This is a genomic window from Pseudomonas sp. B34(2017) (assembly GCF_002112915.1).
In the GTDB taxonomy this organism is placed as follows: Bacteria; Pseudomonadota; Gammaproteobacteria; order Pseudomonadales; family Pseudomonadaceae; genus Aquipseudomonas; species Aquipseudomonas pharyngis.
Genome location: NZ_NEJA01000005.1, coordinates 459149 through 572759 on the forward strand (window position 1 = coordinate 459149; position 113611 = coordinate 572759).

At 61.2% G+C, this 113611-nt stretch carries 103 protein-coding genes and 1 tRNA gene (2 of these 104 cut by a window edge); 48 read left to right on the top strand and 56 right to left on the bottom strand.

Going from position 1 to position 113611, the window contains the following annotated elements:
* Together CAF80_RS18670 and CAF80_RS18675 are read left to right on the top strand one after the other, a co-directional pair.
* Positions 1-1469, top strand: the 3' portion of a protein-coding gene (locus tag CAF80_RS18670) for an FdhF/YdeP family oxidoreductase (RefSeq protein WP_085667662.1). Its footprint begins 880 nt before the window's first position; only the last 1469 of its 2349 coding nucleotides appear in the window; its start codon lies beyond the left edge, outside the window; it ends in the stop codon at positions 1467-1469.
* 242 nt (positions 1470-1711) lie between these two features.
* A complete protein-coding gene (locus tag CAF80_RS18675; RefSeq protein ID WP_011331978.1) occupies positions 1712-2191 on the top strand; it encodes a YMGG-like glycine zipper-containing protein in 480 nt (159 codons plus the stop codon).
* Positions 2192-2256: 65 nt separating this feature from the next.
* Here the strand turns inward: CAF80_RS18675 and CAF80_RS18680 are convergent, their stop codons facing one another.
* The 3 genes from CAF80_RS18680 to CAF80_RS18690 form a co-directional block, all read right to left on the bottom strand.
* Entirely contained in the window at positions 2257-2688 is a 432-nt protein-coding gene (locus CAF80_RS18680; RefSeq protein WP_039764604.1) for a thioesterase family protein, read from the bottom strand.
* 31 nt (positions 2689-2719) lie between these two features.
* Positions 2720-3943 carry a 3-hydroxyacyl-CoA dehydrogenase gene (locus CAF80_RS18685; protein ID WP_085667661.1) on the bottom strand — a complete coding sequence of 408 codons (1224 nt, stop codon included), beginning with the start codon at positions 3941-3943 and terminating at the stop codon, positions 2720-2722.
* Positions 3944-4052: 109 nt separating this feature from the next.
* The gene (locus tag CAF80_RS18690) at positions 4053-5981 is read right to left on the bottom strand and encodes an ATP-dependent DNA helicase RecQ (protein ID WP_085667660.1); all 1929 of its coding nucleotides are present in this window, start codon (positions 5979-5981) and stop codon (positions 4053-4055) included.
* 234 nt (positions 5982-6215) lie between these two features.
* Between CAF80_RS18690 and CAF80_RS29100 the strand changes: the two genes are divergently transcribed.
* Positions 6216-6350 (top strand): hypothetical protein, encoded by a 135-nt coding sequence (locus CAF80_RS29100; RefSeq protein ID WP_256574501.1) that lies wholly within the window; start codon positions 6216-6218, stop codon positions 6348-6350.
* 17 nt (positions 6351-6367) lie between these two features.
* Here the strand turns inward: CAF80_RS29100 and CAF80_RS18695 are convergent, their stop codons facing one another.
* Entirely contained in the window at positions 6368-6871 is a 504-nt protein-coding gene (locus tag CAF80_RS18695; RefSeq protein ID WP_085667659.1) for a polysaccharide deacetylase, read from the bottom strand.
* Positions 6872-7175: 304 nt separating this feature from the next.
* Here CAF80_RS18695 and CAF80_RS18700 point away from each other — a divergent pair, with 304 nt between their 5' ends.
* The 5 genes from CAF80_RS18700 (at position 7176) to CAF80_RS18720 (ending at position 10204) form a co-directional block, all read left to right on the top strand.
* The gene (locus CAF80_RS18700; protein WP_039764597.1) at positions 7176-7457 is read left to right on the top strand and encodes a hypothetical protein; all 282 of its coding nucleotides are present in this window, start codon (positions 7176-7178) and stop codon (positions 7455-7457) included.
* Positions 7458-7559: 102 nt separating this feature from the next.
* Positions 7560-8687 carry a hypothetical protein gene (locus tag CAF80_RS18705; RefSeq protein ID WP_085667658.1) on the top strand — a complete coding sequence of 376 codons (1128 nt, stop codon included), beginning with the start codon at positions 7560-7562 and terminating at the stop codon, positions 8685-8687.
* Between the two features lie 343 nt (positions 8688-9030).
* Positions 9031-9330 (top strand): hypothetical protein, encoded by a 300-nt coding sequence (locus tag CAF80_RS18710; protein WP_007952679.1) that lies wholly within the window; start codon positions 9031-9033, stop codon positions 9328-9330.
* Positions 9331-9488: 158 nt separating this feature from the next.
* Positions 9489-9932 carry a hypothetical protein gene (locus tag CAF80_RS18715; RefSeq protein ID WP_085667781.1) on the top strand — a complete coding sequence of 148 codons (444 nt, stop codon included), beginning with the start codon at positions 9489-9491 and terminating at the stop codon, positions 9930-9932.
* A complete protein-coding gene (locus CAF80_RS18720; protein ID WP_074689455.1) occupies positions 9932-10204 on the top strand; it encodes a type II toxin-antitoxin system RelE/ParE family toxin in 273 nt (90 codons plus the stop codon). The genes CAF80_RS18715 and CAF80_RS18720 overlap by 1 nt, the downstream gene beginning before the upstream one ends.
* Before the next feature lie 172 nt (positions 10205-10376).
* Here the strand turns inward: CAF80_RS18720 and CAF80_RS18725 are convergent, their stop codons facing one another.
* Positions 10377-11918, bottom strand: coding sequence for a phosphoenolpyruvate carboxykinase (locus CAF80_RS18725; protein ID WP_064382748.1), 1542 nt, complete (start codon positions 11916-11918; stop codon positions 10377-10379).
* A 181-nt stretch (positions 11919-12099) separates the two neighbouring features.
* Positions 12100-13002, bottom strand: a complete 903-nt coding sequence (gene hslO, locus CAF80_RS18730; protein ID WP_011331968.1) for an Hsp33 family molecular chaperone HslO — start codon at positions 13000-13002, stop codon at positions 12100-12102.
* A gap of 104 nt (positions 13003-13106) precedes the next feature.
* On the opposite strand from hslO, the gene CAF80_RS18735 reads away from it, so the two are divergent.
* On the top strand, positions 13107-13907 hold the full coding sequence (locus tag CAF80_RS18735; protein ID WP_064592738.1) for a phosphatase PAP2 family protein: 801 nt from the start codon (positions 13107-13109) through the stop codon (positions 13905-13907).
* 71 nt (positions 13908-13978) lie between these two features.
* On the opposite strand, the gene CAF80_RS18740 is transcribed toward CAF80_RS18735, so the two are convergent.
* On the bottom strand, positions 13979-14386 hold the full coding sequence (locus CAF80_RS18740) for an RNA-binding S4 domain-containing protein (RefSeq protein WP_011331966.1): 408 nt from the start codon (positions 14384-14386) through the stop codon (positions 13979-13981).
* 116 nt (positions 14387-14502) lie between these two features.
* Here CAF80_RS18740 and CAF80_RS18745 point away from each other — a divergent pair, with 116 nt between their 5' ends.
* From CAF80_RS18745 to rimK, 3 genes are read left to right on the top strand one after another with little or no spacing between them, the layout of a single operon-like run.
* Positions 14503-15282, top strand: coding sequence for an EAL domain-containing protein (locus CAF80_RS18745; RefSeq protein ID WP_007952688.1), 780 nt, complete (start codon positions 14503-14505; stop codon positions 15280-15282).
* 49 nt (positions 15283-15331) lie between these two features.
* On the top strand, positions 15332-15778 hold the full coding sequence (locus tag CAF80_RS18750) for an ATP-dependent zinc protease (RefSeq protein WP_170844915.1): 447 nt from the start codon (positions 15332-15334) through the stop codon (positions 15776-15778).
* On the top strand, positions 15775-16680 hold the full coding sequence (gene rimK, locus CAF80_RS18755) for a 30S ribosomal protein S6--L-glutamate ligase (RefSeq protein WP_007949201.1): 906 nt from the start codon (positions 15775-15777) through the stop codon (positions 16678-16680). The genes CAF80_RS18750 and rimK overlap by 4 nt, the downstream gene beginning before the upstream one ends.
* Before the next feature lie 89 nt (positions 16681-16769).
* On the opposite strand, the gene CAF80_RS18760 is transcribed toward rimK, so the two are convergent.
* Positions 16770-18083 (bottom strand): ATP-binding protein, encoded by a 1314-nt coding sequence (locus CAF80_RS18760; protein WP_039764576.1) that lies wholly within the window; start codon positions 18081-18083, stop codon positions 16770-16772.
* A gap of 114 nt (positions 18084-18197) precedes the next feature.
* Entirely contained in the window at positions 18198-18938 is a 741-nt protein-coding gene (gene ompR / locus CAF80_RS18765; RefSeq protein WP_007952694.1) for a two-component system response regulator OmpR, read from the bottom strand.
* A gap of 360 nt (positions 18939-19298) precedes the next feature.
* Here ompR and CAF80_RS18770 point away from each other — a divergent pair, with 360 nt between their 5' ends.
* The 7 genes from CAF80_RS18770 (at position 19299) to tauD (ending at position 27670) form a co-directional block, all read left to right on the top strand.
* The gene (locus CAF80_RS18770; protein WP_085667657.1) at positions 19299-21623 is read left to right on the top strand and encodes a Tex family protein; all 2325 of its coding nucleotides are present in this window, start codon (positions 19299-19301) and stop codon (positions 21621-21623) included.
* Positions 21623-22006 carry a PaaI family thioesterase gene (locus tag CAF80_RS18775; protein WP_064382742.1) on the top strand — a complete coding sequence of 128 codons (384 nt, stop codon included), beginning with the start codon at positions 21623-21625 and terminating at the stop codon, positions 22004-22006. The genes CAF80_RS18770 and CAF80_RS18775 overlap by 1 nt, the downstream gene beginning before the upstream one ends.
* Before the next feature lie 214 nt (positions 22007-22220).
* Positions 22221-23804, top strand: coding sequence for a glutamate--cysteine ligase (gshA, locus tag CAF80_RS18780; protein WP_085667656.1), 1584 nt, complete (start codon positions 22221-22223; stop codon positions 23802-23804).
* 341 nt (positions 23805-24145) lie between these two features.
* Entirely contained in the window at positions 24146-25123 is a 978-nt protein-coding gene (gene tauA, locus CAF80_RS18785; RefSeq protein WP_007952702.1) for a taurine ABC transporter substrate-binding protein, read from the top strand.
* Between the two features lie 16 nt (positions 25124-25139).
* Positions 25140-25934: a taurine ABC transporter ATP-binding subunit gene (gene tauB / locus CAF80_RS18790; RefSeq protein ID WP_011331959.1), complete on the top strand. Its 795-nt coding sequence runs from the start codon at positions 25140-25142 to the stop codon at positions 25932-25934.
* A complete protein-coding gene (gene tauC / locus CAF80_RS18795) occupies positions 25931-26770 on the top strand; it encodes a taurine ABC transporter permease TauC (RefSeq protein ID WP_085647943.1) in 840 nt (279 codons plus the stop codon). Before tauB ends, tauC begins: the two co-directional genes overlap by 4 nt.
* 57 nt (positions 26771-26827) lie before the next feature.
* Complete coding sequence (gene tauD, locus CAF80_RS18800) at positions 26828-27670, top strand: taurine dioxygenase (RefSeq protein WP_074689444.1); 843 nt, start codon at positions 26828-26830, stop codon at positions 27668-27670.
* A gap of 143 nt (positions 27671-27813) precedes the next feature.
* Here the strand turns inward: tauD and mgrA are convergent, their stop codons facing one another.
* Genes mgrA through CAF80_RS18815 form a run of 3 tightly spaced genes read right to left on the bottom strand, consistent with a single transcriptional unit; the run spans position 27814 to position 32437 of the window.
* The gene (gene mgrA, locus CAF80_RS18805; protein WP_008087334.1) at positions 27814-28851 is read right to left on the bottom strand and encodes an L-glyceraldehyde 3-phosphate reductase; all 1038 of its coding nucleotides are present in this window, start codon (positions 28849-28851) and stop codon (positions 27814-27816) included.
* A 39-nt stretch (positions 28852-28890) separates the two neighbouring features.
* Entirely contained in the window at positions 28891-30210 is a 1320-nt protein-coding gene (locus CAF80_RS18810; RefSeq protein ID WP_085667655.1) for an LLM class flavin-dependent oxidoreductase, read from the bottom strand.
* Position 30211: 1 nt separating this feature from the next.
* A complete protein-coding gene (locus tag CAF80_RS18815) occupies positions 30212-32437 on the bottom strand; it encodes a TonB-dependent receptor (RefSeq protein ID WP_085667654.1) in 2226 nt (741 codons plus the stop codon).
* Positions 32438-32643: 206 nt separating this feature from the next.
* On the opposite strand from CAF80_RS18815, the gene CAF80_RS18820 reads away from it, so the two are divergent.
* Both CAF80_RS18820 and CAF80_RS18825 read left to right on the top strand, forming a co-directional pair.
* Complete coding sequence (locus CAF80_RS18820; RefSeq protein WP_074689436.1) at positions 32644-33681, top strand: LacI family DNA-binding transcriptional regulator; 1038 nt, start codon at positions 32644-32646, stop codon at positions 33679-33681.
* Between the two features lie 87 nt (positions 33682-33768).
* Positions 33769-34029, top strand: coding sequence for a hypothetical protein (locus CAF80_RS18825; protein ID WP_007952727.1), 261 nt, complete (start codon positions 33769-33771; stop codon positions 34027-34029).
* Between the two features lie 23 nt (positions 34030-34052).
* Here the strand turns inward: CAF80_RS18825 and betT are convergent, their stop codons facing one another.
* Together betT and epsC are read right to left on the bottom strand one after the other, a co-directional pair.
* Positions 34053-36014 carry a choline transporter BetT gene (betT, locus tag CAF80_RS18830; RefSeq protein WP_170844916.1) on the bottom strand — a complete coding sequence of 654 codons (1962 nt, stop codon included), beginning with the start codon at positions 36012-36014 and terminating at the stop codon, positions 34053-34055.
* 408 nt (positions 36015-36422) lie between these two features.
* The gene (gene epsC, locus CAF80_RS18835) at positions 36423-37349 is read right to left on the bottom strand and encodes a serine O-acetyltransferase EpsC (protein WP_007952730.1); all 927 of its coding nucleotides are present in this window, start codon (positions 37347-37349) and stop codon (positions 36423-36425) included.
* A gap of 190 nt (positions 37350-37539) precedes the next feature.
* Between epsC and CAF80_RS18840 the strand changes: the two genes are divergently transcribed.
* From CAF80_RS18840 to CAF80_RS18890, 11 genes are all read left to right on the top strand, one after another.
* Positions 37540-38544, top strand: a complete 1005-nt coding sequence (locus CAF80_RS18840) for a D-cysteine desulfhydrase (protein WP_074689432.1) — start codon at positions 37540-37542, stop codon at positions 38542-38544.
* Between the two features lie 245 nt (positions 38545-38789).
* Complete coding sequence (gene tcyJ, locus CAF80_RS18845) at positions 38790-39590, top strand: cystine ABC transporter substrate-binding protein (RefSeq protein WP_064592710.1); 801 nt, start codon at positions 38790-38792, stop codon at positions 39588-39590.
* Entirely contained in the window at positions 39590-40255 is a 666-nt protein-coding gene (gene tcyL, locus CAF80_RS18850; RefSeq protein ID WP_007952735.1) for a cystine ABC transporter permease, read from the top strand. The genes tcyJ and tcyL overlap by 1 nt, the downstream gene beginning before the upstream one ends.
* A 4-nt stretch (positions 40256-40259) precedes the next feature.
* Positions 40260-41009: an L-cystine ABC transporter ATP-binding protein TcyN gene (tcyN, locus tag CAF80_RS18855; protein WP_085667653.1), complete on the top strand. Its 750-nt coding sequence runs from the start codon at positions 40260-40262 to the stop codon at positions 41007-41009.
* A gap of 456 nt (positions 41010-41465) precedes the next feature.
* Positions 41466-42230 carry a hypothetical protein gene (locus CAF80_RS18860; RefSeq protein ID WP_085667652.1) on the top strand — a complete coding sequence of 255 codons (765 nt, stop codon included), beginning with the start codon at positions 41466-41468 and terminating at the stop codon, positions 42228-42230.
* Between the two features lie 266 nt (positions 42231-42496).
* A complete protein-coding gene (locus CAF80_RS18865; protein WP_039764545.1) occupies positions 42497-43738 on the top strand; it encodes an SfnB family sulfur acquisition oxidoreductase in 1242 nt (413 codons plus the stop codon).
* Positions 43739-43776: 38 nt separating this feature from the next.
* Positions 43777-44970: an SfnB family sulfur acquisition oxidoreductase gene (locus tag CAF80_RS18870; protein WP_074689428.1), complete on the top strand. Its 1194-nt coding sequence runs from the start codon at positions 43777-43779 to the stop codon at positions 44968-44970.
* Entirely contained in the window at positions 44970-46322 is a 1353-nt protein-coding gene (locus CAF80_RS18875; RefSeq protein WP_085667651.1) for an LLM class flavin-dependent oxidoreductase, read from the top strand. Before CAF80_RS18870 ends, CAF80_RS18875 begins: the two co-directional genes overlap by 1 nt.
* Positions 46323-46449: 127 nt before the next feature.
* A complete protein-coding gene (locus tag CAF80_RS18880) occupies positions 46450-47259 on the top strand; it encodes a MetQ/NlpA family ABC transporter substrate-binding protein (RefSeq protein ID WP_007952748.1) in 810 nt (269 codons plus the stop codon).
* A gap of 2 nt (positions 47260-47261) precedes the next feature.
* Complete coding sequence (locus CAF80_RS18885) at positions 47262-48386, top strand: methionine ABC transporter ATP-binding protein (RefSeq protein ID WP_085667650.1); 1125 nt, start codon at positions 47262-47264, stop codon at positions 48384-48386.
* Positions 48376-49020, top strand: a complete 645-nt coding sequence (locus tag CAF80_RS18890) for a methionine ABC transporter permease (protein WP_039764534.1) — start codon at positions 48376-48378, stop codon at positions 49018-49020. The genes CAF80_RS18885 and CAF80_RS18890 overlap by 11 nt, the downstream gene beginning before the upstream one ends.
* Positions 49021-49073: 53 nt before the next feature.
* Here CAF80_RS18890 and CAF80_RS18895 read toward each other — a convergent pair whose 3' ends face one another.
* A complete protein-coding gene (locus CAF80_RS18895) occupies positions 49074-50444 on the bottom strand; it encodes a hypothetical protein (RefSeq protein ID WP_052266505.1) in 1371 nt (456 codons plus the stop codon).
* 217 nt (positions 50445-50661) lie between these two features.
* Here CAF80_RS18895 and CAF80_RS18900 point away from each other — a divergent pair, with 217 nt between their 5' ends.
* On the top strand, positions 50662-51288 hold the full coding sequence (locus CAF80_RS18900) for a bifunctional 2-polyprenyl-6-hydroxyphenol methylase/3-demethylubiquinol 3-O-methyltransferase UbiG (RefSeq protein ID WP_039764532.1): 627 nt from the start codon (positions 50662-50664) through the stop codon (positions 51286-51288).
* 3 nt (positions 51289-51291) lie between these two features.
* On the opposite strand, the gene CAF80_RS18905 is transcribed toward CAF80_RS18900, so the two are convergent.
* The 4 genes from CAF80_RS18905 to CAF80_RS18920 all read right to left on the bottom strand — a co-directional run bounded on the left by CAF80_RS18905 (position 51292) and on the right by CAF80_RS18920 (position 58861).
* Complete coding sequence (locus tag CAF80_RS18905) at positions 51292-53544, bottom strand: glycoside hydrolase (protein WP_085667649.1); 2253 nt, start codon at positions 53542-53544, stop codon at positions 51292-51294.
* A 90-nt stretch (positions 53545-53634) separates the two neighbouring features.
* Positions 53635-56700: an efflux RND transporter permease subunit gene (locus CAF80_RS18910; protein WP_085667648.1), complete on the bottom strand. Its 3066-nt coding sequence runs from the start codon at positions 56698-56700 to the stop codon at positions 53635-53637.
* On the bottom strand, positions 56697-57761 hold the full coding sequence (locus CAF80_RS18915) for an efflux RND transporter periplasmic adaptor subunit (protein ID WP_074689416.1): 1065 nt from the start codon (positions 57759-57761) through the stop codon (positions 56697-56699). The genes CAF80_RS18910 and CAF80_RS18915 overlap by 4 nt, the downstream gene beginning before the upstream one ends.
* Positions 57758-58861 (bottom strand): efflux RND transporter periplasmic adaptor subunit, encoded by a 1104-nt coding sequence (locus tag CAF80_RS18920; RefSeq protein WP_085667647.1) that lies wholly within the window; start codon positions 58859-58861, stop codon positions 57758-57760. Before CAF80_RS18920 ends, CAF80_RS18915 begins: the two co-directional genes overlap by 4 nt.
* 144 nt (positions 58862-59005) lie before the next feature.
* On the opposite strand from CAF80_RS18920, the gene CAF80_RS18925 reads away from it, so the two are divergent.
* Entirely contained in the window at positions 59006-60166 is a 1161-nt protein-coding gene (locus tag CAF80_RS18925; RefSeq protein ID WP_085667646.1) for an AAA family ATPase, read from the top strand.
* A 151-nt stretch (positions 60167-60317) separates the two neighbouring features.
* On the opposite strand, the gene CAF80_RS18930 is transcribed toward CAF80_RS18925, so the two are convergent.
* The 13 genes from CAF80_RS18930 to CAF80_RS18990 form a co-directional block, all read right to left on the bottom strand.
* Positions 60318-61196, bottom strand: coding sequence for a transporter substrate-binding domain-containing protein (locus CAF80_RS18930; RefSeq protein ID WP_085667645.1), 879 nt, complete (start codon positions 61194-61196; stop codon positions 60318-60320).
* The gene (locus tag CAF80_RS18935; protein ID WP_256578173.1) at positions 61193-61936 is read right to left on the bottom strand and encodes an amino acid ABC transporter ATP-binding protein; all 744 of its coding nucleotides are present in this window, start codon (positions 61934-61936) and stop codon (positions 61193-61195) included. Before CAF80_RS18935 ends, CAF80_RS18930 begins: the two co-directional genes overlap by 4 nt.
* 50 nt (positions 61937-61986) lie before the next feature.
* On the bottom strand, positions 61987-62646 hold the full coding sequence (locus CAF80_RS18940; protein WP_007952770.1) for an amino acid ABC transporter permease: 660 nt from the start codon (positions 62644-62646) through the stop codon (positions 61987-61989).
* Entirely contained in the window at positions 62627-63292 is a 666-nt protein-coding gene (locus CAF80_RS18945; RefSeq protein WP_074689410.1) for an amino acid ABC transporter permease, read from the bottom strand. The genes CAF80_RS18940 and CAF80_RS18945 overlap by 20 nt, the downstream gene beginning before the upstream one ends.
* Positions 63293-63891: 599 nt before the next feature.
* Positions 63892-64689: a MetQ/NlpA family ABC transporter substrate-binding protein gene (locus CAF80_RS18950; protein ID WP_011331930.1), complete on the bottom strand. Its 798-nt coding sequence runs from the start codon at positions 64687-64689 to the stop codon at positions 63892-63894.
* A gap of 164 nt (positions 64690-64853) precedes the next feature.
* Positions 64854-65786: a sigma 54-interacting transcriptional regulator gene (locus CAF80_RS18955; protein ID WP_039764514.1), complete on the bottom strand. Its 933-nt coding sequence runs from the start codon at positions 65784-65786 to the stop codon at positions 64854-64856.
* A 53-nt stretch (positions 65787-65839) separates the two neighbouring features.
* On the bottom strand, positions 65840-66421 hold the full coding sequence (locus tag CAF80_RS18960) for an alpha/beta hydrolase (RefSeq protein WP_007952774.1): 582 nt from the start codon (positions 66419-66421) through the stop codon (positions 65840-65842).
* A gap of 169 nt (positions 66422-66590) precedes the next feature.
* Entirely contained in the window at positions 66591-66992 is a 402-nt protein-coding gene (locus CAF80_RS18965; RefSeq protein WP_003220570.1) for a biopolymer transporter ExbD, read from the bottom strand.
* Between the two features lies 1 nt (position 66993).
* Positions 66994-67719 (bottom strand): MotA/TolQ/ExbB proton channel family protein, encoded by a 726-nt coding sequence (locus CAF80_RS18970; RefSeq protein ID WP_085667644.1) that lies wholly within the window; start codon positions 67717-67719, stop codon positions 66994-66996.
* A gap of 45 nt (positions 67720-67764) precedes the next feature.
* Positions 67765-68586: an energy transducer TonB gene (locus tag CAF80_RS18975; protein WP_039764508.1), complete on the bottom strand. Its 822-nt coding sequence runs from the start codon at positions 68584-68586 to the stop codon at positions 67765-67767.
* A gap of 379 nt (positions 68587-68965) precedes the next feature.
* Positions 68966-69292, bottom strand: coding sequence for a hypothetical protein (locus CAF80_RS18980; RefSeq protein WP_039764506.1), 327 nt, complete (start codon positions 69290-69292; stop codon positions 68966-68968).
* 181 nt (positions 69293-69473) lie between these two features.
* Positions 69474-70817 carry an aryl-sulfate sulfotransferase gene (locus CAF80_RS18985; RefSeq protein WP_074689408.1) on the bottom strand — a complete coding sequence of 448 codons (1344 nt, stop codon included), beginning with the start codon at positions 70815-70817 and terminating at the stop codon, positions 69474-69476.
* A 23-nt stretch (positions 70818-70840) separates the two neighbouring features.
* Positions 70841-73201 carry a TonB-dependent receptor gene (locus tag CAF80_RS18990; RefSeq protein WP_085647925.1) on the bottom strand — a complete coding sequence of 787 codons (2361 nt, stop codon included), beginning with the start codon at positions 73199-73201 and terminating at the stop codon, positions 70841-70843.
* Positions 73202-73366: 165 nt separating this feature from the next.
* Between CAF80_RS18990 and CAF80_RS18995 the strand changes: the two genes are divergently transcribed.
* Together CAF80_RS18995 and CAF80_RS19000 are read left to right on the top strand one after the other, a co-directional pair.
* Positions 73367-74311: a LysR family transcriptional regulator gene (locus tag CAF80_RS18995; protein ID WP_039764502.1), complete on the top strand. Its 945-nt coding sequence runs from the start codon at positions 73367-73369 to the stop codon at positions 74309-74311.
* A 101-nt stretch (positions 74312-74412) separates the two neighbouring features.
* Positions 74413-76023 carry an alkaline phosphatase family protein gene (locus tag CAF80_RS19000; RefSeq protein ID WP_085667643.1) on the top strand — a complete coding sequence of 537 codons (1611 nt, stop codon included), beginning with the start codon at positions 74413-74415 and terminating at the stop codon, positions 76021-76023.
* Positions 76024-76159: 136 nt separating this feature from the next.
* Here CAF80_RS19000 and CAF80_RS19005 read toward each other — a convergent pair whose 3' ends face one another.
* The gene (locus tag CAF80_RS19005; RefSeq protein WP_085667642.1) at positions 76160-77080 is read right to left on the bottom strand and encodes a TauD/TfdA family dioxygenase; all 921 of its coding nucleotides are present in this window, start codon (positions 77078-77080) and stop codon (positions 76160-76162) included.
* A 180-nt stretch (positions 77081-77260) separates the two neighbouring features.
* Between CAF80_RS19005 and CAF80_RS19010 the strand changes: the two genes are divergently transcribed.
* Positions 77261-78181 carry a LysR family transcriptional regulator gene (locus CAF80_RS19010; protein WP_041475105.1) on the top strand — a complete coding sequence of 307 codons (921 nt, stop codon included), beginning with the start codon at positions 77261-77263 and terminating at the stop codon, positions 78179-78181.
* Between the two features lie 39 nt (positions 78182-78220).
* Here the strand turns inward: CAF80_RS19010 and CAF80_RS19015 are convergent, their stop codons facing one another.
* Positions 78221-79234, bottom strand: coding sequence for an ABC transporter substrate-binding protein (locus CAF80_RS19015; RefSeq protein ID WP_085667641.1), 1014 nt, complete (start codon positions 79232-79234; stop codon positions 78221-78223).
* 309 nt (positions 79235-79543) lie between these two features.
* On the opposite strand from CAF80_RS19015, the gene CAF80_RS19020 reads away from it, so the two are divergent.
* From CAF80_RS19020 to CAF80_RS19030, 3 genes are read left to right on the top strand one after another with little or no spacing between them, the layout of a single operon-like run.
* The gene (locus tag CAF80_RS19020; RefSeq protein ID WP_085667640.1) at positions 79544-81142 is read left to right on the top strand and encodes an ABC transporter permease; all 1599 of its coding nucleotides are present in this window, start codon (positions 79544-79546) and stop codon (positions 81140-81142) included.
* Complete coding sequence (locus CAF80_RS19025; RefSeq protein ID WP_064592661.1) at positions 81139-81954, top strand: ABC transporter ATP-binding protein; 816 nt, start codon at positions 81139-81141, stop codon at positions 81952-81954. The genes CAF80_RS19020 and CAF80_RS19025 overlap by 4 nt, the downstream gene beginning before the upstream one ends.
* 14 nt (positions 81955-81968) lie before the next feature.
* Positions 81969-83579, top strand: a complete 1611-nt coding sequence (locus tag CAF80_RS19030; RefSeq protein WP_074689395.1) for an arylsulfatase — start codon at positions 81969-81971, stop codon at positions 83577-83579.
* A gap of 109 nt (positions 83580-83688) precedes the next feature.
* On the opposite strand, the gene CAF80_RS19035 is transcribed toward CAF80_RS19030, so the two are convergent.
* The gene (locus CAF80_RS19035) at positions 83689-84762 is read right to left on the bottom strand and encodes a fatty acid desaturase (protein WP_085667639.1); all 1074 of its coding nucleotides are present in this window, start codon (positions 84760-84762) and stop codon (positions 83689-83691) included.
* A 100-nt stretch (positions 84763-84862) separates the two neighbouring features.
* On the opposite strand from CAF80_RS19035, the gene CAF80_RS19040 reads away from it, so the two are divergent.
* Positions 84863-85867 (top strand): AraC family transcriptional regulator, encoded by a 1005-nt coding sequence (locus CAF80_RS19040; protein ID WP_085667638.1) that lies wholly within the window; start codon positions 84863-84865, stop codon positions 85865-85867.
* Positions 85868-85882: 15 nt separating this feature from the next.
* Here CAF80_RS19040 and CAF80_RS19045 read toward each other — a convergent pair whose 3' ends face one another.
* Genes CAF80_RS19045 through CAF80_RS19055 form a run of 3 tightly spaced genes read right to left on the bottom strand, consistent with a single transcriptional unit; the run spans position 85883 to position 89181 of the window.
* A complete protein-coding gene (locus tag CAF80_RS19045; protein ID WP_085667637.1) occupies positions 85883-87106 on the bottom strand; it encodes a type II toxin-antitoxin system HipA family toxin in 1224 nt (407 codons plus the stop codon).
* Entirely contained in the window at positions 87099-88511 is a 1413-nt protein-coding gene (locus CAF80_RS19050; RefSeq protein ID WP_085667636.1) for a heavy metal sensor histidine kinase, read from the bottom strand. Before CAF80_RS19050 ends, CAF80_RS19045 begins: the two co-directional genes overlap by 8 nt.
* Entirely contained in the window at positions 88501-89181 is a 681-nt protein-coding gene (locus tag CAF80_RS19055) for a heavy metal response regulator transcription factor (RefSeq protein WP_039772967.1), read from the bottom strand. The genes CAF80_RS19050 and CAF80_RS19055 overlap by 11 nt, the downstream gene beginning before the upstream one ends.
* Before the next feature lie 136 nt (positions 89182-89317).
* Between CAF80_RS19055 and CAF80_RS19060 the strand changes: the two genes are divergently transcribed.
* Together CAF80_RS19060 and uraH are read left to right on the top strand one after the other, a co-directional pair.
* On the top strand, positions 89318-89800 hold the full coding sequence (locus CAF80_RS19060; RefSeq protein WP_074689385.1) for a heme-binding protein: 483 nt from the start codon (positions 89318-89320) through the stop codon (positions 89798-89800).
* Positions 89801-89816: 16 nt separating this feature from the next.
* On the top strand, positions 89817-90227 hold the full coding sequence (gene uraH / locus CAF80_RS19065) for a hydroxyisourate hydrolase (protein ID WP_074689383.1): 411 nt from the start codon (positions 89817-89819) through the stop codon (positions 90225-90227).
* Positions 90228-90288: 61 nt separating this feature from the next.
* Here the strand turns inward: uraH and CAF80_RS19070 are convergent, their stop codons facing one another.
* Entirely contained in the window at positions 90289-90972 is a 684-nt protein-coding gene (locus tag CAF80_RS19070) for a Crp/Fnr family transcriptional regulator (protein WP_074689381.1), read from the bottom strand.
* Between the two features lie 85 nt (positions 90973-91057).
* Here CAF80_RS19070 and CAF80_RS19075 point away from each other — a divergent pair, with 85 nt between their 5' ends.
* Entirely contained in the window at positions 91058-91582 is a 525-nt protein-coding gene (locus tag CAF80_RS19075) for a DUF962 domain-containing protein (RefSeq protein WP_085667635.1), read from the top strand.
* Positions 91583-91705: 123 nt separating this feature from the next.
* On the opposite strand, the gene CAF80_RS19080 is transcribed toward CAF80_RS19075, so the two are convergent.
* The 6 genes from CAF80_RS19080 to dibA form a co-directional block, all read right to left on the bottom strand.
* Positions 91706-92695 (bottom strand): sulfate/molybdate ABC transporter ATP-binding protein, encoded by a 990-nt coding sequence (locus CAF80_RS19080; RefSeq protein WP_074689378.1) that lies wholly within the window; start codon positions 92693-92695, stop codon positions 91706-91708.
* Positions 92696-92698: 3 nt separating this feature from the next.
* Positions 92699-93571 carry a sulfate ABC transporter permease subunit CysW gene (gene cysW, locus CAF80_RS19085; protein WP_011331905.1) on the bottom strand — a complete coding sequence of 291 codons (873 nt, stop codon included), beginning with the start codon at positions 93569-93571 and terminating at the stop codon, positions 92699-92701.
* 13 nt (positions 93572-93584) lie between these two features.
* The gene (cysT, locus tag CAF80_RS19090; RefSeq protein ID WP_007952818.1) at positions 93585-94403 is read right to left on the bottom strand and encodes a sulfate ABC transporter permease subunit CysT; all 819 of its coding nucleotides are present in this window, start codon (positions 94401-94403) and stop codon (positions 93585-93587) included.
* Positions 94404-94474: 71 nt separating this feature from the next.
* On the bottom strand, positions 94475-95488 hold the full coding sequence (locus CAF80_RS19095; RefSeq protein WP_011331904.1) for a sulfate ABC transporter substrate-binding protein: 1014 nt from the start codon (positions 95486-95488) through the stop codon (positions 94475-94477).
* 139 nt (positions 95489-95627) lie between these two features.
* Positions 95628-95810: a sulfur starvation response protein OscA gene (oscA, locus tag CAF80_RS19100; RefSeq protein WP_039772974.1), complete on the bottom strand. Its 183-nt coding sequence runs from the start codon at positions 95808-95810 to the stop codon at positions 95628-95630.
* Positions 95811-96000: 190 nt separating this feature from the next.
* The gene (gene dibA / locus CAF80_RS19105) at positions 96001-97920 is read right to left on the bottom strand and encodes a phosphodiesterase DibA (protein WP_085667634.1); all 1920 of its coding nucleotides are present in this window, start codon (positions 97918-97920) and stop codon (positions 96001-96003) included.
* Between the two features lie 147 nt (positions 97921-98067).
* On the opposite strand from dibA, the gene desA reads away from it, so the two are divergent.
* A complete protein-coding gene (gene desA, locus CAF80_RS19110; protein WP_039772978.1) occupies positions 98068-99252 on the top strand; it encodes a delta-9 fatty acid desaturase DesA in 1185 nt (394 codons plus the stop codon).
* Positions 99253-99398: 146 nt separating this feature from the next.
* Complete coding sequence (locus CAF80_RS19115) at positions 99399-100388, top strand: sensor domain-containing diguanylate cyclase (RefSeq protein WP_039772980.1); 990 nt, start codon at positions 99399-99401, stop codon at positions 100386-100388.
* A 27-nt stretch (positions 100389-100415) separates the two neighbouring features.
* Here the strand turns inward: CAF80_RS19115 and CAF80_RS19120 are convergent, their stop codons facing one another.
* The 3 genes from CAF80_RS19120 to gabD form a co-directional block, all read right to left on the bottom strand.
* Positions 100416-101627 (bottom strand): response regulator, encoded by a 1212-nt coding sequence (locus CAF80_RS19120; protein ID WP_085667633.1) that lies wholly within the window; start codon positions 101625-101627, stop codon positions 100416-100418.
* A 141-nt stretch (positions 101628-101768) separates the two neighbouring features.
* Positions 101769-103046, bottom strand: a complete 1278-nt coding sequence (gene gabT / locus CAF80_RS19125) for a 4-aminobutyrate--2-oxoglutarate transaminase (protein ID WP_007957613.1) — start codon at positions 103044-103046, stop codon at positions 101769-101771.
* 186 nt (positions 103047-103232) lie between these two features.
* Positions 103233-104675, bottom strand: coding sequence for an NADP-dependent succinate-semialdehyde dehydrogenase (gabD, locus tag CAF80_RS19130; protein ID WP_039772984.1), 1443 nt, complete (start codon positions 104673-104675; stop codon positions 103233-103235).
* Positions 104676-105118: 443 nt separating this feature from the next.
* Here gabD and CAF80_RS19135 point away from each other — a divergent pair.
* Positions 105119-105195, top strand: a tRNA-Arg gene (locus tag CAF80_RS19135).
* A gap of 65 nt (positions 105196-105260) precedes the next feature.
* Here CAF80_RS19135 and CAF80_RS19140 read toward each other — a convergent pair.
* From CAF80_RS19140 to CAF80_RS19160, 5 genes are all read right to left on the bottom strand, one after another.
* Positions 105261-105530 (bottom strand): hypothetical protein, encoded by a 270-nt coding sequence (locus CAF80_RS19140; protein ID WP_256578180.1) that lies wholly within the window; start codon positions 105528-105530, stop codon positions 105261-105263.
* Between the two features lie 20 nt (positions 105531-105550).
* Complete coding sequence (locus CAF80_RS19145) at positions 105551-106165, bottom strand: hypothetical protein (protein WP_085667632.1); 615 nt, start codon at positions 106163-106165, stop codon at positions 105551-105553.
* Positions 106162-106743 (bottom strand): RNA polymerase sigma factor, encoded by a 582-nt coding sequence (locus CAF80_RS19150; protein WP_371916416.1) that lies wholly within the window; start codon positions 106741-106743, stop codon positions 106162-106164. The genes CAF80_RS19145 and CAF80_RS19150 overlap by 4 nt, the downstream gene beginning before the upstream one ends.
* A gap of 29 nt (positions 106744-106772) precedes the next feature.
* Positions 106773-108464, bottom strand: a complete 1692-nt coding sequence (locus tag CAF80_RS19155; protein ID WP_085667630.1) for a VWA domain-containing protein — start codon at positions 108462-108464, stop codon at positions 106773-106775.
* Positions 108465-108552: 88 nt separating this feature from the next.
* Positions 108553-109113, bottom strand: a complete 561-nt coding sequence (locus CAF80_RS19160; protein WP_074689365.1) for a YbhB/YbcL family Raf kinase inhibitor-like protein — start codon at positions 109111-109113, stop codon at positions 108553-108555.
* Positions 109114-109252: 139 nt separating this feature from the next.
* Here CAF80_RS19160 and CAF80_RS19165 point away from each other — a divergent pair, with 139 nt between their 5' ends.
* Entirely contained in the window at positions 109253-110782 is a 1530-nt protein-coding gene (locus CAF80_RS19165) for an FAD-dependent oxidoreductase (protein WP_085667629.1), read from the top strand.
* Here the strand turns inward: CAF80_RS19165 and pgaD are convergent.
* The 3 genes in view from pgaD to pgaB are tightly spaced (at most 1 nt apart) and all read right to left on the bottom strand, a layout consistent with a single transcriptional unit that may run on beyond the window.
* Positions 110775-111308 carry a poly-beta-1,6-N-acetyl-D-glucosamine biosynthesis protein PgaD gene (gene pgaD, locus CAF80_RS19170; RefSeq protein WP_039772993.1) on the bottom strand — a complete coding sequence of 178 codons (534 nt, stop codon included), beginning with the start codon at positions 111306-111308 and terminating at the stop codon, positions 110775-110777. The two genes, CAF80_RS19165 and pgaD, sit on opposite strands and share 8 nt — an antisense overlap.
* Positions 111305-112660 carry a poly-beta-1,6-N-acetyl-D-glucosamine synthase gene (gene pgaC, locus CAF80_RS19175; RefSeq protein ID WP_039772995.1) on the bottom strand — a complete coding sequence of 452 codons (1356 nt, stop codon included), beginning with the start codon at positions 112658-112660 and terminating at the stop codon, positions 111305-111307. The genes pgaD and pgaC overlap by 4 nt, the downstream gene beginning before the upstream one ends.
* A 1-nt stretch (position 112661) precedes the next feature.
* On the bottom strand, positions 112662-113611 hold the 3' portion of the coding sequence (gene pgaB, locus CAF80_RS19180) for a poly-beta-1,6-N-acetyl-D-glucosamine N-deacetylase PgaB (protein ID WP_085667628.1). 1048 nt of this gene lie beyond the right edge of the window; 950 of the gene's 1998 nt are visible here — the last part of the coding sequence; the start codon falls outside the window, past its right edge — the gene reads right to left on this strand; its stop codon occupies positions 112662-112664.

Sequence of the window (113611 nt, forward strand, 5' to 3'; positions counted from 1 at the left end):
TGGCGGTGTTGCGCGGCATGGCCAAGTTCCTGCTGCAATGGGAGCGCGATGCGCAGAAGGCTGGCGCACCGGCCGTGTTCGATCACGATTTCCTCAATGAACACAGCATCAACGTGCTCGAGTACCTCGGTGTTGTCGACGACACGCCGTGGGAGCAGATCGTCGAGCAGTCCGGCCTGACCCTGGTGGAGATCGAACAGGCGGCGCGCATGTACGCCAAAGGCAAGAACGTGATCATGTGCTGGGCGATGGGCATCACCCAGCATCGCCACTCGGTGCCGACCATCCAGGAAATCGCCAACCTGATGCTGCTGCGCGGCAACATCGGCAAACCCGGCGCCGGTCTGTGCCCGGTGCGCGGCCACAGTAACGTGCAGGGCGACCGCACCATGGGCATCAATGAACGTCCACCGGTGGCGTTCCTTGATTCCCTTGAACGCCGCTTCCAGTTCAAGGTGCCACGTCACAACGGGCACAACGTGGTCGAAGCGATTCACGCGATGGCCGAAGGTCGCGCCAAGGTGTTTATCGGTCTGGGCGGCAACTTCGCCCAGGCCACGCCGGACAGCCCGCGCACCTTCCAGGCCCTGAGCAACTGTGACCTGACGGTGCAGATCAGCACCAAGCTCAATCGCAGCCACCTGGCCCACGGCAAGGACGCGCTGATCCTGCCGTGCCTGGGTCGTACCGACATCGATATCCAGACCGAAGGCCCCCAAGCCGTCACCGTGGAAGACTCGTTCAGCATGGTGCACGCCTCCAACGGTCAGTTGCAGCCGCTGTCGAACCAGATGCGCTCCGAGCCGTCGATCATCGCCGGCATCGCCGCCGCGACCCTGGGCAGCAAACCGGTGGACTGGAACTGGCTGGTGGCCGACTACCGGCGCATCCGCGAACTGATCGCCGACACCATTCCGGGCTTCAAGGACTTCAACGAGAAGGTCAAGAACCCGGGTGGTTTCTACCTCGGCAACAGCGCCGGTGCACGCAAGTGGAACACCACGTCCGGTCGGGCCAACTTCAAGCCGAACATGCTGCCCAAGGACCTGATCCACGAGCGCACTCGCGCCACCGGCAAACTGCCGGATCTGATCCTGCAATCGATGCGCTCTCACGATCAGTACAACACCACGATTTATGGTCTCGACGATCGTTATCGCGGGGTGAAGGGGCAACGTGATGTGCTGTTCGCCAACGAGGCGGACATCATTCGCCTGGGCTTCAAACCGGGGCAGAAGGCTGACATCGTGTCGCTGTGGGACGATGGTCGCGAGCGTCGGGTGAAGGGCTTCACGCTGCTGGCGTTCGATATCCCGGCGGGGCAGGCGGCGGCTTATTACCCTGAGGTGAACCCGTTGGTGCCGCTGGAAAGCACCGGCGATGGTAGCCATACGCCGACGTCGAAGTTCATTGCCATTCGCCTGGAAGCGGCGAGTGAGACTGGACTGATCATGGCCAAGTCGGCCTGATCCTGCTCGCTTCCACGCTCTGCGTGGGAGCGCAGACACTTTTCAAACTCCCACAAAAAAGGCCGCTTTGTGATCAAAGCGGCCTGTCCGAAGTAGTTAAAGACCGGCGAAAAACCGTTAAGTTCCGCCCAAAAATCAGCAACTTGCAGAATTGTATACAGGTCGTGCTATTCGTCGGATTTCGATTGTCACGCCCATTGCAGAGCCTCAGGATCGCGCCGTCATCCCTTTGAGGCTCCTCTATGAAGTTCTCCTCGATTCTCTTGTTGTCCCTTGGCCTGGTCAGTGGCTTCGCTTCTGCCGGAGGCACCACCGAAGCAGGTGTGGGCGGCGCATTGGGCGGGGTTCTTGGCTCGGTCGTCGGTCAATCGTTAGGCGGCAGTACAGGTTCAACCATCGGCGCAGCCCTGGGCGGCGCGGGTGGTAGTGCGGTGGGCGCCGACAAGCGCAGCCGTGGTGAAGCAGCCATTGGCGGTGCGCTGGGCGCAGCCGGCGGCAACGTGGTCGGCCGCAGCATGGGCGGCACCACCGGCAGCCTGATCGGCGCAGCAGCCGGCGGCGGCGCGGGTGGCGCGCTGGGCAACTACATGGGCAACAAGAGCGATGACGATGATCGTCATTACGATCGTCGCCATGATGATCGTCGCTACTACCGTGACCGTCACCCAGGTCGTGGCCATGCCTATGGCCATCGCAAGCATCACCGCTACTATCGCGACTGAGGCCTGGCCTCTTTAGCCGATACATCCAGATCGCAGCTCCCCCGGGCTGCGATTTTTTTTGCCTGTCACATCGCCAGGCGTTCCAGCGCTTCGCGCAATCGGGTTGGAATCGACACCGGCTGATTGGACGCCCGGTCGACAAACACATGCACGAAGCGCCCGGCGGCACAGGCCTCGTCTTCTTCGGCCTTGAACACCGCCAGCTCGTATTGCACCGAACTATTACCCAGCTTGCCTACCCGCAAGCCGATCTCGATTCGATCCGGAAAAGCGATCGACGCGAAATAGTCGCAGGACGAACTCACCACAAACCCCACCACCTCGCCGTCATGGATATCCAGCCCCCCGACCTGAATCAGGTAGGTGTTCACCGCCGTGTCGAAGAAACTGTAATAGGTGACGTTGTTGACGTGGCCGTAGGCGTCGTTGTCGTGCCAGCGCGTGGTGATCGGCTGGAAGTGCGGGTAATCGCTGCGTTGCGGCATCGGGTTGGACATCAGTGTCGATTCCTGGAGTGATCTGCTCAGTCTAAAGATAAAAACCCTTGCCGCGCGCCGCCAGCTCGCCAATCAATGGCGCCGGCCGCCAGTGATCGCCCTGCCGGGTCTCCAGCGCCAGCAATCGCTTGTGAATGTCGGCCAGACCCTGATCATCCGCCCAGGCCATCGGCCCGCCCCGCTCCGCCGGGAAGCCATAGCCATTCAGATAGACCTGATCGATGTCATGCGCCGACTCGGCAATCCCTTCCTGCAGGATCTTCGCCCCTTCGTTGACCAACGCCAGCAGGCACCGCTCGAGGATCTCCTCCGAGCCAATATCCCGGCGATGAAACCCCAAGCCTTCGCTGACGCTCAAAACCAGCGCATCGACCTCGGGATCATGCTCGGCCTGACGACTGCCCGGCTCGTAGTGGTAATAACCGTTGCCGGACTTCTGACCGAAGCGACCCAGTTCGCACAAACGGTTATCCACCTGAACCTCGGGTGCATCCTGCCCCTTGCCCGCCAGTTCACGGGCACGCCACTCGAGATCGATGCCGACCACGTCGTACATGCGAAACGGCCCCATGGCAAAACCGAAGCTCTGCAACGCCGCATCGACCTGATGCGGGTACGCCCCTTCGAGCAACATCTTGCGCGCTTCGAGCACATACGGATGCAGCATGCGGTTGCCGATAAAACCGTGGCAGTTGCCCGACACCACACTGACCTTGCCCATGCGCTTGCCCAGCTCCAGAGCGGCTTCAAGCACAGCCGGAGAAGTTTGTGCGCCACGGACGATTTCCAGCAACTTCATGATGTGCGCCGGGCTGAAGAAATGCAGGCCTAGCACTTGAGTCGGTCGCCGTGTCGCGGCGGCAATGGCGTCGATATCCAGCGCCGAAGTATTGCTCGCCAGCAGCGCCTCGGGTTTCAACACGCCATCGAGCTCGCGGAAGATCTTCTGCTTGAGCTCGAGGTTCTCGTACACCGCTTCGATCACCAGGTCGACGTTGCGGATTGCCACATAGTCCGCCGCCGCGCTGACACGGGCAATCCGCGCATCGGCTTCGGCCTGATCGATCCGGCCCTGTCGCACGTTGTGCGCGTAGGTATCGGCCACGGTGGACAGCGCCTGTTCGAGCATCTGTGGATTGTTATCGACCCACTGCACTGATACGCCGGCGTTGGCCAGGCACATGACAATGCCGCGGCCCATGGTGCCGGCGCCGATCACGGCGGCCTGCTGAATAGCGAAGGATGTCTGGCTCATGTTGTTCTCTTGTTGGCGATCCGAAGACAGCCATCACCATAGTCAGCCACCGGGCATTTTTGAAGTTCATTGCCGTGATGATCGACATTCAGCAGATGGATTCGGAATCTCAAAGATGCGTCTGAGCCCAGGCCCGGACCTCGGCGTAGGGATATTCCTCGAGCGCCGCAAACCCGGAAATGGCCCGCGCCTTGAGCTTGGTAAACAACGGCACGCTGATTCCGCACAGAAACCGGGTCAATCGCTCGGCCGACGGAGCACTGCCGGTCAGTTGTTGATGCCTGTGGATAAACTCTCCACACAACGCCGCAAAATTTTTATCCACAAGCGCCGGCAATTCAGGAGGCGCCGGGAGCCGGGCAACTTGCCCGTGGCACACAGAACAATGGCCGCACTGCTGCGGCGCATTGTGATCGCCGAAATATTCGGCCAGCCGATATCCAAGACATCGCTCGGTAGCGAACAGCTCGAGCATGGCGTGAATCCGCGCCACTTCGGTTTGCTCATGGCGGGTGAAATAGTCATGTAGCTCAGCGCTCAAGGCCTGGCTGTCGAAATCGCCGCGCAGGACGTTGTAGACCTCGGTCATCTGCTTGCTCTCAAGCTCGACCCAGCCCTTTTCCTGGAAATAATCCAGCGCCTTCACCACGCGGTTGCGCTCGGCGGAATACTGCTCGTACATCGCCTCGAAATTCACCGTGGCCCAGGTACGCGCGCGGCTTGAGGTCTGGATGATCGCGGCGACGAAATCCCTGCGTTCACCTTCGAAACGCTCGAGCAAAGCCTCGGGCTCCAGCAGGTATTTGAAACGGTACTCGGCGTAGTACGCGTAGCGCGGGGCAATCAGTCCTCGCAGCTCCAACTGCACCAACAACGTCTTCAAAGGCAACGCGCGAATGTTGCTCTGATCCGCCAGCGGCCCGAGCAGAAATTCCCATTGGCCTTCGGGCGCGGCGGCCTGCAACTCGTCGAGCACGTGACGAATGCCCTCCTGTTCCGGCGTGTCGCCATACACGAAGTTTTCCAGCACGTTGAGGCTGTCGCGGTTGGCCAGTACCAGACAATCAGACGGTTGCCCGTCACGTCCTGCACGGCCGATTTCCTGGCTGTAGTTTTCGATGGATTTGGGCAGGTCGAAATGCACCACATTGCGGATGTCGCTCTTGTCGATGCCCATGCCGAAGGCGATGGTGGCGACGATGCAATCGGACTGCCCGCCCATGAAGCGCTTCTGGATCGCGTCCCGTTGCTCATGGGGCAAACCGGCGTGATAAGCCTCGGCCTGAATGCCATTGCGCTCCAGATGTTCGGCAATCTGCTCGGCGGTTTTCTGCAGGGTCACGTAGACGATGCTCGGCTGACCTGCGCGCTCGTTCATCCACTCCACCAGACGCCGGCGCTTGTCCTGCCCACGCACCGGCTCGACCAGCAGATTGAGGTTGGGCCGGTAGAAACCGGTGGTCACCACATCGTCTGCCGCGATGGCGAATTTCGCTTGCATGTCGGCGATGACTTTTGGCGTTGCAGTGGCGGTCAGCAGCAGGGTTTGCGGGATGTTGAACTGGCGCTGGTAGTCCGGCAGCTTGAGGTAGTCGGGGCGGAAGTTGTGGCCCCACTCGGAGATGCAGTGCGCCTCATCCACCACCAGCAGCGAGATCGGAACCTGCTGCAAAAAGTTGCGAAAGCGCTCGTTCTTCAAACGCTCCACGGAAATCATCAGGATCTTCAGCTCACCCGAACGGGCGCGGGCCATCACGTCGTTGGCATCTTCGCGGCTCTGCGCCGAATCGATGCTGCCTGCTGATATCCCGTGCCGGCGCAAGAACTCGAGCTGATCCTGCATCAGCGCCAGCAACGGTGAGACCACCAGCGTCAGGTGCGGCAGCAAGAGTGCCGGGACCTGGTAACAAAGGGACTTTCCGGAGCCGGTGGGAAATATCGCGGCCGCCGAGCGCCCAGCGAGAACAGCGCTGATCGCGGCCTCCTGACCGGGTCGAAACTGTGGATAACCGAAAACCTGTTCCAGGGTGTTGTGCATTCGCTGTCACTCCGTTGACCGCTGTGATGCCAACAGCCTAGCGGGCGATCGCAGCGCGTCGAGAATAGGTCGGGGGTCAAATCGATACGGGATGATACAGCGTCGACGGCTCGGTCAAGGGATCAAACAAATGAAACACTTTGTTCATCGCCGTGTGAAGCGACCCGAGGGTAATGTCCGTCACGCCTTGAGCCAGGACGGCCCATGCGCATGGATTTTTACCAAGGAGTGAACATGTCGAACAACTTGAAACTGCCCCTCGCCCTGATCTTGGCCTCCCTGCTGCTGGGAGGCTGCACACCCTCTCCCGAAGACTTTCCGCCGATCCTGGCCAGCGCCGTGACCGTCACCGCAGCGCCCTCGACTTAACCCCCACAAGCGCTGTGTCAGGGCCGCAATACGGCTACCCGCAATTGCTCATCCAGGACCCGTTCATGCACATCGAGGCTCTGGCTCGCCCATCGTGCATGAGCCGGGCTGATATCGCCGGTGAAGGCTGCCGCCAGTTGACGCAAGTCGGCAACGCTGCGCACCCGGGGGCAAAATGCTTTCTCGTCGCAGTGAGTGCTGGCATTGCGGTAGGTGTTGAGCAAGCGATCCCACAGACCGTCGCGCACTTGTCTGATCGACTTGAGCTGTATTTGCTGCACGCCCAGTCGTTGCGTGAGTCCCGGTTCATCAAGGGCTTCGCTCGCCAGCAGAGCCTTGCCGAAAACCAGCACCTCAGCGCGGGCAGCTGTGTCGATGTCAGCCTGAGTGGCGAGCGCGTCGGGCCAACCGGTGCGCTCCAGGTTGGCAAGCACCAACCCATTGCCCATGTCGGAGGCCAACGCCAAACGACAGCCACTCACCCACAGCAAAACGATCGAGGCCATTCGTAGCCACTGCATACCTAATTCCCTTTAAGTCTGTGTCGGACGTTTGGAAACGCCCTACGGATTCTGGCGCGCACCATACAGAGGTTTACTTTGAAACGCCTGATAATCACGTCGGAAAATTCGCTAATAAGGGTTTGGCTTTGAAAAACCGAAAAAACATGTAGGGCAAATGCCCATATCGTGGAAAAAACCCTTACGAAATCTGTCCATTGCGGCCGTCTTGTCCCTGCGGTCAGCCCCCTTCTATAGTGGCTGGCGCGACTGAAAACTCTGTGTCGGCTCACCGAAGCGACTTCGTAAGGGACACACCTTGATCATGAATATGTACAAACCGCTGAATACCCGTTTTCGCCCTCTCAAGACTTGCGACATTGAAAAACCGGTATTGGTTATCGACACCGAAGCAAAACCGGGCGACCTGCTCAATGCCGCCGATCAACGTCTGCGCGCCGCCAGCGATCTGCTGGAAACTCTTTACTGCTTATGTTTCAAACAGGCCGATGTGAAAGATATTCCCAACATCGTCAATGCGCTTTATTTATTGACGCAAGACGGTTGTGACTTGCTGGAAGTTGCCAGACAACAAATAAATAACTAATACTGCCAGCCACACTTACAAAGTTCGCAACAACCCATCGCTTCCATTACAACAAAAACCGGAACTAGTCTGTCTGTTCTTACATCAACCAAGAGTAATAACATGACAACTCTGACTATTTTCTTCTGCGGTACAGGTTCGACAAAGTTTGATAATGCACACGTTAACTATTGGAATGGGGAATTGGTGTCCACACTGGCCTCTCACCACAACGGGCGCGAGTTCGCCGACTGGATCGTGGTCGACGGCCCCGGCACCAGCAACCTGCAAGCCGATGAACTGTTCACCCAATCCAAGGACTACGGCCTCAGTGGCACCTTGTTCGGCAAGGGCTGGGAGGAAAACGTCCAGCACGCGATGAACATCATCAAAGGCCAATGTGACTGGCAGCGCGAACAACTGACCGAAGCGGAATACAACCGCCTCAAAGCCGCCGGCATTCCGATTGAAGATGTAAAAGTCGAAGGTTCCTGGCTGTGGCGTAAATATAACTATGGCGATCGCAGCGTCACGCAACAGAAGTTACAGGAGCAAATTATCAAAACCTTTCGCAAGGACGGTGTTATTCCAACAAAAGTCAATCTGGTGGGCTGGAGCCGCGGCGGTATCAGTTGTCATATGCTGGCCAATGCCATGTTCAACGACAGTGCACTGAAAAACATTCCAGTGAATATCTTTGCTATCGACCCGGTGCCGGGCATCGGTAACTTTCAGGAACACCGGGTAAAGCTCAATAGCAACGTAAAAGAATATGTGGGTTTCTATGCGCGGGATGAGCGCTCCAAGGGTTTCAGTTGCGTCATTCCACAAACCGCGACCGGCACCAAGACCAGCATCTTCCCCATGCCCGGCCGTCACGCCACCCTGGTCGGCAACGCCTCCGCCGACGGCAACAGTGGTCCAAAAGTGCTGGCCGAACCCGGCCTCATCGTCCGTCACTTTGCCGAGGTCTGCCTGAAACGCTGGGGCACCGTCCTCGACAAAAACCTCAACCTCACCGATGCCGACCTTCGCAACCACACTGCCGCCATCGTCAACGCGGCAGCGAAATACAAGGCCATGGAAAAGTGTTCCTACACCTGGTTCACCGAACTGGATCAAGGCGAACGCTACGTATCGCTGGGCAGCAAAGGCGTGCCGTTCTCGACGGTGAAAGGCGGGATCTACACCCCGGCGACCGGGTTGACGACGAGTGTGCTGGATGTTGAGGCGTATCGGGCGATTCGTTGAAAACCGTGATTGATCTGTAGGAACGGCCTGCCCGAATCTGCATCCCGTTCCTACAGGCAGTGGCGCCTTGTCTTCTATCGGCGCCTGTTAGCCCAAATCTATAGTTGTGAGCATCGCTACCCAATCAGCGATTCAGGTTTGGTCACCTGAAAAACAGAGATAACTGATGCATGCCCTTGTATGCTGCCGACCTATTTCTGTCGGCACGCTTTATGGCGGGCTGTGTTTGGGACGCTTCGGCGTACCGGGTTATCTCTGCCGGTTTGACCAACTTGAACACAGTCCGCCTCCACCGCTTGGTCACGGTAGCAGCGGTTCATTGATGCCTACAGAGATAGAAAAAATGAAATCATGGAACGAGCTCCACTCCGATCGCTACCGCCCACTCGACTCCAACCTCACCGACACCAAGCCCTTGGTCATCGACACAGAGGCCAACCCGCAAGACATCCTCGAATGCGCCGTCCAGCGCCTGCGCGCATCAAGCGACCTGCTGCAAACCCTCTACTGCCTCTGCTTCAAACACGCCGATGTTGAAGACATTCCGCACATCACCCACGCGCTCTACCTTCTCACCAAAGACGGCTATGACCTGCTCCAGGTCGCCCAGCAGCGAATGCTCAACTGGAAAGCGCCGGCCTGACGGACTCCTCGGGCAGGCGTGTTCATGGCTAGAACTGCCTGCCTCTATCTCGAACACTGACGCTGACATCTCCGGCGCAAAACTTAAGGATCAGAATTTTGCAAACTATTATTGATTGCGTACGATGGGAGCCATTGTTCAACCAAGGGCTTGCCTTCATGACCACTGAAACCATTGATCACAGCACTCTCACGCGGCTGTTTGAGAACGGTTCGATCAGTAGCGCACATATCGTCGCCAAACCGGGTGGCTGGTCGATTCAGATTCAGCAAGGAAGCAAAGAATACTCACTGACCGCACAACGCAGTGGCCAGGTACGTCTGTTCAAGCGGCTTGAAACACTGGTGACCTACCTGCAAGGAGTGGGCATCAATCACTTCGATGTGGACGCCTCCAGTTATGACCCTCTTCAGATAAAAACCTATGCCCGCCCTGATCGCGCCGAAGCGATGAAACAAGCTCATGAAGCAGCTGCGTATGAAGTATGGGTCAAGCAACAGGTACAAATCAGCATTGATGACCCAAGACCCAGCGTCAGCGATGAAGACGCTCGCAGGATATTTGCCGCCAAACGGGATGCCCTTCGTCAGCGAGCACGTTGATGAGGTTGGTCTGGCGCCAAGAAGCGCTGGATGACCGAGACAACATCATGGAGCGTATCGGCCAGGAAAATCCCGCTGCAGCGATTGAACTTGATGAGGCTTTCGAACTGAAAGGAGAAAGCGCTCGGCAGCACCCAGCCCTGTACCGAAAAGGTATCGCGGGAGGTACCCGCGAAATCGTCGTCACTCCAAACTACGTCATCATCTACACAGTCAAAGTTGATGTTGTGGAAGTGCTACGAGTGCTGCATACCAGACGGCAATGGCCATGATGGCTGGAGGGAAAATGCTTAGGAGTTCACGGCTCCTTAAGTAGCATTATTCTGGCTGTTTAACGCGGATTCTGCGGGAATAATGGCAGTTGATCTGACAATGAAGTCCAACCCATCACCCACAAAAAAGCCGCCCTCAACAGGCGGCTTTTTCATTCACCAGAACTAAGTCTTACAACTTAGGCCCGGCAGCCTTGATCGCGTCGCTCACTTCAAACTTCTTGAAGTTCTCGATGAACAGACCGGCCAGTGCTTTGGCAGCTTCGTCGTACGCAGCCTTGTCAGCCCAGGTGTTGCGTGGGTTGAGCAGGTTGGTTTCGACGCCCGGTACGGCCAGTGGCACGTCCAGGTTGATGGTGTCCAGGTGCTCAGTAGCTGCACCGATCAGCGCGCCGCTCTGAATCGCTGCGATCACCGCGCGGGTGGTCGGGATGTTGAAGCGTTTGCCGACGCCGTAGCCACCGCCAGTCCAGCCGGTGTTGACCAGGTAGACCTTGGAGCCGAAGCCGCGGATGCGCTTGATCAGCAGTTCAGCGTATTCGCCGGCCGGACGCGGGAAGAACGGTGCGCCGAAGCAGGTGGAGAAGGTCGACTTGATGCCGCTGCCCGAACCCATTTCGGTCGAGCCCACCAGTGCGGTGTAGCCGGACAGGAAGTGGTAGGCCGCTTGTTCTTCGTTGAGGATCGACACTGGCGGCAGCACGCCGGTCAGGTCGCAGGTCAGGAAGATCACAGCGTTCGGCTCGCCGCCCAGGTTCTTCTCGGAACGCTTGGCAACGTGCTCCAGCGGGTAGGCCGCGCGGCTGTTCTGGGTCAGGCTGACATCGGCGTAGTCGGCGTGCTTGGCATCGTCGATCACAACGTTTTCCAGCACCGCGCCGTGCTTGATGGCTTTCCAGATGACCGGCTCGTTCTTCTCGGACAAGTCGATGCACTTGGCGTAGCAGCCGCCTTCGATGTTGAAGACAACGCCTTCGCCCCAGCCGTGTTCGTCGTCACCGATCAGGTAACGGCTTTCGTCGGCGGACAGGGTGGTCTTGCCGGTGCCCGACAGACCGAAGAACAGGGTCACGTCACCGTCTTCGCCGATGTTGGCAGCGCAGTGCATTGGCAGCACGTCAGCGGCCGGCAGCAGGAAGTTCTGCACGGAGAACATGGCTTTCTTCATTTCACCGGCGTAACGCATGCCGGCGATCAGCACTTTCTTCTGGGCGAAGTTGATGATCACGCAACCGTCGGAGTTGGTGCCGTCACGCTCTGGCACGCACTCGAAGTTGGCGACGTTCAGCACTTGCCACTCTTCGCGACCGGCCGGGTTGTACTGGGCCGGGTTGATGAACAGGCAACGACCGAACAGGTTCTGCCAGGCAGTCTGGGTGGTCATTTTCACGGCCAGGTAGTGATCTTCGGCCGCGCCTACATGCACGTGGGAAACGAAATGCTCTTGCGCGTTGTTGAATGCTTCAACACGAGCCCACAGCGCGTCGAACTTGTCGGCCGGGAACTTGCGGTTGATCGGGCCCCAGGCGATGGCAGCCTGGGTGGAAGGCTCTTCAACGATGAAACGGTCGACTGGCGAACGGCCGGTGCGGTGACCGGTGCGAACAACCAGAGCGCCGGTATCGGCAAGCTCGCCTTCACCGCGGTTCAGGGCTTCTTTTACCAGATCATCAACACTCAGATCGGTGTACACGGCGTTATTGGCTTGCGTCATGAGGTTCCCCGTCGGCCAGTGGCCGAGTGTGCTCCAAACGTTTTGTAGTAGAAAGTCGTGCACTACTACCGCGAAAAAAGTGGGCCGGATTATGCCAGAAAAGCCCAAAAAGAGTAGGGCCCTCCCGTCGTAACGGCGTAATTCCGTCGTTGAGCAGTGAATTTACCTGCGCTGAACCGTTTTAGTGCCGGGTATCTGACGGCGTCTCGACGCCCGCGCCAGCGAACAATTGAGCGATATCTGCCGCGTCGAACAGGTAGCGCTGGTTGCAGAACTGGCAATCGATCTCGACTTGGCCACCTTGCTCGGCCACCAGCGCCTGCGCATCTTCCAGACCCAGGCTGACCAGTGCGTTACCCGAACGCTCGCGGGAGCAGCTGCAGTGGAAGCGCAGCTTCTGCACATCGAACAGACGAACCTGCTCCTCATGGTAGAGGCGGTGCAGGACCGTTTCGTTGTCCAGGCTCAACAGTTCATCAGCGGTCAGGGTGTTGCCCAGCGCGGTGATGTGCTGCCAGCTGGCGGCGCGTTCTTCTTCGTCTTTCAGGCGATCGGCCGGCAGTTGCTGCAGCAGCAGACCACGGGCACGACGGCCGTCGGCGCACAGCTTGAAGCGAGTGCCGACCTGCTGGGACATGACGAAATAGTTGGTGAAGCAGTCGGACAGGGTTTCGCCGTCGAGGTCGACGATGCCCTGGTAGCGCTGGCCGGCGATCGGGTCAACGGTCAAGGCCAGGACACCGTTCGGCATCAGGTCGCCGAGGGTCGCGTCGGCCGGGATCTGCTCGGCGTGATAGCGCGCCAGGCCGCGGATTTCGCGCTCGCTTGAGCACTCGATCATCAACAGCGGGATCGGGCCTTCGGAACGGGCCTGAAGAATCAGCAAGCCATCGAATTTCAGGGTGCCCACCAGCAACGAGGCGGCCGCCATCAGTTCGCCCAGCAATTGCGCAACCGGTTCCGGGTACGGGTGCTTGGCGAGCACTTCGGCGTAGCTGCGCTCCAGCGACACCAGTTCGCCGCGCGTGTCGCTGTCATCGAAGATGAAGCGTTGGGTGTAATCGGTATCGAGGAAATCGGTCATAGGTCTGGGTATCTGAATGTGATGACAAAATGGTTACAAAGAATGAAAATCCCGCGCTTCTGGCATCCTTTTTGATGCCGATGTTCAGCCACGGGAGGCATTTTATGAACAATCCGGGTTTGTTCCAATCAAGGTGGAACCTCGGCCGGCTGGTTCTGTGCAACGTTGTGCCATTGGCACTACTGGCTTTCTGGTTATGGCCTACAGGTCAGATGCTGTGTGTGATTTTCGACGAGTGGCTGTTCCGCTCACTCAACGCACCGCTGGCCAGCAACCCCATATGGCTCCACATCTGGGCAATTGCAAGTCTGCGACCGTTCGACATCGTCGTCGGCCTGATTCTGCTGACGCTGCTGATCAAGGGCGACTGGGTGTTCAGGGCGATTGACGTGCGCCGCGCCTTTTTCGGTTTTTTCTCGATCCTGCTGCTGATGGTGGTGATCCGCGCGCTGTTTTCCAAGTTCTCCGATCACATGGGCTGGCAGCACAGCAGCCCGTCGATGGTGCTCGAAGGTGCCGTGCATATCAGCGATTACTTCCCGCATCTGGAGAAGACCTGGGAGCTGAAGGATCGCTCGAGCCAGAGTTTCCCCGGTGACCACGCCTCGGTGCTGCTGATCTGGGCGCTGTTCATGGGCGTGTTCAGCCGTACGGCTGGTCAGTTTCTGGTGATCTGGGGCCTGGCACTGCTGTTCATGCTGCCGCGTCTGGTCGCCGGTGCTCATTGGGGCCAGGACGATTACATCGGCGGCATGCTGCTGGCGGTGTGGGCACTGGGCTGGGGTTACTACACGCCGTTTGCTTATCACGCGGCGAACTTCTGGTTGAAGGTCACGGCACCGGTTTTCCGGCTGCTGGGCAAACTGCCGGTGGTTTCGCGGATGAGTGTGGTGTCCGCGCAATAATCGAACATTGCTGAACAAAAAAGCGCAGCCGCCGGCGGGGTCTTGCACCCAGGCCGGCAGGCTGCGTTTTTTTATTCGCCGCTACTGTTCCCACGAAATTTAAACAGATCCCGACGCTGCTTCTTGCTCGGTTTACCGTCGGTGGTCACACCCAGAGCGCCTGCCTTGCGCATCGCCGCAGCCGCTTCACGCTTGGCAATGCTGGCCTCGGTCTCGGCATACAGCGTCTGCGCCTCAGGTGCTCCGCGACGCACGATCGACAGGGCCTGAACCACAACGGTCTTTTCGTCGAAGCCGGCGCGAATCTCGAATTCATCGCCAATGCGTGGTTCTTTGCCAGGCTTGCAGCGCTCTCCCCGACAATGCACCTTGCCACTCTCGATGGCGGCTTTGGCCAAGGCGCGAGTCTTGAAAAAACGCGCGGCCCACAGCCACTTATCGAGACGAACCTTGTCGTCCTCTTCGCTTTTTTGTGCCATATGAATTCCTCGTTCAGCCAGTAGTCGGAACTGTACTACCGATTCTGTCGGGCGCAAGAACTCGGCCCTCCAGATAAACTGTGATCTTCGCCGGTTCAACGGCATGGAGTGATCGAGTGACCAAATTTCCGTCTTCATTGACCTCGCCCAAATCCGGGTGCCTGGGCTGCCAGCAAAGCGAGCCGCTGGGCTTCGATTTTTCGTTCGCTTATCAGCCCATCGTGGATCTGCGTGACGAGTCGGTGTACGCCTACGAGGCACTGGTTCGTGGTGCGGCTGGTGAAGGCGCATTAACCGTGCTGGATCAGGTTACAGAAGATAACCGCTACCGTTTCGACCAGCTCTGCCGGACTCGCGCCATCGAAGGCGCGGCCGAACTTAATATGCAGACACACTTGTCGATCAACTTCATGCCCAACGCCGTCTATCGTCCAGAGTTATGCATTCGCAGCACCCTGGAGGCTGCCAGAAAACACAATTTCCCGATCGACCGGCTGATTTTCGAAACACTGGAAAGCGAGCACGTAGATAACTATCGCCATTTGACCAATATTCTGCGTGAATACCGCGAATTCGGCTTCAAGACGGCCATCGACGATTTCGGTGCCGGCTATTCGGGGCTCAATCTGCTGGCCGATTTCCAACCGGACCTGATCAAGCTCGATATGGCGCTGATCCGCGATATCGACCGTGACCGTGTTCGTCAGGCTATCGTTCGGGGGATTGTCACAATCTGTGCGGAGTTGGACGTTACAGTCATCGCCGAAGGCATAGAGAGTGCGGGTGAACGGGATTTCCTGGCGGACTGCGGAATATTTCTGATGCAGGGTTACTGGTTCGCCAGACCCGCATTCAAAGCGTTAGCCCAGGTGTCCCCTGAAGCGTGGACGCGTTAATCGTTGGTTTTTTCCATTGAAGACATTTGACCATTTGACCGTTATCGGTCTGCGCGAGTGGGTGGCGCTTCCGGATCTGGGAGTCGCCGGCCTTCGGGCAAAAATCGACACCGGCGCCAGCACCTCCAGCCTGCATGCCACCGACATCGAGCCGTTCGAACGCGACGGCGAGAAGTGGGTGCGCTTCACCGCGCACCTGGGCACCGTCGTGCAGTTGCGCCATCGGCGATGCGAAGCGCCGCTGGTCGCCCGCAAGACCATCAAGAGTTCCAATGGCCAGGCCCAGGTGCGCTACGTGATCAGCACCACCCTGGCCCTGGGTGATCGGGTCTGGCCGATCGAGTTCACCCTCGCCTGCCGCAAGTCCATGCGCTATCGCCTGTTGCTCGGTTCCAAAGCCCTGATCGATGGCCAGCTGGTGGTCAATCCGGGCATCAAATATGTACAAGACAAGCCGGTGTTCCCGGTATCTACCTCCTCCACAGGTGTTGCATGAAGATCGCTGTGCTGTCGCGGAACCCGCGTCTGTATTCCACCCGCCGTCTGGTCGAAGCCGGAACCGAACGCGGGCATGAAATGGTGGTGATCGACACCTTGCGCGCCTACATGAACATTGCCAGCCACAAGCCGCAGATCCACTACCGCGGCAAGCCGCTGGAAGGTTTCGATGCAGTGATCCCGCGGATCGGCGCGTCGGTGACGTTTTATGGCTGCGCGGTGTTGCGTCAGTTCGAAATGATGGGGGTGTTTCCGCTCAACGAATCGGTAGCCATCGCCCGTTCGCGGGACAAGCTGCGTTCGCTGCAGTTGCTGTCGCGCCGGGGCATCGGTTTGCCAGTGACCGGCTTCGCCCACTCGCCGGACGACATTCCCGATCTGATCGACATGGTCAACGGCGCGCCGCTGGTGATCAAAGTGCTCGAAGGCACCCAGGGCATCGGCGTGGTGCTGTGCGAAACCGCAACGGCTGCGGAGTCGGTGATCGAGGCGTTCATGGGCCTGAAGCAGAACATCATGGTGCAGGAATACATCAAGGAGGCTGGCGGCGCCGACATCCGCTGCTTCGTGGTCGGCGACAAGGTGATCGCGGCCATGAAGCGTCAGGCCAAGCCCGGCGAATTCCGCTCCAACCTGCACCGTGGCGGCAGTGCCAGCCTGATCAAGATCACTCCGGAAGAACGCATGACCGCGCTGCGTGCGGCAAAGGTCATGGGGCTGGCGGTGGCGGGTGTGGATATCCTGCGCTCCAACCACGGGCCGCTGGTGATGGAGGTGAACTCGTCACCGGGCCTGGAAGGGATCGAAACCACCACGGGCAAAAACGTGGCGGGGATCATCATCGAACACCTTGAGAAGAATGGCGGGCCGAACATGACCCGCACAAAAGGCAAGGGATAGGGGCACTGGGGAGCGGCGAGCTACGAGCTGCAAGCGGCGAGTGAAAGCAGCTTTGGCTTGTAGCTTGCCGCTTGCCGCTGCCGCTGCCGTTAAACGGCATCTCTTGGCAGCATCAACCCCAGCGGCAATCGAACCCGCGCCTCCAGCCCGCCACCGGAGCGGTTGCGCAGTTCAACATTGCCGCCGTGCATCGAAGCAATCCGCTTGACGATCGCCAGCCCCAGGCCGGTACCTTTTCCGCCCCGCGCCCGATCACCTCGGGTGAACGGGTTGAAAATCGCCTCAAGTTCCGACGGGGCGATTCCCGCCCCACGGTCCATTACGCTCAGCACCACGTACGGCGCACTCGTGTCCCCGGAGACATAGGCCGCGACGTCCACGCTGCCGCCGGCATGATTCAACGCGTTGCCAATCAGGTTGTTCAGCAAGCGCTTCATCGACACCCGACGCAGCGGGAACGGCTGGATCGGCTCCAGGCGCAGGCGCACTTTCTCTTCACTCTGGTTGTACGGTGCCGCGACTTCACGCACCAGATCACTTAGATCCACTTCCTCCACCGACTCGTCCCGACCATCACGAATGAACGCGAGGAACTGGTCGAGGATGGCGTCCATGTCTTCGATGTCGCGCACCATATCGTTGGTCAGATCCGTGCGGTCCCCCATCAACTCCAGCGACAGCCGCAAACGGGTCAGCGGCGTACGCAAGTCATGCGAGACCCCCGCCAGCATCAGCTCACGCTCGCGGCCGGCCTGCTCGACGTCTTCGGCCATCTGGTTGAAGGCGCGATAAACCTCGGCCATCTCGCTGGGGGTGTCACTGATCGGCAGGCGCACGCTGCGGCCCTGGCCGAGTTGCCGGGCGGCGTAGACCAGACGCTTCAACGGTTGGTTGAGCTGACTGACGAAAATCCACGCAGACGCCGTGGACAGCAGACCGATCGCCAGGAACCAGCCGAGCACGTTCCAGATTTTCTGGCCACGCAACGGGTGTGGATACAGTGGCACTTTCAGCCAGCCATCACCGAGGCTCGGCGCGCGAACCCATAAGGCCGGCGGTGAGTGCATGCGCAAGCGCACTTCGGTGTCGGCGCCCAGCTCCGCCTGCATCTGCCGCTGGTAGATTTCACTGTAGGGCCAATGTTGTTCGCCTTCCGGCACACCGGCGCCGACCACCCGGATCAAGGTCGCGGCATCGGCGATTTTCGCGCGGTTTTCTTCATCGGCGGCCCAGTAGGCACGCAGCGTCAGGGCGACGCCGTGGCTGTATTGGCGGTCCACCAGCACGTCCTCGTTCATCAACAGATAAACCAGGGTCAATGCCTTGGAAAACAATACGACGATGAGCACCAGCCACAGGGTGCGGGAGAAGAAACTTTGGGGGAACCAGACGGGGGTTTTCATGGATAACCGCTACACACTTGCAGGAGCGAGCAATGCTCGCATATTGCGGATTGCGAGTCTGCGCGGACGGCGTTTCCGACCGTCCCCCGCAGACTCGCTCCTACAAATCACCCATCACTTGGTGGAGTTGCCATCCGGCACGAACACATAACCAACACCCCAGACGGTCTGGATGTAACGCGGCTTGGACGGATCGGGTTCGATCATCCGGCGCAGACGGGAAATCTGCACGTCGATGGAACGCTCAAGGGCATCCCACTCACGGCCACGGGCCAGGTTCATCAGCTTGTCGCGGGTCAGCGGCTGACGGGCGTTCATCACCAAAGCCTTGAGTACCGCAAACTCACCGGTGGTGAGCATGTGCACTTCATCGCCGCGTTTGAGTTCGCGGGTGGCCAGGGAGAGCACGTAGTCGCCGAACGTGACGTTTTCTTCTTCACTGCCCGGCGCGCCCGGCACCGGTGCGGCCTGACGGCGCAACACGGCCTTGACGCGGGCCATCAGCTCGTCCGGGTTGAACGGTTTGGCCAGATAGTCGTCGGCGCCCAGTTCCAGGCCCTTGATACGACTCAGCTCGTCGCCCTTGGCGGTCAGCATGATGATCGGAATCTGATTGTTCGCGCCACGCAGGCGACGGCAAGCAGTCAGGCCGTCTTCGCCGGGCAGCATCAGGTCGAGGACGACCAGGTTGAACACTTCACGCGACAGCAGACGATCCATCTGCTCGGTGTTCGGTACGGCGCGGGCACGGTAGCCCTTGCTGACGAAAAAGCGTTCCAGCAGGCTGCTCAGCCCCGGATCGTCGTCAACGATGAGAATTTTTTCGCCTTCAGCAGTTTGTGCAGTGCTGCTCATTGGATGCTCCTTTTAGCTCGGCGCGCATTATGGCGTAGCTGCCGTTATACGCACCGTGTGCATTGTTAGCAGATTTTTCCTTCACTGCCAGAAAACCGGGGCTTGTGCCTACAGACTGCGTCGCCCCCGAATGACAGAACGCTGGTTATAATGCGCGGCCTTTTGTGCCAGGCAACGTCTGAATCGTTACCGCAGGTGGCCGTCCCTTATTTTCATGGGCGCCGCAGTAATTGTTCGATTTCACGGGTCAATGGGATGCCTTTTGACCCAGGCAGCGGCCAGCATCAAGCCGCCCCACCAGACTCCGGGCCTTAATTCACGCGCCTGCGAGCCTGCTTTCACAATTTGTCAGGTGGTTTTATGGACAGCATCAACAGCCGCATCGCCGAGGAACTCGGCGTACGCCCACAACAGGTCGAAGCGGCCGTCGCGCTACTCGATGAAGGCTCTACTGTTCCCTTCATCGCCCGTTACCGGAAAGAAGTGACCGGCAGCCTCGATGACACCCAACTGCGTCATCTGGAAGAGCGTCTGCGCTACCTGCGAGAACTCGACGAACGGCGCATCAGCATTCTTTCCAGCATCCAGGAGCAGGGCAAACTCACCCCTGAGCTGGAGCGCGAAATCAAACTCGCCGACACCAAGACCCGCCTCGAAGACTTGTACCTGCCGTACAAGCAGAAGCGCCGCACCAAGGGCCAGATCGCCCTGGAAGCCGGCCTCGGCGAACTGGCCGACGGTCTGTTCAACGACCCGTCGCTGACCCCGGAAACCGAAGCCGCGCGCTTCGTCGACGCCGAAAAAGGCGTGGCCGATGCCAAGGCAGCACTGGAAGGCGCCAAGTACATCCTCATGGAGCGCTTCGCCGAAGACGCCAACCTGCTGGAAAAACTGCGCACCTACCTGAAGCAGGAAGCCACTCTCAGTGCCCGCGTAATCGCCGGCAAGGAAGAGGAAGGCGCCAAGTTCCGCGATTACTTCGAACACGACGAACCACTGAAAAGCATGCCGTCGCACCGCGCACTGGCGATTTTCCGTGGCCGCAACGAAGGCATTCTCAGCTCTGCACTGAAAGTCGACGAAGAGCTGCCGGGCACCCTGCACCCGTGCGAAGGCATGATCGGCCAGCACGTCGGCATCCAGAACCAGAACCGTCCGGCCGACAAATGGCTCGGTGAAGTGGTGCGCTGGACCTGGAAAGTCAAGCTCTACACCCACCTGGAAACCGACCTGCTGGGCGAGCTGCGCGACGGCGCCGAAACCGAAGCGATCAACGTGTTCGCCCACAACCTGCACGACCTGCTGCTGGCCGCCCCGGCCGGCCCGCGCGCAACCCTGGGCCTCGACCCGGGCCTGCGTACCGGCTGCAAGGTCGCGGTGGTCGACTCCACCGGCAAACTGCTGGATCACGCCACGGTTTACCCGCACGTGCCGCACAACAAATGGGATCAGACCATCGCCATCCTGGCCGCCCTGTGCGCCAAGCACTCGGTCGACCTGATCGCCATCGGCAACGGCACCGCCAGCCGTGAGACCGACAAGCTGGCCATCGAACTGATCAAAAAATATCCAGCAATGAAAATGACCAAGGTCATGGTTTCCGAAGCTGGTGCATCGGTGTACTCGGCCTCGGAACTGGCAGCCAAGGAATTCCCGGATCTGGACGTGTCGATCCGTGGCGCGGTTTCGATTGCCCGTCGCCTGCAGGATCCACTGGCCGAACTGGTGAAGATCGACCCGAAATCCATCGGTGTCGGCCAGTACCAGCACGACGTGTCGCAGCTGAAACTGGCGCGCGGCCTGGACGCCGTGGTCGAGGACTGCGTGAACGCCGTGGGCGTGGACGTGAACACCGCCTCCGTGGCACTGCTGGCGCGGATCTCCGGCCTCAACGCGACCCTGGCGCAGAACATCGTGGCCCACCGTGACGAGCACGGCGCGTTCAAAACCCGCGCGGCGCTGAAGAAAGTCGCGCGTCTGGGCGAGAAAACCTTCGAACAGGCCGCCGGCTTCCTGCGCGTGATGAACGGCGACAACCCGCTGGACTCCTCGGCCGTTCACCCGGAAGCCTATCCGCTGGTGCAGCGCATCGCCGCTGAAACCGACCGTGACATCCGCTCGCTGATCGGCGATGCGGCGTTCCTCAAGCGTCTGGATCCGAAGAAATTCACCGACGAGACTTTCGGTCTGCCCACCGTCACCGACATCCTGCAAGAGCTGGAAAAACCGGGCCGCGACCCGCGTCCGGAGTTCAAGACCGCCGAGTTCCAGGAAGGCGTCGAGGACCTGAAGGATCTGCAACTGGGGATGATCCTCGAAGGCGTCGTGACCAACGTGACCGCGTTCGGTGCGTTCGTCGACATCGGCGTGCATCAGGACGGTCTGGTGCACATTTCGGCGCTGTCGGAGAAGTTCATCAAGGATCCGCGCGAGGCGGTGAAGGCCGGTGACGTGGTGAAGGTGAAGGTCATGGAAGTCGACATCCCGCGCAAACGCGTCGGCCTGTCGATGCGCATGAGCGACACCCCGGGCGAGAAGATCGACGGTGCCCGTGGCTCGCGTCCGGGCTCGGCGCCACGCCAGTCGCAGGGTTCGGCGCCACGCAAGGAAAGCACCCCGGCGGCTCCGGTGAATAACGCAATGGCCTCGCTGTTCGCCAACGCCAAGCAGTTGAAGAAACGCTGATGGAAATGCCGGCCGGGCTTGTCGAGAGCGCGTTTTTCAAGCTGTTGGGCTGCCGTCTGCACAGCCTGGAAACCGGGGTGGCGCAAGTCGCCCTGGCGCTGGAACCCGAACTGCGCAATCGCGGCGGCAAGCTGCACGGCGGCGCGCTGTTCAGTCTGGTCGATATCGCCATGGGGCTGGCCTGTTCCAGCACCCACGGCTTCGACCAGCAGAGCGCAACCATCGAGTGCAAGATCAACTACATCCGCGCCGTCTCTGAAGGCGAGGTGATGTGCACGGCGCGGGTGATCCACCCGGGCCGGCGCACGCTGGTGGTCGAAGCCGACGTGATGCAGGGCGACAAACTGGTCGCAAAAGCGCAAGGCACGTTCGCTGTCCTGTAGATGTTGTTCATCATTTTGAGTTAATTTCGGCGCTGTGATCGCAGCGTCGGAGTTTTCCTCGCCCGCGTCTGCCAGATTCAGGGACTGAAGTTGGCGTTTCCAATGGGGCTTTCATGGCCCGAAAACCAGGCGAAAACGCCAGTTTCAACTTCACCCTTGTAGACCGTCCTGCCCACCCCCATATTGGGGCGACTGACGCGTGAAGGAATCCAAATTGAGCGAACTTCTCAACCGCCGCCTGGCTCTGCTCGGCGAGCGCGCTAACCTCTCTCTGCTTGAGCAGTGCCTTCACGGTATCGAACGTGAATGCCTGCGGGTGACCGGCGAAGGCCGCCTGGCCCAGACGCCGCACCCTGAAGCCCTGGGTTCCGCGCTGACCAACGAACAGATCACCACCGACTATTCCGAGTCGCTGCTGGAGTTCATCACGCCCGCCCTGCCGGACCCGGCCGATACCCTGGCCAGCCTGGACAAGATTCATCGCTTCGCCTACAGCAAGCTCGGCAACGAGTACCTGTGGAGTCCATCGATGCCGTGCCCGTTGCCGGCCGAGGAAGACATCCCGATCGCCTATTACGGCACCTCCAACATCGGTCAGCTCAAGTACGTCTACCGCAAGGGCCTGGCCCTGCGTTACGGCAAGACCATGCAGTGCATCGCCGGGATTCACTACAACTTCTCCCTGCCGGAAAAGCTCTGGCCGCTGCTGAAAGAAGCCGAAGGCTTCGTCGGCACCGACCGGGATTTCCAGTCGTCGTCCTATATCGCGCTGATCCGTAATTTCCGCCGCTACAGCTGGCTGCTGATGTACCTGTTCGGCGCTTCGCCGGCGCTGGACGCGGGTTTCCTGCGCGGTCGCTCGCACCAGTTGGAACAGCTGGATCCGGACACCCTCTACCTGCCCTACGCCACCAGCCTGCGCATGAGCGACCTCGGTTACCAGAGCAACGCCCAGGCGGGCCTGACCCCGTGCTACAACGATCTGGCGAGCTACACCGACAGCCTGCGCCAAGCGGTGGCCACGCCGTACGCGCCGTACGTTGAAATCGGTACGCACCAGAATGGCGAGTGGGTGCAACTGAACACCAACATCCTGCAGATCGAAAACGAGTACTACTCCAACATCCGCCCGAAACGCGTGACCTACACCGGCGAGCGGCCGATCCAGGCCTTGATGGCCCGTGGCATCCAGTACGTCGAAGTGCGCTGCCTGGACATCAACCCGTTCCTGCCGATGGGCATCGACCTCACCGAGTCGCGCTTCCTCGACGCATTCCTGCTGTACTGCGCGCTGAACGAAAGCCCGCTGCTGACCAACAACTCCTGCGGCAACGCCACCTCCAACTTCCTCAGCGTGGTCAAGGAAGGTCGCCGTCCGGGCCTGCAATTGCAGCGCGACGGCCAACCGGTCGAGCTGAAGGAATGGGCTGCCGAACTGTTGGAAAAAATCGCTCCGCTGGCGGCGATGCTGGATCAAAGCCATGGCGGCGATGCCCATAGCAAGGCGCTCGATGCGCAACTGGCCAAGGTCAAGGATTCATCCCTGACGCCTTCGGCCCAGGTGCTGGCGGCAATGGCCGCGCACAAGGAAAGCTTCGCGCAATTCTCCCTGCGCCAGAGCCAGGCCCACGCGGAGTTCTTCCGCAGCGAGCCGTTGGCGGCTGAAGAGCAAGCGAAGTTCGAAGAACTGGCGCGGTCTTCGCTGGCGCAACAGGCGGAGCTGGAGCAGAACGAGGTGGGCGATTTCGACGTGTTTGTCGGGTCGTATCAGGCGAGCATTCTGGCGATCAGCAACTGACATCAGAAGGTTCTTTGATCGTTCCCACGTCGAGGCGTCGAACCGTCTGCGTGGTAACGCCTCAATGGACGCTCCGCGTCCAAGTGACGCGGAGCGTCACGAGCTGCATTCCCACGCAGAGCGTGGGAACGATCAAAAAAAGCCTCAAGGGACGCTCTGCGTCCCAGTGACGCGGAGCGTCACAAGCTGAATTCCCACGCAGAGCGTGGGAACTATCAAATACCCCCGGCTTAGATTTTTCCGCTCATAAGCTCATTCTAAAAAGTTATTTATTTTTAGATTCTTAGATCATTTAGTCTCCTTTCACGCCGACGCTCGGTCGCCTGATATGGAGCTCTTGAATGAAACTGAATTTCCCGCTTCGCCTGCTGGCCGTGGCCTCTCTGGCTGCTGCGAGTTTCCTGGCTCAGGCCGCCGACCTCACCGTCGCCTACCAGACCACCGTTGACCCGGCGAAAGTCGCCCAGGCCGACGGCGCCTATGAAAAAGCCACCAAAGCCGACATCAACTGGCGCAAATTCGACAACGGTGCCGACATCATTGCCGCCATCGCCTCCGGCGACGTGCAGATCGGCTACCTCGGTTCCAGCCCGCTGACCGCTGCGATCACCCGCAAAGTTCCGGTGGAAACCTTCCTCATCGCCACCCAGATCGGCGCCGCCGAAGCGCTGGTCGCCCGTGACGGCTCGGGCATCAAGACGCCGCAGGATCTGGTCGGCAAGAAAATCGCCGTGCCGTTCGTGTCCACCGGTCACTACAGCCTGCTGGCCGCGCTGAAGCACTGGAACATCGATCCTTCGAAAGTCACCGTGCTCAACCTCGCCCCGCCGGCGATCATTGCCGCGTGGAAACGCGGTGACATCGACGCCACCTACGTTTGGGATCCGGCGCTGGGTGTGGCCAAGGAAAACGGCAAAGTGCTGATCACTTCCGGTGAACTGGCCAAGTTCGGCGCGCCGACCTTCGATGCCTGGATCGTGCGCAAGGACTTCGCCGAGAAGCACCCGGAAATCGTCACCGCCTTCGCCAAGGTTACCCTCGACGCCTACGCCGACTATCGCAAGGATCCGAAAGCCTGGCTGGCCAATCAGAGCAACGTCGACAAGCTTGTGAAGCTTTCGGGCGCCAAGGCCAGCGACATTCCTTTGCTGCTGCAAGGCAACGTCTACCCGCTGGCGGCGGATCAGGTCAGTGACCTCGGCGCGCCGACTACCAAAGCCATCACCGACACCGCTGCGTTCCTCAAGGAGCAAGGCAAGGTCGAAGCGGTACTGCCGGACTACGCGCCGTACGTCAGCGCCAAGTACATCACCAACTGATCGGGAGTTAATTGCGATGGCCTTGCTACAGCTGGAGCGCATCAGCGCACAGTATCCCGGCAGCCCGGAACCGGTACTGTCCGACATTTCCCTGACCCTCGGCCCGCAGCAATTGCTGGTGGCCCTCGGCCCGTCCGGCAGTGGCAAGACTTCGCTGTTGAACCTGATTGCCGGTTTCGTCGAACCGAGCGCCGGCCGCATCACCCTCGACAACGTGCCGGTCAAAGGTCCGAGCGCCGAACGCGGCGTGGTGTTCCAGGACGACGCCCTGTTGCCCTGGCAGGACGTGCTGGCCAACGTCGCTTTCGGTCTGGAACTGGCCGGTGTGGCCAAGGACAAACGCGAACAGCGCGCTCGGGAAATGCTCGCACTGGTCGACCTTTCCGGTTTTGAACATCGTCGCATCTGGCAGCTGTCCGGCGGCCAGAAACAGCGTGTTGGCCTGGCCCGCGCTCTCGCCGCCGACCCACGTGTATTGCTGATGGACGAGCCCTTCGGCGCCCTTGACGCCTTCACCCGTGAACAGATGCAGGAGCTGTTACTGCAAGTCTGGCAACGCACCGCCAAACCGGTGTTCCTGATTACCCACGACATTGAAGAAGCGGTGTTCCTCGCCACTGACCTGATTCTGCTGGCGCCGAATCCGGGGCAGATCGTCGAGCGTCTGCATCTCGACTTCGGCCAGCGTTACGCCGCCGGTGAGTCGGCACGAGCCATCAAATCCGACCCGCGTTTTATCGAAACCCGCGAACACGTGCTGGCCAAAGTGTTCTCGCAACGCAGCGCCGTTCAGCGGCAGGAGCGCGCATGAGCAGTTACGACGTTTCCGCCACCGCAGTGAAACCCGCCGCCACATCGGTGGTGATTCCCGTGCGCCGCCGTCTCAGCACCCGCTGGATCAGCCTGCTGACCCTGTTCGCCTTGCTGGTGATCTGGTGGGCGGTGACGGCCACTGGCCTGATCGAGCCGCTGTTCCTGCCACCACCGTCCGCCGTGCTGCAAAAAGGCTGGTTGCTGGCGACTACGGGCTACATGGATTCGACGTTGTGGCAGCACCTGGGCGCGAGCCTCAGCCGAATCGGCCTGGGCCTGGGTTTTGCGATTCTGACCGCGGTGCCGGTGGGCATCGCCATCGGCGCCAACCGCATCGCCCGTGGCGTGCTGGATCCGCTGATCGAGTTCTACCGGCCGATTCCGCCACTGGCCTATTTGCCGCTGATCGTGATCTGGTGCGGCATCGGCGAGTTGTCGAAAGTGCTGCTGATCTACCTGGCGATTTTCGCTCCGATCGCGATTGCCACCGCCACCGGTGTGCGCACCGTCGACCCGGCCAAATTGCGCGCCGCGCAGTCGCTGGGCGCCACCCGCGCGCAACTGATCCGCCATGTGATTTTGCCAAGCGCCCTGCCGGACATTCTGACCGGTGTGCGCATTGGCTTGGGTGTGGGCTGGTCGACGCTGGTCGCCGCCGAACTGATCGCGGCCACCAGCGGCCTGGGCTTCATGGTGCAGTCGGCCGCGCAGTTCCTGGTCACCGATGTGGTGGTACTGGGGATTCTGGTCATCGCCCTGATCGCCTTCGCCATGGAAATGGGCCTGCGCGCCCTGCAACGCAAACTGGTGCCGTGGCACGGCCAGGCCCACTGATTTTTCAGCACTGACTACCCCGACAGTTTCGGGGCCCCGGAATTGAAGAGAACCACCATGAGCAGCCTGAACATCACCCCGTTAAGCTCGGCCCTCGGCGCACAGATCAGCGGCGTCGACATCAGCCAGCCGCTGAACCTGGAACAGCGCGACGCCATCGAGCAGGCACTGCTCAAATACCAGGTGCTGTTCTTCCGCAATCAACCGATCGAGCCGTCGCAGCAGGCGCGCTTCGCCGCCTACTTCGGCGATCTGCACATTCACCCGATCTACCCGAACGTACCGGAACAACCGGAAGTGCTGATCCTCGACACCGCCGTCACCGACGTGCGCGACAACGCGATCTGGCACACCGACGTGACCTTCCTGCCGACCCCGGCCATGGGCGCGGTGCTCAGCGCCAAGCTGTTGCCGGAGTTCGGTGGCGACACGTTGTGGGCCAGCGGGATTGCAGCATATGAGGCGCTGTCGGCGCCGATGAAAGCGCTGCTCGAAGGGCTGACCGCGACTCACGATTTCACCCGCTCGTTTCCGCTGGAACGCTACGGCAACACGCCCGAAGCGCTGGCGCAGTGGGAAGCGGCACGGCGCAAGAATCCACCGCTGTCGCACCCGGTGATTCGCACGCACCCGGTGAGCGGACGGCGCTCGTTGTTCGTCAACGAAGGGTTCACGTCGAAGATCAATGAGCTGTCGGAGACCGAGAGCGAAGCGGTGTTGAAGTTCTTGTTCGCGCATGCGACGCGGCCGGAATTCACCATTCGCTGGCGCTGGCAGAAGGATGACATTGCGTTCTGGGACAACCGCGTGACGCAGCATTACGCGGTGGATGATTACCGTCCGGCGCGGCGGGTGATGCAGCGGGCTACGGTGTTGGGGGATGTGCCGTTTTTTCGCTGAGCCTTTAACGCAAGAGCAAGATTGATCGTTCCCACGCTCTGCGTGGGAACGCCTCTACGGACGCTCCGCGTTCGGCTTGGCAGGGGACGCGGAGCGTCCCGGGCTGAATTCCCACGCGGAGCGTGGGAACGATCTGTGTGTCGTTATTCTGCCGTCGAAGGCTTCTCCCAAAGATTAATCCCGCCCTCCTGAGCAAACCGGTCAATCTCCGCCAGTTCCTCAGCACTGAAACTCAAATTCTTCAACGCCCCGACGTTCTCGATAATCTGCTCTGGTCGGCTCGCGCCAATCAGCGCCGAGGTCACCCGCGGATCGCGCAGCGTCCACGCCAACGCCAGTTGCGCCAGGCTCTGCCCACGACGTTTGGCGATCTCGTTCAGCGCCCGCACGTGAGCGATGTTCGCCTCGGACAAATGCGAAGCCTGCAACGAACCACCACCCGGACGATTGACCCGCGCATCCGCCGGCACGCCGTTGAGGTACTTGTCGGTCAGCAGGCCTTGCGCCAGCGGGGTGAAGGCAATCACGCCGGTGCCGAGCTCATCGGTGGTGTCGAGCAGGTCCTTTTCCACCCAGCGGTTGAGCAGGTTGTACGCCGGTTGGTGAATCAGCAGCGGCACTTTCCACTCTTTGAGCAACGCGGCGATCTCGCGGGTTTTCACTCCGGAGTACGACGAGATGCCGATGTACAGCGCCTTGCCCTGCTGCACCGCCGTGGCAAGGGCGCTGGCGGTTTCTTCCAGCGGGGTGTCCGGGTCGAAGCGGTGCGAATAGAAGATATCCACATAATCCAGGCCCAGGCGTTGCAGGCTTTGGTCGAGGCTGGCCAGCACGTATTTACGCGAGCCGCCGCCCTGGCCGTAAGGACCGGGCCACATGTCCCAACCGGCCTTGCTGGAGATGATCAGTTCATCGCGGTACTGCTTGAAGTCTTCGCGCAGCAGACGACCGAAGTTGATCTCGGCGCTGCCGTAGGGCGGGCCATAGTTGTTGGCCAGGTCGAAGTGGTTGATGCCCAGGTCGAACGCCGTGCGCAGCAACGAGCGCTGGGTGTCGATCGGCGTGCTGTCGCCGAAGTTGTGCCACAGGCCCAGGGACAGCGCCGGCAGCACCAGACCGCTGCGTCCGACGCGGCGGTAAGGGATGGAGTCATAGCGGTTTTCGGCAGCGGTGTAAGTCATCGAATCCTCTCTTGTCGGTCTTGAATCGGGTGTCGATTGCTACGCAAATCTGTTACCGGGCCGGGCGAGGCCAAGGTTCTGGCGCAAGGTCCGGCCCTCGTATTCGATTCTGAACAGCCCACGCCGTTGCAGTTCCGGGACCACGCCATTGGCGAAGTCTTCGAGCCCGCCGGGCAGGTGCGGCACCAGCACATTGAAGCCGTCCGCCGCGCCCTGCTCGAACCACTCCTGCAAGCGGTCGGCAATCTGCGCCGGAGTGCCGACGACGCTGTAATGCCCGCGACCGCCAGCGATTCTGCGACCCAGTTCGGCCAGGGTCAGATGTTCTCGGCCGGCCAGTTCGGTCAACAGTTTCTGTCGGCTTTGCTGGCCGCTGTCAGTCAGCGGCAACTCCGGCAGCTGCCCGTCCAGCGGGTACTTCGACAGATCGAAGTTGCCCAGCATACGCCCAAGAAGGGCGACGCCAACCTCGGGTTCGACCAATTGCTGAAACGTTTCACATTTTTCCTGCGCTTGGGCTTCCGTCTGCCCGACCACGACAAACACGCCGGGCATGATTTTCAGCGAATCGGCACTGCGTCCGTACTTCGGCAAGCGCCCCTTGAGGTCGGCGTAAAACGCCTGGGCGCTGGCCAGTGAAGTCTGCGCGGTGAACACCACTTCGGCGGTCTGCGCCGCCAGTTCACGTCCGGTTTCCGACGAGCCGGCCTGCACGATCACCGGCTGACCCTGTGGCGAACGCGCGACGTTCAGCGGGCCCTTGACCCGGAAGTGCTCACCGACGTGATCCAGCACATGCAGTTTTTCCGGGTCGTAATACGCGCCAGTGACCTTGTCGCGAATGAAGGCATCGTCCTGCCAACTGTCCCAGAGCCCGGTGACCACCTGATGAAATTCCCGGGCGCGGCTGTAGCGTTCGACATGGCCGATGTGTTCGTCGCGGCCAAAATTCTGCGCTTCGGCGGCGTTGTCCGAGGTCACCAGATTCCACCCCGCTCGCCCGCCGGACAGGTGATCGAGCGAAGCGAACTTGCGCGCCACGTGATACGGCTCGTTGTAGCTGGTGGTGGCGGTAGCGATCAGGCCGATGTGCTCGGTCACCGCGCTCAACGCCGAGAGCAAGGTCAGCGGCTCGAAATGATCGGAACGGGCCATGCGACTGGCGATGTCCTGGGTCGGCGCGGCAACGCTGTCGGCAACGAACAACGTATCGAACTTCGCTGCCTCGGCAATCTGTGCCAGGCGTTTGTAATGGGCGAAATCCAGTCCCGCGTTGGCCGGAACGTCCGGATGACGCCACGCGGCGACGTGGTGCCCGGTGGCCATGAGGAACGCGCCGAGTTTCAGCTGTCTGCTCATCTCAGAAGTCCTTGCGCAGTTGCACGCCGAAGTAGCGCTCGTCGTCACGAGGCACAGCGCGGTAGATGTAGTTGCCTCCGCTGGCGAGCAATGGCGAATACGACTTGTCGGTGAGGTTCTTGCCGAGCAACGCCACGCGCCAGCCGTTGGTGTAATCGGCCAGGGCCACGCTGGCGTTCCAGAGACCGTAGGCGCCCTGCTTGGTGTCGGCGTTCTGGCTGATGTCGTACTGCACTTCGCTCTGCCAGCTGTAGTCGGTGCCGAGTTCGATATCCAGGCCGTTATCCAGCGGAATCGTGTAGTCGGCCCGCACGTAGCTTTTCCAGTCCGGGCTGAACGGCAGCGGTTTGCCGTTGACGTTGCACGACGCCGCCGCGCCCGCCGGGCAGGCGAACTCGTCGATGCGGGCGCGGGTGTAGGCCAGCGCGCCGGAGAACTTCAGTTGCTGGGTCGCCTGCAGGGCGAAATCAAGTTCTACACCTTCGGTGCTGACGCTGCCGGCGTTGATCAGGCGCGTCACCACTTGCCCGGCGACGGTGTCGAAAAAATTCGCCTGATAGTTGTCGTAGTCGCTGTGGAAAACCGCGAGGTTGGTGGTCAGGCGATTGTTCCAGGACGAGGCTTTGATCCCCGCCTCCCAGGTGTTGGACGTCTCCGGTTTCAACGCTTCGGTGTCGCGCGGCTGCATGTTGAAGAACACGTTGTAGGCCGGGCCTTTGTAGCCACGCGAATAGGTCAGATAAGTGGTGACGGTATCGCTCAGGTCGTACTGCAAACCGAGCCGACCGGACCAGCCATCCTCGTCCACCGACCCGGAACTGCGGGTGGCCGGTTGAATACCGCTGACGGTGGTGGCGGAAGTGGAAACACGACGGTGATCGTATTCGAGATCGTCGTGGGTGTAGCGCAGGCCGGCGATACCACGGAAGTCCGAGGTGAAATTCAACGTGCTTTCGCCGAACACTGCGTAGCTGTCGCTGGTGGTGCTGTAATCGGCGACGCCGCGATCAGTCCGCGTGGTGGTGGTCAGCGTGCGCTGATAGGTTTCCTCGTCCTTGCCATGCATGTAGAACAGGCCGCCAACGTATTCGAGGAACTCGCCTTTCGGCGACGCCAGGCGCAGCTCCTGCGAGTACTGGTCGAAGGCCAGATCACCCTTGTCCGCCGTGCCGGGGAACGCCGCCGTCACCGTGCCGAGGCGGTCGCCGTCCTGATACTGAGTGTTGTCCCAGCCACGCCACGCGGTGATCGAGGTCAGGGTGTAATCGCCCAGTTGCCAGTCGAGCTGGCCGGACAGGCCCTTGTTGGTGTCCTCGACGTGGGAGCGGGTGTCGGTGTTGATGTCGCGGTTGTGGCTGGTGGCACTGACCGGGCTCAACGCATTGGCGAAGGCCGGGGTCAACGACTTGGTCACGACGCCGTTGGGGCCGTCATCGTGGGACTGCATGTAGTCGGCGATCAGGGTGAAGGTGACGTCGTCGTTCGGGGTGAATTCCAGTTTGCCGCGCACGCCGCGATGGTTGTAGCCGTTTACCTCCTGACCGTTATGCTGGTTGTCGACGTTGCCGTCGTAAGTGCCGAACAAGGTGCTGATCGAGCCCTTGAGCGTGTCCGGAATCAGGCTGCCACCGATGCCGAACCGGGTGCGGCTTTCATTGCCGCTGTAATACGACTGATCGATGTAGCCGTGGGTCTCGGCGGTCGGCGCCTTGCTGGTGATGTTCAGCACGCCGGCCGAAGCGTTCTTGCCGAACAGCGTGCCTTGCGGGCCGCGCAAGACTTCGACGCGTTCCAGGTCCAGCAGATCGAGGGTCGACTGGCCGGGACGGGCGTAGACCACGCCATCAATCACCGTGGCCACGGTCGGCTCGACGCCTGGCGAGGTGGAGATCGTGCCCACGCCGCGCACGAACAGCGAGGTGTCCTTGTTCGACGCGCCGGTGCGGAAATTCAGCGACGGCACTTGCTGGACGATGCTCGCCACGCTGTTGCGGTTGTCGCGTTCCAGCTGCTCGCCGTCGATCACCGATACCGCCACCGGCACTTTTTGCAGCGACTCTTCGCGGCGGGTGGCGGTGACCGTGACGGATTTGAGGGTCGGCTCCGGATCGGTGCTATCGGCGGCGAACGCGGCAGGCAACGGCAGCGCGGCCAGCCCGGTGAGTAGCCAGCCCGCAGCGCGGATCGATTGCGCCAATGTGTGTGTCGCCCCAGGAATGTTGTGCATGTTTGCCCGCTCGAAAAGTTGCCCTGAACCGCTGCCGTTCTGCGACGACAGCGCCTGTATCGGTGTCTTGGGCATTCGCTCGAGCGAGTAGCAGACAACGCGCCTTGTTAGCGCTAACATCGCCAGTATTGGCAAGCCGGACATAGACCGTCCAATACTGAAAAATTACTTTTATATGCGTTTTGGTTTTTAAAAAGGATCGAGCCTTGAGCGAAGAAAAGCCCCGCAAACGCCGTGGCGCCGGTCGCGTGACCCTCAACGCGGTGGCGCGCCAGTCCGGTGTTTCGGCGATCACCGTGTCGCGTTACTTCAACCAGCCGGAACAGGTCTCGCCGGAACGCCGCGAGCGCATCGCGGCGGTAGTCGCCGAACTGGGTTATGTGCCGAATCTGGTGGCCGGCGGGCTCGCCTCGGCGCGGGGGAAAATCGTCGGCATGGTGATCCCGAACATCTCCGGGCCGATCTTCGCCAACACCATTCAGGGCTTCAGCGACACCCTCAGCCGTCACGGCTACCAGCTACTTCTTGCCTCGAGTTACTTCAGCACTGAACAGGAAGAAAACGCCGTGCGGGCCTTCCTCGGCTGGTCGCCGGCGGCGCTGGTGGTGACCAGTCACTTCCACAGCGAGGGCACAGAAAAGATGCTTGCCGAAGCGGATATCCCGGTGATCGAAACTTGGGATTACCAGCCGGATCGCGAGCCGATGCAGATCGGCTTTTCGCACTTCGAAGTGGGTGTCAGCGCCGCTCGTTATTTGCACAACAAAGGCTATCGACGCATCGCCTTCGTGCAGAACAGCGCACCCGGCGACTTCAGCGCACTGGAGCGCCGCGACGGTTATGCGGCGACCGTGCGTGAGTTGGGCCTGGAACCGTGGGTGTTCGCACCGGACGCCGATCGCGCCCCATTCGAGGCCGGCAAGCAAGCAATGGAAGCGCTGATGAACGCCTCACCCCGCCCGGACGCGATCATCTTCGCCAACGACAACCTCGCCGCCGGCGGCCTGCTGGCCGGACAACGCGCCGGCCTCAAGATCCCCGAAGACTGCGCCGTCCTCGGTTTCGGCGACTACCCGTTCGCCGAGATGCTGCTGCCGAGCCTGAGCACCATCAAACCGCCGGCGCTGGAGATCGGTGTACTGGCAGCGACGCGGGTGCTGGAAAGCCTTGGCGTGTTGCCGAGCGATGAGGTACAGCGGTTGAATCTGCTGCAGTGCACGGTCATAGAGCGGGAAAGTACCTGACGAATATGGCGTGGGCGGGTTTGGCTATGCTCTAAATGAAACCGCGAAGGCGCCCGACCAAACACCGACTATGCCGCAGGCCTCCCCATGCACACCGCAATCATCATCTTCTTCGGCCTGATCCTGCTGGCGCTGATGTTTTACATCGGCGAGCGCATCGGCTTCAGTCGGCAGACGCTGGCCTATGGTTTCGCGGCGTTGTGGCTGGCGTTGACGGTGATCAATGGTGCGGTCGGCGTGGTCCACGCCGGGCAGCCGTTGGGGTCGGAGATTGCGATCGGCAGCGCCGTGTATGGCGTGCCGCTGGCGGCGATGGTGTTGTTCATGGTGCTGAGCGCCGAGACCTGAATCGTCCCGGCGCCCTGCCCCGATCAACGCACCAGATGCAGGAACTGCATGTGCCGTTCGTACTGGTCGAGGATGTCGTTGATGATCTGCTCTTTCGTGTAACCGACCAGATCGTAGTCCTGACTGCCCTCGCTCAGATGCACTTCGGCGCGGTAGTAGCGGCGATTGTTGAGCTGCTTGGAACCCATGCCGCCACGGGCGAACGACGGCGTGAAGTAGCCGCGCATCTGCACCTGATAGATGAACGGATGCTGCTCGCCATGACCGATTTCCAGGCTGACGCTGTCGTGTGCCGGGTCCGGTTGGGTGACCACGTTCAGGCCTTTCTCGGCGAACACGGCCGTCACTTCTTCGATGGCCGGTTTCACCGTGGTGTCCATGAAGCGGTACACCTCGTCGCGCGACGGGAAGTGCACAGCCTGGCTCAGACGCTGACGCCAGCCGCCCTTGCCACGCCGTGAACCGGACACCGGCGCCAGCGAATGCAGTTGCGCGATCTGCTTCTGCGACTCCAGGTAAAACGCCTTGTGCAGGCCCCACATCATCAGCAGCAAGATCATCGAGAACGGCAGCGAGGTCAGCACCACCGCCGACTTCAACGCATCGATGCTGCCGGAGAACAGCAGTGCGCTGGTCACCAGCGCGGTCATCGCGCCCCAGAACACCCGCAGCCATTTCGGCCCGTCTTCATCCGGGTTGCCGCCCTTGGCCGACAGGGTCGAGAGCACCACGGTGCCGGAGTCGGCGGAGGTGACGAAGAACACGAAGCTGATGAACACCGTTACCGCGATGACGGTTTTGCTCCACGGGTAGGTTTCCAGCAGCAGGTAAAGGGTCATCGACGGGTTGTCGAGGGCCGACATGCCCAATGCTGACATACCGTGATTGAGCACCTGGTCGATGGCGCTGTTGCCGAAGATCGACATCCACGCCAGGGTGAAACCGAGCGGAATCAGCAGCACGCCGAAGACGAATTCGCGAATGGTCCGGCCACGGGAAATCCGTGCGATGAACAGGCCCACGAACGGCGACCATGCAATCCACCAGGCCCAGTAGAACACCGTCCAGCCGCCGAGCCAGTCGCTCGGTTTGTCGTAGGCGTAGAGGTCGAAACTCTTCATCGGCAACGCGCCGAGGTAGTCGCCCAGGTTCTGGATCAGGGTGTTGAGCAAATGCTGGGTGGGGCCGGCGAACAACACGAACAGCAGCAGCGCGCAGGCCAGCAGCATGTTGATGTCGGACATGACCCGCACGCCTTTATCCACACCCGAGACGGCGACGATGATCGCCGCGCCCATCATCAGCGTGATCAGGCCGACCTGAATCCACTGGGTGTGGGCGATGCCGAACAGGTAGTCCAGACCGGAGTTGAGATGGAGCACGCCGAAGCCCATGTCCGCGCCGAGGCCGAACACCGTGGCGATGATGCCGAAGCCGTCCACCGCGTAGCCGATGGGGCCGTTGATGCGTTTGCCGATCAGCGGATACAGCGCCGAACGCAGGGCCAGTGGCAGGTTGTGCCGATAAGCGAAATACGCCAGCGCCATGCCGACGAAAGCGAACACGCCCCAGCCGTGCAGGCCCCAGTGTAGAAACAGAATCTGCATCGCCTGACGCGCCGCGTCCGCCGTGCCGGCCTCGCCTTGCGGCGGCTGAAGCATGTGGGTCAGCGGTTCGGACACGCAGAAGAAAAACAGCGTGATGCTGATCCCGGCGGCGAACAGCATGCCGGCCCAGGACAGGTAACTGAATTCGGGTTCGTCGTGGTCGGCACCGAGTTTGATCTTGCCGTAGCCCGACAACGCGGTAACCACCACGAAGATCAGATACAGGGTCATGGCGAGCATGTAGTACCAGCCGACCGTGTTGGCCGCCCAGTTTTGCGCTTCGAGAAGCCAGGTGCCGGCCTGTTCCGGCATGGCGATGACGGTCAGGCCGAACAGCAGGATCACCGTCGCGGCGAACCAGAACACCGGCGGATTCATGCGTACCAGACCGCTGGCGGGGGTAGACGATGCACTCATGAACGGTGCACCTCAAGGGGTTGGAAAATGGCTGAAATGATCGGACTCAGCAAAGGCAAGCCTCCTGTTGTGAGCGGGCGGCGAACCGCCGGTTTAACTTGAATGAACGTTCAAGTTAAACATGGATAGCGCGCCAAGGACTAATCGCAGGGCTCAGCGGTACCTTTCGTACGCTAGCTCAAGAGGGGGTATGACGCTGTGGCGAGGACGATCGTTCCCAAGTGATCGTTCCCACGCTCTGCGTGGGAATGCCGCCCTTGACGCTCCGCGTCATATTGCAGGCCACTCTGTAATTCGGGGGACGTCCGGAACGCGGAGCGACCCTGGAGGCGTTCCCACGCAGAGCGTGGGAACGATCAGGTGTAATCGTTACTTCTGCGTCCCGTCGTCATGCTGCAGATTGGCTTGGGTCAGGTTGCACCCGGCCGGCACGCTGCGGGTCAGCCACACGTTGCCGCCGATGGTCGAACCCTTGCCGATGGTGATCCGCCCGAGAATCGTCGCCCCGGCGTATATCACCACGTCGTCCTCGACGATCGGGTGGCGTGGATGGCCTTTCTGCAACTGGCCGTCCTCGTCCGCCGGGAAGCGCTTGGCGCCGAGGGTCACCGCCTGATAAATCCTGACGCGCTCGCCGATGATCGCGGTCTCCCCGATCACCACACCCGTCCCGTGGTCGATGAAGAAACTGCGGCCGATCTGCGCGCCCGGATGAATATCGATGCCGGTCGCCGAGTGGGCGATTTCCGAGCTGATCCGCGCCAGCAGCGGCAGGCCTGCGCGGTACAAATGGTGGGCCAGACGATGGTGAATCACCGCCAGAATCCCCGGATAGCACAGCAGCACTTCATCGACGCTGCGCGCCGCCGGGTCGCCGTGGTAGGCGGCCAGCACATCGGTGTCGAGCAAGCTGCGCAGGCCCGGCAATGCGAGGGCGAAATCCTGGATGATCCTGATCGCCTGCGCCTCGACCTCAGTGTCGGCCTGGGCACTGTGACGGGCGACGTAACGCAGTTCGAGTCGTGCCTGGGCCAGCAGTGCATTCAAGGCGACATCGAGGGTGTGGCCGACGTAGAAATCCTCGCTCTCCTCACGCAGATCAACCGGCCCCAGCCGCATCGGGAACAACGCACCGCACAGGGCTTCAAGGATCTGCGCCATCGCATCGCGGGACGGCAATTCGCGCCCGCCCTGCTCGCCGGAAGCACGGCCATTTTGTGCCCGCCACTGATCCCGCGCGGTACGCAGCTGGCTGACGATGGTCTGCAATTGCCAATGGCTGGAACGCTCGCTCACGGTAAAGACTCCTCACGGGCGGCCGGACTGTCTGGCCGCGTCAACGGCGACTACTTTACGGCAACCCCATCGGGGCGAATTAAGAACCGATAGTGCTGGACTAAGCACATTTGGCTATAAGCGATTGACGGTTGCCCCGGTAAATCGGCGTGCCTATAGTCCGGTGATCTTCCTCCGCCAGTACGGAACCATGTCCACACAACCGATCAAACAACAGCTGCAACGCTTCAACCGCCTCGACCTGCTCGGCCAACCGACCCCACTGGAAAAGCTCGAGCGTCTGTCCACTTGGCTCGGCCGCGATGTCTACATCAAACGCGACGACCTGACGCCGCTGGCCATGGGCGGCAACAAGTTGCGCAAGCTCGAATACCTCGCCGCCGATGCCCTCGCCCAAGGCGCCGATACCCTGATCACCGCCGGTGCACTGCAATCGAACCACGTTCGCCAGACCGCCGCGCTGGCCGCGAAACTGGGCCTGGGCTGTGTGGCGCTGCTGGAAAATCCACTGGGCACCGACGACAGCAACTACACCGGCAACGGCAATCGCCTGCTGCTGGACCTGTTCGACACCAAGGTCGAGCTGGTCGACAACCTCGACAACGCCGACGAACAACTGGCCGCCCTCGCCGTGCGCCTGCGCAGCAACGACAAGAAGCCGTATCTGGTGCCGATCGGCGGCTCCAACGCCCTCGGCGCGCTGGGTTACGTGCGCGCCGGTCTGGAGCTGGCAGAGCAGATCAAGGACACCGGCCTGCAATTTTCCGCCGTGGTCCTGGCCTCGGGCAGCGCCGGTACCCACAGCGGTCTGGCACTGGCCTTGAGCGAAGCCCTGCCACAACTGCCGGTGATCGGCGTGACGGTTTCGCGCAGCGAAGAAGATCAGCGTCCGAAAGTCCAGGGCCTGGCCGAACGCACTGCCGACCTGCTGGGCGTGGCGCTGCCGGACAGCTTCAAGGTCGAGTTGTGGGACGAATACTTCGGCCCGCGCTACGGCGAGCCGAATGCCGGGACGCTGTCGGCAGTGAAACTGCTGGCCAGCCAGGACGCCGTGCTGCTCGATCCGGTCTACACCGGCAAGGCCATGGCCGGGTTGCTCGACGGCATCGGTCGCGGGCGTTTCGACGACGGCCCGATCATCTTCCTGCACACCGGCGGCGCCCCGGCGTTGTTCGCGTACAAGGATTTTCTCTGACGCGCTCGTTCCCACGCGCTGCGTGGGAATGCATCCCGGAATACGAAAAACAGATATTCCACAGATGAATAACAAACGGAAAATTCATTATTTTCCATTCTAAAAGAACCGTCATATAGTCTCGCCGCAGGCGAATTTCGCGAGAGACGCATAAGCTGCTTTAAGGCAGGATAGCGCTGTCGTCCAATTCCCGGATTCGCCAACTTTCCTTAAGCGTCTTCCATAAGAAAACACAGGGGCTTGTCATGATTCTTTCCGCACTACGTCGAAATCTGCTGGTAGGTTCGCTGGGCCTGGCACTGAGCGCCGGTCTGATCAGCAGCGCCGTTGCCGGTGAACAACTGCAACAGATCAAGGACAAAGGCGTTATCAACGTCGGCCTGGAAGGCACTTACCCACCGTTCAGCTTCGTCGATGCCGACGGCAAGCTGTCGGGTTTCGAAGTCGAACTGTCCGAAGCCCTGGCCAAGAAGCTGGGCGTGAAGGCCAAGATTCAGCCGACCAAATGGGACGGCATCCTCGCGGCCCTGGAATCCAAGCGTCTGGACGTCGTGGTCAATCAGGTGACCATTTCCGACGAGCGCAAGAAGAAGTATGACTTCTCCGAGCCGTACACCGTTTCCGGGATTCAGGCGCTGGTACTGAAAGACAAGGCCGCCGCGCTGAACATCAAATCCGCCGCTGACCTGTCCGGCAAGAAAGTCGGCGTGGGCCTGGGCACCAACTACGAACAGTGGGTCCGCGCCAACGTGCCGGGTGCCGACGTGCGCACCTACGACGATGATCCGACCAAGTTCGCCGACCTGAACAACGGCCGTACCGACGCGATCCTGATCGACCGTCTGGCCGCACTGGAATACGCCAAGAAAGCGCCGAAAACCGTCGCCGCCGGTGAAGCCTTCTCGCGTCAGGAAGCCGGTATTGCCCTGCGCAAAGGCGAGCCTGAACTGCTGGCCGCCGTGAACAAGGCCCTCGACGAACTGCGTGCCGACGGCACCCTTGAGAAGCTGTCCACGAAATACTTCAACGCTGACGTCACCCAATAATGGAAGAAGCTTTCCAACTCGCACTGGACTCCGCGCCCTTCCTGTTGAAGGGCGCGTACTACACGGTAATCCTCAGCCTCGGCGGCATGTTTTTCGGCCTGCTGCTGGGCTTTGGCCTGGCGTTGATGCGCCTGTCGCGTTTCAAGTCGGTCAGCTGGCTGGCCCGCATCTACGTGTCGTTCTTTCGCGGCACGCCGTTGCTGGTGCAACTGTTCGTGATCTATTACGGCTTGCCGCAATTGGGCATGGAACTCGACCCGCTGCCGGCGGCGCTGATCGGTTTCTCGCTGAACATGGCCGCCTACGCCTGTGAAATCCTGCGGTCCGCGATCGGTTCGATCGAACGCGGCCAGTGGGAAGCCGCCGCGAGCATCGGCATGACCCGCGCGCAGACCCTGCGCCGGGCCATCCTGCCGCAGGCGATGCGCACGGCCTTGCCGCCGCTGGGCAACAGCTTCATTTCGCTGGTCAAGGACACCGCGCTGGCTGCCACCATTCAGGTGCCGGAGCTGTTCCGTCAGGCGCAGCTGATTACCGCCCGGACTTTCGAAGTCTTCACCATGTATCTTGCCGCCGCGCTGATCTACTGGATTCTGGCCACGGTGCTGTCGCACTTCCAGAACAAGTTGGAAGAGCGGGTCAATCGGCACGACCAGGAGTCCTGACCCCATGATTGTCGTGGAAAAACTGACAAAGCAGTTCAAGGGTCAAGTCGTGCTCAACGGCATTGATCTGGAGGTGAAGGAAGGCGAGGTCGTGGCAATCATCGGCCCCAGCGGCTCGGGCAAGACCACATTCCTGCGCTGTCTGAACTTCCTCGAGGAACCCACCAGCGGCCGGATCAAGGTCGGCGAGATCGAGATCGATACCAGCCGCCCGTTGAACCAGCAGCAGAGCCTGGTGCGCAACCTGCGCCAGCATGTGGGCTTCGTGTTCCAGAACTTCAACCTGTTCCCGCACCGCACCGCCCTGGAAAACGTCATCGAAGGCCCGATCGTGGTCAAGAAGACGCCCCGCGATGCAGCCATTGCCCTGGGCAGGAAGCTGCTGGCCAAGGTTGGCCTGGCGGGCAAGGAAGACGCCTACCCACGGCGCCTGTCCGGTGGCCAGCAACAGCGCGTGGCGATTGCCCGGGCGCTGGCGATGGAGCCGGAAGTGATCCTGTTCGACGAGCCGACCTCGGCCCTCGATCCGGAACTGGTGGGTGAAGTGCTGGCGACCATCCGCGGCCTCGCAGAGGAGAAACGCACCATGGTGATCGTCACCCACGAAATGGCATTCGCCCGTGACGTAGCCAACCGCGTGGTGTTTTTCGATAAAGGCGTGATCGTCGAACAAGGCGAAGCTAAAGCGTTGTTCTCCAATCCGAAAGAAGAACGCACTCGACAGTTCCTCAGCAAGTTCAGAAACAACGGCTAATCCGTAAACTTTCCTGAATATAAACTTCCATGGATGGAAGTTTGCCTTACACCCTCCCGAATAAAAAATTAATCAAGTGACTGCATTACATATATATGTCCTGCAACAGTCTCGCCGCGATTAAAGTTCGCCCCCTCCAAATTTCCAGCTGTACAAACCGACCGACGACAGAACGATAAAATCCGGCAAAAGCTGTGGCTCGATTCGCCATGCAGAATAGGTAGAGTGCCTTATCTGCGTAGGAAGCTTCTGATAAATCCGTAATTCTTCAATTAACTAACCGTGTCCGTTGACACGCCATTCAACGAACTTTTATCTAGTCACTCATCGCGCCCCACAACATTACCAAGACCCGATAACGAATGGCCGAACGACCCGGTTTTTATTACCGGGCAATTCACGCCATTTGAACTTTCAGAAACGGATTTCGCTGCAAGGCTTCAAGGAGAGGATTTCATGACCCGCACTTCGCACATTCCCGAACTGGCCGCGCCGAGCCTGGCGCCATCCCAGAACAACGGCATCAACCTCGCGGCAGCGGCTCAGCTGCTGGTCAATGTGCCGCCCTACCCGGACATGGATACGGGCGACCTGATCGAACTGTTCTGGAACAACTGCTACGTCGCTTCTCACATGCTGACAGCGCAGGACGTCGCGACCCCGGTCAGCCTGCGAGTGCCGGAGAGTTTTATCGCCAGCGGCTCGTCATGCATCCACTATCGGGTCATGCGGGTAGGTCACGGCCCATCGTTGTCGGCAGCCGCGCGGGTCACAGCCAAGCTCGACTGCCCCGGCGGGCAACCACCGGCGGTGTGCGGTGACGAAAACCAGCAACTGGCCCCCGTGACCCTGCCCGACACCATTCGCCGTCAGGGCGTCAACGCAAACCAGATCAGACGCGGCGTGCCACTGACCATCGAGCCGTATCTGAACATGGCCGAAGGCGATGCCATCACCTTGCGCTGGGGCGATGTGCGGATGGATCTGGCACTCATCACCCCGGCCGATATCGGCAAGCCGATTCAGGTCTGGGTGCCGCCGGCAGTCATCACCGAGGCCGGCGAGGATCTGCGGCTGGACGTGACCTATTGCATCCTCGACCGGGTCGGCAACAACTCGCGCTGGGCACCGCCGCGAACGCTGAAGATCGGTTGCGTGAATCCCTACCTCAAGGTGCCGCTCAAGGAAACGCTGAAGGCGGCAGAGCCACAAAAGAAATGAGCCAAAACGGTCGATGAGGGACGCCGTCCCTCGTCGCCGCACGCTTGACCAGCCAGACCACGCCCCCTTCTATACATATTCCTAAAAGTTAGTTTATTTAAATTTTATACGCGCTTAGGGTATATGCACCGGACCACCGGACATTCTTTCGTTCGCCGCACCTTTGCGGCGTTTTTCATGAGATGTGAGGTAGGTAGCATGGTCCGGAACACAATCACCCCAGTGCAGATCGCCAGGGCATTGCGTGCAGCCAAGGAGCGGCACTGATGTCCAGTCTGGCAGACGCAAACGTCCAGAGTGACCTGGACATCGCCCCGCTGTTGTTGCCCGCGCAAGTGCTGCGCAACGACGCTCAAGCCATCAAGGCCGCCCATGAGCTGGCGCAGGTCGCCCGCGTGCAGGCCGCCAAACGTGATCGCCAGCGCAAGCTGCCGTGGTCGGAAATCGAACAGTTCACCCGCAGCGGCCTCGGCAGCATCGCGATTCCGCGCGAGTACGGCGGCCCGCAGGTTTCCTTCGTCACTTTGGCCGAGGTGTTCGCGATCATTTCCGCGGCCGACCCGGCGCTGGGACAAATCCCGCAGAACCAGTTCGGCATCATCAACCTGATCCTCGGCAGCGCCACCGAGCAGCAGAAAAAGCATCTGCTGCAGAGCGTGCTCGAAGGCTGGCGCATCGGTAACGCCGGGCCTGAACGCGGCACCAAGGACACCCTGGAACTGAAGGCGCGCATCACCGCTGACGGCGATGACTACGTGATCAACGGCCAGAAGTTCTATTCCACCGGCGCCCTGTTCGCCCACTGGGTGGCGGTCAAGGCGCTCAACGATGACGGCAAGCAAGTCCTGGCCTTCGTCCGTCGCGGCACGCCGGGATTGCGCATCGTCGATGACTGGTCGGGTTTCGGCCAGCGCACCACCGCCAGCGGCACGATCCTGTTGAACAACGTGCGGGTCGATGCCGGCCTCGTGGTGGACAACTGGAAGATCAACGAAAAGCCCAACACCCAGGGCGCGGTGTCGCAGCTGATTCAGGCAGCGATCGACGCCGGGATCGCCCGTGGCGCCATCGATGATGCCATCGAATTCGTCAAGACCCGCGCCCGGCCGTGGATCGACGCCAACGTCGAACGGGCCAGCGATGACCTCTACGTGATCGCCGACATCGGCAAACTGAAAATCGAACTGCACGCTGCCGAAGCGCTGTTGCGCAAGGCCGGGCAGGTGCTGGATCAGGTGCACGCCGCGCCACTGACCGCCGAATCCGCCGCCCGCGCATCGATTGCCGTAGCCGAAGCCAAAGTGCTGACCACCGAGATCTCGCTGCTGGCCAGCGAAAAACTCTTCGAACTGGCCGGCAGCCGCGCCACCCTCGCTGAATTCAACCTCGACCGTCACTGGCGCAACGCCCGGGTGCACACCTTGCACGACCCGGTGCGCTGGAAGTACCACGCGGTCGGCGCCTATCGCCTCAACGGAAAACTTCCGGCTCGCCATTCCTGGATCTGACGACCCGAACACTTTTGACCAGATCTCTGGAGAAACACATGACTCTTTCCCATCCCGTCGCGCTCATCACCAGCGACGAGCAAGCCCTGATCGTCGCCAGCGACCTGGCCGAAGATTTCCAGCGCGACAGCAACCTGCGCGACCGCGAACGCCGGCTGCCGCTGCCGGAACTCGACGTGTTTTCCCGCTCCGGCCTGTGGGGCATCAGCGTGCCCAAGGAATACGGCGGCGCCGGCGTATCCAACGTGACCCTGGCCAAAGTCATCGCCCTGATCGCCCGGGCTGACGGCTCGCTGGGGCAGATTCCACAGAACCATTTCTATGCCCTCGAAGTGCTTCGGGTGAACGGCAGCCACGAGCAGAAACAACGCTTGTACGCCGAAGTCCTCGCCGGCCAGCGCTTCGGCAATGCCCTGGCAGAACTGGGCACCAGGACCGCCCACGACCGGGTCACCCGCCTCGAACGCGACGGCAGCGGTTATCGCATCAACGGTCGCAAGTTCTATGCGACCGGTGCGATTTACGCCCAACGCATTCCAACGTCGGTGGTCGATGAAAACGGCGTGCAGCAACTGGCCTTCGTCCCGCGCGACAGCAAAGGCCTGACCGTGATCGACGACTGGAGCGGCTTCGGCCAGCGCACCACCGGCAGCGGTTCAGTGGTGTTCGAAGACGTGTATGTCGCCGCCGAAGATGTCATCCCGTTCCAGAGCGCTTTCGAGCGCCCGACCCCGGTCGGCCCGCTGGCGCAGATCCTTCACGCCGCCATCGACACCGGCATCGCCCGCGCCGCTTACGAAGATGCGCTGCACTTCGTGCGCAGCAAGACCCGGCCATGGATCGACTCGGGCAACGACAAGGCCACCGAAGACCCGCTGACCCTCAAGAGCTTCGGCCACCTGAGCATCCGCCTGCACGCCACCGAAGCCCTGCTCGAACGTGCCGGCGAATTCCTCGATGCGGCCCAGGCTGAGACCAATGCCGAGACGGTTGCAGCGGCCTCGATTGCCGTCGCCGAAGCACGGGCGATCAGCACCGAAATCTCCTTGGCCGCCGGCAGCACCCTGTTCGAACTGGCCGGCAGCCAGGCCACCCTGATCGAACACGGCCTAGACCGCCACTGGCGCAACGCCCGGGTTCACACCCTGCACGACCCGGTGCGCTGGAAATATCACGCGGTCGGCAATTACTACCTCAACGATGAAAACCCTCCGCTGCGAGGGACCATCTGATGAGCAAGAAAAAGATCCTGCTCAATGCGTTCAACATGAACTGCATCGGCCACATCAACCACGGGTTGTGGACCCATCCCCGCGACACCTCAACCCAGTACAAGACAATCGAATACTGGACCGAACTGGCGCAGTTGCTGGAGCGCGGGCTGTTCGACGGGTTGTTCATCGCCGACATCGTCGGCGTGTACGACGTCTATCAGAACTCGGTGGACGTGACCTTGAAAGAGTCGATCCAGCTGCCGGTCAACGATCCGCTGCTGTTGGTGTCGGCGATGTCCGCGGTGACCAAAAACCTCGGTTTCGGCCTGACCGCCAACCTCACCTACGAGCCGCCGTATCTGTTCGCCCGTCGCATGTCGACCCTCGATCATCTGAGCCGTGGACGGGTGGGCTGGAACATCGTCACCGGTTATCTGGACAGCGCCGCCAAGGCCATGGGCCTCAGTGAACAGGTCGAACATGATCGGCGTTACGACCAGGCCGACGAGTACCTCGAAGTGCTCTACAAACTCTGGGAAGGCAGCTGGGAAAACGGCGCGGTGCTCAACGATCCGCAGCAGCGGATCTACGCGCAGCCGGACAAGGTGCACAAGGTCGAACACAAGGGCGAGTTCTATCAGGTCGAGGGTTATCACCTGTGCGAACCGTCACCGCAGCGCACGCCGGTGCTGTTCCAGGCCGGCAGTTCGGATCGCGGTCTGCTGTTCGCCGGGCGTCATGCCGAGTGCGTGTTCATCAGCGGCCAGAACAAGCAGTCGACCAAAGTGCAGGTGGACAAGGTCCGCGCCAGCGCCGTCGAAGCGGGTCGCAATCCCGAGGACATCAAGGTGTTCATGGGCCTCAATGTGATCGTCGGCGAGACCGAGGAAGCGGCCTGGGCCAAGCATGCCGAATACTTGAGCTACGCCAGCGCCGAAGCGGGCGTGGCGCATTTTTCGGCGTCCACTGGCATCGACTTTTCCCAGTACGAAATCGACGAACCGATCCAGTACGTGAAGAGCAACGCGATCCAGTCCGCCACCAAGAACCTGCAGAACAACGACTGGACCCGCCGCAAATTGCTCGACCAGCACGCTCTGGGCGGGCGCTACATCACCGTGGTCGGCTCACCGCAGCAAGTGGCGGATGAACTGGAATCGTGGATCGCCGAAACCGGCCTCGACGGCTTCAACCTGACCCGCATCGTCACCCCGGAAAGCTATGTGGATTTCATCGATCTGGTGATTCCGGAGCTGCAACGGCGCGGCTCGTACAAGACCGCGTACGACACCGGCAGCCTGCGGGAAAAACTGTTTCACGGCGAAGCGCATTTGCCGCAGCAACACACCGGCGCCCACTACCGACACTAACCCCGGCACTGATCGTTCCCACGCTCTGCGTGGGAATGCAGCCTTGGGACGCTCTGCGTCCATTGAGGCGCGCTCCCACGCGGAGCGTGGGAACGATCAGGCTAAATTCACTGACTGGAAAACCACCATGACCAAGAAGCTCCTGTCCCACCCAGTCAAAGCACTGGCCCTGGCCTTCGGCCTGTTCAGCTCGGCGGTGTTCGCCGCAGATGCCCCGTTGAAAATCGGCACCACCGCCGCCTTCGCGATTCCGCTGGAAGCCGCCGTCGAAGAGGCCTCCAAACAGGGCCTGAAAGTCGAGCTGGTGGAATTCACCGACTGGATCGCACCGAACGTCAGCCTCGCCGCCGGTGACATTGACGTGAACTACTTCCAGCACATCCCGTTCCTGGAAAACGCCAAGGCCGCCTCCGGTTTCGACCTGGTGCCGTTCGCGCCAGGGATCATCAACAACGTCGGCCTGTACTCGAAGAAATACAAAAGCTTCGACGAGCTGCCGGAAGGCGCCAGCGTCGCCATCGCCAACGACCCGATCAACAGCGGACGCGGGCTGCAATTGCTGGCCAAGGCCGGTCTGATCACCCTCAAACCGGGTGTTGGCTACAAGGCCACTGAAGACGATATCGTCGCCAACCCGAAGAAGATCAAGATCCTGCAAGTCGAAGCCGTGCAACTGGTGCGCGCCTACGATGACGCCGATCTGGTCCAGGGCTACCCGGCCTACATCCGTCTGGCGAAGACTTTCGACGCCGGCTCCGCGCTGCTGTTCGACGGCCTCGACCACAAGGAATACGTGATTCAGTTCGTGATCCAGCCGAAGAGCAAGACCGACCCGCGCCTGATCAAGTTCGTCGACATCTACCAGCATTCGCCGGCCGTGCGCGCCGCACTGGATAAGGCCCACGGCAAGCTGTACCAGGCCGGTTGGGAAAGCTGAGGATGACCGCGGCCATCCAACGGCGACTGGATCTTCCAGAGCCACCCGCGCTGGCACAGCGCACCGAACTGCATCCCGAACTGAACCGCGCTCATGTGCGCTTCGTCGGGCTCGGCAAGACCTACGACGGCAAACAAGGCCCGGTCGCCGCCCTGCAAGGCATCGACCTGGCGATCCAGCGCGGTGAAGTGTTCGGCATCATCGGCCGCAGCGGCGCCGGCAAATCGTCGCTGATCCGCACCATCAACCGCCTCGAACAACCGACCTCGGGCCGGGTGCTGATTGATCAGGCGGACATCGGCGAATACGACGAGGATCGCCTCGTCGCCCTGCGCCGGCGGATCGGCATGATCTTCCAGCACTTCAACCTGATGTCGGCGAAAACGGTGTGGCAGAACGTCGAACTGCCGCTGAAAGTCGCCGGTGTCCCGAAAGAACAACGGGAGAAAAAGGTTCGCGAACTGCTGGAACTGGTGGGCCTGCAAGCCAAGCACAAGGCTTATCCGGCGCAGCTGTCCGGCGGGCAGAAACAGCGCGTCGGCATCGCCCGTGCGCTGGTGCATGACCCGGACATTCTGCTGTGTGACGAAGCCACCTCGGCCCTCGATCCGGAAACCACTCAATCGATCCTCGGCCTGCTGCGCGAGATCAACAAACGCCTGGGCCTGACCATCGTGCTGATCACTCACGAGATGGCAGTAATCCGGGAGATCTGCGATCGCGTCGTCGTGCTCGAACACGGCCGCATCGTCGAGCAGGGCCCGGTCTGGGAAGTGTTCGGCAATCCACAGCACGAAGTCAGCCAGACCTTGCTCGCGCCGCTACAACACGCCTTGCCCGAAGAATTACAAAGCCGTTTGCAGGCACAACCGTCGTCGTCCGATGCGGCCGTGGTGCTGCGCTTGCAGTTCACTGGCAGCCAACAGGACGAACCGGATCTGGCCGCGCTGTTCGCCGCGCTCGGTGGCCGGGTGAAATTGCTCCAGGGCGGCGTGGAACGGATTCAGGGCCATGCGCTCGGGCAACTGCTGCTGGCGGTCGCGGGTTCGCAGCTGAATGCCGAGCAATTGCGTGAGCGCGCCGGGCAATGGGCACAACGCACGGAGGTGCTGGGTTATGTGGTTTGATCGCTTGCTGCAGGGTTTTATCGACACGTTTCTGATGGTTGGCGTGTCGTCGCTGATCGCGTTGCTCGTCGGGATTCCGATGGCAGTGATTCTGGTCACCAGCGACAAGGGCGGCATTTACGAAGCGCCAGTGCTCAATCGCGCGCTGGGTGCGTTCGTGAACCTGTTTCGCTCGATCCCGTTTCTGATCCTGATGGTCGCGCTGATTCCGTTCACCCGCCTGATCGTCGGCACCACCTACGGCGTGTGGGCGGCGGTCGTGCCGTTGACCATTGCGGCCACGCCATTCTTCGCGCGTATCGCCGAGGTGAGCCTGCGTGAAGTCGACTACGGCCTGATCGAAGCAGCGCAAGCCATGGGCTGTCGGCGCTGGCACATCGTCTGGCATGTGCTGCTGCCCGAGGCGCTGCCGGGGATCGTCGGCGGTTTCACCATCACCCTGGTGACGATGATCAACTCCTCGGCCATGGCCGGGGCGATCGGTGCCGGCGGCCTGGGCGACATCGCCTATCGCTACGGCTATCAGCGGTTCGACAGCCAGATCATGCTGACCGTGATCGTGCTGCTGGTGGCACTGGTGGCGGTGATTCAGCTGGGTGGCGATCGCCTGGCGCGGGGTTTGAACAAGCGCTGATTTCTCGCACGAAAGCGGAAATGTCCGCTTTCGCGCCTCGCCGGGCCAAGGGTTCAGCTCACCAACAAACTGCTCATCAAGCGGCTGTCGGCCGTTCTCGCCAGATGCAATTGCTGCAGGCTTTTCGCAGCATAAACAATGCTGTCGGCATTGTTCGAAGCCATCTGTGTCCGCACCGTCGGATGGGCGTTGAACAGCTCAACGGCACTCTGAACATCCAGCGCATCCGAAACCCCCAAAGCCTGCGCGACTCCAGCGATGAAGCTGTCATGGTCACTCGTGAAGCCGTTCAGATACGCCACCGTCAATCCACCCTGCATGATGACCTCGGACACACCGCGCTCGGCAATGTCGTAGGCAGGGACGGGACGATCCAGTGCTTTTCCCATCAGGACATCCAGGTAAAAGAAATCCACTGCACCGGGCCCTACGCTCTTGAATCGATTGATCCGGTTGGTGTGCATCATTTCGTGGCCCAAAACAGCCGCAAATCCCCCTGGCTCGATGAGATTCTGGCTGATGAAGAACCGGCCATGGAAGTCGAGTGTGAACATCCGGGCCCTGCGATCCGGGTCAAACTCCACGCCCACGAACTTGTCCTGCCCCCACGGTCCCTGATACTCCCTGGACAGCGCCTCGCCCCGCGACAGGCAATCGCCGAGTCGCTCCCTGACGAGTTCATAATGCTGACCGAAGTACCCCTGCAATACTTCTGTGGTCTCGACATAGTTCGCCCCGATGCAGTCCTTTGCATCGGAGAACATTCCCTGCGCCCTTCCAAGCTCCGAACGCAAAATGGCTGAATGCTGGGGGGAAAACTGTCCCAGACCGCGCGCGACAATGGTTACGGACTCGGAAACCCGTTGCTCGAACCGGTCATCGCGGCCCTCGTAGAATTTTCCCGGCGCGTCTGTCCGGGTGTTCATGACGTTACTGATGTCGGACAGAATCGAAGCGTGCACCGGCTTCCAGATCATCGTCCGACGATCGAGTACCAGCGCAGGTCCTGATGCAACCCCTTCGGACGATAAAGTGGCGCGATACTCGCCTGTTGTCGCGTCCTGCCGAATCTGCACGACTTCGCCCGGTGCGATGTCGACGAACTGGCGCCCCTTGAAGTGCCTGATGCCCTTGGCGTCGGCCGCTGGCAATTGAGCGGGAAGTGTCAATCGGTAGTTGTTCAGCGATGGCAGCACCGATTGAATGGAAGCACTTTCAACAAGCGGCAGCGGACTGGTCGTGATGTGATCGGAAAATATCGGGAGCCCGGGCTGACTGTCGGCGACTGGTTGTGCAACTCGTGACACCTTCACCGCAGGCTCGTCGATCGAATGCGTCCTGCCAGGCCGCAAGCGGTTGAAGGTCGTGTCCGTCGCAGAACGAGGGGGCGGTGAGGTAACGGTGGTTTTGCGACCCGTGATCATGGGAAATCCTGTTTTTCCAAGTGAGTCCCTCCTGATTGAAAAGGGCAGACAACGCGACAGCCATCTATCGCACGGGCGCTATTTCAGCAGTCGCCCGAACACGCCGTGCGGTAAATAGTTATGACATCGACACCGACCTCATTGCGGATCCCTGGTCTCACAGGCCTCGCACGCATGGCGTATATTCCGATAACCCGATTGCCACCGCAGCCCGACCATGAAACAGAATCCTCTCGACCTTGAGCAGATCACCTCCACCACCCTCGGCCACTACAATTCGGTGGCCGAGGATTTTCGTGAAGGCACCCGCGATCACGATGTCAGCCAGAACATCGACGCCCTGTTGCGGCACATCCAGGGTGACGCGCCGTTTTCCATCCTCGATTTCGGCTGCGGGCCGGGGCGGGATTTGCAGACATTCACCCGGATGGGCCATGTCGCCGTCGGCCTCGACGGCGCGGAGAAATTCGCGCAGATGGCGCGGGATGACAGTGGCTGTGAAGTATGGTGTCAGGACTTTCTGAAGCTGGATCTGCCGGCAGAACGCTTCGACGGGATCTTCGCCAATGCGGTGCTGTTTCATGTGCCGTTGCAGGAGTTGCCCCGGGTCTTGAAGCAACTGCACGGGACATTGAAGCCGGGCGGCGTGCTGTTCAGCTCCAACCCGCGCGGGGATAACCGTGAGGGCTGGAACGGGCCGCGTTATGGCTCGTATCACGATCTGCAAGCATGGCGCGGGTTGTTGACCGCTGCCGGGTTTGTCGAGCTGGAGCATTACTACCGGCCAGCGGGGCTGCCGCGTGAGCAGCAGCCCTGGCTGGCGAGTGTCTGGCGCAAGACCTGAGACTCAGGGCCCTGTCTCAACCTGAAAGTAAGCTGGCGCTTGCTCGGGCGAGCGCACAGTGATGCTCCGTGCGGGCAATGTCTGGCCCTGTACTTCGCGCCCCTGCACATCAAAATTGGCCAGCAATTGCGTGCCGTCTTCAAAGGCTGTCTGCTGCACCAGCCGATCTTCGCTCAACCATTCGAAACCGGTGAGCGCCTGGGCCGCCAGACGTTCATGCAACGGACGGAAAAAAGCATCCTGACGGGCAATCAGCGGTATGCGTTGCGCCAGAGTGTCGGCACTGAGGTGATACAGCGGCGCGACGTTGTAGAGCAACTGAGCGAGTTCGTTATCCGCCCGAACGTTGGTCAATTTCAGACTGTCGAACAGCCAATGGTGGGACGTGATGACCGAGCCATGGAACACCGCCTGATACAACGGCAAACGACTGGCCGGATCAAAGTGAATACGCCGCAAAGATTCCTTGATCGGCACAGGTTTGAAGAAAACCTCTGGCTGCTCAGGCGGATACCACTTGCCTGCAAAATACCTGGACTTGGTGTTCTTGCTCATTTCGACGTCGCCCCAACCGATCACCGGGGTCTGCATCCCATGGGCGAACAGCACGCCTTGCGCGGTCGTTGCGTTGCCATCCTCCGAACCGGCAGGCAGCTTAAGCACTTCATTGATCCAGCGTGATGCTCCGATGTTGCCCTCGGCATTCTGTGCCTGGGTCATCGTTGCCCCGGGACGGTAGCCGTCGAACAGCATCCCGGTGGCATAGGCATCGAGAAACCAGCTATTGAAACCGGCGGCATCCCGAATGGCCGTCACACGTCGCTCAAGCAGTGGGCGCACGCACCGGGGATCGGTGTAATGCCCCGATTGCTGGAAGCCGCTTTTCAGCGTTCCATCGCTCTTCACGATTGCGCATTCAAGATTCGCCTTGTCCCCCAGGTGTGCGGTGGTCCAGTCAGGATTTTCACTGCGGCTCAGCGCCGTCTCATAGGAATCGTAAGGCGCGATCAGATAGCCCGCCGCCACGCCCGCCTTGATCGTCTCGGGGTGCCAGAGGCCGCCTTCCCAGCCCTCACCAAGTCCCAACCACAAACGGGACAGTCCGGCGTTCTGCAATTGCTTGATCGTGTCCAGTGACAGAGTGCTGCCCCATCGCTCCGGCTCGGGAATCAATGCGTCACCGAGATCGGCTGCCACTTTCGCGCGTACTTCAGCGTAACCTTTGACGAGAGCCTGCATGTCCGGCACCGCTCGGGCCTGCCAGGTCTTGCGTGCAAGAGTATTCAGGGCGTGGTTGAGACTGCGTAAAAGCACTTTTTTCTGATAGCCGCTCAACTCCCCGCCAGTGGCAAGTATCTGCAACGCCTCACGGTCCATCCCCGTTTTCAGCTCACGGGCCAGTGAGCCGCTGCCGCGCAACGTGTCGAGCAGCACGGGCCAGCTGCGCACATCCTTGGCCCCCAGCAGATCGTTGCCCCAAAGATACAGATGACTGGCGCCCGGCAGCCGCTTCGCCTGAGGCGTTTTCTCGAATTTGCTGCTCAGAGTTTCATAGCGACCGTTATCGATCAGCCATTGCCGGTAGCGTTTGGCGCCAGCCAGCGGGTCCGCCGCCCCGAGAAACAGCGTGAACGTCAATGGCGCGGACGGATCGAGCGAAGTGAAGCGATGCCGCGCGGACAGTGCCAAAGCCTTGCCCTGGGCACTGAACAACAGCCGATTGTTGAAGGGATTGGTCATCAGCCAATGCAGGCTGAAGCCATCCTGTTCAACACCCCAGAGCGGCAGACTCAGATCCTGAGTGGTATTGAATTCGCCCTGACTCAAAAGGAATGCCTGCCACACCGGATCGCCTCGCGGCACATAGTGCCCCTCGGCCAGGGGCCAGATCAGTCCCTTGCCCATCGCGCTGGCGGGCTGACGCAGAAATTCCAGTTCCGCGGGCTCACGCGCCGTGATCGAGAAGGACAGATCACGTTGATCGAGCGCGGCACTGAGGGTCCAGGCTCCGTCATCCCATTGCCAATCGATGCGATCACCCCGTCTGCTCAAGTGGCTGACCTTATGCGCGGCAACGCCCGCCGAGGCCTGCACCGTCGCACCGTTTGCACGCGTGATACGAACAGCCAGCGTTGCCGGATCGAGTTGCACGCGCCAAAGCGGGTTCTCCAATACCGTATCGGCCTGTGACGGGGACGGCAGGCTCAAACCGGCAATCAGCAATAACACGCGCAGCCAGAAGGTAACGGTAAGCATCAGACATCCCTTCTCCTGGAGGAGAAGGGACGGTAACCGAATACTCCGATGCTGTAAGTCAGACCCTTCGCAAATATGTAACAGGCGTACTCACTGTGCCGATGACGCAGCGTCCTTCTTCGGCTCGCGAATCTTGTACCAGGCCACGTACAGCGCCGGCAGGAACAGCAGCGTCAGCAGGGTCGCAATCACGATCCCACCGATCATCGCGTACGCCATCGGCCCCCAGAACACTTCCCGGGCGATCGGGATCATGCCCATGCTCGCCGCCGCGGCGGTGAGCAGGATCGGGCGCCGTCGGTGTTCGGTGGCTTCCACCACCGCATCCCATGGCGCGTAGCCTTTGCGCTCGAACTCGTCGATCTGGGTCACAAGGATCACCGAGTTGCGGATGATGATGCCGATCAACGCCAGAATCCCGAGGATCGCCACGAAGCCCATCGGCGTACCGGTCGGCACCAGCGCCAGCACCACGCCGATCAGCCCCAGCGGCGCGACACTGGCCACCAGGAACAGCTTCTGCACACTGTGCAACTGGATCATCAGGAACGTCGCCATCAGGAACAGCATCAGCGGCAGCACTTTCGCAATCGGCCCTTGGGCCTTGCCACTCTCCTCGACCGTACCGCCGGTGGCGACCTTGTAGCCAACGGGCAGTTTTTCGGCGAACGCGTCGATGGACGGCTTCAACAGTTTCACCAGATCGGTCGGCTGAATCTCGTCACGCACCGACGCCTTGATGGTGATGGTCGGCAAGCGGTCACGGCGCCACACCAGCGGCTGCTCCAGCTCATAACGAACGGTGGCGAAGGCCAGCAAGGGGATCGACGTGCCGTTGGGCGTGACGATCTGCAGGTTCTGCAGGGTTTCCGGCGTACCGCGTTCCGAGTTCACCGCCCGACCGACCACGTTGATCAGGTAGATGTCGTCGTTGACCTGGGTCAGCGGCGCGCCACTGACGATGCTGTTCATCAGGTTCGCCACGTCTTCGGACGACAGCCCGAGCTGGCGCGCCTTGTCCTGGGCGATATCGATTCGCAGGACCTTGCCCGGCTCGTTCCAGTCGTAAATGATCTCGCCGATGTGCTCGTTCTTGTCCAGTTCAGTCGCCAGGTCGATGGCATGCTTGCGCACTTGGTCGATGTCCTTGCCGCTGATCCGGTACTGGATCGGACGCCCTACCGGTGGGCCCATTTCCAGCGCCTGCACGTAACTGCCGATGCCGACGAAGTCCTTGTGCAGCCGTTCGCGCAGGCGCTGGCTCAGGGCCTCGCGGGCTTCGAAGTCTTTGCTGACGATCACCAGTTGCGCGTAGTACGGGTTCTGCAATTGCTGGTCGAGTGGCAGGTAGAAACGGATCGCGCCCTGACCGATGTAGGTGCTCCAGCGCACGATGTCCGCGTCGCCCTTGAGCGTGGCCTCGAGCTTGTCGACGGCCTTGCGGGTCTCGTCGATCGAGGCGTTTTGCGGCAGGTTGAGGTCGACCAGGATTTCCGGTCGATCCGAGGACGGGAAGAACTGATTCTGCACAAAACGCATGCAGAACACCGCCAGCACAAACAACAGCACGGTGATGCCGATGGCCCACCAGCGATTGCGCATGCACCACAGCAAACCGCCGTTGAATGCACGGCCAACGCGTCCCGGCTCAGCCTCATGGGCTTTCACGTTGGTGCTGAGAATGTGCACGCCGATCACCGGGGCGAAAAACACCGCCACAATCCAGGACACGATCATCGCCACGGCAATCACCGCGAACAGCGTGTAGGTGTACTCGCCGGCAGAACTGGCGTTGAGGCCGATGGGGACGAAACCGGCGACCGTCACCAGCGTACCGGTGAGCATCGGGAACGCGGTCGAGGTGTAGGCGAACGTCGCCGCCTCCTCCTTGCTCTCGCCCATTTCCAGGCGCGTGACCATCATTTCCACAGTGATCATCGCGTCGTCCACCAACAGGCCGAGGGCAATGATCAGAGCGCCAAGGGAAATCCGCTGCATGGTGATGCCGCTGTATTCCATGAACACAAACACCATCGCCAGCACCAGCGGGATCGAGCACGCCACCACCAGCCCGGCGCGCACACCGAGACTGATGAAGCTGACCACCAGCACGATCACCACTGCCTCGAACAAGGCACTGGTGAAGCCGCCAACGGCCTCCTCCACCACCACGGCCTGATCGGACACCGTGTGCACACCCACGCCAACCGGCAGATCCGCGGTCAGTTCATCGATGCGCTTGTGCAGGGCCTTGCCGAATTCCTGAACGTTGCCGCCCTTCTGCATGGCAATCGCCAGACCGATCGCCGGCTTGCCGTCGAAGCGGAATTCCGGCGTGGCCGGATCGGTGTAACCGCGAGTGATGTCGGCCACGTCGGCCAGGCGATAGAAGCGGTCGTTGAGCTTGAGATTGACCTCGGCCAGGTCTTTCTCCGAAGCGAACTGGCCCGAAGTCCGCACGGAAATCCGCTCCGGGCCCGCCTCGATCACACCGGCCGGAGTCACGGCGTTCTGCGACTGCAGGCTCTGCACCACCTGACGCTGATCGATGCCCAGCGCCGCCAGTTTGCGGGTGGAGAAGTTCAGGTAAATCACTTCGTCCTGCTGGCCGATCATTTCGATCTTGCCCAGCCCCGGGACATTGCGGATCTCGGCCCGCGCCTGTTCCACGTAATCGCGCAACTGGCGCATGGTCAGGCCGTCGGCGGTGAAGGCGTACACCGAGCCGAACACATCACCGAACTCGTCGTTGAATCCCGGCCCCTGAATCCCTTGAGGAAACTGCCCGCGGATATCGTCGATCTTCTTGCGCACCTGGTACCAGATTTCCGGAATGTCCTTGGCGCTGGTGGTGTCGCGCAGGTACACGTACACCGTCGATTCGCCGGGGCGCGTGTAGCTTTTCACGTAGTCGAGGGAATCGAGTTCTTCGAGTTTTTTCTCGATGCGGTCGGTGACCTGCTTGAGGGTTTCTTCCTGGGTCGCGCCCGGCCATTTGGTCTGGATCACCATGGTCTTGATGGTGAACGACGGGTCTTCCTCGCGCCCCAGATTGAAGTAGGAGAACACCCCCATGAGCAATGCGACGAACATCAGATACCAGACGAAAGACTGATGCTTGAGGGCCCATTCGGAGAGATTGAAAGAGCCTTTCATTGACTGTCCTCGTCAAGTTTTACGGATTGTCCGGGTTTGAGACTGTTGACGCCGGCGCTGACCACGCGCTCGCCGTTCTTCACGCCCCCCGCGAGCACCACGCTGCTGTCGGTGCGGCTGATCACGCTGACGTCGCGCGGGTTGACGGTTTTGCTTTGGGTGTCGATGACCCAGATTCGCGGTTTGCCGTCGACCTCCTGCAATGCTGTGGCAGGCAATTCGATACGCGGCTTGATCGCCGAGCTGAGGGTGACGCTGATCGCCGTGCCGAGGCGGAAGCCGTCGGGCGTATTGGCCAGGGTCAACCGTGCGCGGCGGGTGCGCGTGGCACTCTGGGCCTGGGGTTCGATCTCGCGCAGGGTGGCCGTGGTGTTGATGCTCGGGTCGAGCTGCCCGGCCACCAGAAACACCACGTCGGACGGGATCTCATCGACCAGGGTGTCCGGCAGATCGATCACCGCTTCCTTGATGTCCGGTTGTGCCAGGGTCACCACCTGCTGGCCCGCCGTCACCACTTGTCCGGCCTCGGCGTTCCACGCGGTGACCACCGCCTTGTGGTCGGAGCGTAGCTGGGTGTAATCGAGTTGATCCTTGCTCTGGTTGACCGCCGCCCGCGCCTGATCCAGCGAGGCCTGGGTGGTTTTCAGGTCCGTCATGGCAATGTCCAGTTGTGCCTGCGCGCCGACACCACGGTCGAACAGCGCTTGTTGACGGCGGGCGTTGGCCTGGGCGTTGATCAGTTGTGCCTGAACCCTGGCCAGGTCGCCCTGGGCCGAACGCAACTGGTTCTGCTGATCGGTCGGATCGAGGGTGGCAAGCAGCGTGCCCTTCTGCACTTCGGTGCCGACATCGACGTTACGGCTGGCAATGCGCCCGCCGACACGAAAACCGGTGTTGCTTTCATAGCGCGCCTGAATGCTGCCGGCGAAACGCCCGAGGTTTTCCTCGCTCATCGCTTCGACCTTGACCGACAACACCGGCCGTACTGGTTCCGGCGGTGGCTCGCTTTTCGAACAGGCGGCCAGCAACACGCCAATGGATAACAGCCCCAGACGCTTCATGGCTGTGCTCCCGGTTGCAGATCCTTGTAGGTGTTTTCGGCAATTTCGACCTTCATGCCCGGATGCAGCAACTGCCCACCCGCGACAATGACTTTTTCCCCACCCTTGAGGCCCTCGCTGATGATGACCTTGCCGATCAGGTAGCGGCTGACGGTGACGTTGTGCAACTGCGCTTCACCTTTGTCGTCGACCATCCACACCGCCGGATCGCTGACGTTCTTGGTCAGCGCCGACCACGGTAATTCAACGGCCGACTTGCCGGTGCCCTTGGCCGTGGCGCTCACCACCGAGCCCAGTTGCATCCCCTGCGGCAGGCTGTCGAGGCTGACCTTGACCTGCACCGTGCCGGACTGCGCGGACACCGCCGGGGTGATTTCGCGCACGGTGCCGGTGGTCTTGATGGCGGGGTTGTCGAGCAGGCTGACGACGATCGAACGCTCCGCCGGCCGCTCGGCCAGCAGGGATTCGTAAACGTTGAACACGGCGTCGCGGTCACCGTCCCGGGCCAGGCTGAAAATCGGTGCCGTGGCCTGAACCACCTGGCCGACTTCGGCCTGACGCTCGGTGATGACGCCGGGCGCATCGGCGATCAGCGCGGTGTAGCTCAATTGATCCTTGGCGTTGGCCAACTGCGCCTGGGCTGCGCTCAAGGCACTCTGGCTGCTGCGCAATGCGGCCTGCGCCGAATCGTATTCGCTCTGGCTGGTGTAGCCCTTGGGCAACAGTTTCTGCTGGCGGACGAACGCGGCGGCGCTTTGTTTGACCCGAGCCTGCTCGGCCACTACCTGAGCCTGGGCGGAATCGACGTTGGTCTGCAAATCCTTCGGATCAAGCTTGGCCAGCACTTGTCTGGCCGATACCCGGTCACCGACATCGACCATGCGCTGGATGATCTTGCCGCCGACCCGGAACGACAGTTCGGTCTGCACGCGGGCCTGGACGTCGCCGGTGAGAGTCACGGCGGCGGCGTAATTGGCGGGGTTGACCTCCTGCACGAAGACCCGGGGCAGGTATTCGGCGGGGGCCTTTTTCTCGCCGCATGCGCTCAATAAAGCGAGCAGACTCAGCATGACCGCTGTTTTCAATCCGGGACTCGCCATGCAGACTCCTTCCTGTGTACGAACGTGCAAGTGACGATACGACTGTGAGCTTAGAACAGGGTTCAACCTTCGTCCGGGCGATATATGCATTTCTGTGCAGCGAGTATCCTGACCCGGATTCCGGGGCACTCAAGAAGGATTTTCATGCTCAAGACCCTCGCGGTGGCCAATTACCGCTCGATCAATAAATTGGTGATTCCGCTGGGCCGTCTGAACCTGATCACCGGCCCCAACGGCAGCGGCAAATCCAACCTGTACCGGGCGCTGCGGTTGCTCGCGGAAACCGCTCAGGGCGGCGTGGTCAATGCGCTGGCCCGTGAGGGCGGGCTCGACTCGACGTTCTGGGCCGGGCCGGAAACCATCAGCCGGCGCATGCGCAACGGCGAGGTGCCGATCCAGTCCACCGTGCGCCAGGGCGTCAAACGCCTGCGCCTGGGCTTTGCCGGGGAAGATTTCAGCTATTCGATCGCCCTGGGCTTGCCGGAGCCGAGCCTTTCGTTCTTTTCCCTCGACCCGGAAATCAAAAAGGAATGCATCTGGGCCGGGCCGCTTTATCGTCCGGCCAGTCTGCTAGTAGATCGCGACGGGCCGATGATCCGAGCCCGTGAAGGTCGTGGCTGGGATGTTCTGGCGCAATACACGCCGAACTTCGATAGCCTGTTCGATCAGGTCGGCAGCCTGCGCACCTCGCCGGAAGTTTTCCAGATGCGTGAGTTCATCCGCCGCTGGCGCTTCTACGACCACTTTCGCAGCGACGCCGACGCCCCGGTGCGCCAGCCGCAACTGGGCACGCGCACGCCGGTGCTGCACCACGACGGGCGCGATCTGGCAGCGGCGTTGCAGACCATCCGCGAGATCGGCGACCCCGAGGCGTTGCAGGCGGCGATCAGCGACGCCTTTCCCGGCGCACGGCTGAACATCGCACCGCTGGCGGGCGGCCGCTTTGCCATCGAGTTCTTTCAGGAAGGGTTGTTGCGGCCGTTGTCGGCAGCGGAACTGTCGGATGGCACGTTGCGTTATCTGCTGCTGGTCGCCGCGCTGCTGACGCCACGCCCGCCGTCGCTGATGGTGCTGAACGAACCGGAAACCAGCCTGCATCCGGATCTGCTGCCGGCGCTGGCGCGCCTGATCATCCGAGTGTCGGAGCAGTGTCAGGTGTGGGTGGTGTCCCACGCCCGGCGCTTGATTTCGGCGTTGCAGGAAGACCCGGAATGCAATTGCATCGTGCTGGAAAAGACCCTCGGCCAGACCGGGATCGTCGGGCAGAGGGTTCTGGATGAGCCTGCGTGGAATTGGCCTGATTAGCCTCACACTCTCGCTCCCACACCGTACCTGATCGTTCCCACGCTCTGCGTGGGAATGCCTCTGGGGACGCTCCGCGTCCAGTGACGCGGAGCGTCACGGGCTGCATTCCCACGCGGAGCGTGGGAACGATCAACGATCATCTACCAGGGAGTTAACCCTGCCACTTCCCGCCTTCGACAATCACGCTCTCAGGCTTGGTGTCATCACTCAGTTCTTTACGCACATATTGGTCATACAGCTTGAGCAGGTATTTCTCTTCCCCCAGCTTGGCCAACTCCGCGTTCACCCAATCGCGCAATTCGATGTTGCCCTTCTTAACCGCCGGCGCAATCGGCGCTTCGGCACCGAGTTTTTCATCCAGCACTCGGTAGCCCGGGTTCTGCTTGGCCCAGCTGAACAGCACCAGATTGTCCTGCGCGTAGGCATCGCCACGGCCGTTGGCCAGGGCTTGCAGGGACTCGGAGTTTTTCTCGAACTTCAGCAGTTTCCAGTCCGGATGGTTTTTGGTCAGCCAGATATCGGCGGTAGTGCCGGTGGTGACGATGGTGGTGCGGGTCGCCAGGTCATCCAGCTTCTTTACTTCGCTGCCCTGCGGCACCAGCGCCTGCACCGCGACCTTCAGGTTCGGGTTGGTGAATTCCACCGCTTCCTTGCGCTCCGGGGTCACGGTCATGTTGGCGAGGATCAGGTCGACCTTGTCGCTTTGCAGGAACGGAATGCGGCTCGCCGGCTCCACGGCCACGAACTCGACCTTGTTTTCATCGCCCAGCAGATCCTTGGCGAATTGACGGCCGATATCGGTATCGAAGCCGACGTAACGCCCCCCTTCGTTGACGAAACCGAACGGCGGCTTGTCGGTGAACACGCCGACGATCAGTTTGTCGCGGGCCTTGATCTTGTCCAGGTAACCGGCCGGCGCGGTGCTTTCGCTGGCGACTTTCGGCTTGGCCGGTTCTTCGGTCTTGTTGCAGCCGGCCAACAGCGCGAGGCTGATCAGCGGTAGTGCGAATAAGGCTTTGGCAGTTTTCATGGCAGTTCCAGTTCCTTGGTTTGAGACGTTGTGAGCGAAGTCGTTGAAGTCAGCGCTTCGACGTAGGAGAACTTCTCCAGGAACTGCTGCGCGCGTGCGGTTTGCGGGTTCGTAAAGAAAAGCTCGGGCGGGTTCTGCTCAAGGATGCGCCCGCCATCCATGAACACGATGCGATCGGCCACCGCGCGGGCGAAGGCCATTTCGTGGGTGACGATCAACAGGGTCATGCCTTCGCGGGCCAGGCCCTGAATCACTTCCAGCACTTCCTTGACCATCTCCGGATCAAGGGCGGCGGTGACTTCGTCGAAGAGCATGACCCGCGGGTTCATGCACAACGAGCGGACGATGGCGATGCGTTGCTGCTGGCCGCCGGAGAGCTGGCGCGGGAAGGCGTCGCGCTTGTCCGCCAGGCCCACGCGTTCGAGCAACGCTTCGGCTTGTTGCTGTGCTTCGCGGCGTTGGCGTTTCTGCACTTTCAGCGGGCCGAGCAGCAGGTTGTCGAGCACGCTCATGTGCGGAAACAGGTGATAACTCTGGAACACCATGCCGATCTGCTGACGCACTTCGCGCCAGTCGGTGGCCTTGTCCAGCAATTCACGGCCGGCGAACTTCAGGTGACCGCTGTGGGCGCTTTCCAGACCGTTGAGGCAGCGCAGCAAGGTGCTTTTGCCGCAGCCGCTGGGGCCGAGGATGACGATGACTTCGCCGGATTTCACTTGCAGGTCGATGCCCTTGAGCACCTGCTATTCGCCGAAGAATTTGTTGAAACCCTGAAACTCGATCAATGCGCTCATGCTTGCGTCCAGCGCCGCTCCAGCACGCGCGAAGCGGCCGACAGCGGGTAGCAGATAAAAAAGAAAAACAGAAACAGCGCGCCGTAGATCAGCACCGATTCGTAGGTGCGCTCGATGATCTGCTGACCGACCTTGATCACATCCACCACGCCAATCAGCACCGCCAGCGAACTGGTCTTGATGATCCGCGTGTAGACGTTGATGGTCGGAGGTGTCATGCGTTTCAGCGCCTGGGGCAGCAGCACATAGCCGTAGAGCTGCGCCGCGTTCAGCCCGATCGACAGCCCCGCTTCACGCTGCCCGCGCGGCAACGAATGCAACGCACCGCGCGCCACTTCGCCAACCTCGCTGGCGCCCCACAGCGACAGCACCAACACCGCACACCAGAAGCTCGGCAGGCTCAGACCGAAGAAAATCGGCAGGCCGAAAAACAGCAGGTACAACCAGACCAGCACCGGGATCGCCCGGAACAGCTCCAGATAGATCCGCAGCAGCGCGTTCAGCCACGTCACGTTGAGCGTGCGCAGCACGCCGTAGAGCACGCCGCCGACGGTGCTGATGGCGATACTGAGGAACGAGATCGACAGGGTTTGCCCGGCGCCTTTGGCCAGTTGCGGCAACGACACCCAGAGCAGTTCAAGACCCGAACTGGCCATGCTGGAGCCTCCTTTCCAGACGGCTCAACAGCAGCGACAGCGGCAGGAACAGCAGCACGCAGATCAGCGTCAGCACGGCGAGCATTTCGTAGGTCTTGTAGTAGAGCGCGATGTAGCTCTTGGTGGTGTAAAGAATTTCCGGCACCGCCACGGCCGAGACCACGGTGGTCTCCTTGAGCAGAAAAATGAAATTGGCGAACAGCGACGGCAGGCTGAGGATTCCCGCCTGCGGCAGGATCACGTAGCGCAGCAACTGGCCGTGGGACAAACCGATGGAGCGACCGGACTCAAGCTGCGCCTGGGGCACCGCATCGACGCCGGCGCGCAGCACTTCAGTGAGGTAGGCGCCGCCGAGAAACGTCATGGTGATGATCGCGGCGCTGAATCCCGAAACCTTGATTCCCAGGGCCGGCAACGCGAAGTAGACGAAGAACAGCTGGATCAGCAGCGGTGTGTTGCGCGCCAGCTCCACATACAGGCCGACCAGCTTTTGCAGGTAAGGCGTGCGGAATACCAGAATCGTCGCATTGAGCAACGCCACCAGCAGCGAGGTGCCAATGGCGATCAAACCGACCTGCAGCGTCACGCCCACGGCCTTGAGAAACGCCGGCAGGGTGCTGAGGATAAATGCGTAATCGAAGGTCATGAAACATCCTGACGCCGCTCGGTAAGCGACGGTGGTGCAGTCCATGGACAGCGGGTAACTGTCCGGCAGGCACCGACTTTAAAGGCATAAGAAGAAGAATTTAAATACCGTTAAAGCATATTGATATCACGCAAAAAACTATCCTGCGGGTTTGCCCCGACAGAATAAGAAGGCTATTTTTCCTTTCGCTGTAGGACGGATCTTTTTTTCATGAAAGCCCTCCAAGGACGAACAGCTTTTGGCCAGACTCCCCCGGCCAAACCCATAACAAGGAAGAGAACATGGACGTAAAAGTGCCGCAGCGACCGGACCCGCAGGATTTCGTGAAATGGCTGGTGGCTTTGCGCAGGGCGCTGAAAACCAGCGCTGCGTAGCCCCCACTTCGATCGTTCCCACGTCGAGGCGTCGAACTGTCCGCGTGGGAATGCAGCCCGGGACGCTCCGCGTCCCATCAAGAGCCGAACGCAGAGCGTCCGATGAGGCATTCCCACGCAGAGCGTGGGAACGATCATCGCAAACGCACACACAAAAACGCCGATGACCATCGCTGGTCATCGGCGTTTTTTTTCAACCTTGAAGGGGGTTGCTGTTGCGTCGGATCAGAACGCCGGCAGTACCGCGCCGTTGTACTTCTTCTCGATGAACGCTTTGACTTCAGGGCTGGTCAGGGCAGCGGCCAGTTTCTTGATGGCGTCGCTGTTCTTGTTGTCTTCACGGGCGACCAGGAAGTTCACGTAAGGCGAATCCGCGCCTTCGATCACCAGGGCGTCCTTGGTCGGGTTCAACTTGGCTTCCAGCGCGTAGTTGGTGTTGATCATGTCCAGGTCGACTTCTTTCAGAACACGCGGCAGCAGGGCCGACTCCAGTTCCTTGAACTTGAAGTTGTGCGGGTTCTTGGCGATGTCTTTCGGCGTGGCCAGGGCGTTCTTCGGATCTTTCAGTTCGATCAGGCCAGCCTTCTGCAGCAGGATCAGAGCGCGACCGCTGTTGCTGCCTTCGTTCGGAATGGCGATGGTAGCGCCGTCCGGCAGTTCAGCCAGGGTCTTGTACTTGCTCGAGTAGCCACCGAACGGTTCAACGTGCACGCCTTGCACGGTCACCAGGTACTTGGCCTTGTCGTCCTTGTATTTGCCGGCGTTGAAGCTGTCCAGGTAAGGCTTGGTCTGGAAGTAGTTGGCGTCCAGACGCTTCTCGCCAACCTGTACGTTCGGCTGTACGTAGTCGGTGAAGACCTTGATTTCCAGATCCACGCCTTCTTTGGCGAGGGTCGGCTTGATCAGCTCGAGGATCTCGGCGTGCGGCACCGGCGTCGCGGCCACCACCAGTTTCTCGCCGGCCTGGGCCAGGGAAGCAGTCAGAGCAGCCGCCAATGCGGTAAACAACAGAACCTTTTTCATGCAGTGTCCTTATCGAAAATCGGTCGTCATCGACGACGGCATTAATACGTGTGCCAGCGATGTGCTACTGCTGGCGTGAAGCGGACAATACCGGGATTTTTTATTCCCGGACAATAACGTTTATTCAGCTTCATATTCCATTTTGTTCATGTTGAACAAAATGGTTACAACGCCTCGCTCAGGCTCAACAGCAATTCTTTCAATGCCTTACGTTCGTCGACGGTGCCGTTGAGGCTCACGCTCGCCACCTGACGCTCGATCTGAACCTGCGGCCCAGACACCTCGGGCAGGTTCAGGTGCTCCGGCAGGATTTCGTCGCCGGTGCTCACCAGCAACGCAAAATGAATGACGTTTTCCAGCTCCCGAGTGTTGCCCGGCCAGCTGTGTTGCTCGAGCACCTGTTGCGCCGCTTCGCTGATCAAAGGCACCGGCAGATCCAGGCGCTGGCTGTAGATGCCGAGGAAGTACTCGGCCAACGACAGAATATCGCCGACCCGCGCACGCAATGCCGGCAGTTCCAGATGCCCTTCGCTGAGATAGTGATAAAGACGCTCGTGGAATTTCCCCGCCGCCACCGCTTGCGCCAGATCGATGCTGGTCGCGGCGACCAGCCGTACGTCCACCGGGCTCGGTTGATGCGCACCGACGCGGGTGACTTCGTGGTTTTCCAGGGCGGAAAGCAATTTGATCTGGATCGGCAGCGGCAGGTCGCCGATCTCGTCCAGGTACAAGGTGCCGCCGTTGGCCGAGCCGAACCAGCCGGCGCGACTGCTGGCCGATCCGCTGTAGCTGCCGGCGGCGTAGCCGAACAATTCGGCATCGGCGTAGGTCGGGCTGATGGCGCCGCAGTTGACCGAGACAAACAAGCCGCTGCGATCACTGGCACGGTGAATGTGGCGGGCGAGCAATTCCTTGCCGGTGCCGGTCTCGCCGCGAATCAACACCGAGATCGAGCGCGGTGCGAGTTGGGCCATTTCCTCGCGCAACTGGCGCGAGCGTGGATCGACGAACACCAGCGCCTTGGCGCGAATGCTCAGGGGACTTTTTTCCGCATCGGGAAAGGTCAGCAACGGCTGGCCGAAGGTTTCAAAACTCATGGCAGACTCCCGCCCCAAATCGCCGGGAGACGGGGGCGTTGAAAAAAAAGTGGTCAGGCACGGCGCCGGGCGTGGTGTTCCATGCGGTTTTGCAGGCGATACAGATAAGCGAATCCCTGCTCCCAGCGTTGATGCCCGGACTTCACGTTGATATGGCCGGCGCCCGCGAGAATCCCCGCCTCGGCGCCCCAGTTGCGCGCCAGTTCCAGCGCACGCGGCGCACTGACGGCGGCGTCGTTGTCGGAGCTGACGACCTGGCTCGGGAAGGGCAGCAGATCGGTCGGGATCGGCGCGAAATTGCGCAGCGCCGGCACGCAGGCCGGACGCTCGACATCCGCCGGCGCAACCAGCAGCGCCCCGCGCACCTGACGCAAGTGATGCAGCGGCGCGGTGGCCGCCCAGTGCGCCACGGTGATGCAACCCAGGCTGTGCGCGATCAGAATCACCGGCGAGCTGTCGGCGGCAATCGCCTCGGCCAGCGCCGCGACCCAGTCTTCACGACGCGGCGTCAGCCAGTCGGCCTGCTCCACCCGCGCGCTGTTGGGCAGGCTGTTCTGCCAGTGGGTTTGCCAATGATCTTCTGGCGATCCTTGCCAGCCCGGCACAATCAGATAACGGATTGATTCGTTGCGCATGGGGGAGCTCTCCTGCGTCGTGTCTGTTCCTGAACGAGTATAGGGACGGGATTTATATTCGTTAAGGAATAAGAAGCTATTTATTAATACCCGAAAAGAATATCAAGCATTGGGCAAAAAAAGGGGCCGCACCCTGCCAAGGAGACGGCCCCGGAAAAACGTGAAACCCTTATCGTGCAGTGATCACCGACAGCTTGGTGATGCCCGCCCGCTCAATCGAAGCCATGGCTCGCGCCACTTCGCCGTAATTCACCCCGTCGTCCGCCTGCAATTGCACGCGCACTTCCGGGTCCTTGGCCTTGGCCGATTTGAGGTTGAATTCCAGCAGATCCGGCTGGATTTCGTCCTTGTTGATAAACAGTTTTCCCGCACCGTCGATGCTCACCACCAACGGGTCTTTCTGCTCGACCGGCGCCACTGCTTCGGTCTTCGGCAGGTTGATCGGTATTGCGTTGGTCAAAAGCGGCGCGGTGACGATGAACACCACCAGCAGCACCAGCATCACGTCCACCAGCGGCGTCACATTGATCTCGCTCAGCACCTCGTCGCTGTCTTGCGTGGAGAAGGCCATATCAGGACGCCTCCTTCACTTTTGTTGCGTTGCCGTGGGCCGCAGCCTTGTGCGCGGTCGGGTGGATCAGCACGCGGAACGAGCTTTTTTGCGCCAGGCTGTAGAAGTCGTGGGCAAAGTCGTCCAGGTCCGCCGCCGTCAGTTTCAGACGACGCAAAAAGTAGTTGTAAACCAGCACCGCCGGCACCGCGACCGCGATCCCCACACCGGTGGCGACCAGAGCTGCACCGATGGGACCGGCGACCGTTTCCAGGCTCGCCGAACCCGCCGCGCTGATGCCTTTCAACGCTTCCATGATTCCCCACACCGTACCGAACAGACCAATGAACGGCGAGGTGCTGCCAATACTCGCGACCACTGCCAGACCGGTCTCCAGCGAACGACGCTCGCGGACGATCTGCTGGCGCAAGGCACGTTCGAGGCGATCTTGATGGTTGATCGCCTGGCTCAGGTCATTGGCCTGCGGCGCCTCGCCCACTTGTATCGCCGCATAACCGGCCTGTGCCACCCGCGCTGCCGCGCCGGGCTGGGTTTCGCTCAACTCGGCGGCGGAGTCCAGACTCGACGCCGCCCAGAAGCGCTTGTGAAATTTGCGGTCCTGCGCCTTCAACCGGCCGAACTGCACAGCCTTGAGCAATGCCAGGCCCCAAGTGGCGACAGAGAAGACCACCAGCAGCCAGATCACCGCGCTTTCGATGGATTCCAGTGGAGATGCCAGTAACGTCATGATGTGTTCCCTCGTGTAAACGTTTAGCGCGAAATTGGTTTCGGTTTAATGAATCTTGAAATCGATGGGTACGCTGACCCAGCCGTCCTGGGCGACATCACCCTGCTTGGCCGGCACGAAGCTCCAGCGCTTCACGGCGTCCAGCGCCGCGTCGTCGAGTTGTTGCCGGCCACTGCTTTTCTGAATCTGGATCTCGCCCGGTTTGCCGCTGGCCAACACGTGTACCCGCAGCAACACCGTGCCTTCCCAACCGCGACGCTGGGCCAGCGACGGATATTCCGGCGCCGGGTTCTTCAGGTACGCGGCGTTGGCCGAGGCCGGCGTCACCGGAGCAGGCGCTGGTGGTGCAGGTGGCGCGGGCGCGGCGACCGGGGCGGCCGGGGCGGCCGGTTGTGGCGGCGCCGGTGGTTGCTCGACGGCTTTTGGCGCTGGTTTCGGTACGGGTTTGGCGACCGGTTTCGGTTTGGCAATCGGCTTCGGCTTCGGTGGCGGCTTGGTTGCCAATTCGTCTTCCACCGGCGGCGGAGGCTCGACCACCGGTGCCGGTGGCGGCGGCACAACTACAGGTGGTGCCGGTGGCGCCGGGCGCGAAAACTCGATGGTCATCGGCGGAATTTCCGGCGGCACGATCGGCAGCGCCGGCGTCGGATGCTGGTTGATCCAGTAGATCACCGCGCCGTGCACCACCAGCGCCAGAACGCCGAGCAGAATCGTTTCGCGGCGGCTCAGAATGCCCTTGGGCGCGCGCTGCAAACGCAGCTGCCCCAACGGCACGCGATGGGGCCGGCCGAGATCGACCAACTCGCCGCTCGGCGCCTGGCGCCACAGCACCTCCTGTGCGCTGGCGGCGGTCTGGACATTGCCCATTGATTTACTCCCTGCGGTCTCTTTGCGTTTTTTCGCGTAGCCGATTCGCCGCTTGTTGAATCCCCCACGGCGTGATCGATGGGTCAATCATTGGGCTAGACGCTTATCTCCGAAAGTAATCTTTCATGTTATGAATAGACGTTTATGGAATATATGAAACGGTCATTTCCGCCAAAGCCACGGCCTGCAAGGCTTCCAGCGATTCGCCAAAATCGACATGCTTTCCCGGCATAAAAAGTATTCATCCAAGGCATCGGGTTATCGGTGACCCGGGATTCAGTGACAACTAATTCCAAGGTGATAGTTGACAAACTTTTTAAAGGACAAACAAAAAGGCCGATGCATGTTTAATGCATCGGCCTTCGATTTGCGGAATTTCTTATTGCTTCAGAAACTCACCACCCAAGTTCACAACTTCACCATCGAAGTTCACGCGGGAGCCGGTAGCCCGGAGTTTTGCGTAGTTGTGATCAGGCGAAAACAGCGTCCAGGTCTGATACCCACTATTTCCGTTCTGAGCCAGTACCGCGATTGTAGTCGGGTTGCCGGTGCTGTTCTGGAAGTGGTAGTTCCCGTAACGGATGTCGTAATTCACGCCACCCTGGCTGAGGGTGCCGCTGAAGCTACCATTGGAATCATTACCGTCGGTGATAACCAGCTTGGCGCCAGAGTTGGCATTTACATAAGTGCCATTAATGCTCGACATAACGAGATTTCCTTTATCGTTGGATAAGTGTCTTCCGATGAGAGCAAGTTTCCTCCTGGAAACTCACGACACTCAGGATGGTTGGACATTCATTTATTGTCCACGCGACTTTTCAACGAAATTGCTATATGCACTATTCATGTCGCTCATAACTTATTTCGATTCGGAAGACTCTTAATAACTAACGACTGGCATTGGTTTGTTGCACACCAATGGCCGGCGCAATCACTGCCGTTTCCGAGCGCGGCGTTTCTGCCGGCACCCAGTCATAACTCACAGGAAGGGCCCGATAGACCCAGTTGCTGATCGCGTCGCTGCCCGGTGCCTTGCCCAAATAAGGGCTGACGTATTCCCAGACGTTTTCACCACTGGCCGTCACCTGGAAAAACCGCCCGTTCATGCCTTCATCGATCAGCGTATTGCCGTTGGGCAAGCGCCGCGCGCTGCTGATGAACGAGCTGTAAAACGCCCACCCCGGCTGCTTTGAATTGGCGGCGCTGTACTGCCAGACGATTTCATTTTTCACCGGGTCGATCTCCAGCACCCGCGAACCGGAAATCAGCCCCAGCGTGACGTTCGGGTAACCCGCCGAACCCTGGTTGTCGAACACCAGCAGATTGCCCGCGCCGGGCAGTCCGGCGGGGATGATGTGCGCGTCATGCTGACCGACGAACTGGTCTACCGGGCGCGGAATTTTCTGCGCGGTTTTCGGATTGGCCAACGGCAGATTCGGCCCCAGGCGCCAGACCACCTTGCCGCTGTGTTTGTCGATGATCGCGATGAAGTTCGCGTTGCGCGAATCGATCAGCAGGTTGTCCGGATTGAAGCGCTTGTCGCCGGCATCGAACCACTTGTTCGGCCCGACCAGGCTGAGGTTGTTGATGTGCAGGTAATCCGGATTTTCACTGGCGCGAACCAGCTTCAACTGCTCGGCGGTGAAGCCGAATTCGTTCAAGTGATCCGACGCCAGCCACTGCCATTTCACCTCGCCGGCGGGGCTGACTTCATAGATCACATCGTCGATCACCTCGGGCACCTTGAAGCCTTTGACCTTGTGCACCTTGTTCGCCAGCACCACGGTGTTGCCGTTGCTCAGGCGACGCTGATCGTGATGCTGTTGCGCCGCCCCACCGGGGGCCTTGTCGCCCCACTGCCAGACGACTTTGCCATTCCAGTCCAGCTCGCCGACGCTCTGATTGCCGAGGCCATTGCCAGCGGAACCGAGCTTGCCCGGATCCTTTTCGCTCAGTTGCAACAACACATGGCCACGCTCGCCACCGACCAGTTGCGGGTCGATGATCGCCGACGGGAAACCCGACTGCGGCCAGCTCTTCACCTCGTTGCCGTTCATGTCGATCAGGTGCGTCTGCTTGTCGGCACCGCTGAAGATCACATACTGATTGAAGGCCTTGGCCGGGTCGTATCGGGTGACGCCGGTGGGATAAACGCTCGGCGCGGCGAGCGCCCCGGCACTGAGCACTGCGCCGGACAACAACACCGGTAAAGCGGTTTTGATGCGCAACATGATGCAGCTCCTTGAAGGATCGATCAGAAGTCGTAGCGACCGGTGACGCCGAGGGTGCGCGGCGTACCGAGCAGGCCTTCATAGCCTCCGTTGCCGCCGGTCCACAGGGTTGTGTAGTAGGTTTTGTCGAAGGCGTTTTTCAGCCACAGCGAGACGTCCCACTGACCCTGATTGAAATCGCCGCGCAGGCCGGTGGAGAGATTGACCACCGCGTAACTCGGGATCTGGCCGTAGTCGGAATCTTCGACCGTGCCCACCGCTTTGGAGCGGAACGCGTAGCTGCCGGTGACGTAAGGTTGCAGACCGTTATCCAGATTCCATTCGTACTTGCCGTTGGCGTTGCCGATCCATTTCGAGGCGCCGACCACCTGATGGCCGCTGAGGTCGCACGAGGCCGGAGCACCCGGTGCCTGGCTGACTTCAGGCGGGCACGGCGCGTCCTTGTAGGAGAGATAGCTGACGTCGTTGTACGAGCCGTTGAAGTTCAGCGTCAGGCCGCGCAGCGGGATCAAGGTGCTTTCGAATTCCACCCCGCGCGAGCGCACCGAGCCGGCGTTGGTCAGGTATTGCACACGGTTGACGTCGTCGTAGGCGTTGGTCTGGTAAGCGTTGACCTGAGTCCAGAACACGTTGGCGTTGAGCTGCAAACGGCGATCCCACAGCGTGCTCTTGAAGCCGAGTTCAGCGTTGTTGGCGCGCTCGGTGCCGATCAGCAGCGAGTCGGCGCCAGCGGTCGGGGCCGAGCCGACCACGAGGTTGACCCCACCGGATTTTTCGCCGTGAGACAAAGTGGCGTAGCCGAGCAGGTCATCGGTGAAGCGATAGCTGAGGTTGAGCAATCCGGACGGGCTGGAGCTGTACTGATTCAGGTCGCCGGAATCGTAGGCACCGGTGCGGCCGCGTCGCGCAGTGGCTGCGGCACCCGTGACAGCGGCGCCACCGACCGGCGCGTCACGATTGACCCAGGCGTTCTTCTCTTCATAGGTGCCACGCACCCCGGCGGTGAAATCCAGTCGCGGTGTCAGGTGCCAGGTGCCTTGGGCGAACAGCGCGAAGCTGTCGGTCTTGATGTGGCCACGACCGACGCTGTTGACGTTGGCCAGCGCACCCCGTGGCGTGCCGTTCCAGATGTCTGCCTGCGGGCCGTAATAGGCGAAGGATTTGTTGTCCAGATCCGAGCCGAAGTAATAAGCACCGAGGACGTAATCGAAGAACTCGCCCTTGGGCGACGCCAGACGAAATTCCTGGGAATACTGTTTGTCCTCCACCGACACCCCGGCGTTGTAGGTGGCCGGCACATTGAGGCCATCGTCGTTGCGCGGGGTGAAATTCCAGAAGCGGTAGGAGCTGACCGAGGTCAGGGTGAAGTCGCTCGGCAGGGTCCAGTTGGCCTCCACCGATGTGCCGCCCTGATGCACGGTGACGTGCTGGTCGTTGTCCAGATTGACCTTGCGGTGCGAGCCGTTGACCAGTGTCGCGCCGGCAGCGGCGGCGCGGGCCGAGTAGAGATTGACGCCATTGATGGTCGGCCCGGTGTTGTACAGCACGCGGGTGCCGGCGCTGGAATCCTCTTCGTTGTAGTCACCGATCCAGCGCAGGTTGAAATTCTCGTTGGGCTTGAACAGCAGTTGCGCCCGGAAGCCGTCGCGGGAGCCGCCGTTCAGATCATGGCCGTTGAATTCGTTCTTGATGTCACCGTCGCTGCGGGTGCGATAGGCAGAGATGCGTCCGGCCAACTGATCGTTGAGCGGCCCGGAAAGCGTGCCCTTGGTCTGGAAATAACCGTCCTCGCCGACCGACGTTTCGATGCTGCGCTCCGGGGTGAAACTCGGCGCGCGGGTGCTGATGTTGATCACGCCGGCGGTGGTGTTCTTGCCGAACAACGTCCCCTGCGGCCCGCGCAGGACTTCCAGCTGCTCGATGTCCATCAGATCGAACACCGCCATCCCCGGGCGACCCAGATAAACGTTGTCGATGTACAGCCCGACGCTGCCTTCCAGACCATCGCTGGCCGGGTTGTTGCCCAGGCCCCGGATCGACACGCTGGACTGGCGCGCATGCATGTAGGCGACGTTGACGCTGGGCACCAGTTGCTGCAGATCCTGAATCCGGTAGACCCGCTGCGTCTCCAGAGTCTGGCCGCTGACCACGCTCATGGGTGTCGGCACGTCCTGAGAACTTTCTTCGCGACGGCGGGTGGTGACGGTCACGGTTTCCAGTTGCGAAGTGGCGGTCGCGGTCTTGCCTGCCGGTGCCGGCACAGGGGTTTCCGTTTCCGCAGCGTAGCCGTGGGTCCAGCTGGCACTCCCCGCCAGCAACAGGGCCAGAGGCAGGCGTTTGAGCCGTCGTGGCGGCGGCGGTGAAGCGAGGTTCAACGGACTCATGGGGCTGCTCCTGGTCAAAAAACACGCAGACATCTTCCGTGCCGCATATTCTTTTAAGTTATTTATTTATGTTTTTACAAAGATTTACTGCATAAGAGATTGCCTTTATAAGGAGTCGACCTAATGCATATCCAATGCATTTCCCGGATATTTTTTATGTGAAAAATGCATATCGACTTGCGCCAGCTCAGACACTTCATCGCCCTTGCCGAACAACGCAGCTTCGTCGCCGGCGCGCAGGCGGTGAACCTGTCGCAGTCGGCGTTCAGCCGCAGCATTCAGGCGCTGGAGCACAGCGTCGGTTGCCAGTTGGTGGATCGCGGACGCAAGGAATTACCGCCGACCAAACAGGGCCAGGTGCTGCTTGAACATGCGCGGCGGCTGGTCAGCGGTGCGCAGCAGATGGCCAACGAGATCAGCCAGTTCAACGGGCTGGAGGCCGGAGAGTTACGCTTCGGTTGCGGCCCGGCGCCGGCGGCGGGATTAATCCCGCGAGCGATCGGCAGCTTCATCGGCCGCTACCCGAAAGCGCGGGTGCATTACCAGGTCGATGACTGGCAGAGCCTGAGCAAAAGACTGCTGAGCGAGGAGTTCGAATTCTTCGTTGCCGATACTCGGCACTTCGAGGCAGATCCGGATTATCTGACCCACCGGTTGCGACCGCGCAAATGGCATTTCTGCTGCCGCGCCGGGCATCCGCTGGCCGCATCGGATCGGGTCACGGCCGAGCAATTGATGAGTTATCCACTGGCCGTCAGCATTCGTCCGCCAAACCTGCGCAAGGTCATCGTCGACCTCAGTGGCCGCCCGGATTTCGTCCCGAACGTAGAGTGCGAGAACAGCGCCAGCCTGCTCGGCGTGGTGCTGCGCTCCGATGCGATCGGCATCGTCGGTGCCTATTCGGATGCACTGCATCAAGCCCGGGGTGAGCTGGTGTGCTTGAAGGTCGAAGGGTTGGCGGATGATCTGGAGGAGCTTTACACCCGTTATGGAATCGTCAGCCGCGCCGGATATCGGTTGTCACCGTTGGCCGAGGCGATGATCGAGCAGATCAAGGCGATTGATGCGGTGGATGAAGAAGTGTGTTCACTGGCGAACCTCGCCGTCTGAGCCCATGCGTTTCATGCATGGCAAGCATTCCCCGAATGCACTTGCCGAACACCCTCGCCGAAAGCGAAAAACCTCGCCTGTCTTCCTGACTGGTGAACCCCATGTCCAACCCGCAAAACCCCGTGCGCAACGTGCTGTACATCATGTGCGATCAACTGCGCCGCGATTACCTGTCCTGCTACGGCCACCCGCACCTGCACACGCCAAACATCGATCGCCTGGCTGCGGCCGGCGTGCGCTTTAGCCGTGCCTACACCCAAGGCACGATTTGCGGACCGTCGCGGATGTCGGCCTACACCGGGCGCTATGTCAGCAGCCACCAAGTGGCGTGGAACGCCGTGCCGCTGCCGCTGGAAGAGTTGACCATCGGCGACTACCTGCGCCCCCACGGTATTCGTACCGCGCTGGTCGGCAAGACCCACGCCACGGCCAACGTGGATGCCTTGCAGCGGCTGGCGATCAACCCTGAAAGCGCCCAGGCCGAAGTGCTGAACGAAGTCGGCTTCGAGCCGTACTTTCGTCACGACGGCATCTTTCCCGACGACCCGCTGTTCGATGACAAACGCGAATCCGCGCCATACACCCACTACCTGCGCGCGCAGGGTTTCGAAGGGCGTAACCCCTGGCATGACTGGGCCAACGCGGCCGAAGGGGACAACGGAGAAATCCTCAGCGGCTGGAAAATGCGCAATGCCCATTTGCCGGCGCGAATTCCCGAGCAACATTCAGAGACTGTCTACACTACAAATCGAGCCATCGACTTCATCGGTGAGCAAGGTGAAAAACCGTGGTTTTTACACCTGTCCTATATCAAACCCCACTGGCCCTACATCGTACCGGCGCCGTACCACACTTTGTACAGTACGAAATCGATTCTCGAACCGGTACGTAATGCCTCTCCAAGCGACCACCCGGTCTATCAGGCCTTTCGCCAGCATGAGGAAAGCCTGAATTTCTCCAAAGATCTGGTACGACTGAACGTGATCCCGACGTACATGGGCCTGGTCAAACAGGTCGATGATCAGTTGGGGCGGCTGTTCGATTTCCTGCAAAGCAACGGCCGCTGGGAGGACACGCTGATCGTGTTCACCAGCGATCACGGCGACTTCCTGGGCGATCACTGGCTGGGTGAGAAGGAGTTTTTGCTGGAGCAGGCGGTGGGCGTTCCATTGATCGTGCGCGACCCGCGTGCGGCGGCGGACATCACACGGGGCACGGTGGACGAACGCCTGGCGGAAACCATCGACGGCGTGCCGACCTTTCTCGAAGCGCTGGGCGTGACGGGCGCCGAGCATCGCCTGGAAGGTCGCTCGCTGATTCCGCTGCTGCACGGTGAAAACCCCGACTGGCGCCGCTATGCGATCAGCGAATACGACTACGCCTTCCAGGCCCCGGCACGGGAGCGACTGGGCCAGCCGATCGACCGTTGCCGCATGACCATGGTGCGCAGCGAGCGCTGGAAATACCTGGCGTATGACGGCTTCCGGCCGCAGCTTTTCGATCTGTTGAATGACCCGCAGGAGCTGCAGGATCTGGGCGCGGACCCGGCGTATGCGGCGGTGCGCGAGGAGCATGCGGGGTATCTGTTCGAATGGGTGCGCGGGTTGAAGCGGCGCACGACCATCAGTCATCAGGAGATTGATTTGCGCGGGCAGCGGTTTCGTTATGGGGAGCCGGAGACCGAGAAGATGGTGCAGATCGGCGTTTGGTGACAGTGATCGCTCCCCCCGCCGAGGTGCTGATCGTTCCCACGCTCCGCGTGGGAACGCCTCAATGGACGCTCTGCGTCCGCTTTGGGACGCGGAGCGTCCCGGGCTGCATTCCCACGCAGAGCGTGGGAACGATCATTCAAACGCCGACGATTTCAGCGCCTTTGATGGTCTGGCTACGCTGCCCATTCGCCCCGACCGGCACTTCACCCTTGAGCGTCACCCGACGCACCACACGATCCTGAGTGCCGTAATCATCAATCGCGTAATGCTGGGTCGAGCGGTTATCCCAGATCGCCACGTCACCGGCCTTCCAGCGCCAGCGCACGACGTTCTCCTGACGGATCACATGACTTTGCAGCAAGCCGAACAGGTGCGCCGAATCGGCTTGGGAATAGCCCTTGATGCGTTTGACGAAATGCCCCAGCAGCAAGCTCTTTTCGCCGCTGATCGGGTGTACACGAACCACCGGATGTTCAGTCTCATAAACGGTCGAGGTGAAGATCTTGCGATAGCGCTCGAGCTTCTCCGCCGACACGTCCGGCTTCACGGCGGCGTAGTCGTATTCGTTGCTGTGCACGGCCACCAGTTTGTCTGCCAGCTCACGCAATTCAGTCGGCAGTTCGTTGTACGCGGTCGCGGTGTTCGCCCAGAGGGTGTCGCCGCCGAACGCCGGGGCCACCACCGAGCGCAGGATCGAGGCTTTCGGGTAGGCATCGACGAAGGTCACGTCGGTGTGCCACGAGTTGGCGCGCTGCCCTTCGGCGCCGTCCAGTTCCAGCAGGTAACGGGTACCCTCGCGGGACGGCGCGGTCGGATGCGCCACGGGCTCGCCGAGCAGGTGCGCAAAGGCTTCCTGACGTTGATCGTCGAGCTGGGTCTGCTCACGGAAGAACACCACCTTGTACTGGATCAGCGCCTGTTGAATGGCTTCAACCGTCGCGGCATCCAGCTCACCGGACAGCTGCACGCCACGGATTTCGGCGCCGATACGGCCGGCCACCGGATGAATGTCCAGCGTGTGGACAGCGGGTTTTACAGCGAGTGCGGCATTGCTCATGGGTAGACCCTCATCGACTGCTTGCGGTTGGACGGCAGCGAAACAACGCTCTATCTATATTCCATTTACATCTAATAGATATTCACATGCTTCGTTGACGGAATAAGAGCTTGCATTTAAAACCTCAAGCAACCTCGTCGCAAATGCCTTCGAGCTATTTTTAGGATGCCGGAAAAGCATATGGATCTTCGCCAGTTGCGCTACTTCATCGCCCTCAACGAACACCGCAGTTTTGTCCGCGCGGCCGACGCCATGGGCATCACTCAACCGGCGTTCAGCCGCAGCATTCAAGGGCTGGAGCAGGAGTTCGGCTGCGTGCTGGTGGATCGCGGCAACAAGGATCTGCGCCCCACGCCCGAAGGCCAGGTGGTGCTGCAACACGCCCTGACCCTGGTGCAAGGCGCGGCGTTGCTCAGCGCCGAGGTGACGCAGATGACCAAGCTCGACGCCGGCGAACTGCACTTCGGTTGCGGCCCGGCGCCAGCGGTGAAACTGGTGCCGGACGCGGTGGCGCAATTCATCAATGCACACCCGAAAGTGCGCACCTGTTTTCAGGTGGATAACTGGGAAAAACTCAGCCGCGCCCTGAGCCGCGAAGAGATCGAATTCTTCATTGCCGACATCCGCCATTTCGAGTCCGACCCGAACTTCCAGACCCAGCCGCTGACGCCCAAGCGCGGGGTGTTCTTCTGCCGGCCGGGGCATCCGCTGCTGGCCAAGGAAAGCCTGTCGACCAACGACATGTTCGATTATCCGCTGGCGACCACGCTGATCCCGCCGGGCATTCGCAAACTGCTGGCGAATCTCAGCGGACGGATCGACTTTTCGCCGACCATCGAGACCGAGCACTTTCCGGCGCTGGTGAAAGTGGTGCTGCAATCCAACGCGATCGGCGTCGGTACTGAAGAGGCGTTTGTCGAGGACATTGCCCAGGGCTCGCTGGCGCTGCTGCACTGGCGCAATCTGCCGCAGAACCTGGAGAGCATGAATGCGCGGTGCGGGATCGTCAGCCGCACGGGATTCCGGCTTTCACCGGCGGCGCGGGCGATGATCGAGACGTTGGTGGCGGTGGATAAACAGGCGATCAGCGTCGCGGTTTGAGGGTCATTCCCACGCTCTGCGCGGGAATGACCGCATGACTCAGAGCTTCGCAGCCGCCAGCTCAGGCGCGACCCACTCGTTCACCTTGAACGGCTTGCGGATCAGCTTCTGCTGCGCAGCCAGATCCACCTTGCCCTGCAGGTTCTGAAGGAACAGCGGATCCAGTGTCGAAGGGAACACTTCGCTCAGGTTCTGATCCTTCAGATCCTGGGTCAGGATCACCGGCGGATAGCTCGCCAGCCCCGAGACGAGTTGCACATAGGCGTCCTTGTTGCTGTCTTGCGTCAACCAATCCACCGCCTGCTGCTGCGCCTTGAGCAGTTTTGCCACGGCTTCCGGATGCCCATCGACAAACTTGCCAGTCCCCACCAGCACCGACTGCACACTGCCGGCGCCACCGAGATCCTTGGTATTCAGAGGCAACTCGGCCAGGCCTTTGGCCTGCAACGCGGTCAGCCCGGAGCTGCCCCATGACGCATCGATCTGCTTCGCCGCAAGCGCCGCTACCGCTGCGTTGAAATCGAGGTTGATCACCTTCACGTCCTTCTCGCTCAGGCCCACGCTGGCCAGCGCCGCATCGAACGACAACTGGGTCGCAGTGCCGCGGAAGATTGCCACGCGCTTGCCTTTGAGATCCTGCAGCGTCTTGATCCCCGAACCCGGCACGACGCCGAGGTATTGCTTCACACCCCGGGCGCTGGCGCTGAGCAGGCGCGTATCCAGACCGTTGGACTTGCCGATGATGGCCGCCAGATCTCCGAGATAGGCCAGATCCACTTGGCCATTGGCGAACGCTTCGTTGATCACCGGTCCAGCGCCCTTGAAGAAGCTCCACTGAATCTTGATGCCTTGATCGGCGAAGGCCTTTTCGAAGATCTGCTGATCGCGCAGCACGTCCACGATGCCCCCGCCGCTGTGCTGGGTACCGGCGCTCAGATCAGGCACGGCAATCCTGATTTCCTTGAGCTCGTCGGCCTGGGCAGAGAACGCCAGCAGCCCCGCCAGCGCCGGCGCGGCAAACAGACTGATGACACGTTTGAAGGGAAGGTTCATGGGTGCGGCTCCTGATCACGGCGGGCATTGAGGAGCCGAAAGTAGGCACATTCCGTATCAACGTTTAAATACTTAAAAAGCACATTTTTATAGCTTTAAACGCTAAGCCAGAGTCCACAGGGCCTGTAGATCGATATGCATGCAGAGCATCGAAAATATTCTCCGAATGCATTGGATGCGCATGGGCTGGAGGCCTTAAATGGTCTGGCTTATCTCCCAATAGCATTGAATTGAATTTTTATATATCAAATTTGCATACCGCACTTCCATGAAGGCAGGCCTGCCTGCAACCCGACAACGGAGGTCACCATGGCCCGACAATCCCTGCTCAGCCTGCCGCTACCCGCACCACCGCTGAAAGCACTGCGCTCATGGCCAAGCCTTGGCCAGCGTGTGCTGCCGTGGCTGCTGCCCCTCTCCCTGTTCGCCCTGTGGTGGCTGGCGGCGCGCAATCAATGGATGAGCGAACAGATCCTGCCCGCGCCGTCACTGGTGTGGAGCAGCGCGATCGAATTGTCCCAGGGCGAGTTGTGGAGTCATTTGTGGATCAGCCTGCAACGGTTGTTCTGGGGACTGCTGGCGGGTGTTAGCGCCGGCGCAGTGCTCGGTGCGGCGCTGGGCTTCAGCCGTCGCCTCGAACGTCTGATCTTCCCGACGTTCGCCGGCCTGGCCCAGGTGCCGACGCTGGCGTGGATTCCGTTGTTCATGGTGTTTTTCGGCATCGGCGAAACGCTGAAACTGGTGGTGCTGGTCAAGGCCATCGTGGTTCCGGTGACCTTGCATACGCTGGTCGGCGTGCGCGATGCGCAACCCAAGCTGCGCGAAGCCGCCGCTGTTTTACGTTTGCCTCCACGACTGTTGATCCGCCGACTGGTGCTGCCCGCCGCGCTGCCAGCGTTCATGGCCGGCGTACGCCTGGCACTGGCCGCTGGCTGGACTTCGTTGCTCGCCGTCGAGCTGCTGGCCTCCAGCGAAGGCATCGGTTACCTGATGGTCTGGGCGCGACAGCTGTTCATGCTCGACATCGTCTTCGTGTGCATCGTGGTGATCGGCCTGATCGGCGTGGCGATGGATCGCGGCATCGGTCTGCTGGACAGAAAACTGGTGCACTGGCCGCACCCGGCCACGGCGGAAATTCGTCGCGGCCCACGCTACGAAGGCTGGCAGCGCGTGCAGCCATGGCTGCTGCCACTGGCGCTGTTTGCGTTGTGGCAATTGGCGGTCGACCAGCAATGGATCGATGCCAACATTCTGGTCAGCCCGTGGGTGGTGCTTGAGGCGACGAAAAACGGATTGCTCGACGGCACGTTGATCTCCGGCATGGCCCTGAGCCTGGGCCGCACCCTCGGCGGCTTGCTGATTGGCGGCGGCCTCGGCCTCGTGCTGGGTTTGTTGCTGGGTCTGTCGCGCACCAGCGAACGCGTGCTCGGCCCGACCCTCGCCGCCCTGCGCCAGATCGCGATTTTCGCCTGGGTGCCGCTGCTCACCGCGTGGTTCGGTCTGGGTGAACTGGCGAAATGGGTGTTCGTCGCCCTCGCCGCTTTCTTTCCGTTGTTTGTCGCAACTCAACGCAGCGTCGCCAACCTCTCACCGCAACTCAACGAAGCCGCGCAAGTGCTGCGCCTGAGCCTCACTCAGCGCCTGCGCCGACTGGTCCTGCCGGGCGCCGCGCCGGGGATTTTCGCCGGCCTGCGCCTGAGCCTGATCTACGCCTGGCTCGGCACCATCGGCGCCGAATATTTCATGCCGTCCAACGGCGGCATCGGCAGCCAGATGATCGGCGCCCAACAACTGCTGCGCATGGACCTGATCATGGCCGGGATGCTGCTGGTCGGCCTCACCGGCGCCCTGCTCAACCTCATTGGCCAACGCCTGGAAATCCGCGCCACCCGCTGGAGACACGCATGAACGCACCGATTGTCAGCTTCAACCATGTAGGCAAATCTTTTGACGTCGACGGTTTCGAACTGGAGGCGATTCGCGAATTCAACCTCGACATCGCCGAGGGCGAATTCGTCGCCATCGTCGGCTCCAGCGGCTGCGGCAAATCCACCTTGCTGCGTTTGCTGGTGGGCCTCGATACGCAGTTTCGCGGGCAGATCAGCGTCGACGGCAAAGCCGTCAGCGGTATCGGCGGCGAGCGCGGCATCGTGTTTCAGGAGCACCGTTTGTTCCCATGGCTGACGGTGGCCGACAACATCGGCCTGGGCCTGGTCAACGAGCCGCTGGCTGCCTCCGAGAAGCAGCAACGCATCAACGATTTCATCGAGCTGGTGGGCCTGCGCGACTTCACCCGCGCCTACCCGCATCAACTCTCCGGCGGCATGGCCCAGCGCGTGGCGATTGCTCGCGGTCTGGTGGCCAGCCCACGAATCCTGCTGCTCGACGAACCCTTCGGTGCCCTCGACGCGCTCACCCGCCAGCAGATGCAGGACGAGCTGCTGGCGATTCGCGAGCGGGCAAAGATCACCACGATTCTGGTCACCCACGATGTCGAGGAAGCGATCTTCCTCGCCGACCGCGTGGTAGTCATGGAACCGCGCCCCGGCCGGATCAAGCGGGTGGTGGACATCGCCCTGCCCCATCCGCGCCAGCGCAGCAGTTTCGACTTCCATCAGCTGCGCGAAGAACTGCTGCACGAGCTGACCAGTGACGATCATTACCAACCGAGCGCACCGGTACAGATCCGCGATCTGCCGCTGTCGTTCATTGCCTGCTGAACAGGAGCCTGTTGATGCCGCAACGTCCCAACTTTCTGGTGATCCTGGCCGATGATCTCGGCTTCTCTGACATCGGCGCGTTCGGCGGCGAAATCGCCACGCCGAACCTCGATGCCCTGGCCAACAATGGCCTGCGCCTGACCGATTTTCACACCGCACCGACCTGTTCGCCGACCCGCTCGATGCTGCTCACCGGCACCGATCACCACATCGCCGGCATCGGCACCATGGCCGAAGCGCTGACTCCGGATTTGATCGGCAAACCGGGTTACGAAGGCTATCTCAATGACCGTGTCGTCGCGCTGCCGGAGTTGCTGCGCGAGGCCGGTTACCAGACCTTGATGAGCGGCAAATGGCACTTGGGCCTGACCGCCGAACTGGCGCCCCACGCCCGAGGCTTCGAGCGTTCGTTCTCGCTGCTACCCGGCGCGGCGAACCACTACGGATTCGAACCCACCTACGATGAACACACGCCCGGCCTGCTGAAATCCACCCCGGCGCTGTACATCGAAGACGACACGTTCATTGACGAATTGCCCAAGGATTTCTATTCCTCCGACGCCTTCGGCGACAAGCTGTTGCAGTACCTCAAGGAGCGCGATCAGAGCCGGCCGTTCTTCGCCTACCTGCCGTTTTCCGCACCGCACTGGCCGTTGCAGGCGCCCGCCGACATCGTCGAAAAATACCGTGGCCGCTACGACGCGGGCCCCGAAGTCTTGCGCCTCGAGCGTCTGGAAAAACTCAAGTCGCTGGGGCTGATCGAGCCGGATGTCGAACCGCATCCGCTGATCCAGCTGACCGCGCAATGGGACGCGCTGAGCGATGAACAAAAACGCATTTCCGCCCGGGCGATGGAAGTCTACGCCGCGATGGTCGAGCGCATGGACTGGAACATCGGCCGCGTCGTCGATTACCTGCGCCAGCAGGGCCAGCTCGACAACACCTTCATCCTGTTCATGTCCGACAACGGTGCCGAAGGTGCGCTGCTGGAAGCCTTTCCGAAATTCGGTCCGGAGCTGATGACGTATCTGAGCCAGCATTACGACAACAGCCTCGACAACATCGGCCGCGCCAATTCCTATGTCTGGTACGGGCCGAACTGGGCGCAGGTGGCGACCGCGCCGTCACGCCTGTTCAAGGCGTTCACCACCGAGGGCGGAATTCGCGTTCCGGCGCTGCTGCACTATCCGCAACTGCCGCTGAAGGGGCAGATCAGCCATGGTTTCGGCACGGTGATGGACATCACGCCGACCATCCTCGATCTGGCCGGCGTGCGCCACCCCGGCAAGCAATGGCACGGCAAACCGGTGGCGCCGTTGCGCGGGAAATCGTGGCTGGGCTTTTTGTCCGGCGAGACAGCGCAGGTGCATGACGAACACACCGTCACCGGCTGGGAATTGTTCGGGCGCCGGGCGATTCGGCAGGGACAGTGGAAGGCGGTGTGGATTCCCGGGCCGGTGGGGCCGGCGACCTGGCAGCTTTACGATCTCGGGAGTGATCCGGGGGAGATTCATGACCTGGCGTCGAGTCAGCCGCAAAGGCTTGAAGCGCTGATCGAGCATTGGCAGCGGTATGTGGAGGAGACCGGGGTGATTTTGAGTGAATCGCCGTTTCAGCCGGATTGAGGGGGCTGAAATATTGCCATCGCGAGCAGGCTCGCTCCCACATTGGATCGTATTCACAATTCAATTGTGGGAGCGAGCCTGCTCGCGATGAGAGCGTTGCAATCACCCATCAAGCCTGAGCTGTACGAGCCTCTTCGGCCGATACCTTCACTTGGCGTACAAACCTGTTCGCCCGCCCAAACGTCCCGAAATCATTAAACCGAACCCCCATCTCCCGCATCACCTTATGCGCCACCGGCACCGTCAGCTGGCGAATATAAAACGGCTCCTTCACCACAAAATGATGAATCCCGTGACTGCTGCCGAAGTTGAAGCAGAACGCCTGCAACGGCCACAGCCACCAAGGATTCAGCACCTGACATTGCTGCAACACATTGCCCGGTTCCACATCCCCGTAGTAATGCATGTTGGAGCTGATGAAGTGCAGGCAAAACGTGCGCAACACGTTCGGGCCAATGATCACCACGGCGGCGATATCGATCACCTGCATCACTGAAAGCGTGGTCGCCGACCATTCAATCGGCGAGCCCATCAACGAGGCGATCCCGTTGGCGGCATGGAACCCGAGAAACACATACCACGCGCCCCAATGTACTAGCGCCAACGGTGCGTACACCTTCAGCGTGCGCTTGATGATGCTGAACTTGTGCGTCCAGGTCTTGGCCCGCAGCATGCGGATGAACGCTGACATCACGTTGTCCCCGACCATCAGCAACCGCGCAAAACCCCAGGGTTCGCCGTTGGTGATTGCCCGTTCTTCCATGTCGGTTTCAGTGCCGGACACCTTGTGATGATTGAGGTGCAGATGGCGGCGAATCCACGGGTTGATCGTGCTCGGCCGCGCCAGCCACACCAGGCCCATCATCAGGTTGTGCGGCACCCGCTGTTTGCGGAAATACATGCTGTGGATCAGGTCGTGCTCAAGCTCATGGGTCAGCGAAGCGAAGAACGCGTTGAGCAACAGGCACGCCCACCACGCCAGGTGCCCGCTGATATACAGCGCCGCCGAACCGATCATTCCGGCCAGGGCAAAGGCGAGAATCCCGGCGCCGAGTGCATCCTGATGCTTGAGAATCGGGTAGCGCTCGCGCAGTTCCACGCCCTTGGCCAGCACCACTTCGCGAATATGCGCTGATCGCTGGGCAGCATTGTGTCGCTGGGGGCTTGCAGAAGTACGGTCCATGCTTCCATCCTCTGGTTATTGATGTTCGCATCCTGCCTCGCGCGGACTCCAAACGCGGTAGCCGAGAACGCCAACCTGTTGACCGGAAGCGCCAATCAGCATGAAGGAACCGACTTCTCTCGCCAGCTGGACCCGTGCCCTGCGCAAGCAACTCGACGCGCTGGGGCTGGACAGCACTGCCCTGTGTCAGCAGGCCGGGCTCGATCCGCAACTGATGGACGACCCGAACGCCCGCTATCCGTTGTCCGCCACCACGCGCCTGTGGGAAATCGCGGTGCAGGTCAGCGGCGATCCGGCAATCGGCTTGCGGGTGTCGCGGTTCGTCAGCCCCACGACCTTTCACGCACTGGGCTATGCGTTAGTGGCCAGCGGCAGCCTGCGGGAAGTGTTCGAGCGGATCGTGCGTTATCACCAGGTGGTCAGCGACGCGCTGGAACTGGAGCTGACCCGCACCGAGGACCGCTACCGCTTTCGCCTGAAAATCCCGGCCGGCAATCCGGCGCCCGCCTTCGAAGCCATCGACGCCTTTGCCGCCATCTACGTACGCACCTGCCGCAATCGCCTGGGCCGCGACTACGCGCCACTGGCGGTGTACCTGCGTCGCCCGGAACCGGTCGATGCGCATCAATGGCACAAGGTGTTCCGCTCGCCGGTGCACTTTTGCGCCGAAGAAGACCGGATCGAATTCGCCCTCACCGACTTCGACAGCCACCTCGACGACGCCAACCCGGAACTGGCCGAGCACAACGAAGCGGTGCTCAAACGCACCCTCGCCCAGCTCAAACCGCTGACCTGGGAGCGCAAGGTGCGCGACGCCATCGAAGAACAACTGCCCGAAGGCGAACCCAGCGCCGAACGCATCGCCCAGGCCCTGCACCTGAGCCTGCGCAGCCTGCAACGGCATCTGGCAGACGAGGGTTGTCGCTTCGACACCCTGCTGAATGAAAGCCGCGAAAACCTCGCGCTGCTGCACCTGCGCGATCCGCAATGCTCGCTGAGCGAGGTCAGTTACCTGTTGGGATTTGCCGACACCAGCAGCTTCAGCCGCGCGTTCAAACGCTGGACGGGGATGACGCCGGGGCAGTTTCGGGATCAGTTGCGCTGAGCGCAAATGGGTCGCTCAACCCTTGGTCAGACTGCGCTCAATCCCGGATTCCCACTGCTCGATCATTGCCGTACCTACCTCGGCGAACGCCTGATGGGTTCGGCAATGCTCAAGCATTTCCGCCATCGCCGTCTGCATGCCATGAACAACCTGCTGCAGTAGTTCATTGCACCGGCCTTCAGTGAGATTGCACGCCGTACGGCCGAAGCGCATCAGCGCCTTGTACTTGGGCCATGCCTTCGACCCGCCCAACAGCAAGGCCAGGCTGTCGTTCCTGATGTAAACCGATGTGGTGATGATGTCGTAAGCCGGGGCTAGCCGGATCGAAGCCTGCGCGCCGCAATGGTCATACAGCACACCGAAGTTCTTCAGATGCGCATCGCCGTTTTTCAGTCCCGCTGACAGCGCCACGATCTTGAAAAAAGCTTCCAGCGCCTGACTCAACAGCGCAGGAGAAACAAAGGCTTTGATCTGTCGGGCAGCGCCTTCGTAAGAACCATCGTATTTGGCTCTGGAAGGCCAGCCATTGAGTACGCAAAAGTCCTCGAAACCCAGATAGCCATGCTCAGTCAGGTCAAAACGCTCGACCACCAGAAACTTGCCCTGCTCACTCAATTCAAACTTTGGCACTTCAAGTCCGCTAAGCGCTGCGGCGCGCATACAGAAGTATTCGTTGGTCGCCAGCTCAGGAAACTCTTCGGGACGGAAGGCTTTGACCAGATGTGTGGAGCCTCGGTGAATCGGGTAAAGAGCGGCTGTCACACCATCGCGTACCAACACCTTAGGCTGCACGCCTGAAACACCGGAATACTGGCCATGTTTGTGCAACAGATTGTCAAACAAGCCATGAACGCCGTCATGTATCAAAAGATCGGACAATAACGTTTCGGGCTGATGATCTGTGACCGATTCGCAGGCTACTGCCAGCCGTCCTAGCTGACTTGAACCCACTATTGCCAGCAACGCAAAAGCATCGAAGTCACGAACTGCTTCGCCGAAGCGTCGAATCAATTCATCGCGCAATGCCCCTTCTGGCAAGTTCATCTCGAAAATCGGATGAACACCTCGCTCCCAGCCGTAGTTTTCCATCCGAGCTGACATCGTTAGCGAAACAGCATTCTCAGCGTTCACGCCCTCACAGTATCTGAACACGCTCTCCATGCCGGACTGCCCACGAACGAGTGTCCCTACGGAGCTATCAGCGACGGTGATTTCCAAACCCCGAATCAAATCAATCATGAGAATTCACCCTCCTCGGTGCATCAAGAGGGAAACCAAGCTCAAAAACTGTTCCCTTAACTTCACTACTCACCCGCACCCGCCCCCCATGCAACTGCATGATCGACTGCACGATTGCCAGTCCCAATCCGCCGGAGTCTCCTGGCTCCGCGCGGGACGGGTCGACGCGGTAGAAGCGGTCGAACAGTTTGCCCAGATGTTCATCCGCGATAACCGGGCCGTGGTTGTGGACCTGCAGCCAGCACAGGCCTGGCTCATCGCGTCGGCGCAGGCTGATGACCGAATCGGCGTCGGCATGGCGTACGGCGTTGGCCAACAGGTTGCCCAAGGCGCGTTGCAGCAGTTGCTGATCCGCCAGCAATTCTCCGCTGAACGTGTTTTCCAGACGGATTCCCCGGTCATCGGCCAGGGCTTCGAAGTAGTCGCATAACTCATCGCCGATTTCGTGCAACTTCAGCGTGCGCAGATCGAGTGCTCGCTCAGCCTGCTCGGCGCGAGCGAGAAACATCAGGTTCTCGGCCATGCGCTTGAGCCGTTCGAACTCTTCCATGTTCGACGCCAGCACTTCCTGATACTCGGTGCTGCTGCGCGGGTAATTCAGTGCCTGGCCGTTGCTCGCGAGCAAGGTGTGCAACGGCGTGCGGATTTCGTGGGCGAGGTCGGCGGAAAACTGTGAGAGGCGCTGGAAGCCGTCGTCCAGCCGCACCAGCATGCCGTTCAGCGCGTGCACCGGTTCCAGCAATTCCGCTGGCGTGCCGGCGGTAGGAACGCGTTGGTCGAGGCTGCGCAGGTCGATGCCGCGCAGCGCTTCACTCAGCTTGCGCAGAGGGCGCAAGCCTCGGCGCAACAGCACCAGACCCAAGGTGAAGGCAAGCAAGGCGCCAAGGCCGACGGCCAGATACAAGCGCAGGCGATAGCTGCCGAGCATCTGCTCGCGCTCGCTCAAGACCTTGCCGGCGATAACGGTCAGCGCTTCGCCGTTCGGCCCTTGGGCCTGACCTGACAGCAGGGCCAGCTCGACACCGTCCGCCGCCTGCCAGGTCAGCACATCACGGCGTTGCGGCGGCTGATCCCGGGGGATGGCCTGCACGGGCGGCAGTGCGCGCTGGCGAGGGTTGATCGTGATCACATTCGAGCCGTCCGCGCGTTGCACCAGCAGCAGACTGTCGAGGTTGCCCAGCATGTTCTGGTACAGCCGTGGCCGCGCCTGCAGGGCGTCGAGGCTGTCGCTGTCGGCGAGCAGCGCGCGCACCTGTTCCAGGCGACCGAGTAACGCCATGTCGTCGCGCCAGGCGATTTCCGAGGCCAGCGAGCGATACAGGAACACGCCAATCGCGCTGAGTACCAACGCACAGACAGCAGCGAACGCCAGGGCCAGGCGCCAGGCGATGGATCTAGCGCGCATCGTCGGGCGCTTCGAGTTGATAGCCGACCCCGCGCACGGTGTGGATCAGTTTGGGCATGTATGGATCATCGACTTTCGAACGCAGCCGACGCACCGCGACTTCGACCATGTTGGTATCGCTGTCGAAATTCAGGTTCCACACCTGCGAAGCGATCAGCGTGCGCGACAGCACTTCACCCTGACGGCTGGCGAGCAGATGCAGCAGGGCGAATTCCTTGTTGGTCAGGGCGATGCGCTGGCCGCCCCGGCTGACCCGGCGGCGCAGCACGTCGATTTCCAGGTCGGCGATGCTGTACGACTCGGCCTCGCGCATCGGCCCGCGCCGCAACAACGTGCGCACCCGCGCGAGCAATTCGGCGAAGGCGAACGGCTTGAGCAAATAGTCATCGGCCCCCAGTTCGAGGCCGCGCACGCGGTCTTCGATGGCGTCCTTCGCCGTCAGGAACAGCACCGGCGTGGCGCCGCGCTGGCGGATCAGCTGCAGCAGTTGCCAGCCGTTGAGGCCCGGCAGCATCACGTCGAGGATGATCAGGTCATATTCCTGCTGCTCAATAAAGTAGCGACCGTCGAGGCCATTCAGCGCCACGTCCACGGCAAAACCCGACTCACCCAGCCCTTTGGCGATGAAGTTCGCGGTTTTGGCTTCATCTTCTACGACCAGCAAACGCATGGCACACCTCGATTGATCAGAGACACAGGCTAGGCCCCTTCGGCGACGTTGCCCATTACAAACTTGTAATCCGACTGACGAGGTTTCGACGGGGACCGGCGGATAAGGTGGTGGCCTTCGCTTCAGGAGCCTGCCCATGACCGCTAAATACTTGATCGCCAGCCTGGCAATCAGCTTCGGCACTGCCGCAATCGCCGCGCCTGAGCTGCCCCATCACGCCGACCTCGATCTGAAAACCGCACGGCTGCTGGCCGACACAGCGCTGGAAACCTGCACCGGCACGGTGTCGGTGCTCGACCGTGGCGGCAACCTGTTGGTGACCTTGCGCGGCGACGGTATCGGCCCGCACAACACCGTCGCCAGCCAACGCAAGGCCTACACCGCGCTGTCGACGAAAACCCCGACCCGGTTGTTCGCCGAGCGCGCCCGCAGCAACCCGGAAACCGCCAACCTCAACACCCTCGATGAGTTGCTGTTGCTAGGCGGTGGCATCCCTCTGTTTGCCGGGAAAGAACTGGTCGGCGCCATGGGCGTGGCCGGTTCCGGCGGCGGCGAGCAGGACGAAAACTGCGCAATCAAGGCTGCCGACATCGTCGGCCTGTCCATCAACCGTACTTGACCCCAGGAGCATCACCATGACCCCACTGCGCATGACTTTCACCGCGCTTGGCCTGAGCGCTTTTTCGAGTCTGGCACTCGCCGCCGGCAACCCGCTGAGCGTACACGTACTCAATCTGGAAAACGGCCTGCCGTCGCCGGGCATCAACGTGACGCTGGAACGCCACGTGGGCCAGGACTGGCAGCCGCTGGCGCAGGGCACCACCAATGAACAGGGGCGGATCGCCGAACTGTTCCCGGCGAACAAACCGTTCGAAGCCGGTGAGTATCGGGTGGTGTTCAAGACCGGTGAGTACTTCGAGAAGACCAAGCACGAGACGTTTTTCCCGGAGATTCCGGTGATCTTTAAAGTGAAGCAGACGGATCAGCACTACCACATTCCGCTGCTGCTGAGCCCTTATGGCTTCTCCACTTATCGCGGTTCGTAAAAACAACATCGATCCAATGTGGGAGCGGGCAAGCCCGCTCCCACAGGGAAACCCGTGTTCTTCAGAGGGTCGCCAGCGCGCGCAGTCGCACAGCGTCGAGGATTTCGATCTCGCCATAACTCAAGCCGATAATCCCCTGCCCCTGCAACTCCTTGAGGATCTGGTTGGTGGTCTGCCGCGACAGCGACAGCATCGACGCCAACTGCTCCTGAGGCAGTTGCAGCACGCGGCGCGGCGGGTCCAGTTCGCCATAGCCCTCGGCGATCATCAGCAAGCGATGAGCCAGACGTGCCGGGGCCGGCAGCAGGCTCAGCTGTTCGAGGTTGATGAAGGTCAGGCGCAGCTTGTGGCTCATCAACAGAGCGAGATGCCGCCAATAAACAGGTTGCTCGTCGAGCAGTTTCAGCAGCGTGGCCTGGGGAATGTTCAGCAGCGTGCAGGGCCCGACCGCGTAGGCATCGTGGGTGCGGGGCTGGCCGTCGAACAGGCAGATTTCGCCGAACCAGTGCGGCGCCTCCACCAGACTCAGCAACGCCTCCTTGCCCTGCTCGCTGACCGCGCCGATGCGTACCGCGCCATCGAGCACCGCGTACAGCCCGCACGGCGCATCACCGCGCTTGAACAAGCGCTGCCCCGCCGCCAGCCGCCGCTCCCGGGCCGCCGCCAGCAGACTATCCTGAAAGGACGAGGGCAGATGACTGAACCATTGCCCGGTCAGCAGGCGCTCACGCCAGACCTTATCCATGCGTTCTCCGAAAGATTGTCGCCTGCCTGACAGAGCGAGCCGTGAACCCGGGGCATGATTCGATCACCCTACAGGAGGAACAACAATGAAAAGCCTCGTCGATCATTTGAGTCAATACGCCGCTTACCACCGTGACCCGCGCAACATCGCCAGCCACTTTATCGGGATTCCGCTGATTGTGGTGGCGGTGGCCGTGCTGTTGTCGCGGCCGGAATGGGCGGTGGGCGGATTGTGGATTTCCCCGGCGGTGATTACTGCCCTTGCGTCGGCGTGGTTTTACCTGCGCCTGGAACTGAAACTCGGGGTGTTGATGACCGTGTTGATGGGGCTGTCGGTCTGGGCCGGGCATGTATTGGCGCAGCAGAGCACCATGGTCTGGCTCAGCAGCGGTCTGGCGATGTTCGTGATCGGCTGGGTGATCCAGTTTGTCGGACACCATTACGAGGGGCGCAAACCGGCGTTCGTCGATGACGTGAGCGGACTGATTGTCGGGCCGCTGTTTGTGGTGGCCGAACTGGCGTTCATGCTCGGGATGCGGCATGAGCTGAAAGAGCAGATCGAGGCACGGGCAGGTGTGGTGCGGGTCAATCCGCATCGCGCGGCGGTCTGAACCACTGCCCGGCTCGCTCGTTCCCACGCTCTGCGTGGGAATGCATCCCGTGACGCTCCGCGTCACAGTGGACGCGGAGCGTCCATAGCGGCGTTCCCACGCAAAGCGTGGGAACGAGCGAGATCAAACGTTGGCGACTTTCTGCCAGACCTTCGGCTTGAAGAACAATGTCTCCCCTTTCGCCAACCCGGTCAGGCTGTCGTGGTCTTTCACCACTTCCGCCTCGATCAGATCAGCCTGGCCCTCAACCTTCAACGTCACCCGCGTGGTCGCACCCAGCGGCCGGATATCGCGGACTTCAGCGGCGTGGTGATCCTCCAGTTCATGCCGCGACAGCGACACTTCGTGCGGGCGGAACAGCACGTGATTGTCATCGCCCAGATGCAGACGGTTCGAGTCGCCGAGGAAGTGATAGACGAAATCGCTGGCCGGGTTTTCGTAGACGTCGCCCGGTGAGCCGATCTGCTCGATCACGCCCTTGTTCATCACCACGATGCGGTCGGCCACTTCCATCGCTTCTTCCTGATCGTGGGTGACGAACACCGAGGTCAGGTTGATGTCTTCGTGCAGGCGCGCCAGCCAGCGGCGCAGCTCTTTACGCACCTTGGCATCGAGGGCGCCGAACGGCTCATCGAGCAGCAGCACTTTCGGCTCTACCGCCAGGGCGCGGGCCAGGGCGATACGCTGACGCTGGCCGCCGGACAGTTGCTCCGGATAACGATCCGACAGCCAGTCCAGTTGCACCATATTCAGCAGCTCGTGGACCTTGGTCGCGATCTGGCTTTCGTTCGGGCGCTGGTTTTTCGGTTTCATGCGCAGGCCGAACGCGACGTTGTCGAACACGGTCATGTGGCGGAACAGGGCGTAGTGCTGGAACACGAAACCGACGTTGCGATCCCGCACGTCGTGGCCGGACACGTCCTCGCCGTGGAACACGATGTTGCCGTTATCCGGAGTTTCCAGACCGGCAATAATGCGCAGCAACGTGGTCTTGCCGCAGCCCGACGGGCCGAGCAGCGCTACCAGTTCACCGCTGTGGATGTCCAGGCTGATGTTGTCCAGCGCCTTGAACGCATTGAAATTCTTGCTGACGTTACGCACTTCGATCGACATGAATTATTCCTCCGCGGCGCTGGCGCGCAGGCGGTTGATACGGTTTTCGCTCCACTGCTTGAGCAGCAGGATGAAGAGCGCCAGGATCAGCAACAGGCTCGCCACGGCGAACGCGGCCACGTGGTTGTATTCGTTGTAGAGGATCTCGACGTGCAGCGGCAAGGTGTTGGTCACCCCGCGAATGTGCCCGGAGACCACCGACACCGCACCGAACTCACCCATGGCCCGCGCGGTACACAGCACCACGCCATAGATCAGGCCCCATTTGATGTTGGGGACGGTCACGTGCCAGAACATCTGCCAGCCGTTGGCGCCGAGCAGACGCGCGGCTTCCTCCTCCTGAGTGCCTTGTTCCTGCATCAGCGGGATCAGCTCACGGGCCACGAACGGCACAGTGACGAAGATCGTCGCCAGCACGATGCCCGGCAGGGCGAAGACGATCTGGATGTCGTGATCCTGCAGCCACGGCCCGAACAGGCCCTGGGCGCCGAACATCAACACGTAGACCAGACCGGCGATCACCGGTGATACCGAGAACGGCAGGTCGATCAGCGTCACCAGCATGCTCTTGCCGCGGAACGAGTACTTGCTCACGCACCACGCGGCGCTGACACCGAACACCAGGTTCAGCGGCACCGACACCAGCACCGCGATCACGGTGAGTTTCAGCGCCGACAAGGCATCCGGTTCAAAGATCGCAGTGAAGAATGCACCGAGGCCGTTCTTCAATCCCTGCGACACCACGATGAACAGCGGCAGCAGCAGAAACAGGAAGAAAATCAGCCAGCCGAGGCCGATCAGGATCCGCCGCGAAGTGGCGCTGCCACGGCGGGCGGCGTTGGCCGAGGAAGCGGCCGCAATAGACGATTGGGACATGGTTCGCGCCTCCTTATGGGGTTTCGATGCGCCGCTGCAGCAAGTTGATCAGCAGCAACAGGACGAAGGAAACCACCAGCATCAACACGCCGATGGAGGTAGCGCCGGTGTAATCGTACTGGTCGAGCTTGACCATGATCAGCAGCGGCAGGATCTCGGTTTTCATCGGCATGTTGCCGGCGATGAATATCACCGAACCGTACTCGCCGACGCCACGGGCGAACGCCAGGGCGAAACCGGTCAGCCAGGCCGGCAACAGCGCCGGCAGCAGAATGTGGCGGAACACCTGCAACGGCTTGGCACCGAGGCATGCGGCCGCTTCTTCGACTTCACGCGGGATGTCGGCCAGCACCGGCTGCACCGTGCGCACCACGAACGGCAAGGTCACGAAGGTCAGCGCCAAAGTAATCCCGAGCGGGGTGTAGGCGATCTTGAAACCGAGGTCGGCGGCGAACTGCCCGACCAGTCCGGTCGGGGTGTACAGCGCCGTCAGCGCAATACCGGCCACGGCGGTCGGCAGGGCGAACGGCAGATCGATCATCGCGTCGATGACCTTGCGCCCGGGGAACGTGTAGCGCACCAGCACCCAGGCCAGCAACGTGCCGATGATGCCGTTGATGATCGCGGCGCACAGCGCGGTGCCGAAGCTCAGCTTCAATGCGGCGAGCACGCGGGGCGCGGAGATGATCGTCCAGAACTGATCCCAGGTGAGTTGGGCGGCGTGGACGAACATCGCCGCCAGCGGGATTAGCACAATCAGGCTGAGGTACACCAAGGTGTAGCCCAGCGTCAGCCCGAAGCCGGGTATGACGGGGGAGATACGACGCGACATAAAAGTCCTTGGTTTGAGAACGCACAAAGCCCCGACGGTTAAATCGGGGCTCGTTTATGACCTATTTCAGATTACTGCGCCTGATAGATCTGGTCGAACACGCCACCGTCGTTGAAGAATTTCGGCTGTGCGGTTTTCCAGCCGCCGAAGTCCTTGTCGATGGTCACCAGCTCCAGTTTCGGGAACTGCTGGGCGTACTTGGCGGCCACGTCCTTGTCACGCGGGCGGTAGAAGTTCTTCGCCGCGATTTCCTGACCGGCCGGGCTGTACAGGTGCTTGAGGTAGGCTTCGGCGATCTGCTCGTTGCCCTTCTTCTCGGCGTTCTTGTCGACCACAGCCACCGGTGGTTCGGCGAGGATCGACAGCGAAGGCACGACGATGTCGAACTTGTCCTTGCCGCCGTCTTCTTTCAGCGCCAGGAAGGCTTCGTTTTCCCAGGCCAGCAACACGTCACCCTGACCGTTGTTGACGAAGGTGATGGTCGAGCCACGGGCGCCGGTGTCCAGAACCGGTACGTGTTTGAACAGGGTTTGTACGTATTCCTTGGCTTTGGCTTCGTTGCCGCCGTTGGCTTTCAGGCCGTAGGCCCACGCCGCGAGGAAGTTCCAGCGCGCACCGCCGGAGGTTTTCGGGTTCGGGGTGATCACCGAGACGTCATTCTTGATCAGATCGCCCCAGTCCTTGATGCCTTTCGGGTTGCCCTTGCGCACCAGGAACACGATGGTCGAGGTGTAAGGAGTGCTGGCGTCCGGCAGACGCTTCTGCCAGTCGGCCGGCAGGGTCTTGCCGAGCTTGGCGATTTCGTCGATGTCGCCGGCCAGGGCCAGGGTCACGACGTCGGCGCGCAGACCGTCGATCACCGCACGGCCCTGCTTACCCGAACCGCCGTGGGATTGCTGGATTTTCACAGTGTCGCCGGCGTGCTCCGACTGCCAGTACTTCACGAATTCGGCGTTGTAATCCTGATACAGCTCGCGCGTCGGGTCATACGACACGTTGAGCAGTTCGTAATCCTTGGCAACCGCGGAACCGGCAAACACAGCACTGGCCAGGGCGGCCAAAGCGTAACGGCGAATCGACGACATGGTGAAAGCTCCTGGAATTCTTGGTGGTGGCTTTTTCTTATGGATTGCGAAAATCGGGTTGCCTGTAAAGATCACCGCCTGCGCCCACTCTTGCATTGATCCCCGGCAAGAGCGGGCGCAGGCTGGAATCTTTCTGGGTTCAGCTCGGTTTGTTGCCCGGTTGCTGCAAGCGGAATTTCTCTTTGCGTTCGATCTGGACCACCTGGGCGTTATGCACAGTGATTTCCACCGCGCCGAAACGCAGGTCGCGCAAGGCGCTCTGGATTTCGCGCAGGATGGTGCTTTCGTCCTGACCGTCAACGCTACGCAGGGATGCGCTCATGGTGCTGCTCCTTTGTATGGGATATGCCTGGCAGTGGGCGGCACTGCGTTCGGCGTGGGAGCAATATAAGAGAGGCGCGGATATTCTTAAAAAGACTATTTAAGAATGTTTATATAACTGGAAAACATTATGTGATGCAGCAAGGGTTTGCGGCGGATTTGCCCGCCGGCAAACCCGCCGTACGCCGTCATCAACCGATCAAGGGCGCCCGGTTCCAGTCGATTTGCGCTTCCGGGACCGGTCGCCCAAACCAGTAGCCCTGCCCCAGATCACAGGCCTGCTCCAGCAGGAACGCGGCCTGTTCCACCTGCTCGATGCCCTCGGCATGCACCTGCATGCCCATGCTGCGGGCCAGGGCGATGATCACCCGGACGATCGCCGCATCGTCCTCGTCCCACGGCAGGCCGGCGACGAAACCCTGATCGATCTTGAGCTTCTGCACCGGCAGGCGCTTGAGCCGCAGCAACGACGAATAACCGGTGCCGAAGTCATCGATGGCCAGACGAATGCCCAGCTCGCGCAAACGATGCATCTGTTCCAGCGCGACTTCCGGATCGTCCATCACCGCGCTTTCGGTGACTTCCAGCTCCAGATAGGCCGGATCCAGGCCGGTCTCGTGCAGCACCTGCGCCACCTGCTGATACAACTCGCGGCGAGCGAATAACCGCGAGGACACGTTCACCGCGACAAACGACAGCACCACCCCGGCCTGCTGCCATTGGCACATCTGCCGGCAGGCCTGCTGCATGACCCAGGCGTCGATTTCCGAGATCAGCCCGGTACGCTCGGCAATCGGGATGAACTCCGCCGGCGACACCAGGCCCCGCTGCGGATGCTCCCAACGCACCAGCGCCTCGACGCCGATCAGGCGACTGGTTTGCAGGTCGTGCACCGGTTGGTAGTAGACCCGCAGTTCCTGCTGCTCCAGCGCGCGGCGCAACTCGAAGGCGATTTCGACCCGCTGCTGGGCGTGAGCCGTGAGCTCTTCGGTGTACAGCGCGTAGCCATTGCGGCCGCTGCTCTTGGCCTTGAACAGCGCCGCATCGGCGTTGCGCAACAGCTGTTCGGCACTCAGTGCATCGCTGGGAAACAGGCTGATGCCGAGGCTGGCGTTGATGAACAGTTCATGGCCGTCGAGGCAGAACGGCTCCTTGAGCGCATCGAGAATACGCTGAGCCAGCGCTGCCGCCTGTGCCGGCTGTGGACAACTTTCCAGCAGAACCGCGAATTCATCGCCGCCCAGCCGCGCCAGGGTGATGCCCGGCCCGAACAACCCCTGCAAACGCGCGGCGACGGCCTTGAGCAAACGGTCACCAATGGTGTGACCGAGGCTGTCGTTGATCAGTTTGAAATGGTCCAGATCGATCATCAGCAATGCGCAGCCGCGCTTGTGGGTCTGCGCCGATGCCAGCGCCTGTTCGGCGCGGTCGCTGAACAGCAGGCGGTTGGGCAGGTCGGTCAGCGGATCGTGGTGGGCCAGGTGCTTGAGTTCGTGCTCGGAATCCTTGATCGCGCTGATGTCGGAAAACACCGCGACGTAATGGCTGAGACGGTTGTCATCGTCACGAATGACCCGGATCGTCTGCCATTGCGGGTAGATTTCACCGCTCTTGCGCCGGTTCCAGATCTCGCCGCTCCATTCGTCCCGCGCCTGTAAAGAAGCGAACATCGCTTGATAGAACCCCGGCGGATGATGCCCGGACTTGAACAGGCTGGGCTGCTGGCCGATGACTTCATCGCGCTGATAACCGGTGATTTCCATAAACGCGCGATTGACGTGCACGATCAGCCCCTGCCGGTCCGTGACCAGCACGCCTTCGCGGGTGCAATCGAATACCGCAGCGGCCTGACGCAGGCGTTCGCGATCTGCCTGGCGTTCACGCAATCGGGCGCCGATGCCCAGGCATTCGAACAGCCGCGCCCGGGCCAGGAAGATCAACCCGGCGCTGAGCACCACGAGCAGGTAGCCGTTGATCAGTTGCCAGCGCAGCAACTCGTCAGAGCTATCGAAGAAACTGTTCAATAAATAACCAGTACCTTGCAGCCAGACCACGGCAAGGACCAGGTAAAGCAGCGCTGCACGCAAGGCATCGCGGTATGTGGCAGACATTCGGCCGTCCATGTCCCTACAAAAATGTCGGGATTATAGGTCAAGAAACATCCAGCCATCTCTTATCTGAAAGGGCGACTGGTTTTATCTGTGTGCTTGGTGATAATGCAACGGCTGTTTTTTTCTTTATCGAGGGCCCTATAGCCTATGTGGTACGAAGGTTTTCTTGGCTTGTCGGCCTGGTCGCTGGTCGCCGTCACCCTGGTGATGACCCACGTGACGATCGTTGCCGTCACGGTCTACTTGCACCGCTACTCGGCCCATCGCTCCCTGGAGCTGAATGCCGGCCTGAAGCATTTCTTCCGTTTCTGGCTGTGGCTGACCACGGCGCAGAACACCCGTGAGTGGACTGCCATCCACCGCAAACACCACGCCAAATGCGAAACCGAAGACGACCCGCACAGCCCGGTCGTCAAGGGTCTTTCCACCGTCCTGCGCAAAGGTGCCGAGCTGTACCGCGAAGAAGCGCAGAACCCGGAAACCCTGCGCATCTACGGCAAGAACTGCCCCGAAGACTGGATCGAGCGCAACCTCTACAGCCGCTACCGGCTGCTGGGCGTGGCGATCATGGCCGTCGTCGACCTGCTGCTGTTCGGCACCATCGGCATCACCATCTGGGCGATCCAGATGATGTGGATCCCGGTCTGGGCGGCCGGCGTGGTCAACGGTCTCGGCCATGCCGTCGGCTACCGCAACTTCGAATGCCGCGACGCGGCGACCAATCTGGTGCCTTGGGGCATCCTGATCGGCGGCGAAGAACTGCACAACAACCATCACACCTACCCCAACTCGGCCAAGCTGTCGGTCAAGAAGTGGGAGTTCGACCTCGGCTGGGCCTGGATCCAGGTCTTCAGCTTCCTGCGTCTGGCCAAGGTCCAGCGGGTCGCGCCGATCGCCCACCGCGTCGAAGGCAAGGGCAGCCTGGACATGGACACCGCCATGGCGATCCTCAACAACCGCTTCCAGATCATGGCCCAGTACCGCAAGCTGGTGATCGGCCCGCTGGTCAAGCAGGAACTGGCCAAGGTCGATCATTCGGTACGCCACCAGTTCCACCGGGCCAAACGCCTGCTCTCGCGGGAAACCAGTCTGCTGGAAGATCGCCACCACGCGCGCATCCAGAACATGCTCGAGCACAGCCAGGCGCTGAAGGTAATCTACGAGAAACGCCTGGCCCTGCAGCAGATCTGGGTCAAGACCAGCGCAAATGGCCACGACATGCTCGCCGCCATCAAGGAATGGGTACACGAGGCCGAGGCCAGCGGCATCCAGTCCCTGCGCGAATTCGCTGACCAGTTGAAAACCTACTCGCTGCGCCCTGTCGCCGCCTGAGTGCCGTTGATCGGTGCGCCCGGTTCCCGTGCGCACCCTTCGGAACTTCACCCTCGATCCCCTATCTCAAAGACACTTCGCCACCCCCGGCGGGTTTTCCCGTGGCCGTTGTCGATTGATCGGCACGCCCTTTGAGATTCGTGTCGATGGTCAACAACAATCAAAAAGACTCATCCCCTCCCCAGTGGCCCGAGGCCGCGCAAACCCTGATGGCATTGATGCACGCCCAGGGCGAAGTCGCCCGGCTCAGCGAACGCGAGCAGCTGTTCAGTTCGCTGCTGGTCAGCGTCAACGCCGTGCTTTGGGCCTTCAACTGGGAAACCCGTCAGGTGTTGTACGTCAGCCCCGCTTACGAGCGGATCTTCGGTCGTTCCGCCGGCCTGTTGCTGGCCGACTACAACCAGTGGCGCGACAGCATCTACCCGGATGATCTGGAATACGCCGAACGCAGCCTCGCCGAAGTGCTGCACAAAGGCGCCGTGGAAGACCGCGAATACCGGATCATCGCCGCCGACGGCCAGGTTCGCTGGGTCAGCGACAAGTGCTTCATCAATCGTCAGGACGAACCGGGGCAACCGGTGATCATCGTCGGCATCGCCGAAGACATCACCGACAAGAAGCAAATGGAAACCGAGCTGCAACGCCTGGCCACCACCGACGTACTGACCCAGAGCAGCAATCGCCGGCACTTCTTCGAATGCGCCCACCGGGAATTTGAACAAGCCCGCCTGCAAGGCGCGCAAATGGCGTTCCTGCTGCTGGACATCGATGACTTCAAAGTGATCAACGACACCTACGGCCACCCGGAGGGCGACAACGTGCTGCAACGGATCGCCGAATGCGGGCGAGCATCATTGCGCCGGGGAGACCTGTTCGGGCGGATTGGCGGTGAGGAATTCGCTGCGGTTTTCCCGGGCTGTGCGCCGGACATGGCGATGCAGGTGGCCGAACGGCTGCAACGGGAAATCCAGCGGCTGAGTTTCAATCACGGTGAACAGACGTTCGGTATCACCGTCAGCCAGGGCCTGACCAGCCTCACCCCGGATGACGAAAGCCTCGACACCCTGTTCGCCCGCGCAGACGCGGCGATGTACGAGGCCAAACGGCAGGGCAAGAACCGGATCATTTCCGCCTGATTCAAGAGCGGATGCGCAATCAAGCCGCTATTTGCGCATCCGCATCAGCTCCGGCAAGCCGATCTTGAGCAAGCGCGCCGTGCGGCTCTTCGCCAGCTCCTCAACGCCCTCATGCTCGGTCAGCCGCGCCATCTGCGCCGCCATGTTCATCACCAATGCCTCGCGGGAATACACCCCGCCACCGAGCTGGTAGACCGAGGCAATCAGCTCGCGCAACTCCAGCGGCAAACGCCAGCGAGTGCGCAGCGCCGAGCCATACGCCGCACCGAATTCGGCCAGCGCATCGCCGACTTCCTCCAGTTCATCCAGCTCGCCGCCGGCCTGCTTCCACTCTTGAAGACAACGCAGCAACGCCAGATCGCCGAGGCGATGGAGCATCCCGGCGCAGTAGCAGCGTTCCTGATCCAGATCGAGCAACCGCGCCAGCGTGCGGGCGTACTCGGCGGTGTGCAGCGACAGGCCCCAATAGCGCTCGGCGTAGTCGGCCAGACACGGGTCGCTGAGCCGGGCGCTGCGCTTGAGTGCCAGGCCAAGGATCAGGTTCATGCTTTGCCCGGTGCCCAGACGATGCAGCGCCTGCGCCAGGGTCTGCACCGGCGCGCCATGATGCTGGGCGGCGCTGTTGGCGGCGGCGATCAACACGGCGGTGATCTGCGGGTCGGTGCGAATTTCCTCTTCCAGCAGCTTCAGATCCAGCCCGTTGGGATTGAGGCTGCGCTTGACCGCCACCTGCACGTCGGTCATCAGCGGCGCGCCGTCGGCCTGCTCGCGGCGACGTTCGAGGAATACCGAGAGGGTCATGCCCGGCGCCAGCGCCGGTACTTCGCAGAACACTTCCTCACCGGCGTTCAGCAGCAGCCCCTGCAAACGCTCGGTCAGGCTATCCATGTTCAGGGGTTTGGCCAGGTAGGCAGTCGGCGCCAGCGGCAAGGCTTCGCGCACGCTGGCGCTGTCGTTGCGACTGCTCATCAGAATGAACGGCAGCGGCGGGTTGCGTTTGCGCTGGCGCACGCTGCGCAACACGTTCAAGCCATCGACGCCGGGCAACTCCCAGTCGACGATCGCCAGGTCATAGGGCACTTCGCTGAGCAGCGTCATTGCCTCCTGGCCATCGGCGCACAGATCCAGCCGCGCGTCGCAACGCACATTCAGCAACACTTGTTTGAGCAGGTCACGAGACCACGGGTCGGCCTCGGCAATCAGGACTCTTGGTACAGCGGGTAAATCGACGGCCGTCATGCTCGCCCTCCCTTGCAATGCTTGAACCTTAGCCAATGCTGGCGTTTCGGTACAACCTGAAAACCGCGCAGGTGTTTCTCCCGGCATGAAAAAACCCGCCGAAGCGGGTTTTTTGTCGATCCGATCACACGGTGCTGCGGATTACAGCTCCGAGAAGCACTCTTCGATGATCGCCAGGCCTTTGTCCAGTTGCTCGTCCGGCGAGGTCAGCGGTACCAGGACGCGCAGCACGTTGCCGTAGGTGCCGCAGGACAGCAGGATCAGGCCCTTGTCACGCGCCTTGGCCACGACAGCCGCGACGGCAGTCGGGTTTGGCTTGTGGCTGTCGCCGTTTTCGAACAGCTCGACCGCGATCATGGCGCCCAGGGCACGGACTTCGCCGATCACCGGGTACTTGGCCTGGATGGCTTTCAGGCCGGTGACCAGACGCTCGCCGACAGCCTTGCAGCGGTCCAGCAGTTTTTCTTCTTCGAACACTTCCATCACGGCCAGGGCCGCGGCGCAAGCGATCGGGCTACCGGCGTAGGTGCCGCCCAGGCCGCCTGGCGCGATGGCGTCCATGTATTCGGCCTTGCCGCAGACACCGGCCAGCGGGAAGCCGCCAGCGATGGATTTGGCGAAAGTGGTCAGGTCGGCAGCAACGCCCATCTGTTCCATGGCGAAGAACGTGCCGGTACGGCCAGCGCCGGTCTGCACTTCGTCAGCGATCAGCAGGATGCCGTGCTGGTCGCACAGGGCGCGCAGACGCTTCATGAACTCTTTCGGTGCGACGTAGAAACCACCTTCACCCTGCACAGGCTCGATGATGATCGCGGCGATGTCTTTCGGCTCGGCGTCGTTCTTGAAGATGCGCTCGATGGAAGCGATCGAGTCGTCGATGCTCACGCCGTGCAGTTCGTTCGGGTACAGCGCGCGGAAGATGCCGCCTGGCATCAGGCCCATGCCGGCCGAGTAAGGCACGACTTTACCGGTCAGGCCCAGGGTCATCATGGTGCGACCGTGGTAAGCGCCGGTGAAGGCGATCACGCCAGCGCGGCCAGTGGCGGCACGGGCGATCTTGACGGCGTTTTCAACGGCTTCGGAACCAGTGGTCACCAGCAGGGTTTTCTTGGCGAAGTCGCCCGGTACGCGAGCGTTGATTTTCTCGCACAGCTCGACGTACGGCTCGTAAGCCAGCACCTGGAAGCAGGTGTGGGTCAGCTTGTTCAGCTGCTCGGTCACGGCGGCGATGATTTTCGGGTGCACGTGGCCGGTGTTCAGTACGGCGATGCCGCCGGCGAAGTCGATGAATTCACGACCTTCAACGTCGGTCACGGTCGCGTTCTTCGCGGACTCGGCGAAGATCGGGTGAATCTGGCCAACACCACGTGGAACAGCTGCGGTACGACGGGCCATCAGTTCAGCGTTAGTCTTGCTCATTGCAGTCCTCATTCGCCGCTCATCGGGCGGCGTGGTTCAAGGATAAAGCGGGAGGAATCGGCGGCGGCAGCATGCGATGATCGACTGCCACGGCGTTCCCGGCCGCAGAGAAAATTCCGGTTTGAAACGACGCAAAGGGACAGCGCTCTCGTGCCCTTTGCGTTTACAGCGATCTTCTACCGAGGCTTAGATGCCCAGGCAGAGGTATTTGATTTCCAGGTAATCTTCGATGCCGTACTTGGAGCCTTCACGACCCAGGCCCGAGGCCTTGATGCCGCCGAACGGCGCGACTTCGTTGGAGATCAGCCCGGTGTTGACGCCGACCATGCCGTATTCCAGGGCTTCAGCCACACGGAACACACGGCCCAGGTCGCGAGCGTAGAAGTACGAGGCCAGACCGAACTCGGTGTCGTTCGACATCGCGATCACTTCGGCTTCGTCTTTGAAGCGGAACAGCGGCGCCAGCGGACCGAAGGTTTCTTCCTTGGCCACCGCCGCGTCTTTCGGCACGTTGGTCAGGATGGTCGGCTCGAAGAAGTTGCCTTCCATCGGCTTGCCACCGGCCAGAACGGTTGCGCCTTTGCTCACCGCGTCAGCGATGTGCTCTTGCACCTTGGCCACGGCTTTCTCGTCGATCAGCGGGCCGGTGGTGGTGCCTTCTTCCAGACCGTTGCCGATCTTCAGCTTGGCGACTGCCACTTTCAGCTTCTCGGCGAACGCGTCGTAGACCGAATCCTGAATGTACAGACGGTTGGCGCAGACGCAGGTCTGGCCGTTGTTGCGGTACTTGGAAATGATCGCGCCTTCGACGGCCTTATCCAGGTCCGCGTCGTCGAACACGATGAACGGCGCGTTGCCGCCCAGTTCCAGGGAGACTTTCTTGATGTCCTTGGCGCATTCCGACATCAGCTGACGACCGATTTCGGTCGAGCCGGTGAAGGACAGTTTGCGCACGATCGGGTTGCTGGTCAGCTCGCTGCCGATATCGCCGGCGCTGCCGGAGACCACGCTGAACACACCTTTAGGGATGCCGGCGCGCTGGGCCAGTTCGGCCAGAGCGAATGCGGAGAACGGCGTTTGCGAAGCCGGCTTGAGCACCATGGTGCAACCGGCGGCCAGCGCAGGACCTGCCTTACGAGTGATCATCGCCGCCGGGAAGTTCCACGGGGTGATGGCAGCGGTCACGCCGATTGGTTGTTTGATCACGATCAGGCGCTTGTCCGGCTGGTGGCCCGGAATTACGTCGCCGTAAATGCGCTTGGCTTCTTCGGCGAACCACTCGATGAACGAAGCGGCGTAAACGATTTCGCCCTTGGCTTCGGCCAGTGGTTTGCCTTGTTCGAGGGTCATCAGGCGAGCGAGGTCATCCTGGTTCTCGATCATCAGTTCGAACCAGCGACGCAGTTTGCCTGCACGCTCCTTGGCGGTCAGTGCACGCCAGGCCGGAAGCGCCTTGTCGGCGGCTTCGATGGCGCGGCGGGTTTCGGCAGCGCCCATCTTCGGCACGGTGCCCAGAATCTCGCCAGTGGCCGGGTTGTTGACCTTGATCGTCTGACCGTTGTCCGCGTCGACCCATGCGCCATCGATGAAGGCTTGCTGGCGGAACAACTGGGTGTCTTTAAGCTGCATGTCGGCTTTCCTTAACAGCACCGCGCAAGGCGCGGAGCAAAATTATGATTGTAGAAAGGCGCCTCGCAAGGCTGCCGTCAGGGAAATCATTCACCGGGCTGGCACATGAATAGCGCACGACTCGAAACGCGTGCGGCTCAGCACCTGGATAAGGAGCGTTTGAAATCTCAAACGAATCCTAGGTTCAAAGGGGTTGGAGGACAATAGGGCGTTCGAAAAAAAGAACAAAAACGCCGCAATTGCTGAACATTTCAGATCAACGTACCAACAGCCCCGATCGCAGGGAAACCATAGAACAGCCTCCCCAAAGCGCCAAGCGAGCCTTTTGCAGGACGTTACAGCTTTATGGAATGCAGGGTTTTCCAACCGACACTTGCACTGACAATCCACGCCAAAACCCGGCATGGACGCCCCGAGCCGACCTAGGTATGATGTCGCCCGCTGCACCAGTAGCTCAGCTGGATAGAGTACTGCCCTCCGAAGGCAGGGGTCGTGGGTTCGAATCCCGCCTGGTGCGCCATGAACAAAACGAAAAAGCCCCGGACTGCAAGGTCCGGGGCTTTTTTGTGCCTGCTGGCTGGCGACTCACTCCGTCGTCCAGTCAAACTCGTCGTATTCATCATCGCCTTCTTCGTCCTCGATCAACTCATCATCGAGAACGTCTTGCTCCAGATCCTCTTCGGCCTGTTTGGCCAGAAGAAACTCCTTGCGACTCTCCGTCACTGCCCGCCGCAGTTCCTCACCCTTCACCGGGCAGTTGAGCATTTGGGCGATGCGGTCGATTTTTTGGGCCACGGCATCCTCCAGCGCATCGGCAATGACCCGATAGTGCGCGTTTTTGCGGGTCAATGCCAAATGGCGGATGGCTGATACGGTCAGTTCTTGCGGATTTTTTCCAGCCGCAGGTCGAGATTCACGTTCGGGTAGCGCTTGTGCAAGTTGTTGAACAGGGTGTCAGCCGCTTGCGACTGGCCGGACTCGCGCAGGCGCAGGACCTCGCGCAGTTGCGCGTCGAGACCGTTGACCGGGGCGGCGGCGCGCTTGCTGACCTTGGCTTCGTCTGCCGTTTCGGCGCTGATCGATTCGCTCTGCATCGGTGCAGCCATTTCCGCCATTGGTGCGGGAGCCATTGCTGGAGCTGGCGCAGAAAGCGCGCCAGCGGGGGCCGACAACGATCGGGCCTCCTGGCGGGCCACGGGCGCGGCCGGTTTCGCGGCGGGGGCGAAATCGTATTGAGCGGCGGGCTCCGGCGTGCGTTGCACCAGCGACAGCATCAGCGCGATGCCGACCAGGCTGGCGAAAACCACCTGGTAGCGCGGTGTCTGGCAGGCCTTGAGCCAGCGTTGCCAGAGACTCTGCCGTAGCGCCGGGGTTTCACGGCGGGCGGCGTTGAGGATCAGCGCGTCGAGATGCGCCGGCGGTTCGGCGTTGTGCTGTTCGCGCACGTGCTTGAGCACTTGCTCTTCGGGTGTCGGGCGGGCGTCCGTCATGTCAGTACCTCCTCGGCCAGCAGCCGACGCAATTTTTGCTGGGCGTAGCGCAAGCGGCTCTTGACGGTTTCCAGCGGTGTTTCGGTGAGGCTGGCGATTTGCGCCAGGTCGAGGTCGCCATGGGCGCGCAGCAGGAACACTTCGCGCTGGTCGGCGGGCAAGGATTGCAGGGCGCTCTCCAGGCGCTGGCTGTCGCGGCTGAGGTTGAGCAGTTGTTCGGGATCGGAGGCGTCGTCGCTGACAGCGTGGAATTGCTCGTCGTAGCTGTCATGCAACGGTTGCCGGGCGCCGTGTTTGCGCCAGTGGTCGATCAGGCGATTGCGGGCAATCTGGAACAACCATGTACGAAAGGTCGCCCGGCCTTGTGGCTGACTGGCACTGCGGATCAGGCTCAGCCAGGTCTCCTGGAAAACCTCGTCGGCCAGTTCCAGTTTGCCGCTCAAACCGAGCAGAAACCGGTAAAGACTCTGCCGATGACGAGCGTACAGGATCTCGAACGCCTTGCCGTCACCCTCGCGATACCGGGCCAGCAGCGATTCATCGCTGCTGGCCTCAAGGCTGTCGGCGGAGGTAAACAGCTGTGTGATAAAGCCTTTGAGGCGGCTCACTATTCAATCCGTCGCTCGGTGGACATTGCGTTGGAGGCCGTGGACGTGCGCAAGCTCTGCGCCAGCTCCACCAACTGCACGAACTCATTGCGCAGGCCAAAGCGGTCATCGCCGCGTGCACCTCGGGCCAGGGCTTCGGTGTCCTTGAGGCTGAATTCGCCGGTGTAGCGGCCGTCCTTGAGTTGCTGGGAAAACGCAGCGACGGCGGCAGCAAAACGCAGATCCTCACTGGCCGGCGCCACCTGATTGGCAATCGGCCGCTCGATCAGCAGACTTTTCCCACCCTCAGGCTTTTGATATCGCACGCGTAGCATGGCCAATTCTCCTTTCTTCTCGGAAACCACTGCATCGGTTTTTCCGTAACGCAGCGGTTCCAGCCAGCCCTTCCCGCCTGTCGGGACAATTTCATACAACGCCGTCACCGTATGGCCTGCACCGATTTCACCGGCATCGACCTTGTCATTACTGAAATCCTCACGCTTCAACGCGCGGTTTTCGTAGCCGAGCAGCCGGTATTCGCTGACCTGCGCCGGGTTGAACTCGACCTGCAACTTGACGTTTTTCGCCACCACGGCGAGGGTCGAACCGAGTTGATCCACCAGCACCTTGCGCGCTTCGCGCAAGTTGTCGATGTAGGCGTAGTTGCCGTCACCGGCATCGGCCAGTTGTTCCATCAGGTGTTCATTGTAGTTATCCACACCAAAACCCAAGGTGGTCAGGGAAATCCCGGTCTTGCGTTTATCCACAGCCATTTGTTTCAGGCTGTCGAAGTCGCTGATGCCGACGTTGAAGTCGCCATCGGTGGCCAACAGGATGCGGTTGATGCCGTTGGGGATGAAAGCCTGCTGCGCCATCTGGTAAGCCAGTTCGATACCGGAAGCACCAGCGGTCGAGCCGCCGGCCGTCAATTGCTCGATGGCTGTGCGAATTTTCGCTTTTTCCCGTCCGGAAGTCGGCTCCAGCACCACTCTGGATTCGCCGGCATACACCACCAGCGAAACCCGATCCTGCTCGCGCAATTGATCGACCAGCAACTTCAGGGTGCTTTTGACCCGCGGCAAGCCTTCGGGGCGGTCCATCGAGCCGGACACATCCACCAGAAATACCAGATTGGCCGGGGCCAGTTCCGCCACCGCGCGGTCGGAGGCCTTGATGCCGATGCGCAGCAAGCGGGTGTGCGGGTTCCACGGTGAAGCGGCCAGTTCGGTGGTCACGCCGAAGGGCGAGCCATCGCTCGGCAGCGCGTAGTCGTAGGGAAAGTAATTGACCATCTCCTCCAGCCGCACCGCGCCTTCCGGCGGCAGTCGACCCTGATTGAGCAGTCGCCGAACATTGGCGTAGGCGCCGGTGTCGACGTCGGCACTGAAGGTCGAGACCGGGGTTTCGGCGACGCTGTGGATCGGGTTGTCGGCCAGCTTGGCGTACTGCTCGCGTTGTTCGTCACGATAGCCTTGTGGATAACTTTCACTGGCCGGCATCGGTGCAAAACTGGCGATCGGCGCTGCCCGTACACTGCGTTTGGCCATCGCGCTGTCGGCCATCACCGCTTCAGGCTGCACGGAGGATTTCAGTTCAGTCTGCGCCGGAGGTGGCATGATGGTGGTTTCCGGGCTGGAGGAAACACCGCAACCGGCAACCACCAGCAACACACTGGCAGCAAGGGGGCGCAGAAACGTGGAAGGGAGGGACATGGGGGCTGACCTCGGGGAAGAATTGATCCATTCATCCCCTGAGACGGGCAGCCCTTTGCGTTCGGGTTAAACCTCGCCGAAATTTTTTTCAGCGGTGATAGCGCCGCACCGCACTGCTGTTGCGCAGCACGTGGCCTTTGATTTTTTCCATCAACTGGGCGCGGGTCAGGCCGGCAGGCAAGGCGTCCGGGGCCAGATCCAGGGCATAGATCTGGATGATGTAATGGTGCGCGCTGTCGCCCACCGGCGGGCACGGGCCGATGTAGCTGGTGGTGCCTTTGCTGTTGGTGCCACCGACGCCTTCAAGTGCCGATTTCGCTCCAACGCCGGCGGGAATCTGCCGGGTTGTGGCCTTGATGCCGTAGTGAACCCAGTGATCGACGCCTGCGCCTTTCTGGCCGTCCGGATCGTGCATGACGATGGCGTAGCTCAGGGTTCCGGCCGGGCCGGCATTCCAGCTCAGGGCCGGCGACTGGTTCTTGCCGCCGCAACCGGCTGCATCGCTGGCCGCCGCCGAGGTGAACAGGCGGTTATCCGACACGCCGGGAATGCTGAGGGTGAAACGCTCCTGGGCCTGCGCCGGAAACTGCACGCAAAGGGCGACGGCAACGGCCGCCAGCCAAGGGTTGAGAGAGGTCAATCGGGTCATTCCGGGAGCACCTTGTGCAGTTGGGCCTTCGTCGGCCTGCAAACTATAGCCGTACCGTTCGTGCCGTGGCAGTGGGAAATGGCTGAACCTCGCAATGCAGCCCAAACTCGTAAGAGAAATGCCTGTGAGGAGCACGACCATGACCCTGCACCGTGTCGCCCGTTTCGCCGATGTGCCTGAAGACCGTGGGCTGGAGGTGCAGATCGGCGACTGCAAGATCGTCCTGCTGCGCGCCGCTGGCCAGTTGCGCGCCTTTCAGGGGCAATGCCCGCACGCCGGCGCGCCGCTGGCGGAAGGTGCGTTGTGCCACGGCCGGCTGATCTGCCCGTGGCACAAGGCAGCCTTTCGCGCCGAAGATGGCGCCCTGTGCGAACCTCCGGCACTGGACAGCCTCAAGCGCTATCCGCTGGAACTGCGCGGCGACGAGGTGTGGGTTGATGACCAGCCGTTGCCGGATCCGCACACCCCACCGCAGGACGATCCGCGCACCTTTGTGATCGTCGGCGCCGGTGCCGGGGGAACGGCCTGCGCCGCCGCCCTGCGGGAAAAAGGCTTCGGCGGGCGAATCGTGCTGATCGACCGCGAGCCGGACGCCGGCTACGACCGCACGGTGCTGAGCAAATTCGTGCTGTCCGGGGAAATGCCGTCAGCGGAAACCCCGCCGCTGCGCGATGACGATTTTTACCGCGAACAGCACATCAACCGGGTTTCAGGCGAGGTCACCGGGCTCGATGCCGATACCAAAACCCTTCACCTGAGCGATGGCCGCACACTGCATTACAGCGCGGCGGTGCTGGCCACCGGCGCGACGCCCAACGCATTGGAGTTACCCGGCGCCGACCTGCCCCAGGTGTTTGTCCTGCGCTCAAGAACCCAGGCGCAATCCATCATGGACGCCGCCCAACCGGGCCAGCGCGCGGTGATCATTGGTGACAGCTTCATTGCCCTTGAATGTGCTTCAGCCTTGCGCCAACACGGTCTCGAGGTGACGGTGCTGGCCCGTCACGCGATTCCCTTCGCGGCGCAATTCGGTGAAGCCGTCGGCAAGGCGATCCGGGCGCTGCATGAAGAAAACGGCGTGAAATTCATCACTGATCACGAAGCCAGGGAGATCACCGGCGATGGCAAGGTCGAGGCGGTGTTGCTCGACAACGGCCTGCGCCTGTCGGCGGATCTGGTGTTGGCGGGAATCGGCGTACATCCGGCCACCGAAGCGTTCGTCGACTTGTCGCGCGAGGACGATCAATCACTGTTGGTCGATGCCAGCCTGCGCGTGGCTGACGGCCTATGGGCGATTGGCGATATCGCCACCTTCCCGTTGAACGGCAAACCACAACGCATCGAACACTGGCGCCTGGCCCAGCAGCACGCGCGAATCGCCGCCGCCAACCTGCTCGGTGGCGACGAGCATTATCTCGACGTGCCGTATTTCTGGACCTGGCATTTCGGCCGCAACTACGACTATCTCGGTCACGCCGAGCAGTGGGACGCAGTGGAATTCATCGGCGAACCCGAACAGCCGCCATTTATCGGGCTGTTCGGGAGCAAGGGCGTGGTGGTGGCGGCGGTGGCCTGCGAAGAGGAACGAGCGATGGCCCTGCTCGCCGAACGCATGAAACAGCCGCTGCCGATGGATGAAGCCTGGCGGCTGATTCGCGCCGTCAGGTGATCCGGTTCAGCGGCTCGCGGTTGTCGTCGTCCTCGGCGTGCAGAAATATCACCCGAGGATGCTCCAGCGGGGCCAGCGGTGGTGGCAGCTCTTGCGGCTGAACCGGCCACAGATGCGGCACCACTTGGCTGACGTCGCCGTCCTGATCGTTGTGGATGGTCATCACGCCCGGCCCGCGCAATTTCTGAAAGCGCTCGTCGCACAATTTGAAGCTGCGGCTCAGCCCTTCATCGTCGACCACCGGGGACGGCAGGCGGCGCTGGGCGAAGCTTCGGCTCTTGCGTTGCTGATAGCGCGCCCAGCCGATCAGGATCACCGCGTTGACCAGCGCCACCCACAGGTAAATCTGCAAGGTGCCAAGCGCTTCGAACGCCGAATTGTCGATGCGCGGCCCGCCTTCGTGGGTCTCGATCAGCGGCCATAAACCGCGCGCCAGCAGATACAGCAGGCCGATCCAGGCCAGCACGGTGAAGAACGCATCGACCACCACCAGAAACGGCCGTTGGCGGGTCCGGATGATTTTCATTTGATAACCTCCTCTTCATCGTTCCCGAGCGGCTTGATACCCCGGTCGGGACTGACCCAGCGCGCACGCTTCTGGTGTTGGCCGAACAAGACTTTGGGGAAACTGACCAGCGTGGTCAGCAGGCTGACGAACCAGAACGCGATCGGATACCAGACCACCCAGAACATGGTCTTGCCCAGGCCCGGTTCGTAGCGCCGGTCAATGATGATGCTGACCGCGAACTGCACCAGACAGACAAACGCCAGCAGCAGACCGGTGAACGCCGGCGGCATCAGGTGATCGACCGCAATCGCTTCAGGCATGACCACGAACTTGCCGACGGCCCAGAAGATCACCGACAACAGGAAGGTGAACGCCCAACCGGTCGACAGGCAGTATTCGAACAGCAGCGGCCACAGGTAACGATGGCGGTACTGCCAGATTCCGCGAATGTTCTTGAACAGCACTTCGGCGCCGCCCTGGGCCCAGCGCAGACGCTGCTTCCACAGACCACGCAGGGTTTCCGGCATCAGGATCCAGCACAGGGCACGGGGCTCGTAAAAGATGCTCCAGTGGTCCAGTTGCAGCTTCCAGCTGATGTCGATGTCTTCGGTGATCATGTCCGGGCTCCAGTAGCCAACCCGGTTCAGCGCGGTGCGGCGGAACGCGACGATCACACCCGACACGGTGAAGATCCGCCCGAACACCCGCTGTGTGCGTTTGATCAGCCCGATGATCGACGAGAACTCACCAACCTGAACTCGCCCGACCAGGGTCGAACGCGTGCGGATTCGTGGGTTGCCGGTCACCGCACCCAGTCGTGCGTTGTCGAGCATCGGCGCCACAAGGTAAGCGGCGGTGTTCGGCGCCAGCAGCGCGTCACCGTCGATGCACACCAAGTATTCGCTGCGCGCAGCGATGGCGCCCATGCGCAGGGCCACGGCCTTGCCCTGGTTTTCCGCCAGGTGCAGCACGCGCAGTCGCGGATCTTCCTTGGCCAGCGCATCCAGCACTTCGGCGGTGTTGTCCTTGGAGCCGTCGTTGATCGCGATGACTTCGATGTTCGGGTAGTGCTGCGCCAGCGCCGCGTGGATGGTGTCGGCGGCGTTGTCGCCCTCGTTGTAGCAAGGGATCAGGATCGAAATCAGCGGTTCGCCTTCCAGCGGTGGCGGCAGGGTGTCGTCCTTCCACGGCCAGTGCCGTTCCCAGTGCAGCCAGAAATACAGGCCACCGGAAATCCACAACCCGGACATGAACAGCGGGTAGAAGAACACGAAGTCCATCAGGAATTGCCCGGTGACCAGGAAGATCAGCCCCAGCGGGACGCCGAGGACGATCGCCAGAACAAGCAGGGCCAGCAGTCTATCCAGCATGTCATGGGTTCCATTTGTTGGAGAGCGCAGGCCGCACGGTTTTCAGGTCCGGCAGGTTCTCGAGAAAGTTGTCCGGGTAGTAGCCGAAACTGGTGGCGCCCTGACGCTTGAGGCGGCTCATCCAGTCGGCCAGTTGCGCGCCGTCGATGTCGGTCTGGTCCTTTTTCGTCCAGTCCCGGGCCTGCAATTCGAACACCGTGCGATTCAGCGCACCGGGGCGCTGTTTGATCTTCGCCACCAGCGCTTCGAGCCACGGGCCGGACTGCGCATACGTCTGTTTTTCCATGAGCGGCATGGCCATCGGCGCCGTCCAGTCGTAAGTCCCGAGGAAGTCATCGAGGTTCTGCGCGAACCACGCTTCGCTGTGCGGATTGAGCACTGGCTCGGCGAAGATGTTGCGCGCGGTGAGCACTTGCGGGCCACGAATCGCGCGCACCTTGGCGGTCAGCTCATTGGTGAAGTCGATCAGGTAGCGGCTCTTGAAGCGCGTCCAGCGCTGCATGGCTTCCGGATCGTCACGCAGGGCGGCGATCGAGTCCGGCAAACCGTTCGCGGCATAAGCCTTCAGCGCCTGCGGGCCGGCGTCTTCGAAGTCCGAAAGCACCGCGTCGTCGTGGTAGAGAATGCCGTCGACCGAGGTCAGGCGTGCCACGTCTTCGTAGATCTCACCGATGATCCGCCGCACTTCGGGATCGAACGGCGACAAGCGTTTGTATTGATCCGGGTCGACCGCGGTCGTGCCGGTCTTCGGATCCCAGCGCGTCACCCGTGGCAGCTTCGAATCCAGTTCGAAACTCAGCACCGGCATCCACGCAAAGACCTTCACGTGAGCCCGGGTACGCAGTTGCCAGGCGACGCGGTCGAACAGGTCGGCGCGCATCGGCAGATGACGGTTGGGGAAGTACAACGAATGCACCAGCCCATCGCCCTTCGGATCGGCGAAGGCTTGCA

Excerpts from the sequence above, each read along its gene's own strand:
- CAF80_RS18675 (WP_011331978.1), top strand. The coding sequence starts at position 1,712 with ATGAAGTTCTCCTCGATTCTCTTGTTGTCCCTTGGCCTGGTCAGTGGC.
- CAF80_RS18680 (WP_039764604.1), bottom strand. The coding sequence starts at position 2,688 with ATGTCCAACCCGATGCCGCAACGCAGCGATTACCCGCACTTCCAGCCG.
- CAF80_RS18685 (WP_085667661.1), bottom strand. The coding sequence starts at position 3,943 with ATGAGCCAGACATCCTTCGCTATTCAGCAGGCCGCCGTGATCGGCGCC.
- CAF80_RS18690 (WP_085667660.1), bottom strand. The coding sequence starts at position 5,981 with ATGCACAACACCCTGGAACAGGTTTTCGGTTATCCACAGTTTCGACCC.
- CAF80_RS29100 (WP_256574501.1), top strand. The coding sequence starts at position 6,216 with ATGTCGAACAACTTGAAACTGCCCCTCGCCCTGATCTTGGCCTCCCTG.
- CAF80_RS18695 (WP_085667659.1), bottom strand. The coding sequence starts at position 6,871 with ATGCAGTGGCTACGAATGGCCTCGATCGTTTTGCTGTGGGTGAGTGGC.
- CAF80_RS18700 (WP_039764597.1), top strand. The coding sequence starts at position 7,176 with ATGAATATGTACAAACCGCTGAATACCCGTTTTCGCCCTCTCAAGACT.
- CAF80_RS18705 (WP_085667658.1), top strand. The coding sequence starts at position 7,560 with ATGACAACTCTGACTATTTTCTTCTGCGGTACAGGTTCGACAAAGTTT.
- CAF80_RS18710 (WP_007952679.1), top strand. The coding sequence starts at position 9,031 with ATGAAATCATGGAACGAGCTCCACTCCGATCGCTACCGCCCACTCGAC.
- CAF80_RS18715 (WP_085667781.1), top strand. The coding sequence starts at position 9,489 with ATGACCACTGAAACCATTGATCACAGCACTCTCACGCGGCTGTTTGAG.
- CAF80_RS18720 (WP_074689455.1), top strand. The coding sequence starts at position 9,932 with ATGAGGTTGGTCTGGCGCCAAGAAGCGCTGGATGACCGAGACAACATC.
- CAF80_RS18725 (WP_064382748.1), bottom strand. The coding sequence starts at position 11,918 with ATGACGCAAGCCAATAACGCCGTGTACACCGATCTGAGTGTTGATGAT.
- hslO (WP_011331968.1), bottom strand. The coding sequence starts at position 13,002 with ATGACCGATTTCCTCGATACCGATTACACCCAACGCTTCATCTTCGAT.
- CAF80_RS18735 (WP_064592738.1), top strand. The coding sequence starts at position 13,107 with ATGAACAATCCGGGTTTGTTCCAATCAAGGTGGAACCTCGGCCGGCTG.
- CAF80_RS18740 (WP_011331966.1), bottom strand. The coding sequence starts at position 14,386 with ATGGCACAAAAAAGCGAAGAGGACGACAAGGTTCGTCTCGATAAGTGG.
- rimK (WP_007949201.1), top strand. The coding sequence starts at position 15,775 with ATGAAGATCGCTGTGCTGTCGCGGAACCCGCGTCTGTATTCCACCCGC.
- CAF80_RS18760 (WP_039764576.1), bottom strand. The coding sequence starts at position 18,083 with ATGAAAACCCCCGTCTGGTTCCCCCAAAGTTTCTTCTCCCGCACCCTG.
- ompR (WP_007952694.1), bottom strand. The coding sequence starts at position 18,938 with ATGAGCAGCACTGCACAAACTGCTGAAGGCGAAAAAATTCTCATCGTT.
- CAF80_RS18770 (WP_085667657.1), top strand. The coding sequence starts at position 19,299 with ATGGACAGCATCAACAGCCGCATCGCCGAGGAACTCGGCGTACGCCCA.
- CAF80_RS18775 (WP_064382742.1), top strand. The coding sequence starts at position 21,623 with ATGGAAATGCCGGCCGGGCTTGTCGAGAGCGCGTTTTTCAAGCTGTTG.
- tauA (WP_007952702.1), top strand. The coding sequence starts at position 24,146 with ATGAAACTGAATTTCCCGCTTCGCCTGCTGGCCGTGGCCTCTCTGGCT.
- tauB (WP_011331959.1), top strand. The coding sequence starts at position 25,140 with ATGGCCTTGCTACAGCTGGAGCGCATCAGCGCACAGTATCCCGGCAGC.
- tauC (WP_085647943.1), top strand. The coding sequence starts at position 25,931 with ATGAGCAGTTACGACGTTTCCGCCACCGCAGTGAAACCCGCCGCCACA.
- tauD (WP_074689444.1), top strand. The coding sequence starts at position 26,828 with ATGAGCAGCCTGAACATCACCCCGTTAAGCTCGGCCCTCGGCGCACAG.
- mgrA (WP_008087334.1), bottom strand. The coding sequence starts at position 28,851 with ATGACTTACACCGCTGCCGAAAACCGCTATGACTCCATCCCTTACCGC.
- CAF80_RS18810 (WP_085667655.1), bottom strand. The coding sequence starts at position 30,210 with ATGAGCAGACAGCTGAAACTCGGCGCGTTCCTCATGGCCACCGGGCAC.
- CAF80_RS18815 (WP_085667654.1), bottom strand. The coding sequence starts at position 32,437 with ATGCACAACATTCCTGGGGCGACACACACATTGGCGCAATCGATCCGC.
- CAF80_RS18825 (WP_007952727.1), top strand. The coding sequence starts at position 33,769 with ATGCACACCGCAATCATCATCTTCTTCGGCCTGATCCTGCTGGCGCTG.
- betT (WP_170844916.1), bottom strand. The coding sequence starts at position 36,014 with ATGAATCCGCCGGTGTTCTGGTTCGCCGCGACGGTGATCCTGCTGTTC.
- CAF80_RS18840 (WP_074689432.1), top strand. The coding sequence starts at position 37,540 with ATGTCCACACAACCGATCAAACAACAGCTGCAACGCTTCAACCGCCTC.
- tcyJ (WP_064592710.1), top strand. The coding sequence starts at position 38,790 with ATGATTCTTTCCGCACTACGTCGAAATCTGCTGGTAGGTTCGCTGGGC.
- tcyL (WP_007952735.1), top strand. The coding sequence starts at position 39,590 with ATGGAAGAAGCTTTCCAACTCGCACTGGACTCCGCGCCCTTCCTGTTG.
- tcyN (WP_085667653.1), top strand. The coding sequence starts at position 40,260 with ATGATTGTCGTGGAAAAACTGACAAAGCAGTTCAAGGGTCAAGTCGTG.
- CAF80_RS18860 (WP_085667652.1), top strand. The coding sequence starts at position 41,466 with ATGACCCGCACTTCGCACATTCCCGAACTGGCCGCGCCGAGCCTGGCG.
- CAF80_RS18865 (WP_039764545.1), top strand. The coding sequence starts at position 42,497 with ATGTCCAGTCTGGCAGACGCAAACGTCCAGAGTGACCTGGACATCGCC.
- CAF80_RS18870 (WP_074689428.1), top strand. The coding sequence starts at position 43,777 with ATGACTCTTTCCCATCCCGTCGCGCTCATCACCAGCGACGAGCAAGCC.
- CAF80_RS18875 (WP_085667651.1), top strand. The coding sequence starts at position 44,970 with ATGAGCAAGAAAAAGATCCTGCTCAATGCGTTCAACATGAACTGCATC.
- CAF80_RS18880 (WP_007952748.1), top strand. The coding sequence starts at position 46,450 with ATGACCAAGAAGCTCCTGTCCCACCCAGTCAAAGCACTGGCCCTGGCC.
- CAF80_RS18885 (WP_085667650.1), top strand. The coding sequence starts at position 47,262 with ATGACCGCGGCCATCCAACGGCGACTGGATCTTCCAGAGCCACCCGCG.
- CAF80_RS18890 (WP_039764534.1), top strand. The coding sequence starts at position 48,376 with ATGTGGTTTGATCGCTTGCTGCAGGGTTTTATCGACACGTTTCTGATG.
- CAF80_RS18895 (WP_052266505.1), bottom strand. The coding sequence starts at position 50,444 with ATGATCACGGGTCGCAAAACCACCGTTACCTCACCGCCCCCTCGTTCT.
- CAF80_RS18900 (WP_039764532.1), top strand. The coding sequence starts at position 50,662 with ATGAAACAGAATCCTCTCGACCTTGAGCAGATCACCTCCACCACCCTC.
- CAF80_RS18905 (WP_085667649.1), bottom strand. The coding sequence starts at position 53,544 with ATGCTTACCGTTACCTTCTGGCTGCGCGTGTTATTGCTGATTGCCGGT.
- CAF80_RS18910 (WP_085667648.1), bottom strand. The coding sequence starts at position 56,700 with ATGAAAGGCTCTTTCAATCTCTCCGAATGGGCCCTCAAGCATCAGTCT.
- CAF80_RS18915 (WP_074689416.1), bottom strand. The coding sequence starts at position 57,761 with ATGAAGCGTCTGGGGCTGTTATCCATTGGCGTGTTGCTGGCCGCCTGT.
- CAF80_RS18920 (WP_085667647.1), bottom strand. The coding sequence starts at position 58,861 with ATGGCGAGTCCCGGATTGAAAACAGCGGTCATGCTGAGTCTGCTCGCT.
- CAF80_RS18925 (WP_085667646.1), top strand. The coding sequence starts at position 59,006 with ATGCTCAAGACCCTCGCGGTGGCCAATTACCGCTCGATCAATAAATTG.
- CAF80_RS18930 (WP_085667645.1), bottom strand. The coding sequence starts at position 61,196 with ATGAAAACTGCCAAAGCCTTATTCGCACTACCGCTGATCAGCCTCGCG.
- CAF80_RS18940 (WP_007952770.1), bottom strand. The coding sequence starts at position 62,646 with ATGGCCAGTTCGGGTCTTGAACTGCTCTGGGTGTCGTTGCCGCAACTG.
- CAF80_RS18945 (WP_074689410.1), bottom strand. The coding sequence starts at position 63,292 with ATGACCTTCGATTACGCATTTATCCTCAGCACCCTGCCGGCGTTTCTC.
- CAF80_RS18950 (WP_011331930.1), bottom strand. The coding sequence starts at position 64,689 with ATGAAAAAGGTTCTGTTGTTTACCGCATTGGCGGCTGCTCTGACTGCT.
- CAF80_RS18955 (WP_039764514.1), bottom strand. The coding sequence starts at position 65,786 with ATGAGTTTTGAAACCTTCGGCCAGCCGTTGCTGACCTTTCCCGATGCG.
- CAF80_RS18960 (WP_007952774.1), bottom strand. The coding sequence starts at position 66,421 with ATGCGCAACGAATCAATCCGTTATCTGATTGTGCCGGGCTGGCAAGGA.
- CAF80_RS18965 (WP_003220570.1), bottom strand. The coding sequence starts at position 66,992 with ATGGCCTTCTCCACGCAAGACAGCGACGAGGTGCTGAGCGAGATCAAT.
- CAF80_RS18970 (WP_085667644.1), bottom strand. The coding sequence starts at position 67,719 with ATGACGTTACTGGCATCTCCACTGGAATCCATCGAAAGCGCGGTGATC.
- CAF80_RS18975 (WP_039764508.1), bottom strand. The coding sequence starts at position 68,586 with ATGGGCAATGTCCAGACCGCCGCCAGCGCACAGGAGGTGCTGTGGCGC.
- CAF80_RS18980 (WP_039764506.1), bottom strand. The coding sequence starts at position 69,292 with ATGTCGAGCATTAATGGCACTTATGTAAATGCCAACTCTGGCGCCAAG.
- CAF80_RS18985 (WP_074689408.1), bottom strand. The coding sequence starts at position 70,817 with ATGTTGCGCATCAAAACCGCTTTACCGGTGTTGTTGTCCGGCGCAGTG.
- CAF80_RS18990 (WP_085647925.1), bottom strand. The coding sequence starts at position 73,201 with ATGAGTCCGTTGAACCTCGCTTCACCGCCGCCGCCACGACGGCTCAAA.
- CAF80_RS18995 (WP_039764502.1), top strand. The coding sequence starts at position 73,367 with ATGCATATCGACTTGCGCCAGCTCAGACACTTCATCGCCCTTGCCGAA.
- CAF80_RS19000 (WP_085667643.1), top strand. The coding sequence starts at position 74,413 with ATGTCCAACCCGCAAAACCCCGTGCGCAACGTGCTGTACATCATGTGC.
- CAF80_RS19005 (WP_085667642.1), bottom strand. The coding sequence starts at position 77,080 with ATGAGCAATGCCGCACTCGCTGTAAAACCCGCTGTCCACACGCTGGAC.
- CAF80_RS19010 (WP_041475105.1), top strand. The coding sequence starts at position 77,261 with ATGGATCTTCGCCAGTTGCGCTACTTCATCGCCCTCAACGAACACCGC.
- CAF80_RS19015 (WP_085667641.1), bottom strand. The coding sequence starts at position 79,234 with ATGAACCTTCCCTTCAAACGTGTCATCAGTCTGTTTGCCGCGCCGGCG.
- CAF80_RS19020 (WP_085667640.1), top strand. The coding sequence starts at position 79,544 with ATGGCCCGACAATCCCTGCTCAGCCTGCCGCTACCCGCACCACCGCTG.
- CAF80_RS19025 (WP_064592661.1), top strand. The coding sequence starts at position 81,139 with ATGAACGCACCGATTGTCAGCTTCAACCATGTAGGCAAATCTTTTGAC.
- CAF80_RS19030 (WP_074689395.1), top strand. The coding sequence starts at position 81,969 with ATGCCGCAACGTCCCAACTTTCTGGTGATCCTGGCCGATGATCTCGGC.
- CAF80_RS19035 (WP_085667639.1), bottom strand. The coding sequence starts at position 84,762 with ATGGACCGTACTTCTGCAAGCCCCCAGCGACACAATGCTGCCCAGCGA.
- CAF80_RS19040 (WP_085667638.1), top strand. The coding sequence starts at position 84,863 with ATGAAGGAACCGACTTCTCTCGCCAGCTGGACCCGTGCCCTGCGCAAG.
- CAF80_RS19045 (WP_085667637.1), bottom strand. The coding sequence starts at position 87,106 with ATGATTGATTTGATTCGGGGTTTGGAAATCACCGTCGCTGATAGCTCC.
- CAF80_RS19050 (WP_085667636.1), bottom strand. The coding sequence starts at position 88,511 with ATGCGCGCTAGATCCATCGCCTGGCGCCTGGCCCTGGCGTTCGCTGCT.
- CAF80_RS19055 (WP_039772967.1), bottom strand. The coding sequence starts at position 89,181 with ATGCGTTTGCTGGTCGTAGAAGATGAAGCCAAAACCGCGAACTTCATC.
- CAF80_RS19060 (WP_074689385.1), top strand. The coding sequence starts at position 89,318 with ATGACCGCTAAATACTTGATCGCCAGCCTGGCAATCAGCTTCGGCACT.
- uraH (WP_074689383.1), top strand. The coding sequence starts at position 89,817 with ATGACCCCACTGCGCATGACTTTCACCGCGCTTGGCCTGAGCGCTTTT.
- CAF80_RS19070 (WP_074689381.1), bottom strand. The coding sequence starts at position 90,972 with ATGGATAAGGTCTGGCGTGAGCGCCTGCTGACCGGGCAATGGTTCAGT.
- CAF80_RS19075 (WP_085667635.1), top strand. The coding sequence starts at position 91,058 with ATGAAAAGCCTCGTCGATCATTTGAGTCAATACGCCGCTTACCACCGT.
- CAF80_RS19080 (WP_074689378.1), bottom strand. The coding sequence starts at position 92,695 with ATGTCGATCGAAGTGCGTAACGTCAGCAAGAATTTCAATGCGTTCAAG.
- cysW (WP_011331905.1), bottom strand. The coding sequence starts at position 93,571 with ATGTCCCAATCGTCTATTGCGGCCGCTTCCTCGGCCAACGCCGCCCGC.
- cysT (WP_007952818.1), bottom strand. The coding sequence starts at position 94,403 with ATGTCGCGTCGTATCTCCCCCGTCATACCCGGCTTCGGGCTGACGCTG.
- CAF80_RS19095 (WP_011331904.1), bottom strand. The coding sequence starts at position 95,488 with ATGTCGTCGATTCGCCGTTACGCTTTGGCCGCCCTGGCCAGTGCTGTG.
- oscA (WP_039772974.1), bottom strand. The coding sequence starts at position 95,810 with ATGAGCGCATCCCTGCGTAGCGTTGACGGTCAGGACGAAAGCACCATC.
- dibA (WP_085667634.1), bottom strand. The coding sequence starts at position 97,920 with ATGTCTGCCACATACCGCGATGCCTTGCGTGCAGCGCTGCTTTACCTG.
- desA (WP_039772978.1), top strand. The coding sequence starts at position 98,068 with ATGTGGTACGAAGGTTTTCTTGGCTTGTCGGCCTGGTCGCTGGTCGCC.
- CAF80_RS19115 (WP_039772980.1), top strand. The coding sequence starts at position 99,399 with ATGGTCAACAACAATCAAAAAGACTCATCCCCTCCCCAGTGGCCCGAG.
- CAF80_RS19120 (WP_085667633.1), bottom strand. The coding sequence starts at position 101,627 with ATGACGGCCGTCGATTTACCCGCTGTACCAAGAGTCCTGATTGCCGAG.
- gabT (WP_007957613.1), bottom strand. The coding sequence starts at position 103,046 with ATGAGCAAGACTAACGCTGAACTGATGGCCCGTCGTACCGCAGCTGTT.
- gabD (WP_039772984.1), bottom strand. The coding sequence starts at position 104,675 with ATGCAGCTTAAAGACACCCAGTTGTTCCGCCAGCAAGCCTTCATCGAT.
- CAF80_RS19145 (WP_085667632.1), bottom strand. The coding sequence starts at position 106,165 with ATGACGGACGCCCGCCCGACACCCGAAGAGCAAGTGCTCAAGCACGTG.
- CAF80_RS19155 (WP_085667630.1), bottom strand. The coding sequence starts at position 108,464 with ATGTCCCTCCCTTCCACGTTTCTGCGCCCCCTTGCTGCCAGTGTGTTG.
- CAF80_RS19160 (WP_074689365.1), bottom strand. The coding sequence starts at position 109,113 with ATGACCCGATTGACCTCTCTCAACCCTTGGCTGGCGGCCGTTGCCGTC.
- CAF80_RS19165 (WP_085667629.1), top strand. The coding sequence starts at position 109,253 with ATGACCCTGCACCGTGTCGCCCGTTTCGCCGATGTGCCTGAAGACCGT.
- pgaD (WP_039772993.1), bottom strand. The coding sequence starts at position 111,308 with ATGAAAATCATCCGGACCCGCCAACGGCCGTTTCTGGTGGTGGTCGAT.
- pgaC (WP_039772995.1), bottom strand. The coding sequence starts at position 112,660 with ATGCTGGATAGACTGCTGGCCCTGCTTGTTCTGGCGATCGTCCTCGGC.